Annotated in this window: 91 protein-coding genes and 4 pseudogenes (2 of these 95 running past the window's edge); 48 read left to right on the forward strand and 47 right to left on the reverse strand. The window is 69.3% G+C overall.

The features are described 5' to 3' along the window. Positions 1-373, reverse strand: partial view of an ABC transporter substrate-binding protein gene (locus ACSHXN_RS03885; protein ID WP_438302647.1) — the 5' end (the start) only. The gene continues 968 nt to the left of window position 1, outside the view; the window shows 373 of its 1,341 coding nt (coding positions 1-373); its start codon is at positions 371-373; its stop codon lies off the left edge, out of view. A 668-nt stretch (positions 374-1,041) separates the two neighbouring features. Here ACSHXN_RS03885 and ACSHXN_RS03890 point away from each other — a divergent pair. Beyond that, a complete protein-coding gene (locus ACSHXN_RS03890) occupies positions 1,042-1,809 on the forward strand; it encodes an alpha/beta fold hydrolase (protein ID WP_438302648.1) in 768 nt (255 codons plus the stop codon). A 153-nt stretch (positions 1,810-1,962) separates the two neighbouring features. On the opposite strand, the pseudogene ACSHXN_RS03895 reads toward ACSHXN_RS03890, so the two are convergent. Together ACSHXN_RS03895 and ACSHXN_RS03900 are read right to left on the reverse strand one after the other, a co-directional pair. Beyond that, positions 1,963-2,150, reverse strand: a pseudogene (locus ACSHXN_RS03895) (IS5/IS1182 family transposase); the annotation flags it as partial. Between the two features lie 301 nt (positions 2,151-2,451). After that, entirely contained in the window at positions 2,452-3,312 is an 861-nt protein-coding gene (locus tag ACSHXN_RS03900; protein ID WP_355136222.1) for an enoyl-CoA hydratase/isomerase family protein, read from the reverse strand. 154 nt (positions 3,313-3,466) lie between these two features. On the opposite strand from ACSHXN_RS03900, the gene ACSHXN_RS03905 reads away from it, so the two are divergent. After that, positions 3,467-4,087 (forward strand): TetR/AcrR family transcriptional regulator, encoded by a 621-nt coding sequence (locus ACSHXN_RS03905; RefSeq protein ID WP_355136220.1) that lies wholly within the window; start codon positions 3,467-3,469, stop codon positions 4,085-4,087. Between the two features lie 237 nt (positions 4,088-4,324). Here ACSHXN_RS03905 and ACSHXN_RS03910 read toward each other — a convergent pair. Next, positions 4,325-5,523 (reverse strand): annotated as a pseudogene (locus ACSHXN_RS03910) (RNA-guided endonuclease InsQ/TnpB family protein). Between ACSHXN_RS03910 and tnpA the strand changes: the two are divergent. Beyond that, the gene (gene tnpA / locus ACSHXN_RS03915) at positions 5,479-5,943 is read left to right on the forward strand and encodes an IS200/IS605 family transposase (RefSeq protein ID WP_438306422.1); all 465 of its coding nucleotides are present in this window, start codon (positions 5,479-5,481) and stop codon (positions 5,941-5,943) included. The pseudogene ACSHXN_RS03910 and the gene tnpA sit on opposite strands and share 45 nt — an antisense overlap. 198 nt (positions 5,944-6,141) lie before the next feature. Here the strand turns inward: tnpA and ACSHXN_RS03920 are convergent, their stop codons facing one another. From ACSHXN_RS03920 to ACSHXN_RS03935, 4 genes are all read right to left on the reverse strand, one after another. Further along, positions 6,142-6,969 (reverse strand): hypothetical protein, encoded by an 828-nt coding sequence (locus ACSHXN_RS03920; RefSeq protein ID WP_438302649.1) that lies wholly within the window; start codon positions 6,967-6,969, stop codon positions 6,142-6,144. A 301-nt stretch (positions 6,970-7,270) separates the two neighbouring features. Continuing rightward, entirely contained in the window at positions 7,271-7,663 is a 393-nt protein-coding gene (locus ACSHXN_RS03925; RefSeq protein ID WP_356293608.1) for a hypothetical protein, read from the reverse strand. A 175-nt stretch (positions 7,664-7,838) separates the two neighbouring features. Further along, positions 7,839-8,690 carry a putative RNA methyltransferase gene (locus ACSHXN_RS03930; protein WP_438302650.1) on the reverse strand — a complete coding sequence of 284 codons (852 nt, stop codon included), beginning with the start codon at positions 8,688-8,690 and terminating at the stop codon, positions 7,839-7,841. An 844-nt stretch (positions 8,691-9,534) separates the two neighbouring features. Beyond that, positions 9,535-10,497, reverse strand: a complete 963-nt coding sequence (locus ACSHXN_RS03935) for an SDR family NAD(P)-dependent oxidoreductase (RefSeq protein WP_438302651.1) — start codon at positions 10,495-10,497, stop codon at positions 9,535-9,537. Positions 10,498-11,099: 602 nt separating this feature from the next. On the opposite strand from ACSHXN_RS03935, the gene ACSHXN_RS03940 reads away from it, so the two are divergent. Continuing rightward, positions 11,100-13,349, forward strand: coding sequence for a SpoIIE family protein phosphatase (locus ACSHXN_RS03940; protein WP_438302652.1), 2,250 nt, complete (start codon positions 11,100-11,102; stop codon positions 13,347-13,349). A 153-nt stretch (positions 13,350-13,502) separates the two neighbouring features. On the opposite strand, the gene ACSHXN_RS03945 is transcribed toward ACSHXN_RS03940, so the two are convergent. From ACSHXN_RS03945 to ACSHXN_RS03965, 5 genes are all read right to left on the reverse strand, one after another. After that, positions 13,503-14,354 (reverse strand): alpha/beta fold hydrolase, encoded by an 852-nt coding sequence (locus tag ACSHXN_RS03945; RefSeq protein WP_356114488.1) that lies wholly within the window; start codon positions 14,352-14,354, stop codon positions 13,503-13,505. Positions 14,355-14,508: 154 nt separating this feature from the next. Further along, entirely contained in the window at positions 14,509-15,285 is a 777-nt protein-coding gene (locus ACSHXN_RS03950; RefSeq protein ID WP_356114487.1) for a hypothetical protein, read from the reverse strand. 455 nt (positions 15,286-15,740) lie between these two features. Continuing rightward, positions 15,741-16,037 carry a hypothetical protein gene (locus ACSHXN_RS03955; RefSeq protein WP_355134862.1) on the reverse strand — a complete coding sequence of 99 codons (297 nt, stop codon included), beginning with the start codon at positions 16,035-16,037 and terminating at the stop codon, positions 15,741-15,743. A gap of 396 nt (positions 16,038-16,433) precedes the next feature. Next, the gene (locus ACSHXN_RS03960) at positions 16,434-16,958 is read right to left on the reverse strand and encodes a hypothetical protein (protein ID WP_355134860.1); all 525 of its coding nucleotides are present in this window, start codon (positions 16,956-16,958) and stop codon (positions 16,434-16,436) included. A gap of 53 nt (positions 16,959-17,011) precedes the next feature. Continuing rightward, complete coding sequence (locus ACSHXN_RS03965) at positions 17,012-19,132, reverse strand: SpoIIE family protein phosphatase (protein WP_383358843.1); 2,121 nt, start codon at positions 19,130-19,132, stop codon at positions 17,012-17,014. A 338-nt stretch (positions 19,133-19,470) separates the two neighbouring features. Between ACSHXN_RS03965 and ACSHXN_RS03970 the strand changes: the two are divergent. Both ACSHXN_RS03970 and ACSHXN_RS03975 read left to right on the forward strand, forming a co-directional pair. Then, positions 19,471-19,587 (forward strand): annotated as a pseudogene (locus ACSHXN_RS03970) (SDR family NAD(P)-dependent oxidoreductase); the annotation flags it as partial. A gap of 183 nt (positions 19,588-19,770) precedes the next feature. Further along, a complete protein-coding gene (locus tag ACSHXN_RS03975) occupies positions 19,771-20,121 on the forward strand; it encodes a hypothetical protein (protein WP_355134896.1) in 351 nt (116 codons plus the stop codon). A 106-nt stretch (positions 20,122-20,227) separates the two neighbouring features. Here ACSHXN_RS03975 and ACSHXN_RS03980 read toward each other — a convergent pair whose 3' ends face one another. Continuing rightward, positions 20,228-20,731 carry a hypothetical protein gene (locus tag ACSHXN_RS03980; protein WP_438302653.1) on the reverse strand — a complete coding sequence of 168 codons (504 nt, stop codon included), beginning with the start codon at positions 20,729-20,731 and terminating at the stop codon, positions 20,228-20,230. Positions 20,732-21,188: 457 nt separating this feature from the next. Continuing rightward, the gene (locus ACSHXN_RS03985) at positions 21,189-21,638 is read right to left on the reverse strand and encodes a hypothetical protein (protein WP_356293599.1); all 450 of its coding nucleotides are present in this window, start codon (positions 21,636-21,638) and stop codon (positions 21,189-21,191) included. A gap of 59 nt (positions 21,639-21,697) precedes the next feature. Here ACSHXN_RS03985 and ACSHXN_RS03990 point away from each other — a divergent pair, with 59 nt between their 5' ends. Beyond that, entirely contained in the window at positions 21,698-21,907 is a 210-nt protein-coding gene (locus ACSHXN_RS03990; RefSeq protein WP_356293597.1) for a transposase, read from the forward strand. A gap of 147 nt (positions 21,908-22,054) precedes the next feature. Here the strand turns inward: ACSHXN_RS03990 and ACSHXN_RS03995 are convergent, their stop codons facing one another. After that, the gene (locus ACSHXN_RS03995; RefSeq protein ID WP_356293595.1) at positions 22,055-22,585 is read right to left on the reverse strand and encodes a COG4315 family predicted lipoprotein; all 531 of its coding nucleotides are present in this window, start codon (positions 22,583-22,585) and stop codon (positions 22,055-22,057) included. Between the two features lie 138 nt (positions 22,586-22,723). Here ACSHXN_RS03995 and ACSHXN_RS04000 point away from each other — a divergent pair, with 138 nt between their 5' ends. The 4 genes from ACSHXN_RS04000 (at position 22,724) to ACSHXN_RS04015 (ending at position 27,426) form a co-directional block, all read left to right on the forward strand. Then, complete coding sequence (locus ACSHXN_RS04000; protein WP_355134850.1) at positions 22,724-23,335, forward strand: RNA polymerase sigma factor; 612 nt, start codon at positions 22,724-22,726, stop codon at positions 23,333-23,335. Further along, positions 23,313-24,086 (forward strand): hypothetical protein, encoded by a 774-nt coding sequence (locus ACSHXN_RS04005; RefSeq protein ID WP_438302654.1) that lies wholly within the window; start codon positions 23,313-23,315, stop codon positions 24,084-24,086. Before ACSHXN_RS04000 ends, ACSHXN_RS04005 begins: the two co-directional genes overlap by 23 nt. Before the next feature lie 466 nt (positions 24,087-24,552). Beyond that, complete coding sequence (locus tag ACSHXN_RS04010; protein ID WP_356114482.1) at positions 24,553-26,493, forward strand: peptidoglycan recognition family protein; 1,941 nt, start codon at positions 24,553-24,555, stop codon at positions 26,491-26,493. Between the two features lie 306 nt (positions 26,494-26,799). Beyond that, on the forward strand, positions 26,800-27,426 hold the full coding sequence (locus ACSHXN_RS04015) for a nucleotidyltransferase family protein (protein ID WP_438302655.1): 627 nt from the start codon (positions 26,800-26,802) through the stop codon (positions 27,424-27,426). A gap of 50 nt (positions 27,427-27,476) precedes the next feature. Here the strand turns inward: ACSHXN_RS04015 and ACSHXN_RS04020 are convergent, their stop codons facing one another. Then, the gene (locus ACSHXN_RS04020; protein WP_438302656.1) at positions 27,477-28,394 is read right to left on the reverse strand and encodes a TIGR03619 family F420-dependent LLM class oxidoreductase; all 918 of its coding nucleotides are present in this window, start codon (positions 28,392-28,394) and stop codon (positions 27,477-27,479) included. 431 nt (positions 28,395-28,825) lie between these two features. On the opposite strand from ACSHXN_RS04020, the gene ACSHXN_RS04025 reads away from it, so the two are divergent. Next, positions 28,826-29,800 carry a zinc-binding alcohol dehydrogenase family protein gene (locus ACSHXN_RS04025; protein WP_355134840.1) on the forward strand — a complete coding sequence of 325 codons (975 nt, stop codon included), beginning with the start codon at positions 28,826-28,828 and terminating at the stop codon, positions 29,798-29,800. Positions 29,801-30,103: 303 nt separating this feature from the next. On the opposite strand, the gene ACSHXN_RS04030 is transcribed toward ACSHXN_RS04025, so the two are convergent. Beyond that, a complete protein-coding gene (locus ACSHXN_RS04030) occupies positions 30,104-31,744 on the reverse strand; it encodes a CehA/McbA family metallohydrolase (protein ID WP_438302657.1) in 1,641 nt (546 codons plus the stop codon). Between the two features lie 1,121 nt (positions 31,745-32,865). On the opposite strand from ACSHXN_RS04030, the gene ACSHXN_RS04035 reads away from it, so the two are divergent. After that, positions 32,866-34,773, forward strand: a complete 1,908-nt coding sequence (locus tag ACSHXN_RS04035) for an FHA domain-containing protein (RefSeq protein WP_355134838.1) — start codon at positions 32,866-32,868, stop codon at positions 34,771-34,773. A gap of 147 nt (positions 34,774-34,920) precedes the next feature. Here the strand turns inward: ACSHXN_RS04035 and ACSHXN_RS04040 are convergent, their stop codons facing one another. After that, entirely contained in the window at positions 34,921-35,655 is a 735-nt protein-coding gene (locus ACSHXN_RS04040) for an alpha/beta fold hydrolase (RefSeq protein ID WP_355134836.1), read from the reverse strand. A gap of 287 nt (positions 35,656-35,942) precedes the next feature. On the opposite strand from ACSHXN_RS04040, the gene ACSHXN_RS04045 reads away from it, so the two are divergent. The 5 genes from ACSHXN_RS04045 (at position 35,943) to ACSHXN_RS04065 (ending at position 40,017) form a co-directional block, all read left to right on the forward strand. Continuing rightward, on the forward strand, positions 35,943-36,767 hold the full coding sequence (locus ACSHXN_RS04045) for a helix-turn-helix transcriptional regulator (RefSeq protein WP_355134834.1): 825 nt from the start codon (positions 35,943-35,945) through the stop codon (positions 36,765-36,767). Positions 36,768-36,953: 186 nt separating this feature from the next. Then, positions 36,954-37,427, forward strand: a complete 474-nt coding sequence (locus ACSHXN_RS04050; protein ID WP_355134832.1) for a carboxymuconolactone decarboxylase family protein — start codon at positions 36,954-36,956, stop codon at positions 37,425-37,427. 210 nt (positions 37,428-37,637) lie between these two features. Then, a complete protein-coding gene (locus ACSHXN_RS04055) occupies positions 37,638-38,402 on the forward strand; it encodes an SDR family NAD(P)-dependent oxidoreductase (protein WP_383358832.1) in 765 nt (254 codons plus the stop codon). A gap of 423 nt (positions 38,403-38,825) precedes the next feature. Continuing rightward, positions 38,826-39,572, forward strand: coding sequence for an SDR family oxidoreductase (locus tag ACSHXN_RS04060; protein WP_438302658.1), 747 nt, complete (start codon positions 38,826-38,828; stop codon positions 39,570-39,572). Between the two features lie 238 nt (positions 39,573-39,810). Next, on the forward strand, positions 39,811-40,017 hold the full coding sequence (locus tag ACSHXN_RS04065) for a hypothetical protein (RefSeq protein WP_355134826.1): 207 nt from the start codon (positions 39,811-39,813) through the stop codon (positions 40,015-40,017). Positions 40,018-40,093: 76 nt separating this feature from the next. Here the strand turns inward: ACSHXN_RS04065 and ACSHXN_RS04070 are convergent, their stop codons facing one another. Next, positions 40,094-40,594 carry a hypothetical protein gene (locus ACSHXN_RS04070; RefSeq protein WP_355134892.1) on the reverse strand — a complete coding sequence of 167 codons (501 nt, stop codon included), beginning with the start codon at positions 40,592-40,594 and terminating at the stop codon, positions 40,094-40,096. 329 nt (positions 40,595-40,923) lie between these two features. Between ACSHXN_RS04070 and ACSHXN_RS04075 the strand changes: the two genes are divergently transcribed. The 3 genes from ACSHXN_RS04075 (at position 40,924) to ACSHXN_RS04085 (ending at position 43,694) form a co-directional block, all read left to right on the forward strand. Continuing rightward, positions 40,924-42,366, forward strand: a complete 1,443-nt coding sequence (locus tag ACSHXN_RS04075) for a sensor histidine kinase (protein ID WP_383358830.1) — start codon at positions 40,924-40,926, stop codon at positions 42,364-42,366. A 228-nt stretch (positions 42,367-42,594) separates the two neighbouring features. After that, positions 42,595-43,155, forward strand: a complete 561-nt coding sequence (locus ACSHXN_RS04080) for a thioredoxin family protein (RefSeq protein ID WP_356114473.1) — start codon at positions 42,595-42,597, stop codon at positions 43,153-43,155. Beyond that, a complete protein-coding gene (locus ACSHXN_RS04085; protein WP_355800037.1) occupies positions 43,146-43,694 on the forward strand; it encodes a hypothetical protein in 549 nt (182 codons plus the stop codon). The genes ACSHXN_RS04080 and ACSHXN_RS04085 overlap by 10 nt, the downstream gene beginning before the upstream one ends. 436 nt (positions 43,695-44,130) lie before the next feature. On the opposite strand, the gene ACSHXN_RS04090 is transcribed toward ACSHXN_RS04085, so the two are convergent. Both ACSHXN_RS04090 and ACSHXN_RS04095 read right to left on the reverse strand, forming a co-directional pair. Further along, positions 44,131-44,907 (reverse strand): SAM-dependent methyltransferase, encoded by a 777-nt coding sequence (locus ACSHXN_RS04090; protein WP_438302659.1) that lies wholly within the window; start codon positions 44,905-44,907, stop codon positions 44,131-44,133. Further along, complete coding sequence (locus ACSHXN_RS04095; protein ID WP_383358827.1) at positions 44,877-45,680, reverse strand: glycosyltransferase; 804 nt, start codon at positions 45,678-45,680, stop codon at positions 44,877-44,879. The genes ACSHXN_RS04090 and ACSHXN_RS04095 overlap by 31 nt, the downstream gene beginning before the upstream one ends. Positions 45,681-45,924: 244 nt before the next feature. Between ACSHXN_RS04095 and ACSHXN_RS04100 the strand changes: the two are divergent. Further along, a pseudogene (locus ACSHXN_RS04100) lies at positions 45,925-46,230 on the forward strand (ABC transporter ATP-binding protein); the annotation flags it as partial. A gap of 172 nt (positions 46,231-46,402) precedes the next feature. Here the strand turns inward: ACSHXN_RS04100 and ACSHXN_RS04105 are convergent. From ACSHXN_RS04105 to ACSHXN_RS04120, 4 genes are all read right to left on the reverse strand, one after another. Next, the gene (locus ACSHXN_RS04105; RefSeq protein ID WP_438302660.1) at positions 46,403-49,873 is read right to left on the reverse strand and encodes a phosphodiester glycosidase family protein; all 3,471 of its coding nucleotides are present in this window, start codon (positions 49,871-49,873) and stop codon (positions 46,403-46,405) included. A 117-nt stretch (positions 49,874-49,990) separates the two neighbouring features. Next, positions 49,991-50,710, reverse strand: a complete 720-nt coding sequence (locus ACSHXN_RS04110; protein WP_438302661.1) for a DUF6461 domain-containing protein — start codon at positions 50,708-50,710, stop codon at positions 49,991-49,993. Between the two features lie 69 nt (positions 50,711-50,779). Beyond that, positions 50,780-52,558 carry a SpoIIE family protein phosphatase gene (locus tag ACSHXN_RS04115; protein WP_438302662.1) on the reverse strand — a complete coding sequence of 593 codons (1,779 nt, stop codon included), beginning with the start codon at positions 52,556-52,558 and terminating at the stop codon, positions 50,780-50,782. A 178-nt stretch (positions 52,559-52,736) separates the two neighbouring features. Beyond that, positions 52,737-54,269 (reverse strand): GMC family oxidoreductase, encoded by a 1,533-nt coding sequence (locus ACSHXN_RS04120; RefSeq protein WP_438306423.1) that lies wholly within the window; start codon positions 54,267-54,269, stop codon positions 52,737-52,739. 120 nt (positions 54,270-54,389) lie between these two features. Between ACSHXN_RS04120 and ACSHXN_RS04125 the strand changes: the two genes are divergently transcribed. Next, positions 54,390-55,142: a TetR/AcrR family transcriptional regulator gene (locus ACSHXN_RS04125; protein WP_356293571.1), complete on the forward strand. Its 753-nt coding sequence runs from the start codon at positions 54,390-54,392 to the stop codon at positions 55,140-55,142. Positions 55,143-55,257: 115 nt separating this feature from the next. On the opposite strand, the gene ACSHXN_RS04130 is transcribed toward ACSHXN_RS04125, so the two are convergent. After that, complete coding sequence (locus tag ACSHXN_RS04130) at positions 55,258-56,109, reverse strand: formate/nitrite transporter family protein (protein ID WP_355134806.1); 852 nt, start codon at positions 56,107-56,109, stop codon at positions 55,258-55,260. A gap of 342 nt (positions 56,110-56,451) precedes the next feature. On the opposite strand from ACSHXN_RS04130, the gene ACSHXN_RS04135 reads away from it, so the two are divergent. From ACSHXN_RS04135 to ACSHXN_RS04160, 6 genes are all read left to right on the forward strand, one after another. Then, on the forward strand, positions 56,452-57,465 hold the full coding sequence (locus ACSHXN_RS04135) for a LacI family DNA-binding transcriptional regulator (RefSeq protein ID WP_355134804.1): 1,014 nt from the start codon (positions 56,452-56,454) through the stop codon (positions 57,463-57,465). Between the two features lie 267 nt (positions 57,466-57,732). Beyond that, complete coding sequence (locus tag ACSHXN_RS04140; RefSeq protein ID WP_355134802.1) at positions 57,733-59,067, forward strand: ABC transporter substrate-binding protein; 1,335 nt, start codon at positions 57,733-57,735, stop codon at positions 59,065-59,067. Between the two features lie 7 nt (positions 59,068-59,074). Next, positions 59,075-60,025, forward strand: a complete 951-nt coding sequence (locus tag ACSHXN_RS04145) for a carbohydrate ABC transporter permease (protein WP_355134800.1) — start codon at positions 59,075-59,077, stop codon at positions 60,023-60,025. A 47-nt stretch (positions 60,026-60,072) separates the two neighbouring features. Then, on the forward strand, positions 60,073-60,879 hold the full coding sequence (locus tag ACSHXN_RS04150) for a carbohydrate ABC transporter permease (RefSeq protein WP_383358849.1): 807 nt from the start codon (positions 60,073-60,075) through the stop codon (positions 60,877-60,879). Positions 60,880-60,935: 56 nt separating this feature from the next. Further along, positions 60,936-63,665: a glycosyl hydrolase-related protein gene (locus ACSHXN_RS04155; protein WP_438302663.1), complete on the forward strand. Its 2,730-nt coding sequence runs from the start codon at positions 60,936-60,938 to the stop codon at positions 63,663-63,665. Between the two features lie 216 nt (positions 63,666-63,881). Then, positions 63,882-66,857: a glycoside hydrolase family 2 TIM barrel-domain containing protein gene (locus ACSHXN_RS04160; protein WP_438302664.1), complete on the forward strand. Its 2,976-nt coding sequence runs from the start codon at positions 63,882-63,884 to the stop codon at positions 66,855-66,857. Positions 66,858-67,092: 235 nt separating this feature from the next. Here the strand turns inward: ACSHXN_RS04160 and ACSHXN_RS04165 are convergent, their stop codons facing one another. Then, complete coding sequence (locus ACSHXN_RS04165) at positions 67,093-71,178, reverse strand: discoidin domain-containing protein (protein ID WP_438302665.1); 4,086 nt, start codon at positions 71,176-71,178, stop codon at positions 67,093-67,095. 799 nt (positions 71,179-71,977) lie between these two features. On the opposite strand from ACSHXN_RS04165, the gene ACSHXN_RS04170 reads away from it, so the two are divergent. The 4 genes from ACSHXN_RS04170 to ACSHXN_RS04185 all read left to right on the forward strand — a co-directional run bounded on the left by ACSHXN_RS04170 (position 71,978) and on the right by ACSHXN_RS04185 (position 80,393). Continuing rightward, entirely contained in the window at positions 71,978-74,230 is a 2,253-nt protein-coding gene (locus ACSHXN_RS04170) for a carbohydrate-binding protein (RefSeq protein WP_438302666.1), read from the forward strand. 960 nt (positions 74,231-75,190) lie between these two features. After that, positions 75,191-77,488, forward strand: a complete 2,298-nt coding sequence (locus tag ACSHXN_RS04175; protein ID WP_438302667.1) for a SpoIIE family protein phosphatase — start codon at positions 75,191-75,193, stop codon at positions 77,486-77,488. A gap of 207 nt (positions 77,489-77,695) precedes the next feature. Beyond that, positions 77,696-79,051 carry a mycothione reductase gene (locus ACSHXN_RS04180; RefSeq protein ID WP_356114285.1) on the forward strand — a complete coding sequence of 452 codons (1,356 nt, stop codon included), beginning with the start codon at positions 77,696-77,698 and terminating at the stop codon, positions 79,049-79,051. 352 nt (positions 79,052-79,403) lie between these two features. After that, positions 79,404-80,393: a quinone oxidoreductase family protein gene (locus ACSHXN_RS04185; protein WP_438302668.1), complete on the forward strand. Its 990-nt coding sequence runs from the start codon at positions 79,404-79,406 to the stop codon at positions 80,391-80,393. A 57-nt stretch (positions 80,394-80,450) separates the two neighbouring features. Here the strand turns inward: ACSHXN_RS04185 and ACSHXN_RS04190 are convergent, their stop codons facing one another. After that, positions 80,451-80,879: a hypothetical protein gene (locus tag ACSHXN_RS04190; RefSeq protein WP_355134782.1), complete on the reverse strand. Its 429-nt coding sequence runs from the start codon at positions 80,877-80,879 to the stop codon at positions 80,451-80,453. Between the two features lie 354 nt (positions 80,880-81,233). Between ACSHXN_RS04190 and ACSHXN_RS04195 the strand changes: the two genes are divergently transcribed. Beyond that, on the forward strand, positions 81,234-82,460 hold the full coding sequence (locus tag ACSHXN_RS04195; RefSeq protein WP_355134780.1) for a cytochrome P450: 1,227 nt from the start codon (positions 81,234-81,236) through the stop codon (positions 82,458-82,460). A gap of 67 nt (positions 82,461-82,527) precedes the next feature. Here the strand turns inward: ACSHXN_RS04195 and ACSHXN_RS04200 are convergent, their stop codons facing one another. The 5 genes from ACSHXN_RS04200 to ACSHXN_RS04220 all read right to left on the reverse strand — a co-directional run bounded on the left by ACSHXN_RS04200 (position 82,528) and on the right by ACSHXN_RS04220 (position 86,998). Beyond that, positions 82,528-83,793, reverse strand: a complete 1,266-nt coding sequence (locus ACSHXN_RS04200; protein ID WP_438302669.1) for a cytochrome P450 — start codon at positions 83,791-83,793, stop codon at positions 82,528-82,530. After that, positions 83,790-84,407: a GTP-binding protein gene (locus tag ACSHXN_RS04205; RefSeq protein ID WP_355134776.1), complete on the reverse strand. Its 618-nt coding sequence runs from the start codon at positions 84,405-84,407 to the stop codon at positions 83,790-83,792. The genes ACSHXN_RS04200 and ACSHXN_RS04205 overlap by 4 nt, the downstream gene beginning before the upstream one ends. Continuing rightward, on the reverse strand, positions 84,388-84,744 hold the full coding sequence (locus ACSHXN_RS04210; RefSeq protein ID WP_355134774.1) for a DUF742 domain-containing protein: 357 nt from the start codon (positions 84,742-84,744) through the stop codon (positions 84,388-84,390). The genes ACSHXN_RS04205 and ACSHXN_RS04210 overlap by 20 nt, the downstream gene beginning before the upstream one ends. A gap of 1 nt (position 84,745) precedes the next feature. Then, entirely contained in the window at positions 84,746-85,159 is a 414-nt protein-coding gene (locus tag ACSHXN_RS04215) for a roadblock/LC7 domain-containing protein (protein WP_355134888.1), read from the reverse strand. 123 nt (positions 85,160-85,282) lie between these two features. Further along, entirely contained in the window at positions 85,283-86,998 is a 1,716-nt protein-coding gene (locus ACSHXN_RS04220; protein WP_355134772.1) for an ATP-binding protein, read from the reverse strand. An 806-nt stretch (positions 86,999-87,804) separates the two neighbouring features. Between ACSHXN_RS04220 and ACSHXN_RS04225 the strand changes: the two genes are divergently transcribed. Further along, a complete protein-coding gene (locus ACSHXN_RS04225; RefSeq protein WP_355134770.1) occupies positions 87,805-88,062 on the forward strand; it encodes a hypothetical protein in 258 nt (85 codons plus the stop codon). A gap of 133 nt (positions 88,063-88,195) precedes the next feature. Here ACSHXN_RS04225 and ACSHXN_RS04230 read toward each other — a convergent pair whose 3' ends face one another. Beyond that, complete coding sequence (locus ACSHXN_RS04230) at positions 88,196-89,383, reverse strand: flotillin family protein (RefSeq protein WP_355134768.1); 1,188 nt, start codon at positions 89,381-89,383, stop codon at positions 88,196-88,198. A 10-nt stretch (positions 89,384-89,393) separates the two neighbouring features. Beyond that, positions 89,394-89,645 (reverse strand): hypothetical protein, encoded by a 252-nt coding sequence (locus ACSHXN_RS04235; RefSeq protein ID WP_331263474.1) that lies wholly within the window; start codon positions 89,643-89,645, stop codon positions 89,394-89,396. A 574-nt stretch (positions 89,646-90,219) separates the two neighbouring features. Between ACSHXN_RS04235 and ACSHXN_RS04240 the strand changes: the two genes are divergently transcribed. From ACSHXN_RS04240 to ACSHXN_RS04250, 3 genes are all read left to right on the forward strand, one after another. Then, the gene (locus ACSHXN_RS04240) at positions 90,220-91,188 is read left to right on the forward strand and encodes an RNA polymerase sigma factor (protein WP_356114288.1); all 969 of its coding nucleotides are present in this window, start codon (positions 90,220-90,222) and stop codon (positions 91,186-91,188) included. Between the two features lie 85 nt (positions 91,189-91,273). Beyond that, positions 91,274-92,179: an alpha/beta fold hydrolase gene (locus tag ACSHXN_RS04245; RefSeq protein WP_356114289.1), complete on the forward strand. Its 906-nt coding sequence runs from the start codon at positions 91,274-91,276 to the stop codon at positions 92,177-92,179. A 327-nt stretch (positions 92,180-92,506) separates the two neighbouring features. Beyond that, positions 92,507-93,610, forward strand: coding sequence for a Gfo/Idh/MocA family protein (locus ACSHXN_RS04250; protein ID WP_438302670.1), 1,104 nt, complete (start codon positions 92,507-92,509; stop codon positions 93,608-93,610). Positions 93,611-93,707: 97 nt separating this feature from the next. On the opposite strand, the gene ACSHXN_RS04255 is transcribed toward ACSHXN_RS04250, so the two are convergent. Beyond that, positions 93,708-94,565: an NAD-dependent epimerase/dehydratase family protein gene (locus ACSHXN_RS04255; RefSeq protein ID WP_355803118.1), complete on the reverse strand. Its 858-nt coding sequence runs from the start codon at positions 94,563-94,565 to the stop codon at positions 93,708-93,710. Positions 94,566-94,736: 171 nt separating this feature from the next. On the opposite strand from ACSHXN_RS04255, the gene ACSHXN_RS04260 reads away from it, so the two are divergent. Next, entirely contained in the window at positions 94,737-95,204 is a 468-nt protein-coding gene (locus ACSHXN_RS04260; RefSeq protein WP_355134755.1) for a MarR family winged helix-turn-helix transcriptional regulator, read from the forward strand. After that, a complete protein-coding gene (locus ACSHXN_RS04265) occupies positions 95,201-97,042 on the forward strand; it encodes an MFS transporter (RefSeq protein ID WP_438302671.1) in 1,842 nt (613 codons plus the stop codon). The genes ACSHXN_RS04260 and ACSHXN_RS04265 overlap by 4 nt, the downstream gene beginning before the upstream one ends. A 69-nt stretch (positions 97,043-97,111) precedes the next feature. Here ACSHXN_RS04265 and ACSHXN_RS04270 read toward each other — a convergent pair whose 3' ends face one another. After that, positions 97,112-97,528 carry a VOC family protein gene (locus ACSHXN_RS04270; protein WP_355134753.1) on the reverse strand — a complete coding sequence of 139 codons (417 nt, stop codon included), beginning with the start codon at positions 97,526-97,528 and terminating at the stop codon, positions 97,112-97,114. 5 nt (positions 97,529-97,533) lie between these two features. Beyond that, complete coding sequence (locus tag ACSHXN_RS04275) at positions 97,534-97,926, reverse strand: helix-turn-helix transcriptional regulator (protein ID WP_355134884.1); 393 nt, start codon at positions 97,924-97,926, stop codon at positions 97,534-97,536. A gap of 279 nt (positions 97,927-98,205) precedes the next feature. Here ACSHXN_RS04275 and ACSHXN_RS04280 point away from each other — a divergent pair, with 279 nt between their 5' ends. From ACSHXN_RS04280 to ACSHXN_RS04290, 3 genes are all read left to right on the forward strand, one after another. Then, positions 98,206-98,616: a VOC family protein gene (locus ACSHXN_RS04280; RefSeq protein ID WP_383355647.1), complete on the forward strand. Its 411-nt coding sequence runs from the start codon at positions 98,206-98,208 to the stop codon at positions 98,614-98,616. Between the two features lie 184 nt (positions 98,617-98,800). Continuing rightward, the gene (locus ACSHXN_RS04285) at positions 98,801-101,188 is read left to right on the forward strand and encodes an excinuclease ABC subunit UvrA (protein ID WP_355134749.1); all 2,388 of its coding nucleotides are present in this window, start codon (positions 98,801-98,803) and stop codon (positions 101,186-101,188) included. A gap of 556 nt (positions 101,189-101,744) precedes the next feature. Next, positions 101,745-102,197: an SRPBCC family protein gene (locus ACSHXN_RS04290; RefSeq protein ID WP_355134747.1), complete on the forward strand. Its 453-nt coding sequence runs from the start codon at positions 101,745-101,747 to the stop codon at positions 102,195-102,197. A gap of 259 nt (positions 102,198-102,456) precedes the next feature. On the opposite strand, the gene ACSHXN_RS04295 is transcribed toward ACSHXN_RS04290, so the two are convergent. Further along, entirely contained in the window at positions 102,457-103,542 is a 1,086-nt protein-coding gene (locus ACSHXN_RS04295; RefSeq protein ID WP_356114293.1) for a sulfite oxidase, read from the reverse strand. Positions 103,543-103,824: 282 nt separating this feature from the next. On the opposite strand from ACSHXN_RS04295, the gene ACSHXN_RS04300 reads away from it, so the two are divergent. Continuing rightward, complete coding sequence (locus ACSHXN_RS04300) at positions 103,825-104,025, forward strand: hypothetical protein (protein WP_355134743.1); 201 nt, start codon at positions 103,825-103,827, stop codon at positions 104,023-104,025. 346 nt (positions 104,026-104,371) lie between these two features. Here the strand turns inward: ACSHXN_RS04300 and ACSHXN_RS04305 are convergent, their stop codons facing one another. The 3 genes from ACSHXN_RS04305 to ACSHXN_RS04315 all read right to left on the reverse strand — a co-directional run bounded on the left by ACSHXN_RS04305 (position 104,372) and on the right by ACSHXN_RS04315 (position 107,691). Continuing rightward, positions 104,372-104,863 (reverse strand): GNAT family N-acetyltransferase, encoded by a 492-nt coding sequence (locus tag ACSHXN_RS04305; RefSeq protein ID WP_355134741.1) that lies wholly within the window; start codon positions 104,861-104,863, stop codon positions 104,372-104,374. A gap of 84 nt (positions 104,864-104,947) precedes the next feature. Further along, positions 104,948-106,708, reverse strand: coding sequence for an MOSC domain-containing protein (locus ACSHXN_RS04310; protein WP_438302672.1), 1,761 nt, complete (start codon positions 106,706-106,708; stop codon positions 104,948-104,950). Positions 106,709-107,178: 470 nt separating this feature from the next. Continuing rightward, positions 107,179-107,691: a CGNR zinc finger domain-containing protein gene (locus tag ACSHXN_RS04315; protein ID WP_438306424.1), complete on the reverse strand. Its 513-nt coding sequence runs from the start codon at positions 107,689-107,691 to the stop codon at positions 107,179-107,181. 460 nt (positions 107,692-108,151) lie between these two features. Here ACSHXN_RS04315 and ACSHXN_RS04320 point away from each other — a divergent pair, with 460 nt between their 5' ends. Together ACSHXN_RS04320 and ACSHXN_RS04325 are read left to right on the forward strand one after the other, a co-directional pair. After that, complete coding sequence (locus tag ACSHXN_RS04320; RefSeq protein WP_356114297.1) at positions 108,152-109,012, forward strand: DUF427 domain-containing protein; 861 nt, start codon at positions 108,152-108,154, stop codon at positions 109,010-109,012. A 185-nt stretch (positions 109,013-109,197) separates the two neighbouring features. Then, complete coding sequence (locus ACSHXN_RS04325; RefSeq protein WP_438302673.1) at positions 109,198-109,914, forward strand: SDR family oxidoreductase; 717 nt, start codon at positions 109,198-109,200, stop codon at positions 109,912-109,914. Between the two features lie 376 nt (positions 109,915-110,290). Here the strand turns inward: ACSHXN_RS04325 and ACSHXN_RS04330 are convergent, their stop codons facing one another. Further along, entirely contained in the window at positions 110,291-111,079 is a 789-nt protein-coding gene (locus tag ACSHXN_RS04330; RefSeq protein ID WP_355134731.1) for an SAM-dependent methyltransferase, read from the reverse strand. A gap of 348 nt (positions 111,080-111,427) precedes the next feature. Between ACSHXN_RS04330 and ACSHXN_RS04335 the strand changes: the two genes are divergently transcribed. Together ACSHXN_RS04335 and ACSHXN_RS04340 are read left to right on the forward strand one after the other, a co-directional pair. Next, positions 111,428-112,372, forward strand: a complete 945-nt coding sequence (locus tag ACSHXN_RS04335) for an AraC family transcriptional regulator (RefSeq protein ID WP_355134729.1) — start codon at positions 111,428-111,430, stop codon at positions 112,370-112,372. Positions 112,373-112,590: 218 nt separating this feature from the next. Continuing rightward, complete coding sequence (locus ACSHXN_RS04340) at positions 112,591-114,183, forward strand: GMC family oxidoreductase (RefSeq protein ID WP_438302674.1); 1,593 nt, start codon at positions 112,591-112,593, stop codon at positions 114,181-114,183. 30 nt (positions 114,184-114,213) lie between these two features. Here the strand turns inward: ACSHXN_RS04340 and ACSHXN_RS04345 are convergent, their stop codons facing one another. The 3 genes from ACSHXN_RS04345 to ACSHXN_RS04355 all read right to left on the reverse strand — a co-directional run. Further along, the gene (locus ACSHXN_RS04345; protein WP_355134725.1) at positions 114,214-114,438 is read right to left on the reverse strand and encodes a hypothetical protein; all 225 of its coding nucleotides are present in this window, start codon (positions 114,436-114,438) and stop codon (positions 114,214-114,216) included. Continuing rightward, the gene (locus ACSHXN_RS04350; RefSeq protein ID WP_331263494.1) at positions 114,435-115,070 is read right to left on the reverse strand and encodes a ParA family protein; all 636 of its coding nucleotides are present in this window, start codon (positions 115,068-115,070) and stop codon (positions 114,435-114,437) included. Before ACSHXN_RS04350 ends, ACSHXN_RS04345 begins: the two co-directional genes overlap by 4 nt. A 184-nt stretch (positions 115,071-115,254) precedes the next feature. Continuing rightward, a protein-coding gene (locus ACSHXN_RS04355; RefSeq protein WP_355134723.1) for an EamA family transporter crosses the window boundary here: on the reverse strand, positions 115,255-115,343 show its end. The gene runs 844 nt beyond the window's last position; only the last 89 of its 933 coding nucleotides appear in the window; its start codon lies off the right edge, out of view; the stop codon is at positions 115,255-115,257.

Below are 115,343 nucleotides of genomic sequence, written 5' to 3' on the forward strand. Positions count from 1 at the left end.
GGGCCAGGTCCTGGAGACGGTAGCCGGACCAGTACTTGAGCATGTCGGGCGTCTTGTCGGTGCGCAGCGAGGACTTGACGACCTGCTCGAACGACTCGAGTGACGGGATGACTTCGGGCACGATCTCGATGCCGTCGACCGAGTGCATCGCCTTGCCCGCGGCCTTCAGGGGTTCGGCCCAAGCCGGATTGTCCCCGTGCACGGCGACCTTGCCGGCGGCTTCCGCGGCCGCGCTTCCGCATGCGGTGGCCAGAGTGCCGGTGGCACTGGCGAAAGCTCCGGCCGCGACCGTTCGCAGGACGGTGCGTCGGGTGGGACCGGTGGCGCTCGGAGCGAAGTGGTGTGTGTTCATGGGCGGGTGACGGCCTGGCATGGGGCGGCTCCCTCAGGCATGTTCCGTAGCGGTGTTATCGTTAACATGCGTTGCGGGGAGCTTGGACGCCAGGGGCGGTGGATGTCAATGGCCTCGACAGCCGGAGTTTCGGAACCGCGTCACGAACCGGCGGTGCGGCACGAGTTCGGCCTGGCATCGGCCTGCGGCCGACCGGCACTTTCGTCAGCGACCCGGCTCGCGGATCCCGGGGTGTTCCGCTCCCCGACGGCCGAGTTGAGACATCCGGCATCTCGATCGGCCACCCGGGAACCAACCCCCGTCGGCACGCCCGCGGGCATCGGTCACCCGAGTCGTCCCGGTCACAGCGAGGGCGAGACATCTCGGCCCGCGCCCGGGTCCGGGCTCAGCGTGAAGATCTCGTCATGGGGCTCCCACCGCGGCACACAGGGGGAGGAACTTCGGTGTCGATCGCAACATCGGGATAGAGCAAGCCCATCGTCGTCGTTGACACCATGACACACAGGGCAGAAGCGAATCGTTCTGCATACTCAGCACATTCCGTTGCGCACAGTCCCACGAGCGGAGCAATGATGTCCGACACCATCCGATCTCGCGAGGAATGGATCGCCGGCGGCAGCCGCCGGAGCCTGCCGGGGACTCCTCACACGGTGTTTGTGAGGCACGACGGGCCGTCGACCGGCGTCCCCGTGACGCTGCTTCACGGATTCCCCACCTCCTCGCTCGACTGGGCGGCTGTCGTCCCACAGCTCGTGGGCGCGGGTTTTCACGTGACAACAGCGGACTTCGTCGGATTCGGCGAAAGCGACAAGCCCTACCCTCACACCTATTCGATTCTGGAGCAGGCGGACCTCGTCGAGGCGGTCTGGGCCGTCGACGGACACGACACCACCGCAGTGGTGGCCCACGACTACGGAGTCTCCGTCGCTCAGGAACTTCTGGCCCGCAACCCGGACAGGGTGACCTGCATGACCTGGCTCAACGGAGGCATCTGGCCGGACCTGCATCACCCGATCCCCGAGCAGAAACTCCTGGCCGGTCCGGCCGGAGCGGAAGTGGCACGGCAGATGGACGAGGACAAGTTCACCATCACCATCAATCGTCTCATCGGTGAGCGGCCTCTGCCGGGTGAGGTGCTGCACGACATGTGCCTGGGCGCACGGGCACGGGACGGATCCAGGGTTCTCCCCTCGCTGCTCCACTACATGGAGGAACGCAGGCGGAACGCCGCTCGCTGGACGGGCGCAGTACGTGACTACGAGGGCCCTCAGCAGTTCATTTGGGGACCCGAGGATCCCGTCAGCGGCGCCCATGTGATTCCACGGATCCGCGAGGCCGTCCCGCAGGCCAGGCTTGCCGTCCTGGACCGGGAACCGGTCGTCGGGCACTTTCCCCAGGTCGAATCCCCCGAACGCGTCGGCCCTCTGCTCACCGGGTGGATCAGGGAGAATTCCTGAACCGTACGAGCCGGGTCGCCGACAGGGCCGAAGACCGCCTTCGATCTCACCGCGACCCTTCCTTACCCCGGGCCCAGCCTCACCGAATGCCAAAGCAACGGCTTAGAGGTGGCGCGGAAAGGGGTGCGGTCATGGTCGGCGGTTCGGGCGTTCGTTGGCGATCGCCTCGTAGGAACAGCCGAAGCGCAGCAGTGCGGCATCTTGTCGAAGATGATCCGGTCGCTGATGCGTCGGCGGTGGCAGCCGAGTGGATGGTCCGGGTGGTATTCCGGCCGCTCTGGTAGCAGGACCACGAATTGGTCCCAGAGCGGCTCGGCCAGCCATGATGGAAGCGCAGGCACAGGTCTCCTCGTTGATCACAGAGCGTCAGCAACTCCATGATCAACGGAACCTGTGCCCGCTCGGCTACCTACCTTCCCAACCGCGCGTATTCGCACGGCCGAACAGCGTTGTCAAACTTATGGCTGCTTGCGCCATCCACTCCCCTGTCCGCCGTTTCCGGCGCTTCGGCCGGTCGTGTTCCCGACAGGCCCGGCGAACCAGGGTGGTCGACCTGACCACTCGACAACGCGCGTGCCGGCAATTGCTGAGGGGGTCTCTTCCCGCGGAGCCTCTGCGCACGGATGGCGAGAGCTTGGGCACTCAGATGCTGTTGGCGATGCGCTCGTGGTCCCGTTCGCCCTCGCGGGTCTGGATACCAGCCGCGAGCAGCTTGTGGGCGAGCTCGGTGACCTCGTCGCCGAACGCCGCGAACAGACCCTCGTTCTCAACGGCGTATGCCGCACGCGGAATCGGCTGCGCGACCGCGTCGACCGCAGCCTTCGTGATGGAGATCACCTCCGGCCGGAGGCCGGCGATCCGTCGGGCGAGGGTGTCCACGAAGGGATCGAGTTCTGCGGCGGGCAGGGCACGGTTGATCAGGCCGTAGCGTTCCGCGAGCTCCGCGCCCACGAGTTCGGCGCCGAGGATGAGCTCCAGCGCGCGGGCCCTTCCTGCCAGGCGCGTCATGTTCACCGTGCCGCCGCCTCCGGGGAGGATCCCCATCAAGGACTCCGGCTGCCCCTGCCCCGACTTGCCGATCGCCGCGAATCGCATGTCCAGGTACATGAAGAACTCGTTGCCCGCGCCGCGCGCGAAGCCCGCGAGCTTGCCGATGGTGACCTGCGGCAGCGAGCGGACCTCCTCGCTCATCGCCTGGAGGATGTTCAGGCCTTCCGGGACGGTCGAGCCCGGCGCGGCCGCGATCGCAGCGCGAGTGGCTGCAGGCAGCGCCTCAGGGTCGGTGAGGTAGGCCATGTCACCGTGCGCAACGAAGAACTCCGGGTCAGCGCTCTCGAAGACGATGACGCGGACGTCGGCGTCGTCCCGCACACGCGCGACGAATGCCCGGAGTGACGGCAGGAGGACCGCGTCCATCAGATTGAGCGGCGGGTGATCGATTGTCACCGTCGCGACCCCGTCCGAGACGTCGATGGTCAGGGCGGGAAGGTCTTCGTAGCTCATGAGGTGGCTCCATATCGCGGTAAAGGACGGCCTGTGACCGGGCCGCCGGCTGGGTACAACGTCGCGAACCTCAGTATCGCGACTGACACTGAGTATCAGGTTAGAAACCTGTATCCGAAGAAGCAAACGAGTGTGTCGGAGTACACTCGTCCCCATGAGCGCAACGCCAGTCGGAACCCGTGAGATCAGCCGCCACGCGGTGCGAGCAGAGCTGGCCCGCGTCGCGTTCAACCGGTTCTGCCTCACCGGCTTCAGCCAGGTCACCTTCGCCGACCTCTCCGAAGCCGCCGGAGTGTCGCGGAGCACCTTCCTGCGCTACTTCGGCACCAAGGAAGACGTGGTCCTGTTCGTCTTCGACCCTGTCGGCGACGTCATCACTGACGCACTCGATGCCGAGGGGGCCGACCAGGACGACTGGAGCAGGCTGCGCAATGCCCTCGAGTCAGCCGTGGGGTTCCTCGTGCGCGACGTCCCGGAACTCGTGACGATCCTCGGCCTCATCGAGCAGACCCCGGCCCTGTGCGCACGCCTCCGCGAGAAGCAGGCTGAATGGCGACCGGAGATCGTCGCCCGACTGCAGAAGACAACCTCCTCGACCGACGGGTCATCGGTCATCGCCAACGTACGCGTAGCGGCGGCGCTCGAAATCTTGTGGATCGTCCTCGGGCAATGGAGTGCGAGCGACGGCCAAGAGAACCTCGGCAAACTGCTGGACGCTGCGTTCGCCGCCCTCTCGTCGACCCCGGCACGCCAGCAGACGGACGCTCCGTTGTAAAGGGCCGAGGCGGCGGCTTCCTCGGCGGTGCCGAAGCGGCCCAAAGGAGTGATCAACCCGGCGGCGGTGATCGCGTCGTCGGAGTCCAGCCCCGGCCGCGAGTGCAGGAGTGGGGTGTCGATCCGGCCGAAGCGGACAGTGTCCACGCCCAGCCGTGCGGGGCCGCCGAGGCCCCCACAACGCCTATCTGCGCGACCTCTTGTGACTCCTCCTCCTCATGGATGAGGGGGCTTCTCGCTATGCCGGGTTGGCGTTGCGACGGACCAGCCCGGACCGTAGAACGTTGATCGCGCCCACTGTGTCCGCGTGCGCTGAGTGGCCGCACGAGAGGCAGTGGAACTTTTCCTGGGTGGGCCGGTTCTCCTTGGCGGTGTGCCCGCATTCGGGGCACTGCCGTGAGGTGTTACGGGGGTCCACCGCCATCACTTGCCGTCCGGCTCCTTCCGCCTTGGCGGCCAGGATCGCGAGGAACACCCCCATCCGGCATCAGCGATCGAGCGGTTGAGTCCGGCCTTCGCGGCGGCCCCGTTGGGCACAAACACGCCCGGCTGTTCGGGGTCCGGCTTCGGTGCGGGGGCCTTGCTCATGTTGCGGATCTTGAGGTCTTCGTGCGCGATGAAGTCGTGTTCCCGCACGAGGTCGAGAGCGGCCTTGTGTGCGTGGTCCAGGCGCTGACGGCGGACCTTGCGGTGCAGGGTCGCGACGCGTTCGACCGCCTTGCGGCGGCGCTTGGACCCTCGCTCGCACCGGGCGAGGACCTGTTGTGCGGCTTCGAGCTGGGCGGCGGCCTTGGCGCCGTGGCGGGGGTTGGGCACGAACCCGCCGCCTGAGTCGGCAAGGAAGTTGGCTATGCCCATGTCGACGCCGACCACGCTGCCGGTCGCGGGAAGCGGCTTGGGCGCGCTTTGCTCGGCGGTCAGGATGACGTACCAGCGGCGCCCTTCCCGCTTCACACTGATCGTCTTGACCTTGCCGATCACCGCACGGTGCTGGTGGACCTTGACGTGCCCGACGCCTTGGAGGCGCACGCGGGTGATCGGATCGTGCGGGGTTGAATCCCAGCGGCAGCCGTCGCCGTCCTTGGGGAAGTCCACGGTGTCAAACCGCCTGCCCGACCGCAAACGCGGATATCCCGGCTTGTCACCGGCCTTCACGCGCCGGAAGAACGCAGCGAACGCCTTGTCCAGCCGGCGCAAGGTGGCCTGCTGACTTGACAACGACCAACGCCCCTGACGCTCGGGATCGAAGGAACGGATGTCTTTGAGCTGAGCGGACTGCTGCCCGTAGCGGACCGTGGTCTTCGAGGTGTGCCGGTAGGCGCCGCGGCGTTCCTGCAAAGCCCCGTTGTAGAGAGAGCAATGCTCACGCAGCATCTCGGCAAGCGCGCCCGCCTGGCCCACGGTGGGCCGCATGAGGAATGTGTACGCACGGATCATCCCGCCCACCCCCTCCCTGGTCAGCTTCGAAGATCACACTACCCTTGGCGTCTGCACGCTCACTTGGTGTTCGTCACCAAGTACCGCAAGGACGTCTTCGATGACGCCATGCTCAAGCGGTGCGAGGAGATCATGCGGCAGGTATGCGGCAGCTTCGAGACAGAGCTGAAGGAGTTCAACGGCGAACGCGATCACGTACACCTGCTCGTGCACTACCCGCCGAAGATCGCCCTGTCCAAGCTGATCAACAGCCTCAAGGGCGTCACCTCCCGGTACCTGCGCGCCGAGTACACCGCCCGCATCAACCGCATCGGACTGGGCTCCGTGTTCTGGTCCCGCTCATACTTCGCCGGCTCGTGCGGCGGCGCACCGCTCAACATCGTCCGTCAGTACATCGAAGGCCAGAAGCAGCCCACCTGACCGTCACCGAAGACACACAGCGAACTCCGGCGCTACACGCCTCCGGCCCGAGGATGCATGTCCCTCCCCGACTGAAGCCGGGGATACCCACGCAAGATCAGGGATGGATCTGCGAGCCCTCAGAGGGTTCGTGACGCAGGCGACCTTCGACTGCGGTCGACGTGTGCCCTCGGCACCCGAGGGAACCACATGGCCGGCTCATATGCCGGTCACGAACCACTGCTTGGCCGACCCTCGCAGGTACAGATGTCGCCCCCGTCCAATGGGGCGCGCGTACTGCTTGAGCAGTGCACCGTCGGGGTGGGTGAGCTGAACTTCTTCGATGGGTATGACGTTGTGCTCATCCATGCGGCAGCGATGGAGCCGGTCGTTCTGCCGGTTCCCGCCGAGCATCACGATCTCCTCTCCGTGCACGGCCATTCCCCGGGGAGCGACCACAGGCGACGCGCGGACGCAGGGCTTCCCGTTCGTACGGACCTCCAGCAGGGGAAAGGTCGGGTAATAGCTGGCCCAGGCCACACCGTCGTCGACGTTCAGGGCATAGACCGTGTCGATGTATTCGATGCCCTCGGGAGCCGAGTACCGCCATTCCTGACGGCCCCCGCTGTCCCAACGCACCAGTCCGGCGGCGCTGATGGGGTCGGCGTAAACGCCTTCGTCGAAGTAGGCGCTCCAAACATGATGCCGCCGGTCGGCCATCGCGAATTCGACGGCATCCCCCATCCGGAAGGAGTGCCGGCTTCGCCCCTCTCTGCCGTAAATCCGGGCGTTGCGCTCACCTCGCATCGCACGTCCCTCCACCAGAATGAACCGTCCGTTGGGCAGCGAGTCCACCGCACTGACCCACATGCTGACGTCGTGCAGGGTCCGTTCGTGGATGGTGCCGCGGTCGTCGATGACGAGAAGCGCGTCATACGGGTCGGTGCGGGGTCTGGGATACGGGCTTCCGTACGGTCGCGGCTCGAGCTCCGCATCGGGGCAGATCAGCCAGAGGGCCCTGCCCCAGGCATCCACCGTGGTCGCCACGACCCTCCGGTGGTCGTACTGCCGAGGCAACAGTGCGTGGCGACGCAGTGCCACCCTTCTCAAAGGATCACCTCACGGGCGAACGAACATGGCGGCACCCATGTTCACCTGGATCCACCACATGTCGCCACTGGTTTCTGCGGCCCCGCAGGAGGTCCCAACGCCGGCTGATTCGAGGACCGTCGGAGCAGCTACGTGGCGCCCTCCCACCGTCTCGGCGCCGACGGCAATGTCTTCCGTATCGGGCAGGGTCAGGCGGGTCGATGGCTGAGCCGAGCGCGGCCAGGCGGACGATCTTCAACTACGAGCTCCGTGGGTGTTCAAGAACGCTTTCCCTGTTCGATGGCACCGGGGGGCCGAAGACGCGAGTCACCCAGGTGTCGAGCAAGCCTCCGAACGCCTGGGCAGAACGTATCGCCGGAGCAGGGATCGCGCCTGCGTCATCGATGCTTGCGATGTAGTCGACATCGGCCCATCCGCCGCGGTACAGGACAACTTGCAGTTCGGCCTGCTGCGAACTGCGCACATGGACGCCGATCGAGTCGGGATCACTCACCTCGCGCCTCTCCGCTTCGAGCCGCTGCGGCCAAGGCGCCGCTCCATCGCGCCACGTGACAGGCCCCACGGCCAGTCCTGCTGCCTGCCAGACGGATCGGCGCGAGACGACCACGGCACCAGCTTCGTCGAGGTCCATGACTCGCTCCATGTGACGATGATCGCCTATCGCGGCGGATATCCGTGGTCCCGTCGGCGAGGGGGCGGTCGTCGGCGAACGGGCACCGCGCCCTGTCTTCCCGGTGACCCGAGGAATCCAGGGCGCCACCTGTGTCAACGGCTCGTCGGTCAGCAGACGCAGGCACCCCTCGTGGTCACCGGGGTTTGTAGGCGGTGGCCAGCACGGAGACGGTGACCCGGTCGGGCAGGAGGTCGCCGTCGTCCGGATCCATACGGCTCACGTGATGTGCACTCGGTGTCATCCCCACCAAGTTCATGGCCTCCGGCCCGACCAAGGTGGTGGAGTACTCCACCCGTTCGGTGACGACGACCTCGAAGTAGGGGTCCAGGGCCCGATGCAGGCGCTGTTCCTTGGCTGGGTCGACGGTGACCATTGCAGGTACCCGACCGTGCAGTTCGGTCAGGTGACGCCCCGTGGGACGGGCCACGATCAGTCGGCCGGACGGGCGGAGCACTCGGTGGAACTCGGCAGGATTCCGCGGTGCGAACACGTCCAGCACCACGTCCGCCACCCCGTCGGCCAGCGGGAAGGGACGGAAGGCATCCCAGGCGGCCGCAGCGGCACGTTCATGGGCTCGGGCCGCCGAGCGCAGTGCTCGCACCGATGTGTCCAGGCCCAGCCCTCGGGCGCCGGGCAGCTGATCGAGAACCCCGGCCAGGTAGTAGCCCGTACCGCAACCGACGTCCACGACCGCGCCCCGCGCAGGAGCTGAGTCGGCCGCCAGCCGGGCCACCGCCTGGCGGATGAACGCGTACCGGCCGGTGGCCAGGAAGCGGTTCCGAGCCTCGACCATGGCCGCGTTGTCGCCGCTGGTGCCGCGGGTGCCCGTCAGGAGGCCGGCGTAGCCGTGGCGGGCGATGTCGAAGGTATGGCCCGCCGCACAGCGCAATACGCCGTGATCGGCATGGAGACGGCGCGTGCGGCACGTAGGGCAGCGCAGCAGATCGAGGAACCGTTCGAGGGCAGGGGAAGGCGATGCGGGCACGAGGCACTCCTGGCGAGGCTGAAGGGAAGGGACCGTGCCTGCGCGCACCGAAGATGACTGCCTCAGGAAGGAACGGGCAGTGTCAGGAAGGTGGTTCGCACGGCAGGCACGCCAAAGAGAGCGACGTCGTCCGACATCGCCCTCAAGGCCTTCCGATTACAGGAAGCAGTAGTGCGGGGTGCTCGTGAATGCCACCCCATGAGTGTACGAGCCTCGCCAAGGACCCTCATGCCGCCGAAGCTGAGAGACACGGCTTGGCACGCTGATCGTGGCCCACCGGATCATGGTTTCGACGTGGGTCGCGGCCAGGCGGCCACGGGAGGCGAACGCCTGTCGTCCCGACGTGCCGGCCGCCCCACGGTGTCGGACTCGCCTTCGGCTGTCTCGTCGATCTCGGTGAGGACCTCGACCTGCCGCTCGCCTTCCGGCAGCAGCTCGGGAGACGTGGCTCTACGGTGACGCGCCGCAGAGACCCCACCTCACAGGCGCCGGCCTCTGCCGCCGCCACCTGGCAGCCGCTTCGGAAATGCAATGACCGGCCGACCCGGCGAACCATCCCGGCCAGGTCGACACGCCCTCTCAGGACCGTCGAACGTCGGGCCACGGCACGGACATCGCCGCCCGCGCATCCGGCCAACGGACCCGTGCGGACGGCCTCCGGCAGGGTGAGGGTGTGCCGCACCGGACCCGCCGGTGAGGTGCCACGCGGTCCGACCGGTGGCCGTTCAGTGCAGGCCCTGCAGGGTGGACAGCCGGTTGGTGCCGGCCGGTGCAACCGACGAGCAACGGCAATGGCTCGGTGATCGGCGTGCCGGCGCGAACCGTGTGCCTGGTGGCCAGGGCGTCAGGCGGCCGGGGCGGCGGCCTCGACCATGTCGAGGGAGATCTGCCACAGGCGAGCCGCACTCTGGGGGTCAACGGCGTGGGCGGCCACTCCCCGGCGCACACCCGGCCGGTGCGGACCGGCCTCGTTGCAGTCCTCGAAGTACCGGCCGGTGACACCTTCGACCAGCGGCGAAGCGGCGAGCAGCACCGATGTCGCAGCGCCCTGCTCGATGTTCTTCCAGGACACATCGGTGCTGGTGGGGTCGAAGGAGGACGGGCTGTTGCCGATGTCCCCGATGTGGCGGCCGAGCCGGGTGGTGGTGATGCGGCCGGGGTTGAGGGCGTTCACGCTGATCAGGTCCGGGGCCCAGAGGCGGCCGGCCTCGACGGCGAACAGGACATTGGCGGTCTTGGACTGGCTGTACGCGGCCCAGGGGTCGTAGGGGTGCTCCTCGAAGTTGATGTCGTCGAAGAGCACATCGCCGTTGACATGGCCGACCGAGCTGACGACGACCACGCGCGCACCGCGGGCCTGCGCCAGGGCGCCGTGCAGGCCGGTCGCAAGGGCGAAGTGGCCCAGGTGGTTCGTGGCGAACTGCACCTCCCAGCCCTCCTTGGTCCGCTCCAGCGGGCACGCCATCACGCCCGCGTTGAGGACCAGGATGTCCAGTGGCCCTTGCCATGCCGCAACGAAGGCGCGCACCGACGCCTGGTCGGCGAGGTCGAGCATGGTGGCGCGCACTGTGCCCGGACCGCTCGCCGGGGCGATCTCCTCGGCCACCTGCGCACCCGCGGCCAGGTCGCGGACGCCGACGATCACCTCGGCGCCGGCAGCGGCCAGCACCCGGGCGGTCTCACGCCCGATGCCGGAGGCCGCCCCGGTGACGAGGGCACGGCGACCTCTGAGGTCGATTCCGGCCAGCACCTCCTCGGCGGTCGTCTGCGCGCCGAACGGAGTGGTGACAAGGCTGTCGTCGGTCATGTGGCTCTCCAGAACGAGGGAAGAGGGCGAAGGGGAAGGGCGATGACGAGCTGCACGGCCGGTGTCTCCGGGGCAGAGGGCGTCGTACGCTCATATCCGGAACCGGTTCCGGTTCACCTTCGACACTAAGCGGAACCGGTTCCGGTTGCAAGTGACGGCAGGAAGAAACCAATAGTGACCACGCGGTCACACTGCGCGGTACTGCGGACCTGAGGCGTCGCCGACGGGCACGACGCCGAGAGCAGCGGCCGCCACCCTCGCCCGCGCAGGAGCAGCCTTCCGGTCAAGGACATGCCCTGGACGGCAGCCTCGGTGCCCCTCCCTCGCCCGCTCGGAACACCGTCGTCGGCACGCCGGACGATTGCCCCCACCGGGCCCTCGGCCCGCGGCCCGAGCGCCGGCACGCCCCACGTCGGTGCCGGCATCTGCTGGTGTCACGCGGGGTACAACCACGGTCACGACACTGCGCAGGGCGGCCTCCGACTCGGGACCGCACGGAGTTCGCGCGGGACCGCACGAACGCCGAATAATTGCTTATCACTCGAATTCGGCAGATCTTCTCTCGCGCTAACCGGCTCTTCGCGCTGGAGGGAGTCGTCATCGTGGCGAGCAGCAGCCCAGGAAAAGATCAGCATCTCGGCGGCGAACCCATGGACATCCACGGCGCGGACCTCGCAGAGGTCCTGCACCGTGCCGTCCGTGAGGCCAAGAAGCGGTTGTCCGCCGTGGCGGCAGCGGTCTACCTGCTGGATGAGGGCCGGGGCGAACTCCGACTCGCACTCGCCGCCGGAAGCCAGCTGTCGCTCTACACGATGCCGGGACGGATGGGACTTGACGGGTACGGAGCATCAGCCCGGGCCCTGCGGTCGGGGAAGGCGGCCGTGCTGGTCGATCCGGATCCTGCCGACCCGGACCAGCAACATGTACTGCCCTATCCGTACGTTGCCCTCTCCGCACCCGTCATTGCCGGCGACCAGCGCTTCGGTGCACTCACCGTGCTGTGCCTGGCGGACCATGGCCCCTGCCGGCCCGCCGACGGCCTGGCGCTCGGAGAGATCGGCGACAGGCTGGCCAAGGCTCTCACCATGCTCGTCAAGGACGGCGTCACCGTAGCGGCCGATCCGATGCCGATGCTGATCCCACCGGAGTCCGCCACGGACGTGTGCGGGTGCGCGGCGGGCTGGGGAGTGCAGGGCGTTCCCGGGTCCGCAGGCACAAGCATGATGTACCCGCTGCGGCGGCTTTCCGTGCTGCTCAATCGGGCCACGACCATGGACGAGGTCGTCGGAGCCGCCCGGTACTGCATGATGGACCCGTTGCGGGCCGAGTCCCTGGTCCTGGCCACGGCCAGCGAGGGACGCCTCTGGGTGCTGGGTCACAGCGGTGCCTCCTCCGGCATGGTCCGCAGCCTGCACGGTGTCCGGGTCGAAGACCGGATACCGGCAGCAGAGGCTTTTCGCGGGCGCCCCTTGTACATGTCCGCAGACTCCTCGTCGAGCACCGATCCCCTGTCGGCCGGCGAGCCTCGAACCGAGGTGTATCTCCCTCTCATCGGCAACGGACAACTCCTCGATCTGCCTGTCGTCCAGAGCGGCCGGGTGGTCGGCGTCTGCTGCCTGACGTTCCCCGGGCCATACAGTTGTCCGCCCGAGGAAAGGGCCCTCCTCGGCATGATGGCGGGCATGCTCGGAGCGGCGGTCGAACGGGTCGAACTCAACGCACAACAGCATGCGGTCGCCGAATGCCTGCAAAGGTTCCTGCTGCCGTCCCGGTTGTCGCATCTGCCGCAGCTGGCCACGACGGCGCGCTACCGCCCCGCCACCGTCACCTCAAAGGTGGGCGGCGACTGGTACGACGTGATCAAACTGGCGGACGACCGTGCGGTCCTGGTCGCGGGCGATGTCGAGGGACACGCCATGGAGAGCTCCGCGGTCATGGGGCAGGTACGCACCGCGGTCGCCTCCTATGCCACCGAAGGGCACCGTCCCGCCGCGGTGATAGACCGGACGGGCCGCCTCCTCGTAGGGCTGGACACCGGTCTGACCGTGACCTGTTGCGTCGTCGCGGTGGATACGTCCGACCACACCGTCGAGGTCGCCCTGGCCGGCCACCCGGCCCCTCTGATACGGAGGCCCGACGGAAGCGTCGACAGCTTGGACGCCCCGGCCAACGTGCCCCTGGGGGTCTGCGCGCCCGGCCCCTACCAAGGATGCGAGCACACCCTCGAGCCCGGTTCGGTTCTGATGCTCTACACCGATGGTCTCGTCGGATGGGACGCAGCCGATCCCGAGGCACGTGCGCAGGCGCTGCTCGGCTCCGAGGGCCCCGGATCCACACCCGACCTCGAGCAGCTTGCCGACAAGGTGATCGTGGAGGTCTCCGCGCCGCAGCAGCGCCGGGACGACGCGGTTCTGCTGCTGGCACTCTTCGAAGGAACGCAGGGCGCGGACGAGCCCCATGTGGGAAGCCTGCACATTCAACGCCGCGATCTGCGGGGGGTCAGGACGGCACGCACCTTCGTGCACGACCGGCTGGACTCCTGGGGGCTGGACGACTTGTCCGAAGCCCTTGAGCTGGCCGCATCGGAAATGGTGACCAACGCACTCATCCACGCCGGCAGTGACGTGGACGTCCGTCTGCGGGCCTTCCCCGATCACGTCCGGCTGGAGGTGCGGGACTCCGACAGCAACCCGCCCGTCCCCTCGCCGCCGTCCCTCAGCGAGGAGGACAACGCGGAAGCGGAGCACGGTCGCGGCATGATGATCGTGGAAGCGTTGGCCGAGATGTGGAACAGCTCCCCCAACGGTCAGGGCAAGACGGTCTCATTGAACCTGCCCATCTCCCCGCACTGATCACACGATCAGCGACCTACCGAGCGTCCACCTCGTGGCCGGCGGTCACGACACCCCGCCGTTCCGGCCACAACACCCTCGGTCAGGCCCCGCCCCCGGGTGTGCGCCGCGCCCCACCGACTGCCCTCCATCGCCCGGCCGTTGATGCTGAGTTCAGCCCTCGGCGAGACCCGACCAGAATCCGGTCAACGCCCTCGCCGTCTCCGCAGGACGCTCGAGGTTCGGCGAATGTCCGACTCCCTCGAGGACCGTCCGGTGCGCGTTCAGCCGGGTGGCCATGTCCGCCAGCTCCACCGTCGTCCAGGTGTCGTCCTGATCGCCGTACAGGACATGCTTCGGCAGTGACGAGAGGGCAGCGAGTTCCGGCGTCCGGTCCGGTTCGGACAGGAGCTGCCGTCCCACCACGCGCAGGTGCGACGGGTGTGTGCTCAGCCATCTCGTGCGAAGCCGCTCGGCGTCAGCGACGGACGCGGCGGCGGGCCGGGACTTCTGCATCGCCTCCCACACTTGTGACATCGTCATCGTCTCGAGCGCACCCAGGAGGAGCTTCAGCTGCAACTGTCGTTCCTCACCCACCTGGGCAGGCCCCGACGACAGCAGCGTGAGGGACAGAAAGGGCCGCGGGTCCGTGAGCACCGCCGCCCTGGCCACCTGCCCGCCCATCGAGTGGCCCAGCAGATGCACCGGTCCCCCGAGGGCTTCCACCTGTGCCAGCACGTCAAGGGCCAGCGCGTCCTGCCGATACGCTTCCTCGTCGTCCGGACCCGCGGTCTCGTACTGTCCACGGGCGTCGATCGCGACCGCCCGGTAGCCGGCGTCGACCATGTCCGGGAGGAGCGGGACGAACTCCTCCTTGCTGCCCGTGTAACCGGGAAGCAGCAGAACGGTACCGCGATGCGCCCCGCCGGTCGGCGTGGACTGCAGCGCGGCGAACTCACCACGCCGGGTCTTCAGCGGCAGAGAACGCACATGGTGCGGCAGGGTGGAAGAAAAGTCCTCGGACATGGTCGGATCATAATCTTTGCTCGTCGCCTGACCGGACAGCAGGTCGCGCATACGCACCGGACACACGCCTCGGCCCGCCCACCCGAGGTCGAACTCCCCCGGTCCGGGCCGAGACGCCGGGCGGGCCTTCACTCACACATCGTGTGGGCGAGGGTCACAGGTTCTGCCCGGCCATCGCCAAGGACGCCGGAGCCACGATCTGTCCGGCTGTCGAAGCCACGGTCTGTCCAGCCGTCGGAGAGGCGGACGGCGGGGCGTAACTCGGGTGCAGCGAGGCGGGCAGCGGGGCCAGCGACACGCACAGCGAGGTCGGGAAGGCGGGCTCCTTGCGCTGCACGTCCCGGCAGCCTCCGGCCGAGGTCCGCAGCATCGGCGCCCAGCCCGACTTCTTCGCCCGGAAGAACCAGCGGTCGCCCAGCCGGGACGAACAGGCTGGGCCGTTGGAGTCGCCGCAGGCCGGCCCCGTACGCCAGGAGAAGTCCAGCACCAGCCATTTCCCGTCGCACTTCTCCGAGTCCCGGTACGTGTGGTCGGGGGCTCCGACCGCCATCAACGCCTGCTCATAGGAGGCGGCGGTGCATCCGGTGGTCGGCGGTGTGCAGCCGAGCTCCCCGCACAACCGCAGCGCGGGCGGTTCGGCACCGTGGGCGGTGAAGACCGTGTAGTAGTCGACGACGACCTCCCGGTCGCCCAGCGGTTCGGGCAGCCTGACCTTCGCCGTGGCCCGGCTCTCCTTGGTGCATCCGGAAGCCCTGTCCGCGGACGGCGAGGTGAAGGTGACCTGCACCCGCACGAGGTCCGTCATCCGCTCGGTGAGCACTGCCTTGAGTTCGCGGACACACGCGTGGGCGCCACTGGGCACCTGCGTATCGAGGAACAGCGTGCGGCGGTCGTCGCTGAGATGGGCTCCGGTGACCGCGGAAGGCGCCATCGTCGTCCACGGGATCGGCTCGGTCGCCGTCGACGAGGGTGTTCTCCCGTCCCCCCGACCGGCCACCTGTGTTCCGCACGCGCCGAGGAGCAGCAGGGCAACGGCACTGAGCAAGGCGGCCACAGCCGCTCGACGCGTTCCACCCGATCGCAAGAGCCCTCAATCCCCCTGGCACGCACTGACGTTTCCCCCGGCAGATATTAGGTCGATGGCCGCGCCACGTGTTCGGTGGGTCGGCTGCCGCGCCGACACCGCGGTGGCAGGCCCGCCGGCACCGTCGGAACAGCGCCGTCGCCCATCACCACGGCGACCGGGACCTGCCCGGAAATCCATGGAGGGCGATCGACCGACTCCCGCGGTGCCCCTGGAACGCCGACTCGGCCGGGATGTACGCAGGGAGTCCCGGGAGCACCTCGCGGTACGACGCTGAACCATGGAGCGTATGGACTGCGCCTCTACAGCCGGGTCACGAAGCAGCCCGTCGCGTCGCCGATCGTCACGGTGATCCGCAACTTCGCGACAGCCGAGGACGGCACGAAGATCGTGCCGTTGTAGATGCGCGCCGGACCGGCCGTCGACGACGGGACCACCGTCTTGATGTCCTTCGCCGCCCGCACATACAGTGCCGGATCAGATGGGTGCTCAGCGTCGAGGACCTCCACGCGGATGACGGCGTCATCGGTTCGGCTCGGTCGATTCGAGGCCGCCACCCAGAACTTGGCGAGTCCGGATTCGTGGCCGGCTGCCCGCATACTCGCGAAGGGACCCGCGATGACTCCGCCGGATGCTGCGGACTCGTCCTCATCCCCCACCGTCGTACATCGCGTTGCGGTGCCCGGAGTGGTCGGGGCCCCTACCGGACGGGCCTGGTCCTGCACGGACGGCCGGCCATCGCCGGTGGCCGACCCGTCGTCATCGCAGGCTGCTGCAGCTCCCATGGTCCCGAGCAGCAGCAAGGTCGCCGCCACACGCATTCGGGTCATCCGCATCAGCAACCACCGACCCTCTCAACTGCGTGACCCTACTTGTGGCATTCGTCCAAGGGAAGGACCTGACCCCCCGAGGGCCCGTGCCGGCGGCAGCAGCCCGGCCACTGCCGGGGGACCCGGAGGCGGTGTCCGGGCGGCAGGACCATCGTCACGACGCCCTCAGTGCTCGAAGAGGGGATCGTAGGGCTCGTTTTCCGGCGTGAAGACGAGGACGAAGTCCTTCCCCTTCTCGAACACCACCTCCCGCAGGCGGAGCAGAGCGTCCTCCTCGTCGGGAAGCGTAAGACCGAGGACCGCAGCAGCACGCTCCTGTCGGACCGCGAGGTCCGGGGTGTCCTCCACGTAGTCGGCCGCGAGCCGGCGACTCTCTTCCACGGTGAACGTGCGGCAGTCGCGCCACCAAGGCGCAACCAGCAACAGCCGTAGGAGTTCGGGCAGGCCGATCGCTATCAGTGCCGCACCTCCTTCGGAATCCGCGTACAGGACAGGACGTTCCTCGCCGCCCTCACCGCAGAAGAAGAAGGTGCCCCCGGCGCCGTCGCCCGCGAAGCCCTCCAGCACCGCCCCCGAGGCCAGGTGCACTTCCTCGACATGGTCGCGTCGGTCGAGATCGAAGTCCCCCGGCCAGGCGAGAAAGCGGGCGGCTTCGTCCTGCTCGCGGACGGCGGTGATCAAGGATTCCATGCGCGGAACACTACGCCCGCCTGCCGGCCAACATGACGGGGAACAGGTCCCGTTCAGGTGCCGTGGGGGTGGGCGTCCTGTTCAGCCCAGATGGTCTTGCCGCAGTCGTGGTAGCGGGTACCCCAGTGCTGGGAGCACTGGGCGACGAGGAAGAGTCCGCGTCCGCCCTCGTCCATGGTGGCCGCCCGCCGGATATGGGGCGAGGTGCTGCTGGCATCGCTGACCTCGCAGATCAGCATCCTGTCGTGGATGAGCCGGAGCCGGATCGGCGGGACGCCGTACCGGATGGCGTTGGTGACCAGTTCGCTGACGATGAGCTCAGTGGTGAACGCCAGGTCCTCCAGCCCCCACCGCTCCAACTGGTGCAGGGCGAGCGAGCGGGTGTCCGCGACGGCACCGGGTTCGGCGGGCACGTCCCAGGTGGCGACCTGAGCGGCCGGAAGACGACGGGTACGGGCGAGGAGCAGGGCCAGGTCCTCCTGCGGGGCGATGCGGGAGCACACGACGTCGGCAAGAGCCTGGCAGATGTCCTGCGGCGGCAGGCCGTCCTGGGCGATGATCGCGCAGAGTTGCTCGTCCAGAGCCCGCCCGGCGTCACGGCAGTCCGCCGCGCTTCGGGTGTGGAACAGGAGGGCGCTGCCCGCGGGCAGTTCGACCTCCAGGGGCTCGAAGACCGGATCGCCCAGACCGAGGGGCTCGTTGGGCGGCAACTCGAGGAAACGTACCTGCCGGGCCGGTTCGGCGACGGCAGGCGGCGCATGGCCCGCGCTGGCCATGACACTGCGGCACGAAACCGGGTCGTAGATCGCGTAGAGGCAGGTCGCTCCGACGAGCCCGTCCATGATCGGGGCGGATCCCGAGGTACGGGCGCGTTCGACCAGGCGCGGCACCATGTTGTCAAGTCGGGCGAGGACCTCTTCGGGGGCAAGATCCAGTTGCGCGAGGGTGCGGACGGCGGAACAGATCTGCCCGGTGCAGGCAGCGGCCTCGATGCCCGTCCCGGGTATGTCGCCGATGGCGAGGGCGACGCGAGCGCCGGACAGCGGAATCACATCGAACCAGCAGCCGCCCACCCCTGTGTGCGTGCGGGCGGGCCGGTAGCAGTAAGCAAGGTGGACTGCGCTCTGCTCGGGCACATTGCGCGGGAGCAAGCTCCGCTGAAGGGTGACGGCGGCGACACGCTCGCCCGTGTAGCGTCGGGCGTTGTCCACGCAGACAGCGGCCCGGGCCACCAGATCCTGTGCCAGCACCAGGTCGTCAGGCTCGAAGGCGTCCTGGCCGGCCTCTGTGCGGTACAGATGTGCCATACCCAGAACGGTGTCCCTGGCCCGCAGGGGTACCACCATGAGCGAGTGCGTCCCTCGCTTCACGAGCGCTTGCGCTCTGGGATCGAGGGAGCCGCCGACCCAGCCGAAGTCCGGGTCGATCACCGGCACCAGTACGGGTTGTCCGCTGACGAGGCTGCGGGCGTGCGGGGTGTCTGCGGCGAACTCCTGAATGTCACCCATCTCTCGCAGTCCCTCGAGGATGGACGGGCGAGCGGCCTTGCGCGCGGTCAGACGCAGCTCGACCCCGTCCGTGCCGGGGGCGAGAGGTTCCTCGCCCGCCTCCACGCCGTCCAAGAGATCGATCGTGGCCAGGTCGGCCAGGGCGGGGACCAGGACATCGGCCAGCTCAGCGGCAGTGTGTGCGACGTCGAGCGTCGTGCCGATACGGGCCGCGGCGTGGTCGAGCAGGGCCAGGCGTTTCCGGATACGGTGACGTTCGGTGATATCCATCACCATATCGGTGACGCCCAGTGTTCGTCCGTCCCGCCCGGTCAGCGCGAACGACGACGCCACCCATACGCGATCCCTGTCGGGGTCGGCGGGGGTGCGCCCGTACACCTCGGTGCCGGCGACAGGCCGGCCTGTCTCCAGGACCTGGGCGAGTCGGCTCTCGATGGCGGCGGTGTCGAGATCGGGCAGGACCTCGCCGAGCCGGTGACCGAGCAACCGCGCATTGGGAACCCCGTGGATGCGTTCCAGCGCGGAATTGGCCCGTACGACACGCAGTGCGGTGTCGTAGACGGCCACCCCCATCGGTGACTGGTTGAACAGCGCGTCGAGGATCGCGAGGTCTTCCTCGCGCGGAGACAGGCGATGCTCCCCGTGTCGGGCGTCGTCCTCGGGCACGCCTTCAGCGTAAGCATCCCCGACCGGCTTTCGCGCGGTGGCCACCGGCGGTGCTCACGTTCCTCAGATCTCCTGCCTCTGCCCCCGACTCACCGCGCCTCACGGCGCGGGCGGTGATCGCCGCCCCGCACGAATCACCGGCAAGTACGAGATCCCCGCGATCGTGGCCAGTGGCGGCGGCTCCATCGTCAACAACGCCTCCGTCGTCGGCGTGGTGGGCGATCCGTCCGCTGCGGCCTACTCGGCTGCCAAACACGGTGTGGTGGGCCTCACCCGTTCGACGGCCCCTCGACGCGGCCGGAGAGGGAGTGCGGGTCAATGCCCTCGTGACAGGCCTGGTGGACACGCCGCTGTGGCGCGGCGTCGTGGAGAGCAGCCCGGAAGCCGCCGGCCTCATCCTCGACAAGCAGCCGACCGGTCGAGCCGCCGACGAGGCGGAGATCGCGGCATTCGCCGCCTTCCTGCTCAGCGACGAAAGCCCGTTCATCAACGGCGCGGCTCTCGCCATCGACGGCGCGCTGACCGCCGGCTACTCGTCCGGGGCCCGAAACCTCGTGGCCACCGTGCCGGGCCCGTCGCTACCCTCAGGGCTTCCCGTCGGCCGCAACCACGGTTGCCGCGCACCGAGAGCGATTCCCATGACCAGCCAGCAAACGACGACCCTGTGGCGTCCTACCGGCCCCAAGGAACTGCAGCTCGTGCGGGAGTCGGATTGGTGTGCGTGGCCGCCCCGGCTTCCCGAGCAGCCGATCTTCTACCCGGTGCTCAACGAGGACTACGCCGTCAGGATCGCGCGGGACTGGAACGTCAAGCACGACGGTGCCGGCTTTGTCACCCGGTTCGAGGTCGAGTCGGAATTCCTGCGCAGATACCCGGTCCAGCAGGTCGGCGGACCAACCATCCTCGAACTGTGGGTACCGGCTGAGGAGCTCGAAGAGTTCAACGCCCACATCGTCGGCAGAATCCAGGTGGTTCACGAGTTCCGCTGAGTCGAGGAGGCCGGCGCGGTGCGGCGATCCCGCCCATCCGGCGCACGGCCGCCGTCAAGGTGGGCCCCGCACCGGCGAACGCCCGGTGCCGGACCCACCGGACGGCTCACCCCTTGGCGCACCCGGCTTGGAAAACAGCCTCGCTGCTGCGATGCATCACGAACTCGGGCGGGTCCGGCCGCTGTTGATCCGAATGCCATGCGCCGTCGCCGTCGATGATCGCCGTTCTCGCCCGCATTCGAAGCTCGTCGTCTTTCCAAGTGCCGTCGAGATGCTCGATGTTCACGTCGCCCTTGCTGCGGGGGAGGTGGGGACTCACTGAGAAACGGGTGCCTCGCCAGTTGCGCACGTCCCCCGATACGTCGCCGCTCGCGTCCTTCCCTGCTCCGCAGACCTTCATCCCACCTGTCATACCGCAGGCGGAGTCGCAGTTCTCGTTGTAGTTCAGCCGCAGGAGGACCTGTCTCGTGTCGGTCTTCGAATACGAGATCTCACCCTGCCAGTAGCCGGTCAGCTTCGGCTGCCCGGGCAGCGGAAAGGCCCAGGGCGCAAACACCGTCCGCAGAGAAATCACCACGCCGAACAGAGCCACCAAGAGGGCCAGGCCCAAGGTGCCTCTGTGCCATGGGCGGGCCGTTCTCCACCACAGTCGTGCACTGTCGGTCGCCATCGTTTCCCCCAATGACCATGGTGAGCCCGGCAACGCAGACGCAGGACAAAGCGCTACCGTTCCGGCCCCCCGGAATGCGCTCCCGTGCGCCAGCACGCCACCCGGGCCCGGCCGCAAGCCCGGCGGCTCGGGCCGACTCCCGTGGCACGTCCCCACGTCACAGGTGAGATCGTTCCCGCGCACTGCATCGTCCTGGCACACTGCATCCGAACAGAAGGCGACGGGCGCCATGCCGTCGGACTGCGGACCCGACCTCCTCGCCCACTCCCGAGGCCACCGTCTCATCCGCGGTCAGTTCCAGCGCGGCACGTCCGCCGGCAGCCCGGAGACAACAGCCGTACCCGGCTTCGGGGTTCAACCCGGACGAGGCGGCGCGTGAGGATGCCCAACGGCCACCTCACCGGCTGGGACGCCATCGGAACCAGTAGCCCGTCCCTTCGACCCGGTGGCCGGCGCCGGTATACCGAAGCTCACCCACAATCCGACGCGCGTCGTCCGGCGCCCGACGGTACTGCGCCAGCAGTGCGTCCAGTTCGTCGTAGCGGGCGTCGATCCCGCCCCGGCCCGAACGGCTGTCCGGCGGGACCGTCCCAGCCCCATGAGGCTCGTTCCGGCTGACGTAGATCGCCCACTGCTCCCGCTCCCACTCCACCGCGGCCACGCTCGCGGGCCACACTCGGTACTCGTCGGGCTTGTCGCCAAAGTATTGGCCATAGCCGTCGAAGTAGTGGGGCTTCCCGTCGATGTCAGTGAGCCCGACGCGCGGTCCGTCGTACCACTCCAGCTCGACGATCACACGCTCGAAGCCGTCTGCGATCAACTGCGCTTCGTCCCACGTCCCAGCCACACGCCCAGGCTACAGACGAGCGACCGCATCCATGACCACGATCTACGGCTGGAGCACTGATGCACAACCCGCTCAAGGTCGCCCTGTCCCGGCTGGTCGGCCCCCTGGAGGGGTGTCCGCCGCAGACTCCGCTTGGCGTTCCCTCCCACTTCCGCGAGTACCTGTGGGGTGGGCACTTCTGGTCCCCGGCCCACTTCGCCGCCTCCTGCGACGGCGCGCCCCTCGCCATCGTCAAGGAGTACATCGGGAACCAGAAACGCCCCTGCTGACGCCAACCATGCAGCCCCACCGCGGCGACGAGTACACAGCGGGGTGACCCAACAGCGCAGGAGATTCGGCGCCGTCGTCGGGTCGAGGCCCGTGGCACAGCGGCTGGTCGATCGCCCGCGCACTGCCGCTCAACACGTCCGCCAAGCTCAGTAGCCGAAGCCGCCGTTGCCGCCGTCCTGGGTGGCGGAGGCGGCCGGGGCGGTCTTCTTGATCGCGGCGCCCTTCGCGTCCACCGCGAACCAGACTCCGTCGATGCCCTGGCCCTTGACGTCGCCTGTCGCCCGGTCGGCTGCGTAGTAGTACAGGGGGTGCCCTGCGTACGTCACCTGCGCCCGGACCGCACCGTCCGTCGTGCCGATCAGGCCCGCGTCGACACCGTCACCGGCCTTCGGCTTGCCCTCCATGGGCGGCCACAGCTTGAGGCATGCCGCGTCGCAGTCCATGGAGTTCGTGTTCTTCCCGTCCGCGGTGAACAGGTACAGGGTCCGGCCACCGCCGTCCACGAGGACGGTACCCAAGGGCGAGTCGCTCGTCCTGACAGCGGCGGGGTTCATGGCCAGTGCCGGTGCCTGGCTGTGCGCCCCGCCTTCATCGCCGGTACTGCCTCCGCCGCAGCCCGCCAGCCCGAGGGCGGCCACGAGAGCCAGCCCGGACACGGTGATCCTTCCACGGTGCATGGTGCCTCCGTTCCTTCCGCACGGCCGAACGACCGAGTCGCATGAGTTGTACGAGCGAGCCCGGCCACGGGATTGCGCCACGTTCTCGAAAGAACTCCGGCCGCTTGGCCAATCCCTTCGCCGGGTTCGTACGTACAGATGGACGTGGTGCTGTTCTCGCGTGCGAACCAGGTCGACGACGTCACGCTCGTCGCGGCCTTCGCGCTGGGGGACGAGCAGGCGTCCGTCGCCTTCGTCAGACGTTTCCAGGACTCCGTGTACGGCCTGGCGCTGTCGGTGACCCGGGAGCCGGCCCTCGCCGAGGATGTGAGCCAGGAGGTGTTCGTGCGCGCCTGGCGCGCGGCAGGCAGCTACGACCCCCGGCGCGCCTCCGTCCGCACCTGGTTGCTGACGATCACACGCAACGCGGCCATCGATGCCGTGCGCGCCCGCCGGGCCACGCCCGCCACGGACGCCACCCTGGAACGCCTCATCGACATGGCGCTGCGCAGCGACGCCGGGCCCGACGATCCCGAACAACGGGCCCTGACCACACTGGAGAGCGAACGCGCCCTGCGCCGGTTGCGCGCCCTCCCGCCGGAACAGGCCCGCGCCGTGGCCCTCGCCGTCTTCGGCGGTTGTACCGCCGCCGAGATCGGCCGGCAGGAGAACATTCCCCTCGGCACTGCCAAGACCCGCATCCGCAGCGGTCTGCGCAGGCTGCGCGACTCGCTGAAGGAGGAACGCCGTGATGGATCGCCACCCCGATGAGGACGAGTTGGCCGCGCTGGCGCTCGATGCCCTCCCCAGCCCGCAGGACGAACTGCTCCGCCACCTCACGGACTGCTCCGCCTGCCGCTCGGCCTACGACGATGTCGCCACCGGCATCGATGCGGTGCTGCCTGCCTCGCCGTCCGTCGCTGCTCCTCCCGGATTCGAGACACAGGTCCTCGACCGCCTGAGACTCGCGCCCGCCGGCCCCGACCGACCCAGGTACCGGATCCTCGTCCGCCGAGGCTCCGCCGTCCTTCGCTCGCGTTCGGCCTCGGACTACGGGCACCTCTCCCCCGGCCCGGACCCGGCGTCGCCGGGCCACATCCGCGAGCAGCGCCGCCCCCGCCGGACGCTGCTGCTGCTCGCCGCGGCCGCGACCGCCGGAATCTGCCTGGGGAGTGCCGGAGTGACCGTGCTCCACCACGACGGCACCCCGGTGCACGTGGCCCCCGACGACCGCGGAGCACCCCTGGTCACCGCGTCGGGAACCACGGTCGGAACGGTCGAACCGAGCCGGGCCGGCAAGGACCGCGTCGTGGTCATGCAGATCACCACGGGCACCCCCGGCGCGCACTACACCTGCCGGCTCCTGCTCGATGACGGCTCCAGCCGCGACGCAGGCTCCTGGTGGATGCCGGTCTCCGGGCAGGCGACCTGGATCGCCTACGCGACCGCCGCCACCGTCGAGCGCGTCGAACTGACAACGGACGACGGCCGCATCTGGTCATCAGCCGTTCTCCAGCACTGACCCGGCGCTCCAGAGCCGAGCACGGCTCCGTGTCGGAGCCGACGCACCTGCCGAACCGCAACGCCTCATTCCCGGCTCACTCATCGCACCGCACCCCACAACTGCCTCGCCCGCAACGGAGGACGCCGTTCCGTCCGCTGCCGCACGGCTCCGCTCGCCGAGCGCCCCCTGGAACGGGCAGGCGGGAAAGACGCTGCACCGCCCACACCCCATAGGCAATTCACAACGTCCACACACAATGGTGGTTGCTCGTCATACGTTCAACGAATGACAATCGCACGCGAAAGGATCTACCCGGCGAGTCGATGACGCCTCCCACGTGCGGTCATCCCATGGGCCCCGGCATGGATCCGACCACGTCTCAAGTGAGGGTGACAACGTTGTCGGAGCGTGTCTCGACGCGGCTTTCGCCCTTCACGCGCCCACTGCGCCGTTCGTACTCGGCCAGAGAGTTCAGGAACACTTCATGACAAGATCCACAGAGTCCCGCAGGCGCAAGTCACGACACCGTGTGCCTTTGTTGGCCGCGGCCGGCGTGGTCGCCCTCGCGGGCGCCGCGGTCCTGCCGCTGACCGCTATGGCCAGCGGTGACGCCACGCCGTCGAAGACCGCACGGCAGGAGGACTTCGCCGCGGCTTCGAAGGAGTTCCACGTCCCGCTGGAGGTGCTGCTCGGCGTCGCGTACCAGGAGTCGGCGTGGGAGGACCACGCAGGCCGGTACAGCGCCGACGGCGGATACGGTCCGATGCACTTGACGGACGTCACACCCGAGATGCTGGCCGGTGGCGACGCCGGAGCCGTCGGCCGCGCCGATCTGAAGACGCTCGCCGCCGACCCCGCCCTGCACACCGTCGAGGCAGCGGCGCGACTGACCGGCCTGTCCTCCGAGGAACTGCGCAAGGACCCCGCGGCCAACATCCGCGGCGGTGCCGCCCTGCTCGCGTCCTACCAGAAGGCGGCAGTCGGCGCTGAGGCGTCGGACCCGGGCAAGTGGTATGCGGCGGTGGCCCGTTACAGCGGTTCCACGCATCAGCAGGGTGCCGCCGCGTTCGCCGACCGGGTGTTCTCCACCGTCAAGCACGGCGCCCGGCGCACCACACAGGACGGGCAGCGCGTGAACATGACCGCCGCCCCGGACGTCTCCCCGGCCACCGGGCAGTTGGGCGCCCTGCACCTCAAGGCGGCGGCCACCGCGGAGACCGAGTGCCCGTCGACGGTGGAGTGCACCTTCGTCCCGGCCGCCCCGTCGAACGGCCAGGTCTCCAACCGTCCCGCCAACGGAATCCGGATCGACTCCATCGTCATCCACGACACCGAGTCGTCCTACGAGTCCGCCATCGCGACCTTCCAGAATCCTGGCGGCAGCGCGGCACACTATGTGATGCGGTCGTCGGACGGCGCGGTGACGCAGATGGTGCCCACCAAGGACCTGGGCTTCCACGCCGGCAACTACTCGACCAACATGCACTCCATCGGCATCGAGCACGAGGGCTACGCGGCGCACGGCGGCAGCTGGTACACGGAGGCCCAGTACGAGGCCACGGCGGATCTGGTGAAGTACCTCGCCGACCGCTTCGACATACCGCTGGACCGGCAGCACATCCTCGGGCACGACAATGTCGCCGGGCCGTCGTCGGCCCTGGTCTCCGGCATGCACTGGGACCCGGGCACGTCCTGGGACTGGGAGCACTTCATGAAGCTCCTGGGCGCGCCGGTCAAGGGCGCCCACGGCGTGGGCCGCGTCGGCTCGGTGGTGACCATCGCCCCCGGCTTCTCCTCCAACCTGCAGACCGTGCAGATCTGCCCGGCGGACGACCCGACCGGTGCCACCACCGCCTGCACCGACAAGCAGCAGCCGTCGAACTTCGTCTTCCTGCGCACCGCCCCCAGCCAGACCGCACCCCTCTTCGGAGACCAGGCGGTCCACCCGGGTGGCGCCGGCACCGACCGGATCAACGACTGGGGCAGCACGGCTCAGGCAGGCCAGCAGTTCGTGGTGGCCGATCGCGCCGGTGCCTGGACGGCGATCTGGTACAGCGGCGCCAAGGTGTGGTTCTACAACCCGCTGGGCCGCAACACCGTACCGGCCCATGGGGTGAAGGTGATCAAGCCCGCCGGTGCCGATCCTGTCAAGATCTACGGCTCCAGCTACCCGGACGCCGCGGAGTACCCCGCCGGGCTGTCGCCGTCGACGCAGGCCCCGCTGAGCTCCTACTCCGTCCCTGCCGGCCAGGCCTACGTCGCCACTCAGCCGCCGGCCGCCACGGACGACTTCTTCCCCTCGAGCGGGGCGGTGGTCACCGGCGGCAAGAAGATGTACACGATCCAGTACAACCACCGGGTCGGGCTGGTGTACGAGTCGGACGTGACCGCAACCGACCTTCCGGCTCTCGGCCACCACAGCTGACGCACTGATCGGGGGGTGTCCGGTATCCGCAGGACGGGCCGGGCATCCCCCGACACGCTGTACGGGCGATGGTCGCACCCGCCCCGAGGAACAGGCTGAAGCCGCGCCTACGACGCCGGCATCGCAGAAATGAGCGCTGCTCGGGCGATCCGAACTCCCGCGAGTGCTCGGGGGCACACCCCTTCGCGCCACACCGCTGCCCGCCTCCCACCCCGCAGGCAGCACCCGGTACTTGGGGTCGGCTGTTCGGCGGGCGGCTCGTAACGCCCCCGCCCAGGCCGACGTGTTGCGTGGTAGTCATGAGCCGTGATCGGTCGCCTTCCGCTGGATGAACAGCTCGCCACCCTCAAGTCGCTCCTCTCCCGCAACGAGATACTGCTCGAGGTGCTGGAACGGTCCGCGTCACTGGCCCTGCCCGGCTGGTACGTGACGGCGGGCTGCCTCTTCCAGACGGTGTGGAACGTGGTCACGGACAGGCCACCCACGAGCGGGATCAAGGACTACGACGTCTTCTACTTCGACAGCAGCGACCTGTCGTGGGAGGCGGAGGATGCGGTGATCACGGCGGGCGCCGAGGCCTTTGCCGGACTGCCGGCCGAGGTCGAGATCCGCAACGAGGCCCGGGTCCACCTGTGGTACGAGCAGAAGTTCGGCGTCGCGTGTGCTCCCTATCCGTCCACGGAGGCGGCCATCGACTGCTTCGCGGCCACCACCTGCTGTCTGGGGGTGCGGCTGGAGCCCGGCGGCCGGTGGCGCGTCTACGCGCCGCACGGCCTCTCCGATGTGTTCAACCTCGTCGTCCGGCCCAATCCGGTGCTCGCTCCGCAGGAGGTCTACGAGAGCAAGTCGGCCCGCTGGCGGCGGCACTGGCCCGAGCTGACGGTGCTGGACTGGCCGGCCGAGCCCGCGGCACGAGGTGGCTCCTCGTCCTGAACCGCACGGAAGGCGCAGGCAGGACGGGAGCCGGGCGAGATGTCGTCACATCAACCCGCTCGTACGCCCTCGATGAATCGCCCGGCCAGGTCGACCCGTTCGTCGAGTGTGGCCGACATCTGGCCGAAGTCCACGAACAGTTCGTGCACCCCGGCCTCCTCGGCGCCCTTGGAATAGTCGATGTACTGGTCCAGCGTGCCCGCTCGGGGGAACCGCTCCGGGCCGGTCGGTGCGGCGGTCAGCAGGGGATTCACCCGCAGGGCCATACGGAGTGCGGACGGATCGCGATCCGCCTGCTCGGCCTCTTTGACGATGGTCGCCCACATTCCCAGCAGGGCGGCGATGGGCATGGCGCCGGGCAGCCAGCCGTCGAGGCGTCGGCCGATGCGGCGAAATCCCCTGGGGGTGAAGGCCGCCAGCAGGAGCGGCGGACGCGGACGCTGGTGAGGCTTGAGCCCGACCACCTCGTCCGGAATGGTGAACAGGGGGCCGTCGTGGGCAAGGGTGTCCTCGGCCCAATACCTCTCCAGGACGTCGAGCGTCTCGTCGAGTCGCGCGCCTCTGCCGTCCCAGGGGACGTCGACGGCTGTGTACTCCTCGGGCATCCAGCCGAAACCGAGTCCGACGTCAAGACGGCCGTGGCTCACGAGGTCGAGGGTCGTCAGCGCTCGTGCCAGCATCAACGGCGGCTGCCACAGGGCGTTCAGGGTGCTGGTGCCCAAGCGGACCCGGCTCGTGTGAGCGGCGGCGAAGGTCAGGCCGAGCAGCGGGTCCAAGTGGTTCTCGTAGACGCACGGCATCACGCCGTCGGCTCCCGGGTACGGGACGCTCGGTTCGACCGGTGTCAGAAGACGGTCGCCCGTCCACAGGGAGTCGTACCCCGTCTCCTCGGCCGCACGGCTGATTCTGATGATGCCTTCCGGCCGTGCGTCCGGACCGAAGGTCGGAAGGGCCAGACCAAGTCGCATGTCAATTCCCTGGTGGCGTGAGGAGTGTGAGTCGGCTCGGCGGGGCGGATCGAAGGTCGCCTCCGGTCGTTCCGGCGCCGCGGAGGCGAGGACGGCGGACGGATCCGCGGGCGGATCGATCGTCGGGCCGCTCACGGTCGGTCCCGCCTTCGGCCGGTGGGCCTCCGTCCGTCCCTCGGTGCTTCGCGCCCAGTCTCCCGTATTCCGCGGGGGCGTAGGGCTTGATGGTGGGAGTTCCCCCGCAGCGTGGTCCGGTGCGTCGACTGCGTCGCGACTCCTGCGGACGGGATCGGCACCTGGGCAGCGCACGCTGTCGGCCTAATGCCGCAGGGCACGAACCGGGCGCGAGTGAGTCGGGACCGGCCCGATCGCGAGCGGTGCCCGCCTGGGTTAGGGTGAAAAGCGGGGTTCGTTACCACCGGAGCCATATCGTGCGTGCCATCGTCATCGAGAAGTTCGGTGGTCCGGACAGTCTTGTCTACACGGAACTCCCGGACCCCGAACCCCGAACAGGTGATGTAGTCATCAACATCAAGGCGTTCGGGCTCAACCACGCCGAGATGCATATGCGCAGGGGCGAATGGGCCGAGGCCGCCGACGTCATCGGCATCGAATGCGTCGGTCTGGTCACCTCCTGCCCCGGCGGTGAGTTCCCCGTGGGGGCGAAGGTCGCGGCGCTCATGGGCGGCCTCGGGCGCACGATCAACGGCAGCTACGCCGAATACACCCGGGCGCCGGTATCGAACGTCGCGTCCATCGAGTCGGACCTGCCCTGGGCCGAGCTGGCCGTCGTCCCCGAAACGTACGCAACGGCATGGACCTGCCTGTTCCGCAATCTGGAGATCGCCCCGGGTCAGACCCTGGTGGTCCGAGGAGCGACCTCCGCCTTCGGCCAGGCCGCGGTCAACCTCGCCGTGAACGCCGGTGTGCGGGTCATCGGCACGTCCCGCGATCGTCGGCGATTCGCGCTGCTGGAGGAACTCGGCGCGGACCGGGCCGAGTTGGAGGGCCCGGATCTCTCCGAGAGGATCGCCGAGGCCAAGCAACTCGACGCGGTGCTCGATCTGGTGGGCAACAGCACCATCCTCGACTCCCTCGCCATGCTGCGCCGGGGTGGACGTGCCTGCTTGGCGGGCTGGCTCGGCGGGCTCGATCCGATCAGCGACTTCAACCCACTGCTGCAGATGGCAAGCGGCGTCTATCTGACCTTCTTCGGCAGCTTTGTGTTCGGAAAGCCGGGATTCCCGCTCTCGGATGTACCGCTCCAGGAAATCGCGGAGCAGGTGGCGGCGGGGCGCCTCAAGGCGAAGCCCTCCCGCGTGTTCCGTTTCGAGGACGTACGTGAAGCCCATCGTGTCATGGAAGCGGGCGAAGCCAAGGGGAAGATGGTCGTCGTCCTCGATTGACCGCCCACCCGATTCCGGCAACGCCGCACCAACGGGGTTCGACGGCCGGTCAGTCGTTCTCGCTCCGCCTCGGCGCTGCTCCGGCGCGTGCAGCTCCGATTCCCGCGGTCCGCGCTCCCGCACCGGCCCCGGTGGTGAACCGGTGCATGTGCCGTAGCCGCCGCCCCGTCACCGGCGGCGGCTACGGCACCCACGCCCCGTCGCGTGGCAGGTTGACGTGTCGCCCGTGCTCGGCGCACCCGCGCAGCCCGGCGGGACCTGTGGAGTGCGCAGGTCCCGCCGGGCGCAGGAGGCGGGCGGCCGTCAGCTTCGCGGCGTCGACGTCGCTTCCAGGAAGACCGGGTTGGTCAGAGCGGCCATGGGGCCGAACAGCAGCGCATCCCCCATGGTGTTGCCCTGCCCCGGGGAACCGTCGGCCATCGGGTGGCGCACCTCGGCACGCACGTACGCCGCGAGGGAGGCCGTCGTCCGCCACACCACCGTGCCGGAGCCGGAGGCGTCCAGCGACTCCTGGTGCATCTGGCCCTCGTCGGTGATGAATCGCACCGTGCCGTGCGGCACACCCGCGACGTCGAGGCGGACGTCGACGGGCGCCTCCGCGGGCACCCTCAGCTTCTCGCCGATGCCCGCGTGCTTGCCGTTCCCGGTCGCGGAGAACGTCAGCTCGACGGCGGACGACTCGGCGATCCAGCTACGTCCGGCACGGATGCCGTCCATGATCGAGTCGGTGGCGAGGTCGTCCGCGTGGACGACGTTGTGCGGCAGGCCGATCACCTGGGGGTCGCTGTGCGCGTCGCTGTTGCCCATCGCGGGCAGCCAGCGCTTGCCGGTGCGGACCGCCTCACCGAGCTTCTGGTCCCAGGTGCTGACCGCGTGCTCGTCGTCGTACGTCCACGGGCCGGTCCACACCTCCGTGGCGTCGGCGTCCTCGAAGCCGAACTTCCACTGGCAGGCCACGTACGCGCAGTACATGTGCGCGGGGACCACGAGACCCCCGCTGCGGCGCACCTGACGCGAGAAGCGGGCGAACGCGTCGTCCCGTGAACGGTAGCGCCAGTCGATCCACTCACCGGCCGGAAGACCGAGGGCGAGCCAGTGCCCGTTGCGGGTGGTGACCTCCTCACCCGTCATGATCAGCAGATCCTGCCCGGCGTACTCGCCCCACACCGCGTGCGACGCCGAGGTGTTGTGGTCGGTGGAGACCATGAAGTCCAGGCCCGCGGCACGTGCCCCGGCCGCCACCTCCGCCGGCAGGCGCTTGCCGTCGGAGTAGACGGTGTGCAGGTGGCAGTCACCGCGGTACCAGTCGCGGCCGCGGCCCCTGGCCCGCTGCGGCGGGTACTTCTTCACGAAGGCGGGCCCGGGCTCACCGTAGGTGAGCGTGATCTGGACCTGGTAGTGCATGCCCTGCGGAGCCACCTGGTAGGGGCCGAGGACGATGTTCCAGGTCCCGGCATTGACCGGGCCGGGCAGATAGCCCGGGGTGGCCTCGCTGTTGCTGATCTCGAACGAGGTGCGGAAGCCACCGGACCAGCCACGGAAGCCGCGACCGCCGAGAGCGATGCCCCGCTCGTCGAACACACCGACGTCGCAGGAGTTGCCCGGGGTGCCCGAGGGGACGGCCGGCTTGTCGTACGAGTACGACACGGCGATCTTCTGGACCCCGTGCGGGATCTGCACCGGAAGGTAGACGAAGTCCGCCACGCCGGTCTCCAGGAACCCGCTGATGACACGGGTCTCGTCGCTGCCCGCCGGCGGCTTGCCACCGGTCGAACCGTCGGCAGCTTGCGCGAAGGAGACCGGGGACAGGGTCAGGGCTGCCGCGCCGGCCACGCCCACCGTCATGAATCGCCGACGTCCCAGCCCGCTGCTCGCCTCGTCGACGGTCAGCGCCTCGGGGTCGAGGACATCCACATCGTGTTCGCAGTGTCCGTCAAGGCACATGTTCGTCCTTACCAATGTCGGTGATATGTGCACGCTGAATGCACCTGAAGCCTTCAGACCCTGATCCTGCTCTGTGGACGGCGGATGAGCTCAACGTGAAGGCGCTGCGGCAGACGGGCAACGACCTCCCTCGGTGCCGCGACGTGTACCGGCCTGTATCCCCGGGGCAACGCCGCCGGGGATACCACCGCGGCGGGTGCAGGTGCGGCCTCGGGACTGCTCGGTCCGACCGGGGCCGCAGCCCTTCGACGAATGGAACCAGCCAGGCAATTGGGGCGGGGCACGTCCCGAAAAGGTGGCGCCGCTGCGGGATGGGCGCTCGCGGACGCGTTTGCTGCTAGCTTGCTCAGTGTCTGCAGGGGGGCTCCCCCGTACCCCCTGCAGACGCATGAAGGCCGTACCGGCCCCTGTGAGCGCCGCGTACGGCGTGCGGACCGGAGCGCAGACGGCGGGGGGACCCTCATCCGATTCAAGGCTCGCGGGCTGCTGGATCAAGGCTCCGCGACTCCCGAGGCGGTGGCCCCAACCGCCCTCTCGTACCTGCCGGTGGGACGAACTGCGCCAGACCGTGCCCCATCCCCTCCGGTCCTCCCCCGTTCAACAGGTCGTCCGTTGGGCGTGATTGCGACAAATTCCAGACCTCAGGGCCGCCGATGCGCGCACCGACGCGAACGAACGAGGCGGCCTCGCGATCGTGGAACTCCCATCCGCCGCAACAGGCCGGGATGCGACGGCCGTCCGACACCGACACGACGCGGCGCGGCTCGGGGTCACCGGAAGCGGGTCGCGCCCCTGCCTCCTCCACCCGAGCCCGCGCTCGCCTCAGCGGTGCCCTGCTCGCCGTCGGCCAACGGCCCGAAGACCCGGAAGAGTTCAAGAGGGTCATGGCAGACAGCGAGGTCCGCGGAGGTGGCAGACCGGGATCGCAGGCGTGTTCCCGAGGACCGCACACCCGTTCCAAGCGGGATATGCTGAACATGCCGCCGATCCATTTACGGTTCAACAACATGTCGGACGCATCGCTGCTTCCGTCTGGTCACCGCCGTCCGGCACGGACACGCGTCGATGAGTCCGGTGGCCCGCAGTGATATCGATGTCATCATCTTCCGGAAGGAACTGCCGTGGCTCCGGTGCTCGTCGGACACCAAGGTCTGTTGGCGGGAGAGCGCATCCCGATCCTGGACACCCGCGTCACCTTCGGTCGCAACTCCGACAACACCGTCGTCATCTCGAGTCTGAGCGTCTCCCGATTTCACGCGGAGATCGTCTTCGACGAGAACGAGGGGTACGTGCTGCACGATTGCGGCAGCAGCAACGGCACGCAGGTCAACGGCGAGGACGTGGACTCCCGGCTCCTCCAGCCCGGCGACGACATCACCATGGGTGACCAGGAGTTCCGCTTCGAGGTCGCGGACGCCATGGAGACGCTCATGGCGCTCTCCCTGCCCCGCTCCGTGACCCACGGTGCCGAGGAGAGCGAAAGCGGGCCGGTTCTGCGCGTCACCGTCGCCGGAGGCGGTCCCGTCGGTCTCTCCTTCGCCCTGCTGCTGGAGCACTTCCTCGGCCCCCAGGCGCAGATCACCGTCTACGACGGCCGGTGGCGCAAGCAGGGCCGCACCATCGTCTGGAAGGGTCAGGACGAAGGCAACGTACGGCGCCAGCAGGTGGTCACCGTGCAGAGCCGCCAGTACCTGGCCTGGCCGGAGGAGGTACGGGCACGCCTCTTCGAACCGGAGCACTACAGCGAGATGTGGCCCTCCGGCCCGGACTCGATCGGCGACCACCACCCGCGCAACATGCGGATCGCGTACATCGAGGACCGACTGCTGGAGCTGGCGAACGAGAAGCGGGAGCGGATCCGCCTCATACCCACCCGGTTCGACCCGGCTGAGCAGCAGGACGCCCTTGCCACGCAGCACGTTCTCGCCATCTGCGACGGCGGGCGATCGCACACCCGGGAACACTTCGCCGCCAGGTTCGGCAAGGCCGACGAGTCCATCTACTCCCTGGACGGCCGCCACCTCCAGGACGTCGTTCTCGGCCTGCGCGTGAAGTCGACCCTGTCCGACCCCATGGCGGTCCTGCTGACCGTCGCCCAGAACCGCTTCCTGCTGAACTCGCTGCGCGGCGAGGGCTTCCTCAACATGCGCCTGACCGACGCCGAGCTGTCGGAGGTCATCGGCATCGACCCGGTACGCCGCGTCTTCGAGGAGTGCATCGCGTCCCGGCCGTGCCTGATGGACCGCGACGAACACGGCGACTTCCAGTGCTCCACCCACGGCACGCTGTTCCTGCCCGCCCTGATCAAGGGTTCGTCCCTGTGGAAGCGTGTGCATGAGGGACTGCGACTCTTCGGCGTCGAGTCCGAGGATCTGACCGCGGTCACGAGTTTCCGCCTGGACATGGTCCAGCGCCCGCGCTTCTCGGCCGAGTTGCTGCCCGCCACCGCCAGCTCTCCCGGCACCTACGGGTTCCTTCTGGGAGACGCCGCCAACGCCATTCACTTCTGGCCCGGTCGCGGACTCAACAGCGGTCTCGCCTCGGCCATTTCCCTGGCCCGCTCCCTCAACGGAGCCTGGAGCGGAAAGGCTTTCCGCGACGCGGACTTCCTGCGGCACGAGGCCGCGATGTCGATGCTCCAGTACCGGCACAAGAGCCGCGCATGGAAGGCGATGGTCACCAGCGACGACCAGGGCGCCACGTGGGCCATCAAGGACATCATCGCCCACGGCATCGACGCGGCCACCGACGACCTGGACCGCGACGCGGACGCCAAGGCCCTTCTGGAACGCATGCGCACCCTCCGCGAAAGGCTGGCGCCCCGACTGCCCGGAATGCCCGACGACGAGGCGATCCTGGAGCGCCTGCAGACGCTGGAGCCCGCCACACTGCGCATGCTCGTCCTCAGCGGCGCCTGGGACACGCTCACCATGGGCGGCGAAGAGGTCGACATCGACATCTTCTACGGCCAGGACTCCTCCGCTGCGGCCGCCGCGGTGGAAGCTCTGGAGCCCGCCGTCCAGTCGTGACCCCTACGTGCAGTTGATCGGCGCGGAGAAGACCGCCTTCTCCGCGCTGATCCAGCAGTACGCCACGCACCCCCGCTGCTCGGGCTCGGCGCCCGGCGGGGCCTGTCGACGACGCAGGCGCCCGCCGACGGGCCACTCGGCGGCGCGTCAGACCGCCGCGTGGGCGCTCCAGTGCGCCTCGAGGGCCGCAGCGACCTCGGCCGGCCTCTCGAGCACCGTCCAGTGGTTGCAGTCGAGCTCCAGGACCCGGGACGCCCGCAGCGCCGCGCCGAGTTCCCTGCCGAACCGCACCGGGCAGGCCGGGTCGAGCGCCCCCCAGAAGACCAGGCACGGCGCTGACACGTTCGCCAGTGCCGGTTCCCACTCGGCACCCATGGTCAGAGCGGAACGGTAGAGCCTGAGGATGCTGTCCTTCATCGCCCCGTCGACGTGGCGGACCATCTCCTCGGCCGGCTCGGCGGGGACGTCGAAGCCCGCCACCAGATCCTTGGCGAAGGACGTCGCCTCCAGCTCGTTCATGAACCGGTCGCCCTCGTCCCGGTCCTGCCAGACCTTGGCCAGCGGGTGCCAGACGTAGCCCGCGCTGATCGGGCCGTTGCCGCCGGCCCATGTACGGACCAGGTCGGGCCGCAGGGACGCGACGCGCGCCGTGATGATGCACCCCCAGTCGTGGCCCACCAGGTCCACCGGCTCACCGACTCGCTCCAGGCGATCGATGAGCCGATCGACGTACTCCTCTTTGGTGGAGGCGAAGCCCTGCGGCCGCGGGGCGCCGAAGCCGGGCAGGTCCCAAGCCTCCACGTCGGTCCGGGTCAGGTGGCGGCGTACGCCGTCCCATACGCGGTGGGTGTCGGGGACTCCGTGGATCAAGACTGCGGGCATGGTCGAGGTCCTTGTCCGAGCGATGCTGGTGGGGCGGGCGGCACGGTCACCGTGGATCGAGGCGCGCACAGCGATCGTGTCCCCGGGAATACACATTGTGTCACACGGTGTTGAGTGAAGGCACCCAGAACGGATCACACTGTCTGCCTCGGGGATCGCGCATAGTATTCACCAGGCCTTGATCCATGGCTGAGGACGGACACAAGCCCCGAACGGCAACGGGCGGGGCGCCCGAGGCAGCCTGTGCTCTCAGGACGCACGGTCGTGAACGAACAGGACGGGAAGCAGTGGACAGAGCCGGACTCGCGGCCTTCCTCAGAGCGCGACGCGAAGCCCTCCAGCCAGAGGACGTGGGGCTGCCGCGCGGACGACGGCGGCGTACAGGAGGGCTGCGCCGAGAGGAAGTGGCCGCGCTGTGCGACATGTCGGTCGACTACTACACCCGGCTCGAGCAACCTCGGGGCCCGAACCCCTCGGAACAGATGCTGGCCGCGATCGCACGCGGTCTGCATCTCTCGCTCGAGGAGCGCGACCACCTGTTCCGACTCGCCGGTCACGCTGCCCCGCGAAGGGTGCGGCGTGGCGACCACATCAACCCGGGCATGATGCGCATCCTCGACCGCCTCGAGGACACTCCCGCGCAGGTGGTCAATCACCTCGGTGAGACGTTGAAGCAGACCCGGCCCGCGATCGCGCTGCTGGGTGACGAGACGGCTTTCAAGGGACCGGCGCGCAGTCTGCACTATCGGTGGTTCACCGATCCCACCTCACGACTGATCCATCCGATCAGCGACCACCCGGTGCACAGCCGACTCCTGGTTGCGGATCTCCATGCCGCCCATGCGCGGGACGGCCGTGACTCGCGAACCGCCGAACTCGTCGACGCACTCCGGGCGGCCAGCCCCGAGTTCGCCGCACTCTGGCGCGAACATCCGGTACTCGGGTCCTACTGCGCAGCCAAGCGCTTTCAGCACCCGCAGTTGGGGACCCTGGAGCTCCACTGCCAGACGCTCGTCGACCCCGACCAGTCGCAGCGCCTGCTGGTCTTCACCGCCGTACCGGGCACGGAGAGCCACGCCGGCCTCCAACTTCTCTCCGCGGTCGGGAGCTAGAGCCCGAACGACTGCATCGCGCGGACGCCGGCACAGACATGGACCCCGTCCCGCAGCCCCGCAGGACCGTCCCCGGCAGGCACCGACGACACATGTCGAGAGACTCACGTCACATTTCACGTCGTCACACTTCTCCAGGGTGTCCGGTCACTAGGGATGTATCCGCAACACGGCGAGAGGATCACCATGGAACCGCGTCTCAACTACTTCGGAAACTCCCTCGCAGGCAAGGTCCTGAAGCACATCAACTCCGCCAGCAAGGTACTGTCCGACTCGACGCTCCCGCACGCGACCCAGGAGCTGGTGAAGATCCGCGCGAGCCAGATCAACGGCTGCGGCTTCTGCACCGACATGCACACCAAGGACGCCGCTGCCGCCGGTGAGACCGATCAGCGCCTCCACATGGTCGCGGCCTGGCGAGAGGCCACTGTCTTCACCGACGCCGAGCGTGCCGCACTCGAACTGGCCGAGCAGGGCACCCGCATCGCCGACGCTGCCGGTGGTGTCACGGACGAGGCCTGGGCGAACGCTGCCAAGCACTACGACGAGGACCAGCTCGTCGCCCTGATGTCGCTGATCGCGGTCATCAACGCCTACAACCGCGTCAACGTGATCAACCAGCAGCCCGCCGGTGACTACAAGCCCGGCATGTTCGGCTGACAGGCACTGCTGTCCGGTGAAACACACCGTCCGTCTCCGCACCCCCCGACCTCGAGGTGCGGAGACGGACCGCCGGCGCCCACAGGTCGCACTCGATGCGCGGACCGTCCTTTCCGCGGCCTGACAGATCCTCGGGGTATTCCGCCCCGCGTCCGCCACCACAGCGAAACCCGCTCGACGAGAAAGACGCACTTCGAACAGAGGCAAGTCATGTCCAATTCCACAGCCCGGAACTTCGTGGACCGCGTGGTGATCGTCACCGGAGCCGGATCCGGTATCGGCCGCGCCACGGCGGTCGCCTTCGCAGAGTCGGGGGCACACGTCCTCGGCGTGGGACGCCGAAAGGATGCGCTGGAGGAGACGGCTCGTGCACACTCCGACATCGCCGTCCTGCCGCTCGACATCCGCGAGGAGGGGGCGGCGGACAGGGCCGTGGCCACGGCGGTGGAGAGGTGGGGGCGGCTCGACGTACTCGTCAACAACGCCGGTGCGGCCGCCATGATGCCGCTGTCGGAGACCGACCGGTCGGTCATCACCAACCTGTTCGATCTCAATGTGACGGCCCCCAGCATGCTCGCCCACGCGGCCCTGCCCCACCTGCGCGACTGTGCGGGCTCCATCGTCAATGTCTCGAGCACTTACGGCCACCGCCCCCTGCCCGGTGGAGCCCACTACGCCGCCACCAAGAGCGCTCTGGAGCAACTGACGCGGAGCTGGGCTCTCGAACTCGCGTCGGCGGGGGTACGCGTGAACGCGATCGCCCCCGGCCCCACCGAGACAGACGTTCTGGTCGCGGCCGGGCTCCCCCAGGACACCATCGACGAGATACGCAGCGCGGAGCGTGAACGCATCCCGGTGGGCCGTCTCGGTGACCCGACCGACGTCGCGAACTGGATCCTGCGCCTGGCCGACCCCCGGGACACACACGTCACCGGCCAGATCCTCACGATCGACGGCGGACTCGAACTCCTCTGACCCGGGGAAGGCGCCGCAGTGCGCGAGACCGTCGCTCCGATGCGACGGGCGCACCGGACCGGTCCCTCGATGCGGAGAATCTCCGGGCGAGGCCGAGTGACCCGCCGCCGCTGCCCCTCAGGGACCGATGAGTTTCGGTCCACGGCGATATCAGGCGCCCGACGAAACAAGGGCTCGCCGACAAGAGAGCGGTTTTCCACCGCCGAGCGTCCGGCAGCCCATATTCATATGAGCGGGCGATGACGGCACGCGTCAGCCCCTGGCTTCGGCGGCCCCCAAGAAAAATTCTTCACGTCGCCGCGGGCACGTTGTCACAAATGAAGTCGTCGCCCTGTCTTTCATGGTGAGGACAGCATTGACCGGCATCGGTGAGCGGCTCATGAAGGGGTGCACATCTCCCGTGGGCGCCGAAAGGATTGCATTATGAAGGTCGTAGTGATCGGCGGAACCGGGCTCATCGGTTCGAAGCTGATCGGCAAGCTCAACGAGCACGGACACGAGGCGGTCGTGGCCGCGCCCAGCACCGGCGTGAACACCCTCACGGGCGAAGGTCTGACCGAGGTCATGAAAGATGCGTCGGTCGTGGTCGACGTGTCCAACTCTCCCTCGTTCGAGGACGAGGCGGTCATGACCTTCTTCCGCACCTCCACCACCAACGTTCTGAACGCGGAGGCCGCGGCCGGTGTGCGGCACCACGTGGCGCTGTCCGTCGTGGGCACCGAACAGCTCCAGGAGAGCGGGTACTTCCGTGCCAAGCAGGCTCAGGAAGAGCTGATCAAGGCCTCGGGGATCGCGTACTCCATCGTTCACGCCACGCAGTTCTTCGAGTTCATGAAGGGGATCGCGGACTCGGCGACCGAGGGCGACACCGTGCACCTCGCCCCCGTGAAGATCCAGCCGATCTGCTCCGACGACGTGGCCACGGCGGTCGGCCGCACCGCGGTCGGCACCCCCGTCAACGGCGTGGTGGAGGTCGCGGGTCCCGACGCGTTCCAGCTCGACGAACTCGTCCGCGACGTACTCGCCGCCAACGGCGATCCCCGCACCGTCGTCGCGGACCCGCACGCCCGGTACTTCGGAGCGGAACTGAAGGAGACCACCCTTCTCCCGGGCCCTGACGCCCACTTGGCCGAGACCCGGTTCGCCGACTGGGCCGCGCAGCAGAAGTAGACGGGTGGGTGACCCCGGCGTACGGGCGGGGCCACCCTCCCCCTCGGCAACCACTCATCTCGTCGCACTGCCGGTGCTGCACTCCGCCGCCGTGGTCACCCGCGTCGCGGGGACAAGTCGACGCCCACGCCCCCGCCGCCTGTTCCCCCGCCCGGAGTGGCCCGTGTCCCGGGACGGATCGGCCCTGGCGTCGAGTAGCGCCCGGAGTCTGCCAGCATTCGCCGAAGGAGGGCTCACGATGACCCGAGCGACAGAGGACCGCGTCGCCTTCATGGCAGCCATCGAGTCATTGGCCGCGAAGGCGACCGAACTGGAAACCCGCGCCGACGACCTTCGCCAGGAGCTCGCCGCCCTCGATCAGCGAATGACAGCCATCTCCGACGCACTGCACGCGGCTCCCCGTTCGGCGGATCTCCCCGACGAACCCGTCAGCGGCGAAGCCTGATCCGGTACCACAAGGCCCGCTGCCCAGGCGCAACCGGAGTTCGAGTTCGAGTACCGTTCTGACGCCGGTAACCAGGTCAGGTGACGACCGGTGAGGTGCGGATCCGGCTGACGACACGCAGGATCTCGTCTCGGTTCCTCGCTCGCTTGATCCATGCCGGAAGGCGGGCCACCAACGTCATCTTCTGTCCGGTGTCGTACCAGGGCGCTCGTTCCCGCAGCGATGCTTGGACGAAACGACGGATCAGATCCAGGTGTTCGAGGTTGTACGCCCACAACCACCCGTGCCGGGTCTCGTGCTGGAGCCACAGCGGCAATCCGAAGTAGGGATCTGTCGCTGGTTGAGCCGTGCCGGAAGAAGGCGTGACAACACAGCCGTTCCACACCCGTGACAGTCCGCAGCCACGACAGACCAGTCGTCGCGGCCCGAACAGAGTCCGGCCTCCGGGGTCGGAGTCTTCAGGTGCTGGAACGACACGGGCGGCCTTCTCGCAACCGGGGCACCGCACGATGATCAAGCTGATGAAGTCGTACTCGGTGCTGCGCGGATCCCGGAACCGAGCAGAGAACAGGGTCATGCGGTGAGTATGCGACCGTCCTGCGGAACAGCGCATCCCGATTCGACCGCTCACGCCCGGGACCGCCGGCCATCCTGCCGGGGCCGGACGGACTCAGGCGAACTGCGGGCCTCCACCGCGTCGGCCGGACGGACGGCGCAATCGTTCAGCGGGCTCTCATCTTCCCGTCGCACACTTTTGCCGTATGCACGAGTGAGTCGCATGGCGCTCCGCTTCCCGCGGGCCTCCCGGAGTCTCGGCAGCCAGCCGGCTGGTGTGCTGCGATGATGCACCGTGCCTGCCGGGGAGAGGCGGGTGCCACGAAGTGAGTACTCGGGGGATCGACCGACATGAAGAGCCCGTTCCGGCGTCTGACCCTGCGGCTGCGGCTGGGACTGTCAGCCGCCGTAGCCGTGGCACTCGCCGTCAGTGCCGTCGCGACGGCGTCATGGCTCGTCACCCGCCAGCAGTTGACCGCCCAACTGGACTCGAACCTGCAGAGCGTGCAGGCGCCGCCCGGCTATGTCCAGGATCTGCTGAGTCTGTGCGGTATGCAGCTACCGGACGTCTCCCAGCGCAACCAAACGCCCACGCCCTACGTGGTGCAGGTCATCACCGCCGACGGAACCGTATGTGTCGCCCCGGGCAACAAGAAGCTCGCCGTCGACGAGACCGACCTCGCTGTCGCACGTGGTGTCCTCGGGTCGGCACTGCACAACGCCACGTCCGAGGACGGAAGAAGGATGCGCGTCTCGACGACACGTCCCGACGTGCCCCCGCGGCTTTCCGGGGAGTTCGCCGTGTCCATCGCGCAACCACTCACTGCCGTGGACAAGCCGCTGAACAGCCTCGCTCTCTTCCTGCTCGGCTTTGCAGGCGTGGGCGTCGTCGGCGCGGCCACGGCAGGGATCGGAATCAGCCGCGCCGGCCTGCGACCGGTGGAACATCTCACGGACGCCGCCGAGCACATCGCCCACACCCAGGACCTCACGGTTCGGATACCGGCCGACGGCGATGACGAGATCGCCCGACTGTCCAAGAGCTTCAACGACATGACCGAGGCTCTCGCGACCTCACGGGAGCGGCAACAGCAACTCATCGCCGACGCCGGCCACGAGTTGCGCACCCCGCTGACATCGCTCCGCACGAACATCCAGCTGTTGATCAGGAGCCACACGTCAGGTCGAAGACTCCCCGAGAAGTCGATGGACGACCTGCTTCACTCCGTGGAGTCTCAAGTGGGAGAACTCGCCTCGCTCATAGCCGACTTGCAGGAGCTGTCCCGGCCGGACACCAAGCCGGACGAGACGTCCCTTCACGTAGTCGCGTTGCACGAGGTCGCCGCACGGGCGATGGAACGGGTGAGGCTCCGTGGCAGTGACCTCGAGTTCACCAGCGACCTGGACGAGTGGTACGTACTGTCCGAACCCGCCGCTCTCGAACGAGCGGTGGTGAACCTGCTGGACAATGCCGTCAAGTTCTCTCCTTCCGGCGGCACTGTCAGCCTGCGGCTCGGCGACGGCCGGCTGGTGGTGCGCGACCAGGGGCCGGGTATTCCAGCGGACGAGTTGCCGCATGTGTTCGACCGCTTCTGGCGCTCGCCCACGGCCCGCAGCCTGCCGGGCAGCGGCCTCGGCCTCGCCATCGTGGCAAAGACCGTTCAGCAGGCCGGTGGCACGGTGACGCTGCGGCCCGCCGCAGCCCGGGGGACCGAGGCGGTCCTACGCATTCCCGGTACCCGCAACCCTCCGCCGGCGGTGGAGCCCCGGGACACGTCCGAGGCCACTGCGTAGACGGCAGTCGGTCCCGGACAGCAACAACACCAAGGGCCGGTCGGTGCGGGCGGTCCCCAGGCGTGAAGACCATGACCGGCGGCAACGGAGCCCGCGGTGTGCGAAACTGCGGGGCACCACCGTCCGTCACCCGGCTGTCACCAACGGCCGCGCGACCGCTTGCGGATCCCGAAACGGCCTGCTGGCAGCCCCGAGCCGTTTCACACGAAAACGACGACGAGGAGTCACGTGAGGCGTCCCCTGTTCCCCGCCGCAGTAGGCCTGGCCGGCATCGCCCTGTTGGCGCTGACCGGCTGTGAGGGTACGCCCGCCACCTCCCGTTCGGCCCCTGCCTCCGCCGCTCCCGCCGCCGAGTCGGCAGCGCCCGCCGCATCCCCGGCATCCTCCGCGTCCGAGAAACCCGCGCACGGCTACGACCCGGACGCGAACGCCACGGCGGACATCGCGGCGGCGCTCAAGGCCGCGAAGAAGGACGGCCGCCCCGTGCTCATGGACTTCGGCGCCGACTGGTGCCCGGACTGCCGTGTCCTCGACGCGCGGTTCGAGGAGCCCGGGCCTGCCACGATGCTGGCGAAATACCACGTGGTGACCGTCGATGTCGGCGAGTTCGACCGTAATCTGGACGTCGCCGAGCGCTATGTGAACCTGCAGAGCAGCGGAATACCCGCACTGGTCGTCCTGGACCCTGCGTCCGGCCGGATCAAGGTTGCTACGAACCGGGGCGAGTTCGCTCATGCGCGCACCATGTCGCCCGGCCAGGTCGAGGAGTTCCTGAAGCGATGGGCATAGCCGCCCGGCTCCCCGTCATCGGAGCGAACCCGTGCGTGGCGCTCACCCTCGCGATCTCCGCCCTCCTGCTCACCGGCTGCGCACATGAGCAGAACGGGGGTCCCGCAGCCGTGGGTGCACCGTTCTCGGACGGCGGCGTGGCCGTCTCGGTCAGGGTGGAGTCCCACGACGGGGGCTTGTGGGTACGCGCAGACCTGCGACCCGAGCGCGACGGCTTTCACGTGTACAGCCTCACCCTTCCCGACGGTGGCGTCGACGGGATCGGCATTCCGACCCGCATCCGCACCGAGGGCGCCCTGCGCCCCGCGGGCCCTGCGACCACCGACGCCCGGGAGCGCGTGGTGCGCCCCGAGGGCCTCGACGTCCGACTGCCGGTCTACGAGGACGGCCGGGTCACACTCGAACTCCCTGTGCGTCGGGTCGGCGGCACCGACCGGGCCGAAGTGCTACTCAGTTACGGCGCTTGCAGTGAGCGGGACGGGTGTCTGGCGCCGGTGCGCGACCGTGCCGTGGCCCTGACCCTCCGGCCGACGGACTGAGTGCGGTCCGTCGCTCTCAGCGGGCAGGCCGACGGCCTCGTCGGACACCGAGCCCCACGTTGACAACAGGGATGACGGTCCGACGCAGGACAGCCGTTCCCGAGCCTCGGCCACGGGCCTGCGTCCCGCACCTGCCTCAAGAGGTGTGTGGGGTCCCGGTCCCTTCCGCCGGCGCCGGAAGCAGCCTTCCGGCGCACCGGGTCGCAGGGCGGCGCGGAAGGAGCGGGCGGGGTGAGGGGCCTTGCCGCACTCGACCTGTTGCAACGAGAGGTCTCCGTGCGGCCTCGGGCAGCGCTGCACCACCGATAACGCCCGTCCAGGCGGCCGAGCCCCCGCTGCGCCTGAACATCCCGGGCCGCTCGACGGCTGCCCGCCCGGCTCAGGACCGATCACGGATGACCGGTCACCGCGCCGCAAAACCATCTTGGAAGGCTTTTCAGGCCACGGGAACGAGGGTCAAGTAGGCCAGCCCCAGGACATCTCGATATCCGCGGAGCCATGTACCACGATGGCGGTCCACCCGGTCACGGGTCTCCTTCGCCAGGGGGTGGTCGGGGCAGGCGGCGAGCCACTCCTCGACATCGGCCTGGTAAGCGGACTCGAAGTGCTCCCACTCGTCGTGGTTCGCGGTCTCGATCCAGGCGGGGCGGAAGCCCGCGGCGATGGCGAGGTCGACGAGGCCGGCGACGTCGTGGAACTCGGAGGCCGATGCGTCCGGCCACATGGCCGACAACTCGTGCAAAGTAGGCGGCCGTTGCCAGAATCCCTCACCCAGAAGGACACAGCCCCCCGGTTTCACCAGACGGCGAAGGGCGTGCAGAGCGGTGACGGTGTGCTCCGGTGGCTGATCATCGCTGAGAGCGTGGCCGGCGCCGAGACACAGAACGATGTCGGCCGGATCTCTGGTGGTGTCGACGGCGGACTCCCGGACGAATCGGACGCGCCCGGCCAGCCCGCGGATCTCGGCGTCGGCGCGGCCGCGGGCCAGGTCCTCCTCATTGAGGTCGATACCGACGCCGGTGGCGCCGGGCGCCGCTTCCAGAAGGCGAAGCATGAACTCCCCCCATCCGCAACCGATGTCGAGCACGGTGATCGGGGCGGTCCGCCCGACCCGGTCGGTCAGCCGGCGGATCATCCCGGCGGCCCGGTCGTCGGAGAGCGGGCCGTGGAAGGTGAGCCGGGTCAGTCGCGGCGGGGCAGTGATGTCATCCATGAGCCGGAACAGTAAGGACGGCTCGCCCCTCTGCGACACCGGTTTTTCCGTGGTGTCCCTGAGTGCAGGAACGCCGTCGGGTCGGCCGGAAGCGGGCGGGCGTCGGGCAGGATCCAGGCACCGGTCTGGACGACGTCGAGGCCCGGTGTGCCGTGCCACGGGTCAAGGACACGGTCCGTCGCCAGCCATGGACGGTCGCCGACGACGTAGTCGCGCACGTCGTCCACCGGGGGCAGGCCGATCGACGCCCGGTTCGTGTTGAGTGCCGCGCCGAACAGCGCGTTGATGCTCTGGGCGTCCAGATCCCACAGCACGTTGTTGTCGGTCACCTCCGGCGGGAACGGGCGACCGGGGTACGCCGGCGGGGAGTGGTACGGCGACGGCAGGGTGAGCTGCTGGAAGGTCACGGACCCGGACGCGATACCGAGTTTCTCGGCCACGGACAACGCGCCCGCGGCAGCCGGCATCGCCCCCGTCGTCACCACCACGTCGCATCCCTCGACCGCCGGAACGACAGCATCGAGCTGGCCCGCGATCAACTCGGCCGCGCGCCGGGGAAGGGACGACGGCGGTGGCGCCCCGGTCGTGAGGGCGCGTGCCGATACGCCGACCGGCACGAGGGAGACGCCCACTCCCGCCAACCGCCGCGCGAACTCCTGGTCCGGCGGCGCACACACCCGCACCTCGGCAGCCATCTCCCGCAAGCGCACCGCGAGGGCGACGAGCGGTTCGACGTCCCCGCGCGACCCGTAGGTCGACAACAACACCCGCATTTCGCTACTCCGATTTCCGGTGGATTCCAGCCCGGCGATTTTGCGGCGCGATACGGGCCTTGCCGCAAGCCCCCCGGTCCGCTATACGTTGAGAGCGGAAAGGCGCGGGTATTCCCCTTTCCCTTCGTCGTCCGTTGTGAGCGGATATCCTTGAGCAAAGCGCGCCGGCCCACGGCGGACCTGGGGCTTTTCCTCCTCGCCTGCGCTCCTGATTTCCGACACGCACGATGAAGCCTGCTCGCCCCGTTTCCTCTTCCGGGGTTCCCGGGCCCATCTCCCCGCCGGAGTCCTGTCCGGCGGGGAGCGGTTGCGTGCCGTCCTGGCGTGCGTGCTGTGTGCCGAGCCCGCTCCACAGCTACTGCTCCTGGACGAGCCGACGAACAACCTGGACCTGGTCAGCGCGGGCCAGTTGGAGAGCGCCCTCGGCTCCTACCGGGGGGCCTTCGTCGTGGTCAGCCATGACGAGCCGTTCCTCGCCCGGATCGGCGTCGGCCGATGGCTCCGGCCGGCCGACGGCGAGCTCAAGGAGATCGGGGCGCCTCAGGAGTGAGGGAGGGGCAGCCGTCGTCGCGGTCGGGCCGGAACGGCCCCCGCCGGGGCCGCCGACCGGTCTTGGTGACCGGTCGGCGGCGACCACCCCGGGGACCGGAACCGTCCCTGAGTTCCGCGCCGGTGCCTGCTCTCTCCCGCGTCGCGGACCTGCTCGGCGGACGAGCGCCGGGTCAGACGAGTGCCACCGTGGCGGAGGCGGTCCGGTCGCCCGAGGACACCGTGAGGGTGACCGTGCCGGAACGCACCGCGGTGAGAGTGCCGGACGCGAGGTCGAACACCGCCAGCGTCTTCGGGTTCCGCCTGGCCGACTTCGCCTCGGACTCCGTCCGCACCACCACGAGCCCGGGACCGCCGCTCCAGCTGACGGTCGCGGGATAGCGCAGGGGGAACCTGAGGCCGAATTCGCTGGTGACACCCGTCGCGGAGACGGCCTCCGAGCGACCGGTCGTGATCTTCTCCGGTGCCGACAGTTCGATCGCGTCGATCAGGGGACGGCACTCGGCCTGCAGCCAGTCACGGGTTTCCGGACTCGGCTGACCCGCCCTGATCCGGGCGGGGCGCCGGTCGACACCGACATGCATCCACCCGAAGAAGCCGCCCTGGTCGGGCGAGCTGTAGGGGGTCTTGCCCACGGCCGGGGTGGTGACCTCGAGCACGCCGTCGGCACGGCCGACCGACGCGGTGTGCGCATGACCGGTGAACAGCGCCACGGGCTTGCCGGAGTTCTCCCGGAAGTCCGCCAACCAGCGCTTGAGGAGGTCGGCCTCGAGCTGGTCGGACAGCTGCGAGGCGGCCGCGCCGGACGGATCGTGCAGGGGGTGGTGGAAGGAGACCACGACGCCGGTGACCGAGGGGTCCTTCGCGGCCTTCGCCAACTCCGACTGCAGCAGCGGAACCTGGTCCCAGTCCGACGTACGCATGTCGCCCGTGTGGGAGTCCAGCAGGATGAAGCGGGTGCCGTTGTGGTCGAAGACCACCTTGTTGGGGCGGCCGGTCGCGGCGAGGAAGGCCTCCAGCCCGCCGGTCGAGGACAGCCCGGCCTCGTGGTTGCCCGGCGTCCAGTACACCGGCAGGTCGCTCGGTACGTGATCGCGCAGCAGGCCGTTGGCGAGTTCGAAGTCCGCGGGGTTGTTGTTGTCCACGAAGTCGCCGTTGATGAGGATGAAATCGGGCTCGGCCGCGACCGTCTGGTCCAGGGCGATCGCCGCCTGCCGCCCGGAGAAGGAGTTCAGGCCTGCGGCCGCGCTGATGTGCAGATCGGACAGGACGGCGAACGTCCACCGGTCGTGCGGAACCCCGCCCTGCTCGACCACATAGGGGTCGGGCCGCGGCGGCTCGCTGGTGTCGGGCTGCTGCCCGACCTGTGCGACGAGTGCGTCGAACTCCAGTCGGCCGGCGTTCTTGTTGGCCTGCGAGGTCTCCGCGATGTAGACGCGCTGCAACGTGACGGGGTCGGAGAAGCCCGCGGGTATGTCGCCCACGACCCGGCGCCAGCCCGTCCAGTCGACGGTCAGCGCGAAGGTGAACGGCACGTTGGTGGTGCCCTGCGACGACATCATGGCGCGCAGCCAGTGCTTCTGACCGTCGCCGTTGACCCACAGTGCGAGCTTCTTCGCGCCGGCCGGCAGGGTGATCGGGCCGGAGCCGGCCACCGCGTACGCCGCCGAGGTGCTGGACTGCCCGGTGAAGTCGTACGTCAGCCGCAGAGCGTGGTTGTCCGCGGAGGCGCCCGGGCGGTCCGGAGCCGGGACGAGGGCGACCGTCGCGGTGCCTCGGGCGGCCGCCGCCGTCCAGGTCTCGGCGGGCTCGAACTCGGCCAGCGGGACGTCGATCAGTCCCACCGTCACCGGAAGCCTCACCGTGACGCCCTGCACGCTCGCCGTGAGGGTGGCGGCCTTGCCACCGGCGTCCGCGCCGCCGGTGACGCTGAGGCTGCCGTCGGTCTCGGCCTTCACCGTGATCACGGTCTTGTCGTAGTCGAGTGTCACGTCGCGCGGTGCGACCGGTGCGTCGAACCCGTCGGCGTCGTAGCCGGTGAGCCGGACACGCGCCGAGGTGCCGGGGTCGATCGTGATGGCGCGCTGGGTGAAGGCCAGCCGGTGCAGGTCCCCGAGGACCCGCAGCTCGTGGCGGCCGTCCGCGGAGCCCGAACGGGCGCGCAGTGTCCCGGACCCCGGCCGCTTGGCGTGGAAGACGCCGTCCTGCGCCCTGCCCAGCGAGCTGGGCCTGGCGGTCCATTTGACCGGCTTTCTGTCGGCGTCCACCGGTGCCCACGTCTCGTCGTAGCCGGCGGCCGCGACATCCATGGTGAGCCCGGGGACCACCCGGGCGGCCTGGAGACGCACATCGAGTCCCCGCAAGGTGCCCGATCCCCGCGGGGAGAACAGTCCGACACCGTTGGGCACGGGCCGTTCGTTCCCGTCCGAGGGCGTGTTGACGACGTCCACCTGGGCGTCGCCGGGCCGTCGTGCGACCAGTTCGGTGGAGCCGCCGCCGTCGAGCATGAACGCCTCGGTGGCGCCGAGCTGCACCATGAGCTTCGCCATGTCGTCGAAGCTGAGGCCCACCGAGAAGTTGGCCGACCCGTCGACCGCGACCAGCAGCAGCCTGTGCCCGCCGTCGAGCCAGCCGATCGCCGTGCGGGGCTTGGGGACGTCGTTGCCCGTGCTGGGCGGGAAGTCGATCGGGGCGCCGTTTCGGACCAGCACCGACCCGCTGCCCAGCGCCATGCGCAGTTCGGAGTTCGCGTCGCTCCGGGGCTTGAACGCCACGCTCACGAGGTCGCCCGGCTCGGCGGTGGCCAGTTGACCGGCGGCGGCGCCGCGGCCCAGGACGATCAGTCCGTCGTCCGGTACGGCCGTGTCGGTCAGCTTGCTGTCGACGGAGACGACCTTGCCGTTCACGACGACGAGTTCGGTGTAGGGGCCGCCGTCGTGGATGAGTGTGCGGTCGCCCGGACCCCACAACGGGGTGAACACCGCGATGGAGTCGGCAGGCACGGTGGCGGAGTTGAGCGCGGCGAGGGGACGCTGAGTGTCCGCCACGGTGACGGTACCCGTGATCATGAGATCGGCGAGCCGGGCGATGCGGTCGGCACCGATCGCCGCGACGGTGGACGGCCGGCCGGTCCCCTTGCGCAGCGTGCCGTTCTGGATCTCGGGACCCTCGGCCGCGTTGGTCTCGGTGATGTTGAAGTAGTCACCGTTGACGGCGGCGACCGCGTGCTGGGAATCGGACAGTCGGGTCAGCGCCCGGGCGTCACTCACCTTGCCTGCGACCAGGTCCACGCCGACCGACTGCCCGCCCAGGTCGGCGTTCAGTACATGGACCCGCAGCCAGCCGGTACGGCCGAAGGTGTCGAAGGAGGTGAGGACGATCCCGGGGGCGACGGGACGGTCGACGCGGGCGGCCTCGACGGACTCTCCGGGGACGGTGGTCCGGTACGTCGGGATCGTGTAGCCGAGGGGGTCCTTCGATGCACCGACGGGGGAGGCCGAGGGTCCCCCGACCGGTCCGGATCCGTTCTCCTGGCGGGGACTGGCGGTGGCGACGCCGCCGGTCGCGGCGAGCCCGGCGGCGACGGCGCCGACGATGAGCCCGCGTCGTGTGACGCCCGTGGCGCTGGTGTGATGGTCGTTCATGAACGCGGAAGGTATTGGCCCCGACGGACGGCGAGATGAACGAAGAACTGAGGGTGGACGTCGGATTGGCGTTGGGGCGTGGGTGCCCGGCCCGAACGCGCGCCCCGCCGCCGTGAGTCAGAGTTGATCCCGCCGAAGCTGCATCAAGGTGCGCTCGCCGTGCGCATCCGTGATGTCGACGGTGACGCTCTCCCATGAACCGGCGGGCTCCGCGAGCACGTGGCCCGTCAGGAACTCCGCCTCCGCCAGCACTTCGTCGGTCACCCGCACGCCCGTGAGGCGTTCGGTCAGTGCGAACACCGCCGCCTTGCGATCGACACCGGGCGCCTCGCCGTCCGTGGGGTCGAGACCGACCTCACGCATCACGGCGTTCAGTTCGTCGGGAGTGCTGCCGCTTCTGACCTGGGGCCACTCGAACATGGTTCGCAGCTCCCCGTTCTCGTACCATTGGAAGAAGTGCAGGGGCTTTCCCCCATTGCTCGAATGGGAGACGGCCCGGGTCCCGGTGGAGAGGGCATCCATGAGGAGAGGCGACCCCGGATCGCCGCCGAGCACAAGGGCGAGAGTCCAGTCCCCTCCTTCGCCCCGAACGGTGCACGCGCCTGCGAGAATCACCTCTTCCCCGTACTCGGCCTCGAGGAGACGCTCCTCGTGCTGCTCGATCAGTTCACCGAGCCCCGCGGACACACCCCGCTGCTCGGCGCCCGCCGTCCCGAGCACTGCGTCGGGCCGGACTCCGCGCACCAGCGCCAGGGTGTATCCGAGGTCCAACGCGTATCCGAACCCTGAGGACGAGGAACGTGTCCAGCCGTAGTCGGCTGCGGTCGCGGAAGCCATGCGCGGCATCCTGCCAGTGCCCACCGACGTCGGTCCCCCGCCGCCGGTGCGCGGTGCCGAACCGGAGGGTCACCGCTGCGCGGGTCGCCCGGTTCCTGCCGCACCGCCGGGCTCCGGGCCCGAGGTGCGGGCGAGGAGCAAGGTGACGTCGTCGGACGGTGCCGGGCCCGCCAGGGTGTCCAGGACCTCGGAGCACAGCACGTCGAGAGCGCGGCCGGGATGGTCGAGAGCGGCTCGCAGCCGCTCGATGCCGGTGTCGATGTCGTGCTGGCGGTCCTCGATGAGGCCGTCGGTGTAGAGCGCGATGGTGCTGCCTTCGGCCAGTTCCACCTCGGCGGACCGGTACGGCAGCACACCCAGGCCGAGTGGTGTGCCGTTGGGCAGCCCGGGGAAGGTGACGCCACCGCCCGGACGGAGGATCGCGGGCGGCGGATGCCCGGCCCGTGCGACCGTGCAGCGGCGGGTGGCGGGGTCGTACACGGCGTAGAGGCAGGTGGCGCCCGCGGACGGGCCCGGAGTGCCGATCTCCTCCTCGGCGAGGCGGATGACCGCCTGGTCGAGATGGGCCATGAGCCGGTGCGGCGGCAGGTCGAGGTCGGCGAGCGTGCGCACGGCGGTACGCAGTCGGCCCATGGTGGCCGCTGCGTTGATGCCGTGCCCGGTCACGTCACCGACCACCAGCGCCACCCGGCCGCCGTTCAGGGGGATCACGTCGTACCAGTCCCCTCCCACGCCGTCCTCGAGGTCCGCCGGCCGTGAACGGGAGACCACCTCCAGGTCGGGGCCCCCGCTGACGGCACGCGGAAGCAGCCCGCGTTGGAGGGCCAAGGCCGTGGCGCGCTCATGGGTGTAGCGGCGTGCGTTGTCCAGGCTGAGCGCGGCCCTGGCCACGAGCTCCTCGGCCAGGAGCAGGTCCTGCGGGTCGAACGGGGCCCGGTTGTCCGTCCGTACGAAGACCGTGACGCCGAGGATGACTCCGCGGGCGCGGATCGGTACGACCATCAGGCTGTGGATTCCGCGCTCCCGAATCGTCCTGGCCCGTGCCGGGTCTTTGGTCAGCCAGGTGGAGCATCTGTCCAGGACGGGCTCGAGGTAGGAACGCTCGGTCGAGAGGACCTGGGTCAGAGGGGAGAACGGCGGCACGTACACCACGTCACCGACGCCGAAGAGCGACTCCGGCGCGCCCGGGTGGATCGATGCGAGACCCGCCCTCCGGAACACCGGCACGTACTCGCCGTCCGCACCGAGCCGTGCCAGCGGTTCCTCGCCCAGTCGCACGGTGTCGGCGAGGTCGACGGTCACGAAGTCGGCGAGCAACGGCACGGTGAACGCGGCCAGTTCCCCCGCAGTGCGTGTCACGTCGAGTGTGGTGCCGATCCGGGCACCGGCCTCGCTGAGCAGGCTCAGGCGGTCCGCGGCAGGTTGCCCGCCGGTGACCTCCACGACCATCAGGGCCACGCCCGACGTGCGGCCGTCCGCATCATCCAGGCGCAGGCAGCTGAGCGACAGCGTGCGGTGGTGTTCCCCGCCGTCGTCGGCCGGGACGCGGTACTGGCGGCCGATGACGGGGGTGCCGGTGGCCAGCACCTGGCGCATCACCGCCGCGTACGAGGCGACGCCGCCGGACAGTGCCGTCTCCGGCCGCCGTCCGAGCCGCTTGTTCCGCGGGATGGCGTCGTACTGCTCCAGGGCGTCGTTGGCCCAGGTGCAGTGGAGTGCGGCGTCGAAGAGGGCGAGGCCCATGGACGAGTGGGTCAGAAGGGCCGCCGGCGCCGGTTCGCTGCCGCCGGCCATGCTCTGCAGGACGTCTTCCGGATCCTTCGGTGTGGCGGTCGAGGGTGTTTCCATGGGTGGGGTGGTTCTCCGGCTCTGCTCGGGGAGCTGGTGTCGATCGATGGCTGGGACGGCACCGGGCACGGTCAGTGGCCCGGCCCGCACGGGTGGCGGAACGCGGCGTTTCCGGACCGGTCCGTTGTGCGGATCCGCACGAGCGGGCGCGCGGGGGAACGGGCAGCACGGCATCGTGTCAACAGCTCCGGCCGCACAGCATGTCCGCCGCGCGTTCGGCGATCGCACAAACGGTGGCGTTGGTGTTGGCGGAGGGGATGGGCGGCATGACGGAGCCGTCGGCGACCCGTAGGCCGCTGATCCCGTGAACTCGCAGCTGGCGGTCCACGACTGCAAGGGCGTCCTCACCGATCCGGCAGGTGCCGACGGGGTGGAAGTACGAGGCGAGGCTGCTGCGCACATACGCCTGCAGAGCGGCGTCGTCGTCCGTCCGGACACCCGGCTTCGTCTCGTGCGCGCGCCAGTCGTCGAGAGCCCGTGCCTGTCCGATCTCCCGGGCCAGACGGAGCCCTTGGACCATCGTGGCCAGGTCGCGCTCGTCGCCGAGGTAGTTCGGGTCGAGCCGGGGCAGAGCACCCGGCCGCGTGCTCGACAGACGGACGGTGCCGCGGCTGTAGGGGCGCATCACGGCGACTCCGATGGTGTAGCCCTCCCCCGGTTCGGGGGCGGCGATCCCGGGGATGTGGCCGCGGGAGTCCACGAAGACCATCTGGAGGTCGGGCCCGTCCAGACCGGGTTGGCTGCGGACCAGACCGGCGGCCTCACCATGGTTGTTGGACCCCGCCGGGACCGGGCGTGCCGCGCTGTAGACGACATTGCATATGGGGTGGTCCTGGAGGTTCGCCCCGACTCCCGGGAGGTCCGCCGCCACCGCGATGCCCATCTCACGCAGGTGCCCCGGCGGTCCGATACCGGAGAGCATCAGCAACTGCGCCGAACCGATGGTGCCCGCGGTGAGCACCACTTCGCCGCAGCAGCCGGCGCGGGCGGTACCGCCCGGGGTGCTGTACTCCACGCCCGTGCAACGGCCGTCGCGGACGTCCAGGCGGTGCACGAGTGCCTCGGTCAGCACCGTCAGATTGGCGCGGTGGCGTGACGGGACGAGGTAGGCGTCGGCGGCACTCTGGCGCCTGCCGTCGACGATGTTCAGGTCGGTGCAGCCGAACCCTTCCTCCGCCCCGCTGCTGATGTCGCTCGCACGGCGGTAACCGGTCTGCGTCGACGCGTCGAGCAGGGCCGCGATGACCGGGTGGGGCGGCTGGGCGGGTGCGACGGTCAGTGGGCCGTCCGCCCCGCGCAGCCCGGGATCGCGCCCCACCGTGGTCTCACTGCGCTTGAAGTACGGAAGCAGGTCGCCGAACCCCCAGCCCTGCGCCCCGTCGGCCTCCCACGCGTCGTAGCAGGAGCGATGACCGCGAAGAAAGGACATGGCGTTGATGGCGGATCCGCCGCCGAGTACGCGGGCACGTGCCAGGACAGCGGTGGTGCCCGTGGCCTCCTGCCGGACGGTGCTGTCGCCCCAGGTCACCTCGGTGTGCACCAGGGTCGGCCAGGCCGGAGGCAGGGCGGCACCCGGCGGCGACCGGTCGACCCCGGCCTCCAGGAGCAGCACCCGGGCGGTACCGCCCTCGGACAGGCGCGCGGCGATCACACTGCCTGCGGTGCCACCTCCGACGACGACGTAGTCGTAGCTGTCCGACGGCGCTTGCATCACGAGTGTCACCTCTTCGGTGCGTCCGCTGTTTCCGTTGCTAACGGGATCTCGTTACCGACGACCACGGTAGTACAAGTGAGCTAATAGCGGTAGCTCTTTCTTGTTATCGTTGAAACTGTGGAGAAACCGACAAAAAGGTCTTCCGCTGCGGACACCCGGGAACGCCTGCTGGACGCCGCGGCATCGCTCCTGAGCCACGGCGGCAGAGAGGCGGTGTCCACGCGCGCGGTGAGCGCGGGGGCCGGGGTGCAGGCACCGACGATCTACCGGCTGTTCGGCGACATGAACGGACTGCTCGACGCCGTCGCGACCCACGGTTTCCGCACCTATCTCGCCGACAAGCACTCCCTCGGCGACACCGACGACCCGGTGGACGACCTGCGCCGCGGCTGGGATCTGCACATCGAGTTCGGCCTGTCGATGCCGGCCTTCTACGCCCTGATGTACGGCGAGGGACGCGAGCGGGCATCGCCGGCGGGTCGGGAGGCCTACCGGATGCTCCGTCGGCAGATCGGGCGGGTGGGCGCCGCCGGAGGTCTGCGCATGAGCGTGGACCGGGCCACCCTGATCATGCACGCCAGCGGTGTGGGTGTGGTTCTGTCACTGCTCGCCACTCCCCCGGCCGACCGGGACGTCGAGATCTCGCCCATCGTCCGCGAGCAGGTACTGCGCACGATCACGACCGGACACGAGGACGAGACCGCCACCGCGACCGACGTGCCCAGCCGGTCCGTCGCACTGCACGAGGCGCTCCGGAGCAGCGGTACCGCTGCGCTCACACCCGCCGAGCAGGCAGTACTGACCGAATGGCTCGATCGCATGGCCGACGCGGACCGCGTCGGCCGCCCTCGGGCGGGAGGGCGATCGTGAGGGCGTCCACCGTCCGGTCCGAGTGCGCACTGCGCCATGGTGTGCGAGCACATGGGCGAGGAGGAATCCCGCAGGGCTCGGGGCTCTCGCCGATCATCCGCCGGAATTCCGCCGGTCAGGAGGAGACGGCCGACTGCTCCGGGAGTACGACGGATTCGGGGGCGGGCCCCTTCGGCGTGCGCCGGCCCAGGAATCCGTAGACCGCGCCGACGAGCAGACATCCGCCGACGAGATTCCCCAGTCCGACCAGAGCGAGATTGTGGGCGAAAGCGCCTGCGGTCGCACCTGGCACGTGCTCGAACATACCGAGCGCGAAGTAGGTCATGTTGGCCACCACGTGCTCGAAGCCGGACGCCACGAAAGCCAGAATGCCCCAGAAGATCAGCATGATCTTGGCCCCGTCGGACGTGGTCCGTGCCGCCATCCACACGGCCAGGCAGACCAGGAAGTTGCAGAGCACCGCCCGGAAGAAGAGGGCCGCTCCGGACGCCGCCGTCTTCGCCTTGATCACGCTGGTCAGCAGGACAAGTGCCGGCGCGGCATGCCCCGGGGTGGCACCGGAGGTGATGACACCGCTGCCGTGCACCAGCCAGGCGAACAGGACCGACCCGACGAGGTTGCCCACGAACGAACCCACGATCACCGCCAGGGCGTTACCGACCGTGCAACGCCGGGCGATCGCCCCCTGGACCATGGTCATCATGTTGCTGGTGGTCAGTTCGGCACCCGCGAAGACCACCAAGGTCAGTGCAACGGCGAACACCAGCCCTTCGACGAGCTTGGTGAACGGTGACGACGCGGCCAGCAGAGGTCCGCCGACGCTCAGCAGCAGCACCACCCCCACCCCGATAAAGGCGCCACCCAGTGACGAACTGACCAGGTAGCGACCCGGCTTGCGGAGGCTGTCGGCCTTGTCGGCGGCCACCTGCCCCTGTTCGACAAGGGCCTCGGATATGGCGATGGGCATGCTTTCACTTCCCGTGCGGCGTTGTGGTCCCCCTGAGGGATCTACGGCGAAGCGCCGGGCCTGCATGGTCGGCGATACAGGCTTTTCGATCCTGATCCGACTCATGACCCAATTGCTTCAATGGAATACAAAGCTCTGACAAAATGGTGGATGTCCGATTCCGACGGTACAAGATCGAACTCGTCCGTGGCTGTGGGCATCGTCACTCCGGGACCCGAGCCGAGATCTTCTGCCCCGGTGCGTGACCCACCGGGGGACCTGACCTCGCGCGGCCGCGCCCGGCACAGGCATACTCGGGGCCCTGCGGGCGCGTCCGCGTTCGCGAGCAGCAGGAGGTGGGCGATGGTCTCGTCGTCGTCGGTGCCGGGGACTGAGCCCCGGAAGGTCACGATCCATGACGTCGCCCGGTCCGCCGGCGTGTCCCGGCAGACCGTGTCGCGGGCGTTGAACGACAAGGACGAGATCGACGGCACCACCAAGCAGCGCGTCCTCGATGCCGCCCGGGCGCTCGGCTACCGGCCCAGCCGGTTCGCCCGGGGTCTGGTCCGACAGGACACCACCACCATCGGACTGGTCATCCCCGACCTGCTCAACCCGTTCTTCACCGAGGTCGCCGCGGCCGCCCTGGAGGCGGCGCGGTCCCGGGGCTGGCACGTGGTCGTGTACGACACGGCGGACACGGCCGAGGAGGAACGCGGCACACTCCAGGTCATCAGCTCGCAAGTGGACGCGGTCGTCGGCTACTTCAGCTGCCCGGAGGACGAGGTGGAACTGTTCACCCGCGGCATGCCGGTGGTGCTCATCGGCCGCGAGCACCGCACGGCGCGGTTCAGCTCCATCCGGATCGACGGTGAGGACGGTGTCCACGCCGCTGTCGCGCACCTGGTCGCCCGGGGCCACTCGCGGATCGGCATGCTCGACCACGACGGCCGCGCCGAGCCCAGCATCCGGCGCGAGTGGTTCACCACCGCCGCGACGTCCCATGGGCTCGACGCGGACATGGTGGTCGGGGCGGACCAGTCGGCCGACGGCGGCGGCGCCGCCCTCAGGACGCTGCTCACCGCGCATCCGGATGTCACCGCGGTCCTGACCTTCAACGACATCATCGCGATCGGCGCCCTGCGCGAGGCGCGCCGGATCGGCCGGAACGTCCCCGAGGAACTGGCCGTGATCGGCTTCGACGGTCTGCAACTGGGCGCGGTCGTCGAGCCGCCGCTCACCAGCGTCGCCCTCGACACACGCAAGCTCGGCGCACTCGCCATCGAGCAGGTCGCGCGGCTGCTGACCGGGGCGAACCCGCTCGCGGCCGACGACCTCGTCGTCCGGGCCGAGCTCCGGCTGGCGGGTTCCGCTTAACCGGCCGGACTCGTGCGCGACCCGAAGTCTTGACACTCGACCGGACCGGAGCGCACACTTCCGAACACTTCACAACGTTCCCCGTGAGCGCTCACGTGAACGTTCACGTGAGCGCTCACGGGGAGAGCACACATGGTTGCCAAGTCCCGCCTCGGCGTTCGGCGTCCAACCGACACCGCGGCGTCCTGTCCCCAGAAGGCATACCGCCTCAGGTGTCAACGTCGACCCGTCTAGCGCCGCCGCTAGGCGTTCTCTGGAACGGAAAAAATGAGCAACACAGTCACGCGCATCCGCTTCGCCGTCGTCGCCGCGGCCGCCAGTACCGTCGTACTCGCCGGGTGCTCGTCGCCCGCTCCGTCGGACAAGGCCTCCGCGGCGTCCTGCGAGCCCTCCAAGGGCAAGGTCACTCTTCAGTACTGGAATACCGTTCCGGGCATGGACCAGGTCGTCGCCCTGTGGAACAAGAAGAACCCGGACATCCAGGTCCAGATGAAGAACATCTCCAACGACCAGTACGGCACCATCGGCAACGCCCTCAAGGCGGGCAAGGCCCCGGAGCTCGCTCAGGTCGGCTATGACGAGCTTCCCAGCCTGCGCACCCAGGACGCCTTCGTGGACGCCTCGGCCTGCTCGGACGCCACGGCTGCCAAGTCGAAGTTCGTCCCGTGGACCTGGTCGCAGACCAGCTTCGGCGGCACCGGGGTGTTCGCCATGCCGCAGGACACCGGTCCGATGGCCCTCTACGTCCGCAGCGACATATTCAAGAAGAACGGACTCGCCATCCCGAAGACCTGGGACGAGTACGCGACGGACGCGCAGAAGCTGCACAAGGCGGACCCCAACCTCAGCATCACGTTCTTCGACCCGAACAACGCCGAGTGGTTCAACGGGCTCCTCTGGCAGAACAACGCCGAGATGTACAACTACTCCGGCGACAAGTGGCACGTGAACGTCGAGTCGGAGCAGAGCAAGCAGGTCGCCGACTACTGGCAGAAGATGATCGACGACAAGCTCGTCCGCACCGACCTCGCCCACGGTTCGACCCAGATGTACGCGGCCTACCAGAAGGACCAGATCGCCACCTACGTCGGCGCCGCCTGGGGCTACAGCATGTTCCGCGACAACCTGCCCAAGCAGGCCGGCAAGTGGACCATCGTCCCGATGCCGACGTGGGGCGCGAACGGTGCGTCCGGCGACTGGGGCGGATCGACCGTCGCGTTCATGAAGGGCAACAAGCACCTGTACGAGTCGGTCAAGTTCAACACCTGGCTGAACAGCGACCCCGAGGCCCTCGCGCTGGAGAACAAGCTCGGCGGCCTCTACCCGGCGGCCAACGCCGGTCTGAAGCTCCCCGCCCTGTCCGAGGGCGTGCCGTACTACAACAACGAGAAGATCTTCGACGTCTTCGCGGACTCGTCCACGAAGATCGACACCAAGTTCGCCTGGGGCCCCACGCAGAAGACCGTGAACCTGGCCCTGCAGGACGCGATGGCCAAGGCCGCAGGCGGCAAGGGCAAGATCACCGACGCGCTGTCCGCCGCCCAGGCGGCCGCACTGAAGTCGATGAAGGACCAGGCGATCCCGGCCACGGCAGGCAAGTGACCTCAGCATGACCGACATCGCAACCCGCGCAACCCGCGTGGTGGCACAGACCGGGGGCCGCCGCCGTCGTCTCAACGGCGGCGGCCCCCGGGCCGGTGTCATCGTCGCGTTCCTGACTCCGTTCTTCCTTCCGTTCGTGCTGTTCTACCTGGTGCCGGTCGGCTACGCGCTCTGGCAGAGCTTCCTGGTCGTGCGCAGGACCGGCGGCCAGTACGGCACCTCGTACACGACCTTCGGCGGCTTCGAACAGTATGTGCAGGTGTTCCAGAACCATGAGTTCTGGGCCAGCATCGGACGCATCGGACTGTTCGGCATCGTCCAGGTGCCGATCATGCTGTTCGTGGCGCTGATCATGGCGCTGCTGCTCGACACCCCCCTGCTCAAGGCCAAGTCGTTCTTCCGCATCTCGGCGTTCATGCCGTACGCCGTGCCGGGCGTGATCGCCGCGATCATGTGGTCATATCTGTACTCGCCGCAGCTCAGCCCCGTGGTCGACCTGCTCAAGGGGATAGGCCTCCAGCCGGACTTCCTCGGCCCGGACGCCGTGCTGTGGTCGGCGGCGAACGTCTCCACCTGGCTGTGGACCGGCTACAACATGCTGATCATGTTCTCGGCACTGCAGTCGATCCCGCAGGAGCTCTACGAGGCCGCAAAGATCGACGGCGCGAGCAACTGGGCGATCGCGTGGCAGATCAAGGTCCCGATCATCGCTCCGTCGATCATCCTGACCACGGTGTTCTCGATCATCGGCACGTTGCAGCTCTACGCGGAGCCGGCCGTGCTGCGGCAGATCTCCTCGAACATCTCGAGCACGTTCACACCGAACATGCTCGCCTACGCGGTGGCGTCCGGAAACAACTACCAGCAAGCGGCGGCGATCTCCGTGGTCATCGCCGTCATCACCTTCGTCTTGAGCTTCGGGTTCATGCGACTGACGTCGAAGAGGGCCGGACTGTGAGCAACCAGCCCCTGATCCGTGAGAGCCGCGTCAGCCGCACGGCCGTGATGGCTCTGATGTTCCTGCTGGCGATCTACTTCCTGCTGCCGATCTACTTCCTCATCGTCGCGGCGACGAAGCCCCAGGGCGACCTCGCCGCCACCAACGGGCTGGCGTTCTCTCACTTCAACCTGTTCGACAACCTGAGCACCCTGTTCAGCCGAAGCGACGGGATCTTCGGCCGGTGGGCGCTGAACAGCGTGATCTACGCGGTGCTCGGCGCGGCCGTCGGAACCCTGATCTCCGCGCTGTGCGGGTACGCGCTCGCCAAGTTCACCTTCCGGGGCCGGGAGTTCCTGTTCTCCGTCATCCTCGGCGGCGTCCTCGTGCCCACCACCGCGCTCGCGCTCCCGCTGTTCCTCCTGTTCTCGGCGACCGGGATCGTCAACACCTACCTGGCGGTGTTCCTGCCGAGCATCGTCAGTCCCTTCGGTGTCTACCTCGCCCGCATCTTCGCCTCCGCCGCGGTCCCCCAGGAGCTGCTGGAGTCGGCGCGCCTGGACGGGGCCGGCGAGTTCCGCACGTTCTTCTCGGTGGCTATGCGGCTGATGTCGCCCTCACTGGTGACCATCTTCCTGTTCCAGTTCGTCGCCATCTGGAACAACTTCTTCCTGCCGATGGTGATGCTGCAGAAGGAGTCGCTCTTCCCGATCACGCTCGGACTCTTCGAGTGGAACGGCCAGACCGCCCGTGCCCCGCTCCTGCAGGAATCCGTTATCACAGGGTCGCTGGTCTCGATCGTGCCCGTGATCATCCTGTTCATCCTGCTGCAGCGGTTCTGGCGCACCGGGCTCGCAGCCGGCTCCCTCAAGTGACCCCGCACGCTCCCCACACGCACGTCGCTCCACCCACACAGAAGGTCCCTGCCCTCATGCAGAAATCAGCCGTCTTCGTGCCTCATTTCCATTGGGACCGGGAATGGTATGAGCCTTTCCAGGTGTTCCGGCACCGGCTTGTCGCCGCCCTCGACACCGTGCTGGAGACGGCCGAGGCCAATCCGGACTTCCGGTTCACCGTCGACGGGCAGATGGCCGCCGTCGAGGACTACCTGGAGATGCGACCGGAGAACCGCGATCGGGTCGTGGCCCTGGTCGCCGACGGCCGGCTCGCCATCGGGCCGTGGCTGATCCTGCTCGACGAGTTCCTCTGCTCCGGCGAAACCATCGTGCGCAACCTGCAGATGGGCTGGGCGGCCGCGGCGGACCTCGGCGGCTCCATGCCCATCGGCTACCTGCCGGACATGTTCGGCCACGTCGCGCAGATGCCGCAGATCCTGGCACGCGGCGGAATCGAGCACGCCGCTCTGTGGCGAGGTGTTCCGGGCTCGGTCGACGGTCACGCCTTCCGCTGGCGTGCTCCCGACGGCTCCGAAGTGCGCACCGAGTTCCTCTTCGACGGCTACGACAACGGACTCGACGTCCTGCTGGTACCCGACCAGATCGGGCGTGCGCTCGGCGAGTACGCGGACATGACGGCCGAGCGCTGGGGCGGTGACCCGGTGCTGGCGATGGCCGGCACGGACCACAACGCCCCCGACCCGAACCTCGCCGCCTGGCTGCGGCGCGCGTCGGGCGACGAGCGCGCCATCACCATCGCGACCCTCGCCGAGTACATCCGTGACCACGTGCGTGACGAGGTCTCCGCCGTCGTCACCGGTGAGCTGCGCAGCCATGTCCGCGGGAACATCCTCCCGGGCGTGCTCTCCGTGCGGCGCCGGCTGAAGCAGCGGATGGCCGACGCCGAGCGGACCGTCGACCACGCCGAGCGGTTCAACGCGCTGTGGTCCCGGCGCGACGACTCGGCCTTCCTCTCGCTCGCATGGCACAAGATCATCGAGTCGAGCGCCCATGACTCGGTCGTCGGCTCCGGCACCGACGAGACCGCCGACCAGGTCGAAGCGCGTCTCGCCGAGGCCACACACGCGGCGCGCGCGGTTCGGGACGCGGCGCTGGCCGAGCCCGCGGCCCAGGTGCCGAGCGACGGCTATCTGGTCGCCAACCCGCTGCCGTTCGCCCGCACGGCACTGGTCGAGGTGGATGTCGTGGCGCCGCCCGAGGGCGCCGTTCTGGTGTCTTCCGACGCCGACGGCTCGGCGCATCCCGTGCAGCTGATCTCCAAGTCCCCGACCGTGCTGAGCGATGAGCGCATGGACGCCTCGCAGCTCGAACGGGTGCTGCGCCGCATCCACCGCCGTGAGCTCTTCGGCCGGCTCATCGACCGCTACGAACTCACCGCGGGCACCCTCGTCTTCCACCTGGCCGAGGTACCGACCAGCGGGCCGTTCGATCTGCTGATCCTGCGCCGGGAGGTCGCCGACGCGGCCGCCGCGCATCCGGGCGAGTGGCGGGTGCTGACACTGGAGGAGGCACGCGCGACCGCCCTGGTGCCCGTGACCGTCCCCGCCTCCGGACTCGCGAGTTTCCGGGTCGAACCGAGCGACAGCGGTGCCGAGCAGTCCACGACGGGCGCCCCCGCGACGGCGACGGCCCGCGCGCTGGCGAACGGACTGGTCGAGGTGGAGGTGGCCGCGGACGGCACTCTGGAGGTGACCGGGGCCGACGGGACCGTGCTGCGCGGGGTCGGCCGGCTGGTCGACGGCGGTGACCGCGGCGACAGCTACAACTACGGTCCCCCGGCACGCGATGTGCTCGTGTCGGAGCCGACGAAGGTCGCCGTGGATGTCCTCGAGAACGGCCCACTGCGTTCCAGGTTGCGCGTCACCCGCGTCTACGAGTGGCCCGCCGCGCTCACCTCCGACCGCGACGTCCGCAGCGAAGACACCGTCTCCACGCCGGTGGAGACACTTGTGGAAGTGCGTGCGGGTGAGCCGTTCGTGCGCGTCTCCACGTCGTTCCTGAACCAGTCCGCCGACCACCGGCTGCGCTTCCATGTGCCGCTGCCCGAGCCGGTGACGGGGTCCGCGTCCGCAGGACAGTTCTCCGTGACCGAACGCGGGCTCACCGCCGAGGGCGGCTGGGGCGAGTACCCGATCCCGACGTTCCCCGCGAGTGCGTTCGTGTCGGCCGGCGCGACCAACGTACTGCTCGACCACGCCACCGAGTACGAACTCGTCGGCGAGGGTTCCGAACTCGCCATCACCCTGCTCCGCGCGATCGGCTCGATCAGCGTGAACATCCACCCACTGCGCGACGAGCCCGCGGCGAGCGAGATCCCGGCCCCCGGCGCTCAGGACCTCGGCATGCGCATCGAGAACCGGTTCGCCGTCGTGCCCTCGGCAGCCGGATGGCAGGCGGCGAACGCGGTCGCTCTCGCCGAGGGCTTCCACAACGATGTACGGGTGGCTCGCGGGACCGCACCCGCCGGGGGCCGACTGCCTGCCGATACGACCGGTGTGCAGGTCGAGGGTGCGAACGTCCTCGTTTCGAGCATCCGCCGCGTCAGCGACGACGAGAGCGGTGCCGGCACCGAGGTCCGGCTCACCGCGATGAGCGACACGGGGTCGACCGTCCGTGTCAGCGGCGCGTTCAAGGAAGCCACCACGGTCGACCTGCTCGGCCGGCCCCTCTCCACGACGCCGGCCGCGGACGGGCTCGAACTCGAACTCGGCCCGTGGGAGATCCGAACGGTCGTGGTCCGGTAGACAACCGCACCCCCATCCAAGGGACGGCCCCCCATGGTGATCGGCGGACGCACGATCCACGGCACAGGCGAACGGCCCTGACCACACCCCCCTTCTGGAGCCGGTCCTCTCTGCACGACGCCGGTGATCGAGGCCCACGACCAGGCCTCGATCACCGCGTCGCGAGTGCAGTCGGCGTTCGGATCCGCATCGATATCAAGAAAGAGTTGTGACCTCGTGCCTTCCGAACCTTCCTCATATGTTTCGGACCCCACACCAGGGCGTGGCGCGCTACGCCCCGCGCGCTCGTGGCTCCACTCCGACGCCCCCTCGCTCTCGCTGAACGGGCCCTGGCGTTTCCGTCTGGCCCCGACGGCGTCCGCATCGGAGGACTTCGCCGCCGACGGATTCGACGACGACGGCTGGAACAGCATTCCGGTGCCCTCGCACTGGGTGCTCCAGGGTGACGGGGACTACGGACGGCCGATCTACACGAACGTGCAGTTCCCGTTCCCGATCGACCCACCGCACGTCCCGGACGAGAATCCGACAGGTGACTACCGCCGCCACTTCGACCTGCCCGCCGACTGGTCGGCGGCCGAACGCGTCGTGCTGCGGTTCGAGGGCGTCGAGTCGCTGTTCAAGCTGTGGGTGAACGGCGACGAGATCGGCAGCGCCGCCGGCAGCCGGCTCGCCCACGAATTCGACGTGACGTCGTCCGTGCGGCCGGGCGACAACGTCGTCGCCGTGCGCGTGCACCAATGGTCGGCGGCCAGTTACCTCGAGGACCAGGACCAGTGGTGGCTCCCCGGCATCTTCCGCGATGTCACCCTGATCGCACGCCCGGCCGGGGGCATCGAGGACCTCTGGGTGCGTGCCGGGTTCGACGACGGGCGCGGACACGTCGAGGTGGAGGTCACCGCCGATGCGGCGGCGTTCCCGGTCACCCTCCGGCTGCCCGAACTCGGCGTCGAGCGGGTCTGGTCGACGGCCGCCGACGTGGCCGCGTTCGACATCGACGGCGTGGAGCCCTGGTCGGCCGAGCAGCCGCGCCTCTACGACGCCACGGTGTCGTCGGCCGCGGAGACCGTCTCCCTGCGGGTGGGTTTCCGCACGGTCGAGATCCGCGGCGATCGGTTCCTGGTCAACGGACGCCGCGTCGTGTTCCACGGGATGAATCGACACGAGGCGCACCCCGAGCGCGGCCGCGTCTTCGACGAGGAGCACGCCCGTGCGGACCTGGCCCGGATGAAGCGGTTCAACGTGAACGCGATCCGCACCAGCCACTATCCGCCGCATCCACGACTGCTCGACCTGGCCGACGAGCTCGGCTTCTGGGTCGTCCTCGAATGCGACCTCGAGACGCACGGCTTCGACAAGCTCGACTGGGTCGGCAACCCGAGCGACGACCCGGTATGGCGCGAGGCGTATCTCGACCGTGTCCGGCGCACCGTCGAACGGGACAAGAACCACCCCAGTGTCGTGATCTGGTCGCTCGGCAACGAGGCGGGAACCGGCAGCAATCTGGCCGCCATGTCGGCGTGGGTCCACGCCCGGGACGCCGAACGGCCCGTGCACTACGAGGGTGACCACGCCGGCGAATACACCGACGTCTACTCCCGCATGTACGCGTCGGTGCTCGAGACCGAGCAGATCGGAACCGACGGATCACGCGCGCCGCTGATGAACTGCACTCCCGCGCAGGGCGCTCGGCAGCGGACCAAGCCGTTCCTGCTGTGCGAGTACGCCCACGCGATGGGCAACGGCCCCGGAGCGCTCGACCGCTACGAGGAGCTGGTCCACCGGTATCCCCGGCTGCACGGCGGCTTCGTCTGGGAGTGGCGCGATCACGGCATCCTGACGACGGCACCGGACGGTACGCCCTACTACGCGTACGGCGGCGACTTCGGCGAGGTCGTGCACGACGGCAACTTCGTGATGGACGGCCTGCTGTTGAGCAACGACGTCCCCACCCCCGGCCTGCACGAGTACAAGGCAGTCGTGCAGCCGCTCCGCTTCGCCTTCGACGGTGACGACGTCGTCGTCACCAACCTCCGGCACTCCGCGGACACGTCCGACCTGCGCTTCCGCTGGCGTGTCGAGCACGACGGGACGCTTGTGGATTCCGGGGACATGAAGGTCTCCGTCGTCGCGGCGGGCGACTGTGAGCGCGTGCCCCTTCCGTCGGTGCCGGTGGCCCCCGACGCGGAGACGTGGCTCACGATCGACGCGGTTCTGGCCAAGGACACCGCTTGGGCGGGCGAAGGACATGTGGTCGCCACGGCCCAGCTGGACCGCTCGGCGCCCCGTGCCGTGCCGATCGCCCGTCCTCGCACCGAATGGACGCCGAGCGAGGGAACGCTGACGCTGGGCGTCGCCGAGTTCGTCGACGGTTCCCTCGTACGCCTTGCCGGCCGTGCCGTGGCGGGTCCTCGGCTGGAACTGTTCCGTGCACCGACCGACAACGACGAGGGCACGTCGGGCGAGGTCGAGGACAGCGACGCCAGCATCGACGGCGTGTCCCACGCCGAGTTGTGGCGCCGTGACGGTCTCGACCGGCTGACCACGCGGCGGCTGTCCGTGGCGCGCGCGCCCGACGCCCTGCGAACGATCTCCAAGGTCTCCGCGGCGCACTCCGCCCTGTCGGTGACGGTGGAGACCCTCTGGTCGCTCCAGGACGGCGAGCTGGAGCTGCGTGTGGAGATCCAGCCCTCGGCCGGCTGGCGGACCGTGTGGCCCCGGATCGGGATTCGTTTCGATCTGCCCGACGGCGCGGCTCCCGTCGACGGAGCCGAATGGTTCGGCCTCGGCCCGCACGAGTCGTACCCCGACAGCCTCCGCGCGGCACGCACGGGCCGCTTCTCGTCGACCGTCCGCGATCTGTCCGTCGAGTACGCGCGACCCCAGGAGACCGGTCACCGCTCCCAGGTGCGGGAACTGGCCCTGACCAGCGACGGTTCCAAGGTGCTGCGCATCGTGACGCTGCCCGACACACGTGGACGGCGCCCGGGCTTCACCCTCGGCCGCCACACCCCGCAGGAGATCGCACAGGCCCGGCACCCGTTCGAGCTGCCCGAGTCGACGACCAGCCACCTGATCGTCGATGCGGCCCAGCACGGACTCGGCTCCCGGGCCTGCGGGCCCGATGTGTGGCCCGAGTTCGCCCTGCGCCCTGAATCCCGCACGATCAGGCTGCGCATCGCAGCGGGCTGAACCGCCGGCGTCGCACCACGGCCCGCGCGGCACACCGAGTCTTCGGTGTGCCGCGCGGGCCGTAGCTGTTCCGGGGGCAGGGCTCGAGCGGTGGCCGTCGAGCCTGAGGCACGGAGACCGGCGCGCGGCCCCGCACGCCCGTACGCCGCCCCGCGCTCACCGGGTCATACGGTCCCGGTGAGCGCGGGGCGGCTGTGTGGCTGTGCGGGTCCCGGCCGGGCCGGTGGCGCTCCGCCTAGGAACGGGCCCTCGTGGGGCTGCTGTTGTAGGCCTCCACCTCGAGCGTGGGACGGCCCGAACGCAGGGCCCCGGCGGGCCAGGACAGGGTGACGGTCCGGGACTCACCGGGCAGCAACCACACATAGTTGTGGCTGTACAGCGTGGGCAGCACACGGCTGCCGTCCTCGCCGTCGAGCAGCGAGAGCCGGACCATCGCGGCCACGGCCGTTCCGCGGTTGCGGACGGTGGCGGTCAACTCGTGCCGGCTGCCGGAGCGGGAGACCTTCTCGATCGACGCCGACAGCTTGACCTGCTTGGCCGTGTTGAGCGACTTCATGGCGGCCGGCGTGCGATGGCGCCAGTAGGTGTTGCTCGACAGCTCGTGGCCCGCGCCGTCCTCGAGGGTGAGCCGCAGGACGTGGAGGTCGGGCAGATCGTCCGTCCAGTCGGTCGTGAAGGCCGACGCGGTGGCGGACGAGGCGATGTCGACCTTGGCGCGCTTCGTGCTCCCCAGTTGGCGGCCGGAGAGGTCGTACACCCGCGCAGTCACGGTGGCTCCCTTGACCGCCCTGGCGGTGTGGTTCACCGCGAGGACCTCCCACTTCAGGGGGTCGGCCTGGACGTGCAGGGGCTCACAGGCGGTGCGAGCACCGTAGTAGGTCCCGTTGACGTCGAAGTCGTAGTCGTAGGTCTGCCAGACGGTGCTGTGCCAAGCCGGGTGGGACATCCAGAGCATGAGGCCGCTGGCGTTGTCCCACAGGTTGGCGTTCCACGCCTCGAACATGGCGCGCATGTTCTCGTAGTTGACGAACTGTGCCTTGCGGGCGAAGTCGTCCAGGTCCGTGGCCGTGCCGAGCCGGTCCTCGATGGCGGCCTTGTAGTTCTGCGGCGCCTGATTGCCGCGCTCGCTCCAGTCGTGGTAGTACCACGCGCCCTGTATCGGCCACTCGGGCTCGTCGCCCGTCATGTTCCGCATGCTGGCCGCGGTCGACACCACGGGCATGCCAATCTCGGTGTGGAAGCCGAAGTCCCTGCTGCCGTACGTGGAGGGGTCGAAGTACTTCTCGGGCTCGACCCAGCCGTAGGGGCCGCCTCCGGTGATGATCCCGCCGGCCGAGTTGTTCTGGTAGAGGATCCCGGGCGCCTGCTGCTCGACCGCGTCCCGCATGCCCTTGTCGATGGCGGCGGGGGGGTTGCCCTCGTTGGCACCGCACCATACGACCACGCTGGGGTGGATGCGGTAGCGCAGTACGGTGTCGGCGGCGAGCGTGTTGAAGGCGTCGTGGTCCGGCGGGTCCATGCCCCAGGCGTTGGGGAAGTCGTTCCACACCAGAATGCCGTGCTCGTCACAACTGGCGTAGAACTCCTCGCGGTTGCTGCTGCCGACCCAGTTGCGGATCATCGTGAAGTTCATGTCGCGGTGCATCCGGACGGCGGCGTCCATCCGCTCGGCGGGCATGCGGCGCAGCAACTCGTCCCAGCCCCAGTTGCCTCCGCGGGCCAGGACCCGTACCCCGTTCACGCTGATCTTCAGCGGGTCGGGGTTGTTGGACACGGACTTCACGTCGGTCCAGGTATCGCCGTCACCGGACACCTGGATCACATAGGTCTTGGGGTAGGCCTGCTCCCACACGACGGCCAGCCGGTCGAAACGCCGGGCGGATCCGAGGTCGACCTGGATCCATTGGTGGTCCTCGTACTGCGAGGACCAGCGCGTACCCGAGTTGCCGTCGGTCGCATGGGCGGCCGGGTGGTCGGGGTCCTCGGTCGAGGCGGTGGCCTTCTGGTGCAGTGCGAGGTCGGTGCCCGGCTCGGCGCTGTCGATGACGGACAGGGACCACAGCGAGTTGCCCCAGCTGGTGTTGCGCAGGCCGCAGTTGAGGCGGACGTAGCGCGCGGTCTGCGCGCTGAAGTCCTCGATCTGCAGGCTGGCGTCACCGTTGTTGAACGGCAGCGGCACGGCGGTGTTGTCGACCGACTTCGCGTCCGTCCAGGTGTCGTCGTCGGAGGACACCTGGACCACGTAGCTCGCGGCGTAGGCCTGTTCCCAGACCAGGTCGACACGGTCGAACGACTGCTGGGAGCCCAGGTCGACGCGGATCCACTGGTCGTCCTCGTACGAGGAGGACCAGCGGGTGCCGGGGTCGCCGTCGGTCGCGTTGGCCGGGCCGTGGTCGTCCCCGTCGACGCTGGAGGATGTGACCGGAGCGTGCAGAGCGAGGTCGGTGCCGGGCCGGTCGCTGTCGAACACGGACAGGGTCCACAGTGAACTGCCCCAGCCGGTGGCCCGGGTCAGGCACCTGATCCGCACGTAGCGGGCCTGCCGGCTGCCGAGGTCGACCGACTGCGTATAGGCGTCGCCGGTGGCGACGAAGGGCAGCGGCACCTTGTACTCGTAGCCGAACTGGCGGATGCCGAAGCGGCTGACGCGCCGGTCGCTCTCCGCACCGTCCACCGACGCGACGAGGGTGAGGTCGTGCAGGTCGGGGCTGCCGAGGCCGTTGGGCCACCACAGCTTCGGGTTGCGCAGCCGCAGCCGTGTGAAGGCGTCGGGGGCGAAGGTGACGTCGAGGCTCTTGCCGGCCGGGACGGTGACGACCTTGGACACCTGCACGTCGCCGAACGAGGCGGAGACGGTCGCCTTGTGGTCGGCGGAGTCGGCGTTGCGCACCGGGACCACGATGGTGAGTTCCGCGACGGAGGTGTCGGGCAGCTGCGGCAGCACGCTGTCGACGCGCGGGTCGCCGATGACGACATGCCCGGTGGATCGCAGCCGCACATGGTTCCAGATGCCCGCCACGCGGTCGCGCACCGCCGGCATCCAGTCCCATCCCGAGGAAGCGAGATAGGTCGGCGAGTTCAGGTTCATCTGCTGGGCGCCCGCATCGACCCAGGACTCGCCGGCCGGACCCTTGTCGCCCGGGCTGCCGGGAACGGGCATCGGCGTGATCTTCACCGCCAGGGCGTTCTCGCCCTTGGCTGCGAGGAGCGCCGTGATGTCGTGCGACGAGCGGGCGAAGGGATAGGTCACCCCGCCGACCTGCTGCCCGTTCAGCCAGATGTCCGCCCGGTGGTTGATGCCGTCGAACTCGAGCCAGACATGACGCCCGGCACCGGTCCGCATGCCGCGCGGCAGATCGAAGTCGCGCTTGTACCACCAGGAGTGGCGCGACAGCGCCTCGGGGATGTGCAGGTTGTTCAGGCCGATCACGGGGTCGGGCAGCTTGCCCTGGTCGACGAGCGAGGCCAGCACCGTGCCGGGAACCGTGGCGGGCAGCCAGCCGCTCGTGTCCACCGTCGTCCTGGACAGCTGAGCGCCCTCGCCGCCCGCCCAGTCGTCCATGGTGAGGGTCCAGCCGGACTCCAGCGGCACCGTGCCGTCGTCGGCGACCACGAGTTGCGGCGCCGTGCCGTGGTGGGTGTCCCAGTCCGTCCAGCCGGTGGCCGACGGACGGTGGCCCTTGGCGGTGCCGTAGACCTCGAAACCGTTCAGGCCCAGCGGGTTGGGGTTGGACCGCTTGCGGGCGGTCATCCGCACCCAGCGGGCCGTCGCCGGCTTCGGCAGCTGGATCTCCACGACCCCGCCGGTGCCTGCGGTGGTGCGATACACGCTGGTCCAGGACTTGTGGTCGCGTGAGGTCTCGACGACGAAGTCCACCGCGTAGCTCGACAGGATCTCCTTGCCGGTGGTGCCGTCGGCCCAGTTGCCGCTCGCAGGAGGCGTGAACACCGGGTCGCTCGCGTCGGCTTCGAACGTGAGGCGGATCCAGGTGACCTGGCAGTCCGCCTGAAGGTCGACCGATATCCACTGCGGGTCGCCGGCCGCGGCGCGCCAGCCGGTGCCCCGGACGCCCTGCGCGGTGATCCGGTCCACGACGAACTCGCCCGGGGTGGGCGCATAGTCCGTCGAGGAGACCGAGACGGGACGGTACGCGGCGAGTTCGCCCGGGGCCGTGGCTCCGGTGGGCGCCGCAGCGGGCTCAGCGGCGGAACTCGTCCCCGGGAACACGGTGCCGAGACCGAACCCTGCCAAAAGGGTGGAGCCGGTTGCGACGACGGAGCGCCGGGAGGGGTGACGCGACGGATGCGCCTGATGTGCCATGGGTGGGAAGTCCAATCACAAGAAGACGCCGGCAGGACGGACGGCTCGGCCAGCACGAGCTTCGGCGGGATGACAACGTTGCCTGACAACGTTGCCAAAGGCTGTTCCGCGAAGCGGCTTCTGTCAAGACTCCTGGCAGGGATCGAGACCTGCCCGAAAGGAGCGGGACGCACCGGGAATTGCGGCCGCAACGACTGACAAGCGGGCGTGTGGCGCAGGACGACGGCGTGAACACAGGCCGGACAGGCCGTTTCCTCAAAAGGAACGCCGGACCGGTTCTCGGCTGCCAACCCCTTTACGGAGATTTTTTGTTGCGCTCCCGAGCGTCCCGATTCGGGAGCGGCGACCGCCCCGCCCCTGCACCGCGAAGGCGATCGCGTCACGCACCCGGGAAGGCTCCTCCGCGCGGCAGACCCCCGCGAGTCCTGCCGCGCGGACACCCCTTCCGCTCCCCACGCCGGATCCACCGGAAACCACTTTCTTCACACCTTGACTTAACACCAGTGAAATTGCTTGGATCCAACCCGTCGGTGAGGCGGGAGGGGGCGGTTGGGATGACTGACGCCATGTCGGGGTGTGCGCCCGCCGACCCCTTTCCGGGCGTCCGTACCGCGGCAACGGGCCGGCCTGTTCCCTTTCCGGGACGAGGCCGGCCGGCGTCGCCGAGGAAGGTCGACACCGCGACGGCAGGCCCAGACGAGCCACCTGGCCACGCCTGCCGTTGCCGGTGCGACGGGCTCCGTGCCACCGACCCGGCACAGCACCAATCCCCGGTATCCCCCAGACTCCAGGAGAAGCTGTGAGACGTTCCCTCAGCGCGATCGCCGCCGTGGCGGTCACGGCGCTGACCGCATTGGTCGGCACGGGCCCCACCGCACATGCGGACCGTTCCGGGCATGAACCGGCCGGGCGCGGCCCGGTCGTGACCGGCACCTACTCCACCGGCGCCGCCGAGGCATGGCGTCCGCTGCCGAGCGTCCGCGTGGGCGAGGACAAGGGCGCCCCCGCCGATGCCACCGTGGTCGTCGATCCGAGCACCACCCGGCAGCAGTACACGGGCGTCGGCTTCTCCCTCGACGAGACAAGCGTCTCCAACCTGTGGAAGCTCACCCCCGCGAAGCGCGCAGAGGCCATCAAGCTCCTGGTCGACCCGAAGCACGGTGCGGGCCTCGACCGGTTCCGGCTGACGATCGGCAGTCCGGACCTCATCGAGCATCTGCCGTTCTGGTCGGAGGACGACCTCCCAGCCGGTGTCTCGGAGGACTTCGGCCTCAAGCACTTCTCCATCCAGCGGGACATCGACCTCCACATCGTCGACACGATCAAGCTCATCCAGCGCTACAACCCGAAGGCCACCTTCTTCGCCTCCGCGTGGAGCGCACCGGCGTGGATGAAGACGAACAACCGGTTCACCGGAGAAGTCGCGCTCAAGCCCGGGAGCAGCACGGACTACTACCAGGTCGGAAAGCTGCGCGACGACTGCATCGACGTGTTCGCGCGCTACTACGTCAAGTTCGTCCAGGCCTACGCCCGGCACGGCGTGCGCGTCGACGCCCTGACCATGCTCAACGAGCCGGGCATGGACGTGGTCTACCCGGCCATGGACATCAGCGTCGCCCAGCAGCAGAAGCTGGCTCTGGCGATCAAGCGTGCGTTCCGGGCCGCCCGCCTCGGCACCCAGCTCTATGTGCACGACTTCAACTTCTGGGACTGGCGGGACCCCGACAGCACGGCCACCAAGAACTACCACCGCATCTTCGACGACGCCCCCGACGGTTCGGTGACCGGCAGGCAGGTCCTGAACGCGGCGGACGCCATCGCCTTCCACCCCTACTGGGGGGACCCGCGTGTGATGCGCGACGCGTACGAGGAGACCGGCAAGCCCGTGCACCTCACGGAGACGAGCGACCTGTCGTCCTCGACGCTGCTGAACGACTTCCGTCTCGACGCGGGCTCCTACATCCTGTGGGCCCAGACGACGGACCAGGACGGCGGGACCCTGCACTGGACGCCCGCGCGGGACAACAACGTCGACTGGGACCAGGTCGCCGCCACCACCAAGTGGCCGGACCGGCTGGTCACGGTGGACACCACGGCCAAGGACTTCACCGTCCGCGACGAGCTCTACGGCCTGGGGCAGTTCGCCAAGTATCTCTCCCCCGGTGACGTGCGCCTGGAGTCCAGCGCGACAGAGCACGGCATCAGCAACGTCGTCTTCAGGTCCGGCGCCGACGGGTTCGTCGCCGTACTCGGCAACACCAACAACACCGACACCAAGGTCAGGGTCGTCGCCGCGGGCCGTTCGTTCGTGGTGACCGTCCCTGCGGGCTCGTTCGCCACCTACCGCTGGCAGGACCACGCTCCCTCGGGCCACCGCAACCACGCTCCCGTCCTCAGCGGGAGCACCGAGGTGGTCGCCGACCAGTACAGCACCGTGCGGCTGCAGTTGCATGCCACCGACCGGGACGGGGACCGGCCGGCCTACTACGCGGAGGAACTGCCGGACGGGGTCGGCGTCGACCCGGCGACCGGCCTGGTGACGATCCACCCGACCGCCGCAGGCGAGCAGGACATGACCTTCTACGCCACCGACGGCAGGGCCCGGGACCAGCTGAGCGTCCACCTGACCGTGCGGCCGCACGCCGTCCCGGTCGGAGAGAGGATCGAGGCGGAGAACTACACCGACCAGCACGGCTGGCCCGCGGACGGCAGCAACTTCGTCGAGAGCAACGCCGCGGCGAGCGGGGGCAGGAACGTGGGCTGGACGGCCGCGGGCAACTGGCTCCGGTACGACGTGGACGTGACTCACGCCGGCACCTACGACGTCGAGTTGCGCGTCGCCAACGGCACCGGAAGCGCCGCACCCGACGCCTTGTCCCTGCGCGACCGGAGCGGAGCGACACTGGCCACGGTGTCGGTCCCCGCGACCGGCGCCTGGGGCGACTACCGGTCCGTGCACACGACCGTCACGCTCGCAGCCGGGGTACAGCCGCTCACCGTCCACTGCGAGACCGGCGGCTTCAACCTCGACTTCCTGCGCCTCACCGAGTAGTCACCGGTGCTCCGGCAGCCCGGGTGCCTCCGCGCCGAGCGGGGGCACCCGGTGCTGCGAGAACACCTCGGCGCCCGACAGAGCCCCGCCGGCGGCCCGGACTCGCCCACTGCGAAGGGGCGTTGACGGCGTTCTCCGACACTTCGTCGAGTGACGTCGGGAATGTGCGATCGTCCATCCCTCACGCTCCGCGAGGGCGACATTGACCGAGCTCCAACAAGACAGGGTTTGGGAAAACATCTGCGGCCGGGACGATCCGCTCCTGCGGCCGCCCTGCCTGATTCACCCCATCGACGCAGCGGCGTCCGAGAGTCCGGTCATCCGATCAGGCGCTGGAAGGAGCCGTCATGGCCTCAGCAATGGATGCGGCGGAGAACAAGGTGCGGGCTCACCCGCCGCCACGCGATGGATCTTCCCGGGACTCCTCGGCGCGACGCCGGAAGCCGCCGCGGCGCGCTCCGACGGCCACCGTCACTGATCCTCGGCGCGGACGACCGTCACGATCCTCGCGAGGCCGTCCGCGCCGTGCTCGCCCTCCGTCCGACGGCCCCGGCGTGTGCCGGGGCTCGTCCCGGACTCCCGCACACGCGGTGGCCGGCTTTCGGCCTTCCCGGGAACCCCTTCCGCCGCTCGCGACCGGCGACCGCTTTCCCCGTCGGTGTACCGTCCCGCGTCGCCCCCTGACGCCGTGCCACCAGGGTCCGGCTGCTCCCGTACGTCCATGTGGCCCCGCGACGGCGCGGACACGGCACCTGCCCGTCCGGCGGCGTGCGCCGGATCCGGCACCCGAGGTGCGGGTCCATCACCCGGCTGGAGCAGAGCGCGGGTGGCAGCGACCGCGCCCGCGGCGGCAGTGGCGCCCCCGGAGAGACGTGGGCTGAGCCGATCGGTGTAGCTGACGTGTGCGGGGGCCTGCCGTCGCCGTGGGACGGGCACAGATGGATCCGGAGGTGCTTGCGCATGCCCAGCGGTGACGTGCTCATCCTCATCGATGAGGCGGGCAGGGTGGTGGAGTGGGGGCGTGCGGCCGAGGAGCTGTTCGGGTGGTCGGCCGAGGAGGCCGTCGGCCGGCTCGTGTCGACACTCGTCCGCGAGGACGCCGACGACGCTCGACGGCGGAAAGGGATCCCCGATGCGACCGCGGTCCTGGTCAGGCCCGTACTGCGCGACACACGGGTGATGTGGGAGGTACGGACGTCGTCCGAGCCCACACCGGAGCAGGACGCGGCGATCCTCAAGACGTTGTTCACCCACTCCCCGGCGGAACTGCATGTCCTCGACGACCGGCTTCGTGTCATCCGCACGAGCACCCCCGGACTCTGCGACACGTCCACCGGACGCCTGCTCGGCACACATTTCACCCGGGTGTACGACCTCGAGGACCCCGAGCAGGAGACGGCCGTGGCGCAAGGCGTCCTCGACAGCGGAGCGGCCGTCGTCAACCGGCTGGTGCGAAGCGCAAGGACCCCGGGTGGGACCAAGCGCCGGGTCCACTCCGTCTCCTACGTCCGTCTGGAGGACTCCCGGGGCGAGGTGCTCGGGCTGGTGGCCTCCACTGTCGACGTCACCGACCGGGAGAACGCACGGGACCGGCTGGACCTCCTGAACTCCGTCCGCGCGCGGGTACGGCACGGCCCGAACGTGGGGGCCGTGTGCCAGGAGCTCGTCGACGCGGTCGTTCCCGCCTTCGCGGGCATCGCCGTGGTCGAGGTCATCGACGACGTCGTCCGCGGCGAGGAGCCTCCGCTGATCCCGGTCCGCGAGGACGTCCTGCTGCGTCGAGCGGCCTTCCAGGGCATCAACCCGGCCCACCCGATGGCTGATGTACGCCCTCCGCCGGCCGGCACGCCGTTCATGAACGTGCTGTCCGATCTCCGGCCCCGCCTCGTCCCGATCGGGGAGGACAACCCCTGGCCCGCCGCGGATCCGGCCCGGGCCGAGGCCATCAGGAGATCCGGCGCCCACTCGCTCATCGTGGCGCCTCTCGCGCTGCGCGACCGGGCGCTGGGCATGGTCGCCTTCTATCGCGTCCACGAGCAGGACCCCTTCGAGGAGGATGACCTCAAGGTGGCCTCCTCCGTGTGCGCGCATGCCGCCCTCTGTATCGAGGACGCCCGTCGCTACATGCGTGAGTGGATCACCGCGGCCACCCTCCAGCGCAGGCTCCTGCCGCAACAGCCCGCCGCACAGAGCACCGTTGAGACCTGCCATCTGTACATCGCCGACCCGGAGGGCGGCGGCGCGTTCTGCGACACGATCGCGCTGCCCGGCGCACGGACCGCGCTGATCGTCGGCGACGTCGCCTGGCACGGCATCGCCGCGGCCCTCACGATGGGCTTCCTCCGCACCGCCCTGCACACCCTGGTCGCGCAGGACCTGCACCCCGACGAACTGCTCGCACGCTTGAACGACACCGCGGACCGCATCGCCGCGGCATGCGCCGGGCTGCCCTCCGACGATCCGCTGCACACCGAACAGCTCACTGCGGGCTGCATCGTCGCCGTCTACGACCCGGTCGACCTCAGCTGTACGATCGCCCGGGCCGGCCTCCCCGAGCCGGTCGCCGTGTTCCCCGACGGCTCCACCCTCGTCCTGCCCGTGCCTCCCGGTCCCCCACTCGCCGGAAAGGGCAACGCCCCCTTCCCCGCCGCCACCGTCGGCCTCCCCGAAGGAAGCACACTGGCCCTGGGGACGACCGGGCTCGCCCCGCATGTCCTGATGCGGTCCGCGTCGCCGCGCACCTTCACGGACGACGTGGGCGCCAGGCCTCTGTCCGATCTCCGCGACTCCGTCGCCCATGCGCTCACGGGCTCGCCCCGCACCGGCGACCAGCTGATGCTGTTCGCCCGGACAACGGCGCTGCCCGTCGATCGGGTACTCACCCGCGCACTGCCCGCGCATCCCGAAGCCGCATCCATCGCCCGCAAGGCGACCCGCGACCGGCTTCAGGCCTGGGACATGGACGAGGAGACCATCTTCACCGCCGAACTCATCGTCAGCGAACTCGTCAGCAACGCCATCCGCTACGGCGCCCCGCCCTTGCAACTGCGCCTCATTCGCGACCGCATGCTGACCTGCGAAGTCACCGACTCCGCCAGCAGCGCCCCTCATGTCAAACATGCGCGAACCGTCGACGAAGGCGGCCGGGGCCTGTTCATCGTCTCCCACCTCACCGACCAGTGGGGCACGCGGTATCACGACCGGGGAAAGACCATCTGGGCCGAGCAGCCGACCCGGCACCGGACACCCTCGTCATGATCCCGGTGCCCTGCATCCACCGCGCGCCCGGCCCGGATGCCGCAGCGGCGTCACCCGTCGGCATCGCGTTCTGCGTGATAGACACCTAGAAGGCACCCGCGGGAAGCGGACCGTGCGGTCGATCTCCACAGAACCACGAGCCTGTGGCCTCATCTGAAGGCCACGCGCCGCAAGGCCACACATCTCGTCGGCGGAAGGTGGACGGGCGTGCAGCACTACGATCTGGTGATCCTGGGGGCGGGCAGCGGCAACATGCTGCTCTCCGACGAACTCGCCCATCTGCGCACCGCCGTCGTGGAGCCGAACCGCTTCGGCGGCACATGCCTGAACCGAGGGTGCATTCCCAGCAAGATGTACGTCCTCGTCGCCGACGCCGTCGAAGACGCCCGGACCGCGGCCCGGCTCGGCGTCCACGCCACGGTCGAACGCGTCGACTGGAGGGCCGTGCGCGACCGGATCTTCCGCCGCATCGATCCGCTGCACGACGGCGCGCTGGACTACCGCAGGAAGAACGGCGTCGACGTGTACACCACGGAGGCACGATTCGTCGGGCCGAAGGTGCTTCAGGTGGGAAACGAGCGCATCACGGCCGACACGTTCGTCATCGCCGTCGGATCACGGCCCGTGGTGCCGGACATCCCGGGACTGGACTCCGTTCCCTTCCACACCTCGGACACCATCATGCGGATCGACGAGGTGCCCGCCTCCATGGCCGTCATCGGCGGCGGTTTCATCGCGGCCGAGTTCGGCCATGTATTCGACGCGTTCGGTACGGACATCACCGTCGTGACGCGAGGGCCGCGCCTGCTGACCGGAGAGGACGAACAGATCTCGGCCCGGTTCACCGAACTCGCCTCGCGCCGGCATCGTGTGCTGCTCGATGCCGGCATCACCTCCGTCGAGCCGCGTTCCGGAGGCGTCGCGCTCACTGTGACCTGCCCGGACGGGGAGCAGACGGTCGAGGCCGAGATGCTCCTGGTGGCGGCCGGCCGCCGGCCCAACACGGATCGGCTGGACGCGGTCGCCGGCGGACTGGAACTCGACGAACACGGCCACATCGTGACCGACTCGGCCTACCGCACGTCGGTACCGGGCATCTGGGCCCTGGGGGACGTGGCCAACCACTTTCAGCTCAAGCACATGGCGAACGCCGAATCGCGGATCGTACGCCACAACATGCTGCATCCCGAGGACCTGCGCACGCTGCCCAACGCCCTGGCGCCGCACGCGGTCTTCACCAGCCCGCAGATCGCCGGTGTCGGACTGACCGAGCAGGAGGCGCGCGCCCGCAAGCTCGACTGTCTGGCGAGTGTCCGCGACTACGCCGACACCGCATACGGATGGGCGCTCGAGGACACCACCAGTTTCGTGAAGGTCCTGGCGAGTCCTCACGACCGCAGGCTCCTCGGGGCACACATCATCGGGCCGCAGGCGGCGACGCTCATCCAGCCGTTGCTCCAGGCCATGACGCTGGGACTCACGGTGGACCAGATCGGCCGGGACGTCCTGTACATCCATCCCGCACTCACCGAAGTCGTGGAACAGGCCCTTCTGGCCGTGTAGTTGCGACGAGAGGGCCCCGCGGTTCGGGCGACGCGGGGGTGGCCTGGCCCGACGCGGGCTGCATGCCCCTGCGGCCCCCGAGGCCGCCTTGGTGACCGGTGCTCTCGGGCCGGTCCGTTCGCGCGCCGGGCTCCGGCTCGATCCACCGCGGCTTCGACACCGTGTGCACACCCTCACAAGTACAGCATTCACTTTACTTCGACGCGACGCTGGACTACGGTCCGGAGAAAGCGATCGCTTTACTTGAGCGGGGCCGCTCTCCGGGTGCGTGGTGAGACCACCGACCGAGCCGACATCCACTCGCCGACGCGCATCGCACGAATCATGATCAGACAGCGCGGAAGGCCCGACGATGCGAGCGATCCAGTACGACCGGTTCGGTGACTACGATGTGCTGCGCCCGGTGGACATCCCCAAGCCCGTTCCCCGGAACGGGCAGGCTCTGGTGCGGCTGACGACGGCCGGTACCCACCCGCTGGACAACACCGTGCGCCTGGGGATGCTGCCCGCCGGCGCGGTCAAGCCCTTTCCGGTCACACCGGGCGGTATCGGCGTGGGGACGGTCGAGGAACCCGGAGCCTCCGGACCGCCGGAGGGCAGCCGAGTGCTGATCAGCGGCGGCCGCTACGGCATCGACGCCGACGGCACCTGGGCCGAGTACATCGTGACCGACCCGTCCCATCTGCTGATCCTTCCGGACGGGATCGACGACACCACCGCGGCGGCGCTCACCGCGGGCGCCGGCTACCTCACCGCGCGTCTCGCCCTCACGGAGCTGGTCGGCTTCCAGCCGGGCGGGACCGTACTCGCCCCGGGAAGCGGTGGCGCTGTGGGCCAGGGCGGTGTGGAGATCGCCAGGCATCTCGGTGCGTCCCTGGCCATCACCACCGCCACCACCTCGGCCAAGGCGGAGCGGGGCCGGGCCGCGGGATACGAGGTCATCGACCTCACCAGCGAATCGCTCCGCGACGGTGTGGCACGGCTCACCGACGGCAGGGGCGTCGACGTGGTCCTGGACGGCGTGGCCGGGCCGATCACAGGTCAGGCGCTCGGGGCCCTTGCCCGGGGCGGGACGCTGGTCAGCATCGGCTACTCGGCCGGAACACTGGCCGACATCAACGTCACCGACCTCATCTGGAAGGCAGCCCGGATACACGGCTTCCAGTTCGCGCTGTTCACCCAGGAGCAGATCAACAGCACCAACGCCGAACTGCTCGACCTGGTGGCCCGCAAGGCGATCAATCCCCTTGTCGACCGTGTCTTCCCCCTCGAACAGGCCGCCGACGCCCAGCGCCACCTCATCGAAGGCGGACCCTTCGGGCGCGTGCTGCTCAGCGTGTGACGAAGGTGAGCGCGGCCATCGGTACGCAACGCTGCTGGGCGTGGTCCGGCGACGACATCACGTGCCGGGTCGTGCGGCGATCAGGTGCGCGCAGATGGTGCGGTGCTCCGGGTACCGGTCGGCGATCTCGGTGAGCACGGCCTTCATCTCCACGGCCGTCGGCAGAGGAAACACACCCTGGTGGAGGGCCAGATGGAGGCGGACGGTGTCCTGCGCCCGCCGCAACCAGTCGTCGAGAGTGTGCTGCATCGACGCCCCGTTGTCCGTGTCGGACCACTGGGCGACGTTCAGGAACATGGTCGCCTGCCTCACCGTGGCACGCCCCGCGTCCACGGCCTGGGCGACGATCTCGGCTATGTCGTCCGCGCCGTAGGCGACGATCAGGTCCTCCACGGCGTCGAAGAGTTCGTCCGGCAGTTCGGCGGATGCGTCCTCCGGAAGCCGGACGGCACACAACCTGTCCAGCGCCGCCTCCCATGTCCGCACGGTCAACACCCCCTGTTGTCACTCCTGGAGAGAGACCGTAGGAGATCCGTGCCGCCCTTCACATCTGCCTTCTCCGCCGGGAAGACCATCCGGTCCCCTGCACCCCGCGCCGCCCGGCGCGGCCGAGTCGGGATCTCGGTTGCGGACGGCGGTGGTGCCCCCCGCTCGGGGCGCGGGACGACGAACGGCTCCGCGAACCTCCCACTCAGGTGTCGGGACGATGCGGGTCATGGTGGCGTGGGGGTGTCGGCAGCAGACGATACGGCGCTCAACTTTCGCCAGTACTCACCTGTTTGACGAGTCAAAAGATCAATAACCTGGCATGTGACGGCAGGCATCTACCTGAGGAGTTCCGTGTCCGCTGCGCAGCAGCTTCCCGACATCCTTTCGCCCGAGTTCGCCGCGGATCCCTACCCCGCCTATGCGGTGATGCGGGAGGAAAAGCCCCTGATCTGGCACGACGCCACCAAGAGCTACATAATCTCCCGTTACGAAGACGTGGAGCGTGTCTTCAAGGACAAACAGACCCAGTTCACCACGGACAACTACGACTGGCAGCTCGAACCGGTACACGGCAAGACGATCCTGCAGCTCAGCGGCCGTGAACACGCGGTGCGCCGGGCCCTGGTCGCCCCCGCGTTCCGGGGCAGCGACCTGCAGGAGAAGTTCCTGCCGGTCATCGAGCGCAACTCGCGCGAACTCATCGACGCCTTCCGGCACTCCGGGTCCGCCGACATCGTCGGCGACTACGCAACCCGTTTCCCGGTCAACGTCATCGCGGACATGCTGGGCCTGGACAAGGCCGACCACGCCCGGTTCCACGGCTGGTACACGGCTGTCATCGCCTTCCTCGGCAATCTCTCCGGCGATCCCGAGGTGACCGCCGCCGGGGAACGCACCCGGGTGGAATTCGCCGAGTACATGATTCCGATCATCCGCGAGCGACGCGACAACCTGGGTGACGACCTGCTGTCCACGCTGTGTGCAGCCGAGGTCGACGGCGTCCGCATGAGCGACGAGGACATCAAGGCCTTCTGCAGCCTGCTGCTGGCCGCCGGCGGGGAGACCACCGACAAGGCGATCGCCAGCATCCTGGCGAACCTGCTCGTCAACCCCGACCAGTTGGCTGCCGTCCGCGCGGACCGCAGCCTGATCCCCGCCGCCTTCGCGGAGACCCTCCGCTACACCCCGCCGGTCCACATGATCATGCGGCAGTCGGCGACCGAGGTCGAGCTCACCGGTGGCACCGTCCCTGCCGGCGCCACCGTCACCTGCCTCATCGGCGCCGCCAACCGGGACGAGCAGCGCTACCGTGAACCTGACCGGTTCGACATCTTCCGCGACGACCTCACCACGACCTCGGCGTTCTCCGCCGCCGCCGACCACCTCGCCTTTGCGCTCGGCCGGCACTTCTGCGTGGGCGCGCTGCTGGCCAAGGCCGAGGTCGAGGTCGGTGTGAACCAACTGCTGGACGCCATGCCCGACCTCCGTCTCGCCGACGGATTCGACCCGGTCGAGCAGGGCGTCTTCACCCGCGGCCCGAAGGCCCTGCCGGTGAACTTCACACCGCCCTCCGCGTGATGCCGCTGTACCGCTGAATCGCCTCCTCCGCGCGCCGGGGATCCCGCCCGGCACGCGGAGGGCATGGCTAGCGCACCTGCGGGGTGAACTGCACCGGAAGCGACGTCAGACCCCGCATCCAGATGGACGGGCGCCACGTCAGCTCCTCGGGCTCCACGGCCAGTACGAGATCGGGAAGGTGTTCCAGGAGGGTCTCCACCGCCGTCCGTGCCATCACGTCCGCCAGGAGCGGTGCCGGATACGGGCAGCGGTGCTCGCCGTTGCTGAAGGACAGATGAGCGGAGTTCTCGGCGCCGACGTGGGATTCCGGCCAGATGTGCGGGTCCGTGTTGGCGGCCGCGAGACCGAGGACGAGGCAGTCGCCCTCGCGGATGAGACGTCCGCCGAGCTGTGTGTCACGTACGGCCCAGCGGCCGATGAAGTTCTGCGTCGGTGTGTCCAGCCACAGCACTTCGTTGAGGGCGTCGCCGACACTGACACGGCCGCCCGATACGTTGACCGCGAAGCGTTCGTCGGTCAGCAGCAGACGCAGGGTGTTGCAGATCCAGTTGGCGGTCGGCTGCTGGGCCGCGGCGATGACGGAGATCAGGTCCTGCACGATCTCCTCGTCGCTGAGCCCGGCGGGATCCAGCAGCATGCGCGATGTGACGTCGGGACCGGGCCGCTCCCGCTTCTCCTTCACCAGTTGCATGATGCGCTCACCGACGCGCATGTACGCCGCCACCGGGTCGTCTCCCTCGCCGGCGTCGAGGGAGATCCGCAGATCCTCGACGAGACGCTCGGTGTCCGCGCTGCCCTGCGGCATGCCGCACATCCACAGCACGCCACGGGCGGGCAGGGCGTGCGCGTACGTGCTCATCAGCTCCGCCTGGCCGCTGCCGGAGAACGAGGAGATCAGCTGATCGGCGATCAACTGGCACTCGCGGGCCAACTCGAACTGGTCCACGCCCTCCAGCGCCTGGGTGATCACACCGGCCCTGCGCTGATGCTCCGCCCCCTCGGTGAACAGCACGGACGGCTGGTAGCCGACATACGGCAGGAGGGGCCAGTCATCCGGGATGTGGGGCCACTGGTTCCACCGCCGGGAGTCCCGTGCGAACAACTCGTCGTGCACGGTCACATAGCAGACCTCGGGGTAACCGAGCACCAGCCAGGCGGGGATGTCGCCGTCGAGCAGCACCGGCGCCACCGCCCCGTGCTTCTGACGCATGGTGCGGTAGAGCTGCGCCGGCGTCTGCTGGTACTCCAGTCCGGCCAGTTGTACGGCGGACGAGTGCGCGGGGCACCCCGGAGGAGGATTGTTCGTGGACGGGGAGTCGGCGGTGTCGCTCACGGTGTCCTCTCCTGGGCCAGCGCCAATGTGTACAGGTGGTCCACGAGGGCGATGAGGACCTCCTTGACCGACGCCCTGACCCGCGCATCGCAGTCGATCATGGGCACGTGCTCCCCCAGGGCAAGTGCCTGACGGATCTCGTCGAGCGTGAAGCGGCTCTCGTCGCCGTCGAAGCGGTTGACCGCCACCACGAAGGGTGTCTTGTGGTGTTCGAGCCGGTCGATCGCGTACCAGGAGTCCGCCATGCGGCGGGTGTCCACGAGGACGACCGCGCCGAGCGTGCCGGAGAACAGACGGTCCCACAGGAACCAGAAGCGCTCCTGACCGGGTGCGCCGAACAGGTAGAGCACCATCTGCTCGTTCAGGCTGATGCGCCCGAAGTCGAAGGCGACGGTCGTGGTGGTCTTGCGTTCCACACCGGCCGTCTCGTCGATGCCTTCACCCGCCTGCGTCATCACCTCTTCGGTGTTCAGCGGCCGGATCTCGCTGACCGAGCGGACCAAGGTGGTCTTGCCGACGCCGAAGCCGCCCACGACGATGATCTTCAGACCGGTCTCGGCGGCATCGGCCAGCGGCGTGCGCTGCAAGGGCAGCTCAGAGGTGGCGGAGTCCATCAAGCACTTCCTGGAGCAGGGTTGTTTCGGGGAGGCCCGCGACGGACTCGGCGGCGCGGGGGTGCCGGGCGCTGACCTTGCCCATGTCGTGCAGGTCGCCCAGCAGGATGCGTACCACGGTGATGGGGAGCTTCAACTCGGCCGCGATCTCGACCAGTGCCGTCGGGTGCCGGCACAGTTCGAGGATCCGAACGTGCTCCGACTGCATCCCTGTGGCAGGTTCGCACTCACTGACGATCAGCGTGACCAGGTCGAAGGTGTCGTCGGCCTCGCTGCGGCCGTCCGTGACCATGTACAGCCGGTCCGGATCGCCGACGTCCACGGGTTTGCGGATCACGTTAGGCGCCCCGACCGACGGAAGCGCGCGGCTCGGCCCTCAGATAGTCCCCGATCTGGTCCACCAGCTCCGTCATATGGTGACCCACCACGCCGGGGTCGGCGCTCTCCTGCGCGACGACCGCGAGGTGCGCGCCCTCGCCCGCCTCCACGATGCACAGCAGGCCGCCGTGGAACTCGGTCATGGAGTGCCGGACACCGCCGGATCCGTCACCGAACTCGGCGGAGGCACCCTGGGAGAGGGCCTGGATACCGGAGCAGATGGCCGCCAACTGGTCGGCCTGGTCTTCGGTCAAGTGCTCCGTCCAGCACAGCTTCAGACCGTCCCGCGACAGGACGAGAGCGTGGCGCGTGCCCGGCGTACGCTCCAGCAGGTTTCCCAGAAGCCAGGTGAGGCTGTTGTCAGTGGTCTCCATCGTGGGCGGGGCGGGTTCTGACCGGTCGAAGGTCACCCGACCCGTTCCTCCAATCCAACGTGGTGCGGCGAATCGATGCGGGGGGTGGGCTGCGGCGCCCTGGCTGTGCGGAGGGTCTGGCCCTCAGTCGTCGGTGGAGGCGTGGCCCGTGTCCTCACCGCCCTGGGAGCCGCCGGCGCTCCGCCGGCCGCGGTGGAAGGCCCCGAAGCGGCTGCCGGCGTCACGTGCGGGGCCGGGTTCACCCCGCTCGGCGGGCGTCTGTGGGGCCTGCTTCTGCCGCTCCCGCTCCGCCTCCGCCATGGTCCGACCCGGGGTTCGCACGGGCAGACCGCCGGTTGCGGCCCCGGCAGGCCTGCTGGGGATGTCCGCGCGGGGCGCGGGCCCCCCTTCGGCCACGACCGACTGCGGGCGTACCACTGGGGGCTCCGCTGCGGGAGCGGGCACGCTCGGCGCGGAGGTGCCACGCCGGGGAGGCTCGGCGGCGATCGGCTCGCGCTGCTGGGCGACCATCTGAGGCGGCAGAAGTACGACCACGCCGGTGCCGCCGCGCGAGGACGGGCGGTAGTTGACGCTGATGCCGTACTTGACCGCGAGCCGTCCCACCACGCCGAGTCCGAGCCGGGTTCCCTGCAGTGAGGCGAGGTCGGTGACCTTGCCCGACACGGACTCCTCCGCCCGGCGCATGGCGGCGTCGGACATCTTCAGACCGCTGTCCTCGATGGTGACGACGATGCCGGCGCTGCGCTCCTCCACGTAGACGTGGACCTCGTCGATGGGCGGAGAGAAGTTGGCGGCGTTGTCCATGAGTTCAGCCAGCAGATGCATCACGCCCTCGGCCGCGAACCCATTGATCGAGGCCTTGCTGGAGGAGTGCAGGCGCACCCGCCGGTAGGCGGCGATACGGCCGACGGCGCCACGCAGGATGCTCTCCACGACGATCGGCTTGTTCCATACGCGGCTGGAGCGGCCACCCATCAGCAGGGCCAACCGGTCCGTCATGAGGCCCAGCTGCGAGGTGCTGTGGTCCAGACGCAGCAGGTCGCCGAAGACCTCCTCACCGTGGCGATCCTGCATCTCGCGCAGATCGGCGAGCATGCTGACGGTCTTGGCCTGAACCCGGCTGAGAGCCTTGGCCGAAGCGGCCTGCGCGGCGGCGGAACGCCGTTCGCTGTAGGCGAGTTCACGCACGACCCACTCGGCCAGTTCCCGCAGCCGGGTGCTCTGCGGCCAGTCGACCTTGGCGAGCGCGGTGTCGGCGGAGCTTCCTTCCCGCAGCAGCTCCACCGCGGCGGGCAGCGTCTCCTCGGCCAGGCGCTTGAGCTCGGCCTTGCCACGGTCCAGTTCGGCGCGCAGCTGCTGCCGGTCGGACTCCGACGCGGCGGCACGCCGCACCGATTCGGCGAGCACGGTGGCGAAGACCTGGGACAGCTGCCGCAGATGCGGATCCGAAGGCACGGGGAACCGCGACAGGGCCTCTTCCGCCTCAGCGCCGTTCTTCACCTGCTCGGCGACCCCCGGCATGGTCGTGTTGACCAGGTGCGACCTCTCGGAGACCTGCTGCCGCCAGGCGGTCTCGCTCATCTCGAGCTCGCTGCCCTGCGCCGCGGTCCGCCGATGGGCGCGGCGCACCAGGTACGAGGCGGTGCCGACGACAACGGCGACGCAGCACCAGGCGACAACCGCCGTACCCAGGACCCATGCGCGGGAGTCGTCGGGGGCGAAGACCGTCGCGGCTGCGGCGCCCACGGCGGTGACGAGCAGGATCACCGGAAACACGACCGGGGACGATCGCCCTCCTTCGGCGCTTCGGCGCTGGCGGGGGCGAGTTGGCACTGACATTCCGCGGTCCCTCGGTCCGTGAGAGCAGGGGTGGGTGGACGGCTGAGCAACGCCGAAGGCCCGGAAGGCGGCCGACCGAGGACGGTGCTATTCCGGATCAGGGTTTTGCCGCACATGCTAGTCAACGGGCCGAGAACACCGGTACCGGAGGACGAGTTCGGCCTCCGTACGAATTCACTTCGACGGGAAATGAGCACCGCGAGGCTGGTGCGTGGTACCGGATCAGTCGTCGATCATGACCGATCTTGCGCCTGCCGATAGCGGCGTTCCGGGTGCTATGTCTGCCCATCGCCGCATTCACCGGGCCGAACTCCCGCTGGGTGATGTGGGTTTTCGGCCAACTATTGAGAATGGGGCGGGATGCAGGCCGACGGCAGCTCACCCCAGGCCCGACGCGGCGACCGTCGCGGCCCTCGGCACCGCGGGGCCGAATCCAAGTGGAGCAGGACAAAGGGGCGTTGTGCATTTCGCCGGTCCGTGTCCGAGTTGTTGAACCGTCAGGCGATATGGCCGCGTTGGGCTCCGCCTGCTCCGGATAGTGACATACTTCTGGAAATCCACGCTCCTTTCGGACAATAGAGGAGCGTAGATCATTCAAGTTCCAAGGTGTCCTCTACCGCGATACACGCGGTGTCACACATCGATCGGTGACGCGGGATCGAGGAGGCCTCCGGCCCGAAGTCCTCCGGTGCGAGACGGCCGTTGCCGCGTTCGGCATTCCCCTGTCGGTCGTTCCGCCCCGGGATCCGGCGGGTCGGCGGTACGCTGACCGTCCCTGTCGGAGCCTTTACGACCCGGAGGTCTGCATGGCGGAAGAGCCCCTCAAGGCCCACTTCGTCGCAGAACCCGTCCTGCTTCCCGACGGACGGAAGGTCCGTGTGAGCGCCTACCCCGACGGCAGCATCCGGTTCCGGGTGGACGGGCTGCCGTACGTCCTGACCGAGGCGTACCTCAGCGGGAACCCCGACAAGGACGAGGCGATCGTGAAGCTCTCGCCCGGCAGACAGGGCAGCAACGCGGCGCACAACTACACGGAACTGCTGGAGAAGAAGAACCGCAGCTAGACGTCCGCCGGCAGGGGGCCGCGCCTCCCGTACGGCGCACGCCCCGCCGAGGGCCGCCCGCGCACGGGAGGTACGCGGGCGGCCGGGTACCGTGCCGGGCCTCACGGGCCCGGGGTGAGCACGGCGAAACGCGTCAGTTCTCCTCGCCCGTGCCCTGCTCCCGCGAACGCGGACCCTGCAGTTCGAACCGCCCGTTGCCCTGCTCGGGCCGGCCGCCGGAATTCGGGGAGTTCTGGCCGCTCTGACCGTTCAGGTTCTGCCGGACCGAGTCCAGGATCGTCAGACCCTGGGCGACCAGGCCGGCCGCGATCTCGCCGAGTCCGTCCGCACCGTTCAGGACGTTGACGTTGGCACCGGAGAGGCCACCGGCGGCCTCCTTCACGATCTGCGGAAGCTGGTCGATCAGCATCCGGTCGAGGGCGACACGGTCGTGCGAGGCCGCGGCCTCGGCCTGGATCTTCATGCGCTCCGCCTCCGCGGCCGCGAGGATCCTGACCCGCTCCGCCTCGGCCTCGGCGGGCTTCACGACCTCGCCCACCAGCTGCTGCTGCCGCAGCTTGGCCTGGCGCAGGGCCAGCTCGGTCTGGGCGGCCAGCACCTCCTGCTGGGCGTGCGCCTGCGCCAGCGGTCCGGCCTGGGCGGCATGCGCCTGGGCACGGTCCACCTCGGCCGAGTACTCGGCCTTCACCACCGCCGTCTGCCGGGCGTACTCGGCCTGCTTACGGGCCGCGTCCTGCTCCGCCTCGGCCGCGGTCTGGTTGGCCTGGGCCTGGGCGATCTGGGCCTGCCGCTGGATGGCCGCCTTGTGCGGCGCGGACATCGCGTCGATGTAGCCGGTGTCGCCGTCGTCGATCGACTGGATCTGCAGCGAGTCCACGATCAGGCCGATCTTCGCCATCTCCGTCTTGGAGGTGTCCAGCACCTCGGCCGCGAGCTTCTGCCGCTCGGTGACGATCTCCTCGACCGTCATCGAGCCGATGATGGCCCGCAGATGACCGGCGAAGATCCGTCCGGTCAGGACCGACATCTGGTCCTGGTCGGAGAGGAACCGCTGGCCGGCATTGATGATGCTCTCCGTGTCGTTGCCGACCTTGAAAGCGATCACGGCACGCACGTTCAGCGCGATGCCCTGCCTGGTCACACATGTCTCGGTGACCTCGGCCTCGCACATCGACAAGGTGAGGAAACGGACCTTGCGCAAGACCGGCAGCACGAACTTCCCGTGCCCCGTCACCACCCGGAACGGCGCGCCCCCCAGTCCCCGCCGTCCTCCCGAGATCAGCATCGCCTCGTCGGGGGCGGGAACGCGGTAACCGAACATCCTCTTCTCCTTAGCCGGCGTCGGCGGCGTCGCCGCACAACGCATCCAACGGATCGACCCACTCGATGACGTCCACCTCGCGGCGTCCGCGGGAGTCGATCACGAGCACGGTGGCCCCTGTCGGCAGGGGCTCCTGCGACCAGGCGAGGAATGTCTCGGAACCGCCTCTGACCCGCACCAGGATCTCGCCGGGACCGGCGGATCCGCGAGTGCCGATGAGCAGTTCCCCCGTGCAGCCGATCACGGCCTCGTCCTGCGCCATTGCCGACTGCCTCCCATCGTTCTGGTCCCGTGTTTCCGACCTTAGACCCAGCCGTGGCGGCCCTCTACAGTGCGGTGCCGCCCTTCCCGGCCCACCGCCGACCCGCCCCGAGCCCGACCCCTCCGACCTGCGCGAACGCCAGGACGACCGGCGCGGCCTTCGACGATTTCATGTGCGTTGACACGGCGGCCGACCGTGCCGGACTCGCGCTGCCAAGGCCACGCGGATCCATGAGGCCCGACCGGCCGGCACGGCGGGTGACAGGTGGACCGCCTTCCCGTCGCGTGGGCCCGTCCCCCGGGCCGGACAGGGCGTATGCGGACTCGGGAGCGCCGCGGCTGCCGACGACGGCCACTGCCGTGATCTCGACCTGCACGTCGTGGAGTTGACGGCGGATCAGCACGTGATCGGGGCCGGGCGGCACACGGGCAGCGTCCCTCAGAGGCCGAAGACCCGAGCCCGGCCGGCCTCGGCGGCGCCCGGACGGTCGCGGAGGCGACCCGCTCCCGCCAGGAAGTCCGGCCGCTGGACGCGGCACACTACGCGGTGGGGGAAGAAAGCCGAAAGGGACCGCATGATCCGGGACGAGGACGAAGCCACGCGCCTCGAGGACGCGCAGCTCACCCGCGCCGCCCAGGCGGGTGAGGTCACGGCCCTGGGCCTGTTGCTCGAGCGGCACCGGGCGGGTATGCGGGCGGTGGCTCTGAGCATTCTGGGGCCGGGTCCCGATGTCGACGACGTGCTCCAGGACGCGGCGGTACGCGCGCTCCAGAACGTCCGCGACGTCCGTGACCCGGCGGCCGTGGGCGCATGGCTGCGGATGATCGTGCGCAACGCCTGCCGTTCCCTGCTGCGGGACGCCCAGAGGTCCCAACCCGTCGAGGATCTGCACATGCCCTCCACGGACAGCGGTCCGGACCGGTGGCTGGAGCAGAACACGCTGCGGGACTGGATCTGGGAGGCCGTGGAGGAGTTGTCCCCGGCACTGCGCATGCCCCTGGTTCTGCGCCATTTCAGCACCGGCGTCACCTCCTACGAGCAGATAGCCCGTGCGTGCGGTGTCCCGGTCGGGACCGTCCGCAGTCGTCTCAACCTGGGCCGGGCCAAGCTGGCCGCGGCTCTCGCCGCCACGGCCGATGCCCCGCACTCCGACGCCGCGGGGCGCGCCCGGGCCAGTCGTATCGAGGCCCACGAGACGCTGGCCGCGGCCGAGCAAGGGCACTTCGCCGCGTTGCTCGCGGAGCGATGGTCGCCCGAGGTGGCGCTGCTCAGCGGGGACACCCAGGTCGGCGACGGGGACCTGCTGGTGCGCGGCATGAACCACGACCTCGAGGCGGGTGTGCGGCAGCGGCTGGTCCACGCCGTCGCCGGGCGGTCCCTCGCCGTGTGGGAGATGGACCTCCTCAATTCCCCCGAGAACCCGGAGCACTGCCCGCCCGCCGTGGCCTGGCTCATGACCCTGGACGACGCCGGCCGGGTGCACCGGCTGCGGCTCTTCCATCCGAGGCAGACGCCGGCCACCGACCCGGCCTCCCATGTGTGACGACCGTCACACCATCGCGATCGAACTTACCTGACTCTCCTGCGTCTGGCCGGTGTCGTCGACACCGACTGGACAGGAGACACCTGTGAACAACTCCCCGGCCGATCCTCTGGCCCCCGGCACCCACACCTTCGAAGCCGACGGGCTCGTGCAGCGCTACCACGTCCATGGCGCAGGACCGGTGTGTGTGGCGCATTCCGGCGGTCCCGGCATCCACTGGGAGTACCTGCGCATGCCCGCGGTGGAGCAGCATCTCACCGTGGTCTACCCGGAGCCGGTCGGCACCGGCGGTTCCGGCCGCCTGCCCTCCCACCCCCACGGCTACACCCGGCGCCGCTACAGCCGCTTCCTCGGCGCTCTGCTCGCTCACCTGCGCGTCCCGGAGGTGCACCTGCTCGGTCATTCGCACGGCGGCTTCGTCGTGCAGTACCACGCTCTGCACCAGCCCGAAGGCATCGCCGGGGTGATCCTCTACGACAGCGCACCGCTCACCGGTCCCGAGCACGGCGCCGAGGCCATGCGTCTGGTCCAGGAGTTCGCCGCACGCAACGCCGGCCACCCCGAACTCCCCGGGGTCCTGGCGGCCTTCCAAGCGATTCCCACCATCTCCGACGACTCACGGATGACGTCCGTCGCCAAGGGGCTGCTGCCGTCGTACTTCGCCGACTACTGGGCACGGGAGGAGGAGTTCGCACCCTTGCGCGCCGCACTGAGCGCCACCCACGTCTCGGGGCTGGACGAGAACCTCGTCCCGGACATCATCGACGACCGCGAGGATCTCGGCGCCCTCTCGGTGCCCGCCCTGGTGGTCGTCGGCCGCCGTGACGTCATCTGCGGGGTGCGCTGGGCGGAGGAACTGCACAAGTTGATCCCCCGGTCGGAACTGCTGATCCTCGAGAACAGCGGGCACTTCGGCCATATCGAGGAACCCGCGGACTTCGCGCAGGCGGTGGCGGGTTTTGTGACCGCGACGGCGCACGGCACACCGTGACGATCCGGTAGCGCACGGCTGTTCTTCCCACTCCTCGCGTCCGGCAGGCCGTGTTCCGTCACCCGGACGCGAGGAGCCCCCACCGACTCCGCCGAAGTCCTCACCGACCTCACGCCCCCGGTCAAGGGCGTGCCACGGGCGCGTGGCGATAATGGGGCGCCACCCGGTGCGGTCCGGGGCACCGACGGCGAGTGTGCTCCGGGCGGGTGGTTGCGACCGGCCGGACCCTGCGTCCCGAAACCGCTCGGGTCCGGGCCGGTGGTCCACTGCGGACGGCACCGGACCGCCCGCAGTGCAGGACTGAATGGCCCAGTGAGGAGCGGACACGTGAGCCAGACACCCATACGGTTCGGCATGGTCGGCAGTGGCTGGCGGTCCGAGTTCTTCGCCCGGTTGGCCAGGGCGCTGCCCGGGCGGCTGGAGGTGTCCGGCGTGGTGACCCGCTCGGCCGCACGCGCCGCCCAGGTGGAGGCGGAATGGAGGGTGCCCGCCTTCCGGGCCATAGGCGAACTGCGCGGCACCCGGCCGGAGTTCGTCATCGCGTCGGTGCCGTGGCAGATCACGCCCGAGGTCGTTCGGGATCTGGTCGAGCAACGCGTGCCGGTTCTCGCGGAGACCCCGCCCGCACCCGATGCGGACGGACTGCGCGCATTGTGGGCCGCCGTGGGAGGCGTGATGCGGGCGGGCGGCGGAGGGCTCGTCCAGGTCGCGGAGCAGTACACGCTGATGCCCGGTCACGCCGCCCGCATCGCGCTCGTGCGAGAGGGGGTCATCGGCAGGCCCACCTCGGTCCAGGTGTCGTCGACGCACATGTACCACGCCATGTCACTGATCCGGCACACGCTGGGAGTGGGATTCGAGCCCACATCCGTGACGGCACAGGCCTTCACCGCCCCGCTCGCCGACCCGCTTTCCCCCCGCGGCTGGTCGGACGACCTCACACCCGAGGACGCCACCACCACGCTCGCCTTCCTGGACTTCGGCGAAGCCCGCACGGGCCTGTACGACTTCACCGACAACCAGTGGTGGAATCCCCTGCGCGCCCGCCGGATCGTGGTGCGCGGCTCGCTCGGTGAGATCGTCGACGACACCGTGGTGCGGATGGCCGACCCGCGCACGCCCGTCGAGTCCCCGCTGATGCGCCGCCGCACCGGCACGGACCTCAACCTCGAGGGAGCGGAGGTGCACCACATCTCCTTCGACGGACGGGTGCTGTGGCGCAACGACCATCTCGGGGCCAGTCTCTCCGAGGACGACCTCGCCGTGGTGGACCTGCTGTGCCGTACCGGGGCATGGGTACGGGACGCGGGTCCGGAACCGTATCCCCTCGCCGACGGATGCCAGGACCATCTCCTCGCCCTGGCCATCGAGGAGTCGGCACGCACCCGTGCGCCGGTGACGACCGCCGTCGAGGCGTGGGCGACCCGCTGACCCCGCCCCCCGGCACGCACCGGGGCCGGCCACCGACCGGTCCTTGTGCCCGTCGCCCGTCGATCCCCTGCCCGCCGGGGACACGACCCGGGCCGCCTCAGTGGTCCAGCACGTCCCGCCACGAGTGCCGCGGCTCGTACCCCAGCACCTCACGGGCCCGCCGCACGCTGAGCAGCGTCTCGTGGGTGCCGATCTCCCGCGTCAGCCTCACCTCGGGAAAGACCTCGGCGAGGAGTTCCGCGGAAGGCCGGTCCATGATCGTGTCGGCCGCGGCGATGACGTAGCTGGAGGCGCCCGAAACGGCGGCGGTCAGCGCGAGCCGGCACGCCTGCGCCACGTCCCGCGCATCCACGTATCCCCACAGGTTCCACTTGCGGGCGTGCGGGTCGGACCAGTAGCCAGGCACCTGCGCGTAGTCCTCCACCAGGTGGACGTTGGACAGGCGCAGGGCCACGAAGGGAATGCCCGACCAACCGGAGATGTGCTCGGCCGCGGTCTCGCCCAGGACCTTGGACAGGGCATAGGTCGAGGTGGGGTGGGGATAGTGGTCCTCGTCCACCGGGGCGTAGCGGGGCGGGACGTCGAAGGGCAGGCCGAGGGTGGTCTCACTGGAGGCCCACACCACGCGGTCCAGCCTGTTGTGCGCGGCAGCGAGGAAGACGTTGTCGTTCATCGCCGTGTTGGTGGTGAGGGTGTGGGCGGCGGGCCGGAGGCCGGGGGCCGGGATGTTGGCCAGGTGGACGACGCTTCCGGCTCCGCTCAGGGCATCCACTGCCTGACCGTAGTCGGTGAGGTCCGCGCGCAGCAGTTGCAGGCCGAGGCCGTCCGCCCACGCACGCTCGGCGGGGCCCACCGCCACGTCCACGGCCAGTACCTCGTACCCCTGCTCGAGCAGATCCGCGACCACGACTCGACCGGTCTTCCCGGTGGCACCCGTGACGGCAACTGTGCTCATGTGTGCTGATCTCCCCACTCGAACCTGGCCCGGCTTGTGCCGTCATCCTCGCGCCCCCACCCGGGCCGTGTCAGTACCGTCCGGCGATCGGCCGACGGGCGGCGCCGCCCTTCCGATCATTACTAACCCTTGATTGAACAGTCCAGACTGATAAACCTAGTATGAGTATCTGTGGACATTGATGCACAGACAGGACACGAGCGTGCGCGCGGCTCGAGTGACACCGCGGAGCTCGCGTCCCGGCTCCGGCTGGCCGTGGGCCGCATGACCCGGCGACTGCGCCAGGCCCACGCCGTGGGAGACGTGTCGCTCTCCGGCGTGTCGGTACTCGCGCGACTGGCCGCCGACGGCCCCGACTCGCCCGGATCCCTGGCCGAACTGGAACGCGTACGACCGCAGGCCATGGCGAGCACACTCGCCGTGCTCGAACAGCGTCGGCTCGTCGGCCGTACCCCTGACGCGACCGACGGACGTCGCGCCATCGTCGCGATCACCGAGGAGGGACGGGCGATGCTCGCGGAGCGGCGCTCCGAATCCGTCCACCGGCTCTCCACCGCCCTCGAGGAGTTCACGGCGCAGGAACGCGAGACCCTCGCCGCTGCCCTGCCCCTCCTCGACCGGCTGGCGGAGCGGCTGTGACGGCGCACACCCCCGGTTCCGGCGACCGGCACACCGACCGCCCGCGCGGCAGGACCGCCTCCGCGCTGCGCACCCTGCAGTCGGCGCGCAGGAAGGACACACCCGCTGGCCCGGGCTACAAGTGGGTCGCCCTGTCCAACACCACGCTGGGCGTGCTGATCGCGACGATGGACGCCTCCATCGTGATCATCTCCCTGCCCGCGATCTTCCGGGGTATCGGGCTCGATCCCCTGGCGCCCGGCAACATCGGCTATCTGCTCTGGATGATCCTGGGGTATCTGCTGGTGTCGGCCGTGCTCGTGGTCGTCCTCGGCCGGCTCGGCGACATGTACGGCCGGGTCAAGATCTACAACCTCGGCTTCCTGATCTTCGCCTGCGCGTCCGTCGCACTCTCCCTCGACCCGTTCCGGGCCGGCGCGGGAGCACTGTGGCTGATCCTGTGGCGCATCGTGCAGGCGTTCGGCGGCTCCATGCTCACGGCCAACTCGGCCGCCATCCTGACCGACGCCTTCCCGGCGCGGCAGCGCGGCATGGCCCTCGGCATCAACCAGATCACCGCGCTCGCGGGACAGTTCCTCGGTCTTCTCGCGGGCGGACTGCTGGCCGCCGTCGACTGGCGTGCCGTGTTCTGGGTGAGCGTGCCGGTCAGCATCACCGGCACGATCTGGTCGTATCTGAGCCTGCGCGAGACGTCGGCGGGCCGCCGCGGCCGCATCGACTGGGTGGGCAACACCACGTTCGCGGCGGGCGCCGGAATCCTGTTGGCCGGCATCACCTACGGCATCCAGCCCTATGGATCCCACCCCACCGGCTGGACGAACCCGTGGGTGCTCGCGGGCCTGATCGGCGGCGTCGCACTGCTGCTCGTCTTCTGCGTCGTCGAGACGCGCATCGCGGAGCCCATGTTCAATCTGGCCCTGTTCAAGATCAGGGCGTTCGCCGCGGGGAATCTGGCCGCGCTGCTGACCGCGATCGCGCGCGGCGGACTGCAGTTCATGCTCATCATCTGGCTGCAGGGCATCTGGCTGCCCCTGCACGGCTACGCCTTCGAGGACACCCCGCTGTGGGCCGGCATCTTCATGCTGCCGCTGACGGTGGGCTTCCTGATCGCCGGCCCCGTCTCCGGCTATCTGTCGGACAGGTTCGGCGCGCGCATGTTCTCGACGGCCGGTCTGGTCGTCGTCGCGGCGTCCTTCTTCGGGCTGCTGGCGCTCCCGGTCGACTTCGACTACGGGGTCTTCGCCGCGTTGCTGCTGCTCAACGGGCTGGGACAGGGCATGTTCTCCTCGCCGAACACCTCCTCGATCATGGGCAGCGTGCCGGCCGAGTACCGAGGAGTCGCCTCGGGCATGCGCTCGACCTTCCAGAACTCGGGCACCGCACTGTCCATCGGCGTCTTCTTCTCGCTGATGGTCTCCGGCCTGGCCTCATCGCTGCCCGCCGCGCTCCGCGGTGGCCTCGAGGCGCACGGGGTCCCGTCCGGCGCGGCCGAGCATGCCGCATCGCTGCCACCCGTGAGCACGCTGTTCGCCACGTTCCTCGGGAACAACCCGGTCGAGCACCTGCTCTCGTCCGAAGGGACGCTCGACCGTCTCTCGCCGTCCCAGCACGCCGCCCTGACCGGTCACAGCTTCTTCCCGCAACTGGTCTCGGGACCGTTCCACCACGGGTTGGCGATCGTCTTCAGCGTCGCCGCCGGAATGGCTCTGGTCTCCGCCGTCGCCTCGGCCCTGCGGGGTGGCCATCGCCCGGCGGAGGACACACCCGAGGTCGGTCGGCCGATCACCGCCGCCGAACCGCGCCCGGCGGCAGAGCAGCGGCACAACGCGCCTTCCTGACCACCGAACGGCTTCGTGCGCGCCCGGCCGTCCTCGAGACGGGTGGCCGGGTGCGTCCGCGTTCCCGGCTCACTTCCGAAGGGGCTGGGTGAAGCGCAACAGATTGCCCGCCGGGTCGCGGAACGCACAGTCGCGGACTCCGTAGGGCTGGTCCATCGGCTCCTGCAGCACCTCACCGCCCGCGCCGCTGATGCGCTCGAAGGTGGCGTCGCAGTCGTCCGTCGCGAAGATGACGCCGTGCAGCAGGCCCTTGGCCATCAGCTCCGCCATCGCCTGCCTGTCGCCCGCCGACGCGTTCGGGTGGGCGATGGGCGGTTCGAGGACGATGTTCACGTCCGGCTGCGAGGGTGCCCCGACCGTCACCCAGCGCATCCCCTCGAATCCGACGTCGTTGCGTACCTCGAGACCGAGTACGTCCCGGTAGAAGGCGATCGCCTTGTCGTGGTCGTCGACGGCGATGAAGCACTGGGAAAGCGTGATGTCCATGCCGCTCACGCTACGGCCGAGCCGCGGGACCCGCTTCTCCGTTCCTGATCGGTGTTCCTGACCGGCCGCGTATGGATCTTGACCATGCATGCCGGGATGGCGGCGCCATGATCATGGCTCCTGGCCCGGTAAGCACTCGGACTCTCCCCGACCAACTGCGTGAACCGTGAGCTGAACGACCCCAGCGAGGTACAGCCGACCGCGAAGCAGACCTCGGTCACCGTGAGGTCGCCGCGGCGCAGCAGCGCCTTGGCCCGCTCGATACGGCGGGTCATCAGATAGCTGTAGGGCGTCTCGCCGAAGGCGGCGCGGAAACTGCGGGAGAAATGGCCCGGCGACATCAGGGCGTCGCGCGCCAGGGCGGGAACGTCGAGTGGCTCGGCGTAGTCGCGGTCCATCCGGTCGCGGGCCCGCCGCAGCCGGACGAGGTCGTCGAGGTCCTGCCGTCTCACCTGCTCAGTTTCCCACAGCAAACACGTGCCGAAGCCGAGGAGCGAGGGGGCGCGGCGGTCAGGGGCCGCTCGGACCGTGTGCCGGTCCGCCGGCGAGCCCGAGGACGCCGCGAGAAGGCACGTGTCCTCGGCCGGCCAGAACCGTCGCGCGTGGCGACACCGGTGTCCGGACCCGGTCAGGAATGGAGAAGCGCGGCTCGCGGACCAGCGGCTAGCGTGTCGGCCATGGACCTCAGCATCCACGCGAGCTTCCTCCCGCACCACGACCCGGAAGCCTCCCTCGCCTTCTACCGTGACACCCTCGGCTTCGAGGTCCGCAACGACGTCGGGTACGGCGGAATGCGGTGGATCACGGTCGGCCCCGCCGACCGGCCCGGCACGTCCCTCGTCCTCGAGCCGCCCGCCGCCGATCCCGGAGTCACCGAGGACGAGCGCCGCACCATCGTCGAGATGATGGCCAAGGGCACCTACGCCCGCGTCCTCCTTGCCACCCCCGACCTCGACGGCACCTTCGCGCGGCTGCGGACCGCCGGCGTCGAGATCGTCCAGGAGCCCACCGAGCACCCGTACGGGGTTCGCGACTTCGCCGTCCGGGATCCCGCGGGCAATCTGATCCGCATCAACGAGCAGCGTTGAGCCCTCCGGCGACCGTGACCATGGACCCCTCCCACCCGGGGCCGGTGACCCGGCGGTCACGGCCGACCTGAAACCCGGGCCCCGGGCCCGGACGAAGCACGTACCCTCGAAGCTCGTCAGATCGAGCCAGGCGACGCCGACCGGACGACCGCGAAGGCCGACCCGCCTCACACATGGAGACCCGATGAGCAAGGTCACGAAGGTGGATGCGCAATCGCCCGCGCTGCACGCCGCCGACAGCCACGATCTGATCCGCGTGCACGGCGCGCGTGTGAACAACCTCAAGGACGTCAGCGTCGAGATCCCCAAGCGCCGGCTCACGGTGTTCACCGGAGTCTCCGGCTCGGGCAAGAGCTCATTGGTGTTCGGCACGGTCGCGGCGGAGTCGCAGCGACTGATCAACGAGACCTACAGCGCCTTCGTGCAGGGCTTCATGCCCACGCTGACGCGTCCCGAGGTCGACGTGCTCGACGGGCTGACAACCGCGATCATCGTCGACCAGCAGCGGATGGGCGCGGACCCCCGCTCCACGGTCGGCACCGCCACCGATGCCAACGCCATGCTGCGCATCCTCTTCAGCCGGCTCGGCACGCCCCACATCGGTCCGCCCAGCGCGTACGCCTTCAACGTGCCCTCGGTCCGGGCGAGCGGCGCGATCACCGTCGAGCGCGGTGCCCGCAAGACCGAGAAGGCGACCTTCACCCGCACCGGCGGCATGTGCCCGCGCTGCGAGGGCCGCGGCACCGTCTCCGACATCGACCTGGGCCAGCTCTTCGACGACTCCCTGTCGCTGAACGAGGGTGCGATCACCGTCCCCGGCTACAAGGGGGGCGGCTGGAACTCCCGTCTCTACATCGAGTCGGGCTTCTTCGACCCGGACAAGCCGATCAGCAAGTTCACCAAGAAGGAACTGCACGACTTCCTCCACCGCGAGCCGACCCGGATGAAGATCGCGGGCATCAACATGACCTACGAAGGGCTGATCCCGCGGGTCCAGAAGTCGATGCTCTCCAAGGACACGGAGGCGCTGCAGCCGCACATCCGGGAGTTCGTGGAGCGGGCGGTCACCTTCACCACCTGCCCCGAGTGCGACGGCACACGGCTGAGCGAAGGAGCCCGGTCCTCGAAGATCGAGGGCATCAGCATCGCCGACGCCTGCGCGATGCAGATCAGCGATCTGGCGCAATGGGTCCGCGACCTCGACGAGCCGTCCGTGGCGCCGCTGCTCACCAAGCTCCGGCACACTCTCGACTCGTTCGGGGAGATCGGACTCGGCTACCTCGCGCTCGACCGGCCGGCGGGCACCCTGTCGGGCGGCGAGGCCCAGCGCGTCAAGATGATCCGCCACCTCGGCTCCTCGCTCACCGACGTCACCTATGTCTTCGACGAGCCGACCGTCGGCCTGCACCCCCATGACATCCAGCGGATGAACGACCTGCTGCTGCGGCTGCGGGACAAGGGCAACACCGTGCTCGTCGTGGAGCACAAGCCGGAAGTCATCGCGATCGCCGACCACATCGTCGACCTCGGCCCCGGCGCCGGCACGGGAGGCGGCACGGTCTGCTTCGAGGGGACCGTCGAGGGACTGCGCGCGGGGGGCACCATCACCGGCCGCCATTTCGACGACCGGGCCGCCCTCAAGGAGTCGGTGCGCAAGTCCGACGGCGCGCTGGAGATCCGCGGCGCGTCCGCGAACAACCTGCATGACGTCGATGTCGACGTCCCGCTGGGGGTGCTGACCGTCATCACCGGTGTCGCGGGCTCCGGCAAGAGTTCACTCGTGCACGGGTCGATCCCGGCCGCCGCTGGTGTGGTGTCGGTCGACCAGAGCCCGATCCGCGGCTCACGCCGGAGCAACCCGGCGACGTACACCGGACTGCTCGAGCCGATCCGCAAGGCGTTCGCCAAGGCCAACGGCGTGAAGCCGGCGCTGTTCAGTGCCAATTCCGAGGGCGCCTGCCCCACCTGCAACGGCGCCGGAGTCGTCTACACCGACCTCGCGATGATGGCCGGTGTCGCCTCGACGTGCGAGGAGTGCGAGGGGAAGCGGTTCGAGGCGTCCGTACTGGACTACCGCTTCGGCGGCCGCGACATCAGCGAGGTGCTCGCGCTGTCGGTGACCGAGGCCGAGGAGTTCTTCGGCGCCGGTGAGGCGCACACGCCGGCCGCGCACCGCATCCTCGAGCGCCTGGCCGACGTCGGGCTCGGCTACCTCACCATCGGCCAGCCGCTGACCACGCTGTCCGGTGGTGAGCGGCAACGCCTCAAACTGGCCACCCACATGGCCGACAAGGGCGGCGTCTACGTCCTCGACGAGCCGACCACGGGCCTTCACCTCGCCGACGTCGAGCAGTTGCTCGGGCTGCTGGACCGGCTGGTCGACTCCGGCAAGTCGGTCATCGTCATCGAGCACCATCAAGCCGTCATGGCCCACGCCGACTGGATCATCGATCTCGGCCCCGGTGCCGGCCACGACGGCGGCCGGATCGTCTTCGAGGGCACACCCGCCGACCTGGTCGCCGCCCGCTCCACGCTCACCGGGGAGCACCTCGCGGCCTACGTCGGCAGCTGACCGCCGCTTCGGACCGTCGTCGCCTCCGCGGGGCCCGACGGCGGTCTACCGGGGCGGCGGCACCCCCGGCCTGTATCGCGTGGGTGGCGGCACCCAGAGCCACTTCCCGTACCGGTGGCCACCGTGGAACAACGGCCGGGATACGACCGGATCGTGGCGACCTGACCCGGCCGGAAGGTGTCGTACACGGTCACGTCGAACGCGCACGCCATCACATCAGCGGGTGACCGTGCGGCGTCCTTGGTCCTGCGCATCGACAGTCCGTACCGGCTGCCGGTGATCGCGGTCTCGCCGCACGTCGTCGAACCACACGGTTCCCAGCACCGTCCGCTCGACGACACAGCGCCCCCGAGCAGATCGTGTGCTGCTCGGGGGCGCGCTCGTAGCTCCGCGCGGAGGCGGGCGCGCCGACCGTCCCGAAGTGCACGGCGCGAGGGATGCCGGGGGCCAGGCACACGCATCACCCGGCCACCGAAGAAGCTCCCGGCCGAGCGATGAGTTTTCGCGTACCCGGGCGTCTACAGATCCGACAGGCCCGACAACGAGGAGACGAGACATGAGCACCGAGCAGACCACCACGGCCGACGGCCACTCCTACACGCTCACCCGAACGCTTGATGCCCCGGCCGCGGCGGTCTGGCGGGCGTGGACCACGCCCGATCAGTACGCCCAGTGGGCGTATGCCGCCGCGGGCTCCGTCGAGATGGACGTACGGCCGGGCGGGACCTGGAAGGCCACTGTGGTCACACCCGACGGCGGAGAGTACCCGCTGACCGGCTCGTATCTCGAAGTCGCCGAGAACCGCCTGCTGGTGATCGGCATGGACGTACCCGGCAAGCCCGCACCCCAGACCATGACCATGGAACTGGACGAGCAGGACGACCGTCACACACAGATCGTGCTCCGCCAGACCTGCGACACCGCCGAGGAACGAGACATGGCCGAGCAGGGCAGCACCATGCTCCTCGACGGCCTGAGCGGCTTCCTGACCGGAGAGTCCAGCGACTGAACCGCCTCGAACCGGCCTGCGGCACCGGGCGGGGACAGGTCCGCTCCCGTCCGACCGGCTCCGCAGTCGGATCCGAGCCGCTCACCGATCGTCCGTCGCCCCGGTGCGTGGGTCACGAACACGGCCTGCTCTGCAAGAAGTTCGTGTTCCGGGTGCTCCTCGGAGCGCCCGGAACAAAGAGCTGACCCGCAACAGCAGCACAGCAGTGCGCACCGAAATGCCGTCCGTCGAACCGGGTCACCCGCTGCGCAGCGGGCGGTCAGGAACGGCAGGTGACATGCAGCCGGGCCGCGGCGTTGTTGGCGTAGCCTCGCGGATTCCACACCGTTGCCGGGGATTCGGGCTGCACGGCCGCGGTGGAGTCCCAGGCACGGGCGATGAGTTCGGTCTCCCCCGACGGCAGATCCAGGGTCGTGTGCCAGTGCTGCCACGTCCAGGGGCTCTCCGGGAGTTCCACCTGCGCATGGGTCCAGGTGTCGCCGCCGTCGGCGGAGACGTCCACGCGTTCCACGGTCCGGTCGTCCCCGGCGTAGGCGAAGCCGGCGACCTCGGTCGGCCCGGCGGGCAGCCGGGCGTCCTTGCCCGGTCGCAGGATGGCGCAATGGATGGCCACCGGTCCCAGCGTGATGCCTTCGCCGCGTTCCGCCGTGTGCGGGTCGGCCTCGGGCGGCAGGATGCTGTACTCGGTCTGGAAGTAGTTGTCGGACGGTTCGGTCCGCACGCTGATGCGCAGCAGCCACTTGACGCTGCGGGCGCCGATCCAGCCCGGGACGACGACCCGCAGCGGTGCGCCGTGTGCCGCCGGGAGCGTTTGCCCGTTCATGGACCACGCCAGCAGCACCTCGTGCGACGTCGCCTTCGCCATCGGTATCGAACCGCCGAAGCACTGCGGCGGATCGGCCTGGTCCGACACATCGGCGCCGGTGAAGGAGATGTGCGCGGCATCCGGCCGCACTCCTGCCTCGGCCAGCACGTCCGCCAGGCAGACCCCGCTCCAGCGCGCGGTGGAGATAGCCCCGGGTCCCCACGGAACCTGACCGGGTATGTCGCAGACCTCCATCAGATCGGCGCGCCGGTTGCCCGCGCACTGCAGGGTCGCCACCACACTCCGCTCGGGGAAGCGGTCCCGCAGCCGGTCCATCGACATCTCGAGCGGGCGGCCGACCAGTCCGTCGACCCGCAGCCGCCAGTTCTCGGCGTCGAGCTGCGGGATCGGTGCATGGTTGCGGCCGTAGAACGTGTCCACGGGAGTGATCCGGCCGGCCAGGGCCTCCGGGGGCGATTCGGCGTTGTACGGCTCGACCTCATGCACCACCATGTCGTCCCGTTTGTTCCATATGCCCATCCCTCCACTGTTCCCCATGTCCGGTGAAGGTGCCAGGTCAGCCGGACGCCCCCTCGGACGTCCCGAGCCTCGCGAGCGCCGCCGACACCAGCGCGGCGGTCCCCGTCACCGGCGTGAGACGGACAACCGACAGGAAGCGGGGTGAGCGTTCGGCCGCATGTGACGTGCGGTGCCTATATGTTCATCGGCCACTCACGCCGTTGGCCTGCGAATCGTCAGCGGCTACGCTTCCACCGGAGCGCACGTGTGCTCCCCCGGACCACCGCGCACAGGGGAGGATTCATGATGTGGTGGGCGCTGATCCCGGTCGTCTCGATGATCACCGGGCCCGCCGCTCTGTACCTCCTGACCAGGCGTAAACGTCAGGCGGGCGGCGACGGGGCACGCTACGACGAACTCTCCCGGAAGTACACGGCGTTGCTCGAGGAGACAACCTCCGGCGAACTGCCCAACGGCCGGGCGCGCTACCCCGATTCACACTGAGTTCGGGCAACTCGCCCGTCTCCACGCCGCGAGCCGCCGTGGAGCCGACTCGAAGCGGGCCTCTCAGTGGCACCGCCGCGCCGCGCACTTCGGTCGATCCGCCAACATGTCACACCGTCACAACGGCTCCGGCCTGCCGGCGGACAGTCTGCGGGCGGAGGCGATCCCTGCTGGTGCCGCGTCAGAGAGCCATCGCCCTCCGGTGACGTGCGCTCCATCATCCGGCGGAACAAGCACGCCGCCGACGAACGCCTACGGCAGCTCGTGAAGAGGGCGAACGTTGCCTCGCCGCCGCCCCCCCCTCTCCGTCGTCGTTGCCGGTTCCCCCCTCTCCGGCTTACCCGGATCAATCAGCCGGTGGGCCTTGCTCCTTGCTCAGCAAGATTCCGCGCGGTCCGAAGCCGGCAGACGAGTAGAAGCGGACGGCTCCCCGGTTGGGCGCGAAGATGCCGGCGTACAGGATCGAGACTCCGCGCTCTGCGGCGGCGCGCTCCGCCGCGATCACCAAGGCCGATCCGACCCCCTCACCGCGATGCCCGTCCAGCACCACGGTGTGGATCTCGGCCGCGCGACGGGCAGCGAGAATCTGGTGGGCCGGGGGATCTGCCAAGACGATCACCTCCGCCATGCCCACCACATCGCCCGATAGCTCGGCAACCATGATCAGTGCCTCGGAATCGGCCGCGAGTACTTCCTCGAAGTGTCGGTGCACGACCTCGGCGTCGGGAACCCGGTAGATGGTCGGATCGAGTTCGACATGCCTTTCGGCATTCGCGAGACGCAGACGGACAAGCGTCGGCACGTCCTCGCGCTCGGCGTCCCTCACCAAGATCGACATGAGCCCCGAGCCTTCCAGTCCGGCCAGCCGACCGCAAGGCACACGGACAACGCAAGACAAAGGCGAACGTTCCCCGATACGGCACTAGAGATCGAGGACGACTTCGGTCGTCGGCTTGCTGCAGCAGACGAGGACGGAGCCGGGCTCGGGCAGTTCCAGGGGCGGGGTGGTGTAGGCGACATCGCCTTCGACGAGATGGGTGACGCAGGTGTGGCAGACCCCCGTCCGGCAGGACCACCGGGTGGGGACGTCGCAGGCCTCGGCGAGGTCGAGCAGGGAGGCATGGTCCGCCGACCACGCGGTGGTGATACCGCTGCGGGCGAAGGTGACGAGCGGGCCCGTGCCCTCGGGACCGGGTGGCTGGTGCGGTCGGACCGCAGCCGAGGGTGTGACACCGGGGTTGATGGCGGGCAGGGCACTGAACTGCTCCACGTGGATCCGCTCGGAGCCCAGGCCGTGTTCGCGCAGGAAACCGCCGAAGTCGTCCATGAAGGCGGCCGGTCCGCAGAGGTAGGCCTCGGCGTCCGGGGGAATGCCCATGGCCGCCGGTGATGCTGCGGTCGGCCGGCCGTGGATGATGTGGGGCTCGTCGGCGTGCGGGCTTTCGTGGGTGTAGTGGATGAACTCATGGGCGCCCGGAAGGTGCGTCAGGAGTGCGTGGGCCTCGGCCGCGAAGGCGTGGTGGGCCCGGTCCCGAGCGACGTGGATCCACCACACCGGGCGCGGGTCCCCCGTGGCGGCCAGTCGGTGGAGCATGCCCAGCACAGGGGTGGCGCCGATGCCCGCGGAGACGAGTACAACCGGACGGGTGCCTGCTTCCAGTACGAAGGTCCCCCGGGGGCCGGCGATGTCGACGAGGTCACCGGGGTGCACTCTGGTGTGAAGATAACCGCTGACCAGACCGTGCGGCTCGTGCTTCACGCTGATCCGGTACGGGCCGGCGCCGGGTGCCGACGACAGGGAGTAACTGCGTACCGCGGGCGCGCGGTCACCGACCGGCAGGCGGATGGAGAGGTACTGGCCCGGGCGGGGCTCGGGCAGTTGCATGCCGTCGGTGGAGTCGAGGTAGATCGACGAGACGGCGGGAGTCTCGGGGACGATACGGCCGACCCGCATCGGCTTGAAGCCGGGCCACGCCGATTGGCCTCTGTGCTGCTGGGCGGTGGCGCGTTCGTCCGGCCATCCGGGTTCCTGAGCGGGTTGTTCGGCGGCGGCCAGTTCACGGAAGGAGCCCTGCCAACCGGGGCTGAGCGCGGGGATGTTCAGCGCCTTGCGCAGCTTCACGGGATCGCGGCCTGGGAGGTAGAGCAGTGCGTCGGTGTCGGCGACACTGAGCCTCTCGGGGCCCTTTCGGGTGCGGCTGATCTCGTCGCCGGCCTGTACATGGCCTTCGGTGATGACACGCATATAAAAGCCGGGGCGATGGTGGGCGACCAGGAGTGCGGCCATCGTGGGTTCGTCCAGGCGCATACCGACGCGATAGCAGGTGACGCGGGGCTGGGAGACCTCGAATTCGGCTTCGCCGATGCGGTATCGGTCGCCGATGCACACTTCGCCGTCGGGGAGGCCGTCGACGGTGAAGTTCTCTCCGAAGATCCCGAAGGTCAGGTCGTCACGGCCGAGTTGTTTCTGCCAGTACTGATAGGACTGCACCTGATAGACGAGGACGGCCCGCATCTCGCCGCCGTGTCCGGCCAGATCGCCTTGGCCGTCCCCGTCGACATTCAGTCGCCGTACCATCCGGGGCCCGTCCACGGGGGCCTTCCACGCCCCGGTGTGAACGGTCCTTCCCTGCCACGGGACGTCCTTGGGCATCCCTACGTTGACGGACAGCAGCGTCGCCATCGCGGACCTCCTGCGTGGGTGGCCGACCGGCCCAGCCCCTCATCACGCGGGTCTGTGCACTCGGGCCGATCGTAGTTCTTCACCCGGTGCCGCCGCGATTCCGAGTCCCCGAATCGACCGGCACAATCGCCGACATTTTCCGATGGGCGTACAAAAACGTGCCCATTCGTTTTTCCTCGCCAGGCGATTCATAATCCGCATGCTTTCACGGTGGCGAGGCCGTGTCCCACCGCGCGACACTGTTGCCCTCTTGCCGCCGAATTCCACGGCGGGCCTCATTCACACAGCCGAGCGCCGGGCGCTCGTCCCGGTTCGACGGTCCGGTTCGCCGTGGGCACCCTGCGCCCGCAGTCGACCACCGACCGTCACGCACGGTCACCCCTGGAGCGCCCGGAGGTACGGTGATCCCCGTCCGAGCACGGTTCGGCTGCCGGGTCGGCCGACAGGGCTCCGCCGTCGGTCCGCCGTCGTCACCCGGCCGCGCCGTCGCGGGTGCGCTGATAGTGACGCCTGGCCTTCATCCTGTTGCCGCAGACGGCCATGGAGCACCACCGGGCGTTGTTGGTCTTGCTGCGGTCGAGGAGGAACCGGCGGCACTCCGGGTTGTCACACGGCCGCAGCCTGCCGGGCATCGTCTCCTGCAACGCGCTCCAGGCCAGCACGGCCTCCACCGCCATCCGGTGCTCCTTGGGCGCGTCGAGCTCCCAGGAGACGCCCGTCGGGGAAAGACGCGGTCGGGAGACGACATCCTCGAGGAACGGCGCCAGCGACTCGGCCGGCCGACTGCCGCGCACCACACCCTGAAGAACGTCGCGCGCATCGAGAAGGCGCTGACGCTCCGACGCTCCCCCGCGGCCGCCGTGTGCCACCTGCCAGGACTTCGCCGCTTCCGGGTCGGCCAGCTGATCCTCGACCACCCCGTTGACCACCGGCGTGGTGTTGAGGAGCTCGAGCAGTGCGTCCTGCTGTTCCCGATCGACCACCACGACCCCCTCCTAACCAGAAAGATTGCTTTGACAGGTTACATGGACACGCCCACCCCGACCAAACAAGCAGCCCCTACGGACACACAGCGCCGAGCCATCCATAACCTTCACACCCAGCTTGACCGGTTAGGTGGAGTGTGGTCGACTGTCTCTGTAACCATCAAAGCGACTTAGGTGGGTTAGGATCATGAGCCACTTCCCCGGCCGCGCCCTCACCTGACACACCAAGGGTCACAACGGCCCGGCGCCCCAACCTCGCACCGCAGCCACATCGGGCAGGAGCTCTCCGACAGCCGGGGAAGCCACACCACGACCGCCGGCACCAAGGTCGTCCGAGCCTGCTTCCGGCAGCCCGAGAACGGCGGCTCCCACCGTCCTCGCACACCAGGCCCGTCAACCGCACCGACACATCGACCCCCGGAGCGCACGCCGCGCTCCCGCCCGAAGGGAACACATCATGGGACTGTCCTGGCAGCAGGGCCCCTTGTCCGCAGGAGCGATCGGACACTTCCTCACCCCCGACCCCCTGCCGGAGCGCCTGCTGTTCGCCGAGCGGCTGCGCCGCCGCATGCGGGTGAGGTTCAACGGCACCTGGATCGCCGACAGTGAGAACGTCGTCCTGCTGCACGAACCCGGTCGCTACCCGGTGGCCTACTTCCCGCGGGCAGACGTGGACGACAAGGCACTGGTCGCAACGGACAGGGTCACCCACCACCGGGACCTCGGTGACACCGCCTGGTTCGCGGTACGCGCCGGCGACCGCACCGCCGAACGCGCCGCCTGGGAGTTCACCGCACCGCCCGAGTACGCCGTCGAGTTCCAGGGCCGCGTCGCCTTCGCGTGGCGCGCGATGGACGCCTTCTACGAAGAGGACGAGCGCATTCTGGGCCACGCGGCGGACCCCTACCACCGCATCGACATCCGCAGCACCTCGCGCACTCTGGAGGTCCGCCTCGGGGACACCGTGGTGGCCCGCTCCGAACACCCCGTCGTCCTCTACGAGTCCGGATTCGCCCCGCGTTGGTACGTCCCGCGCGCCGACATCGACGAGAGCCTGCTGCGCCCCGCCGAAGGGCAGACCTTCTGCCCCTACAAGGGACTGTGCGACTACTACGACATCGGCGACGCGCGCCGTGCCGCCTGGTCGTACCCCGACGCCTACCGGCAGGTCGGCCGGATCGGCGACATGGTGTCGTTCGAGCCCGACCAGGTCGAGGTCCGGCTCGACGGCAAGCGCCTGGCACCCGAGCCCGGCCAGAAGGTCGTCCCGCACGGCATCGACCGCGGCCTCGACATCGACGAGGCGGGCTCCCGCTGAACCGCCGGGGTGCCGGCCACACCACGCACCACCGGCCGGACGGACCGCATGTCCACCCGCGCCCGGCGGCCTGCCGCTCTTCGCGAAACCGCGCCATGAGCACCGAAGTTCGCATATCACAACCGTTCGGCACGAGAGCTTGTTCGCCCTAGCCTCGGTGCTGATCGATCAAAAGGAGACCAGTGATGTCAGCATCCCTGCAGGGCCGGACAGTTCTCGTGGTGGGCCGCGGCAGCGGTATCGCCCGCGCGGTCGGCGAAGTGGCCCTTGAAGAGGGGGCCCGCGTCATCGCAGCAGGCCGCGACAAGGCCGCACTGCTGGAGAGTTACGGCGAGACCGCGGTGAGCGTCGCCACCGTGGACGTGACCGACGAGGCCTCGATCGCGGCGCTGGCCACGGAGGTCGGGCCCGTCGACCACGTGGTCACGGCCGCCTCCGCCCGGACCCGAGGCACCGTCGGCGAACTGACGCCCGAGGCGATCCTCCGGTCGTTCCACACCAAGGTCGTCGGACCGATCATGCTCACCAAGCACTTCGCGCCCACCATGCGGGCGGGCGGCTCCTTCGTCCTGCTCTCCGGCGTGGCGGCCCTGGAGCCGGACCCGGGATTCCTCGCGGTCGCGGCGACGAACGGCGCGGTCAACACCGTGGTGCGTTCCCTGGCGGTCGAGTTGGCCCCGCTCCGGGTCAACGCCGTGTCGCCCGGCACGATCGACACCGGAGCGTGGGACGCGCTCGGCGAACAGAAGAAGGCCGAGTTGTTCGCGCGTCTGTCCGCCGCCAACCCCGCGGGGCGGATCGGCACCCCGCAGGATGTGGCCCACGCCGTGCTCTTCGCGATGACGAACACCTTCATGACCGGCGTGTCCCTGTCCGTGGACGGTGGGCAGCCTCTCGTCTGATCCCACCGCAACCCCGCGCGAACGGGCCACCCGCCCCCGGCCGTCCGGTGATGCGCCGACAGTCCAGTGATGCGCCGCCCCGCAACACGGCACGCCAGGCGGTGAGTTCCTGCCCGACGGCCGGGACCGGACGCGATCCGCGTCCCCGCCCCGACGGCGCTCGATCCGCTGCTCTGCGCATCCGGAGGTCTGAGGCCGTGCCGACCGCCTGCTGACAGACGGTCGGCACGGACGATCCCTCTTCTGATGCCCGGTGCCCGGCGGACCGGATCGATCGACAACGCGTCGCCGGGCATCCGCCGGGCCGCCGTACGCAACCGGCCCGGCCCTCACGTGTCCCCGTGACCACCACGTGGTCACGGGGGCGAAGGCGGCGTCAGCGAAGGGCGGCGACCCCGGCGTAGATGCCGCTGCCCTCGGACGAGGGCGCCGGCGGCGTCTTGAACCACTCCGTGGCGGTCACCAGACCCGGGTCGACCAGGTCCAGCCCGTCGAAGAAGCGGGCCACTTCGGAGCGGGTGCGGAAGCCGAGGCGGATCCCACCCTTCGCGTACTCGGCGGTGACCTGCTCCGCCAACTCCGGGTAGAGGTCGGACGCGGCGTGCGACAGCACGAAGTAGCTGCCGGCCGGCAGAGCGGCGAGCAACTCGCCGACGATGCCGTGGGCGTCCTGCTCGTCGGGGATGAAGTGCATGAGGGCGATCAGGGACATCGCGATGGGACGATCGAAGTCGAGCACCCGCCGGGCGTGTTCGAGGATCTCCCCGGGGCGGCGGACATCGGCCTCGATGTAGTCCGTGAGCCCCTCAGGACGGCTGACCAGCAGTGCTTCCGCGTGCCGCAGCACGATCGGATCGTTGTCCGTGTAGACGATCTTCGCCGACGGCACGATCTCCTGCACGATCTGATGCAGGTTCGGCTCGGTGGGAATGCCCGTGCCGATGTCGAGGAACTGGTCGATGCCCTGTCCGGCCAGCCAGGCAGCCGCCCTGCGCATGAACTCGCGGTTCTGTCGAGCGGCGTCGTGCGCTTCGGCCGGCAGCATCTTGCCGACCGCCTCGTCGACGGGATAGTTGTCCTTACCGCCCAGCAGCCAGTCGTACACCCGCGCAGGATGCGCCACACTGGTGTCGATCTTCCGAGGGTTGGGGGTGCCCGTCGTCATGACATGCTCCGTCGCGCGAGTAGATCAGAAAGTATTTTCGATCAACTCAGTCTTGCACACCAAATCAGCGGCCTATGCACCCAGTTGGCACGGTGAGCATCCGTGGACCGGGCAGACCCCCGGCCGGCGTCTGTCACCTCGTCGCCCATGTCCACCCCCCTCGCCTCGGGCGACGCCGTCCCCGACGCCGGAACGGGCTCTGTTGACGTTCTTGTCAACAGTTACTGCGGGTCGGATGCAGGGACCGGGGCGCCGAGATCCCGGCCGGTCGCGAGGACCACCGGCACCGAATTCGTCGAACAAAAGTAAGCTGGCACCTGAGGAAGAGACACATGCCACGGAAAGCCAGTGACCGAAGTCGCATCCACGCCTGAGCGTGGTTCTCCTCCACGCAGGCGGCCAGTCACCCACCTACGACGCGTCGGTGGAACACTGCTCGACGCCGTCGTCGCGGACTCGGAACACGCGCGGGTCGAGGTCCTGCGGCGCGGCTCCTCCGGCCACATCACCTGGCAACTTCAGCAGCCGTCCTCCACGCTCTTCTGGTGCCCCTCCGGCGTTCACGAGGCGCTTCTCCAGGTCGACGGAATACGCCTCGGCGTCGTCCCCGGGGCGACGAACGAGCTCCGCTACTTTCCCGCGGGCGCACACATCGAGGGTGAGTTCTCCGTCGACCCGATCGTGACCTACATCCTCGCGTTCGTCGATCCGCACGTGGTCGCCGACTACGGAGTGCACATACCCGACCACCCGTTGACCGGGCCGGCCCTCGGCCCTCTTCGGCAGGGCCTGCACGACCTGGCCCATGACGCCCGGCAGCCCGATGCCGCGACCGCACTGCTCGTCGAGGGCTGGGCACTGCAGTCGATCGCCCACCTCGCAAGGATCGGCACGGCCGACGACGGTGCCCCGACACGAGCGGAGCCGGGGCTGCCCTTCGACGCACTCGCCCGGGTCGAGCAGTACGTGCATGACCATCTTTCGGAATCGATCACCGTGGACCAGCTCGCCCAGGCGGCCGGATTCAGCCGACGCCACTTCCTGCGCGCGTTCCAGCAGCGCACGGGCCGGACCCCCATGCGCCATGTGCTCTGTCTCCGGCTCGAGGAAGCGAAGCTTCGGCTCAGCGGGGGTGACGAGCAGGTGACCGCCATCGCCCTCGCATGCGGCTTCAGCCATGCCCAGCATCTGGCCACCGTCTTCCGCCGGGCCATGGGCGTGACCCCGTCCCAGTTCCGGGTCCGATCACAGACGTTTCCGGCCGTGACGACCGGCCCCCGGCGGTGCGATTAGGCCCGCTCATGCACCCCGCGGCACTCTGCTGGACGCCACCGGGCGCCTCGGCGCGCGATCGTACGAAGTGGCACTGAACTCATCCCTTACCGCAGGGGCGGTCGGCCCGGACGCGAGTCCGGACCCGAGGGGTTTCAGCTCTGCCATCCGTCCCGACCGGTCCACCGCCCCGACTCGCACCCCCGGCCCGCAGGCCGGGTGATCAGTCAGGAGCACCGATGAGCAGCACGGAAAGCTTCGACTACATCATCACCGGTGGCGGCAGCGCGGGATGCGTCCTGGCCGACCGTCTCAGCCGCGACGGCTCCGCCCGCGTACTTCTGCTCGAGGCGGGCGGCTCTGACAGCGACGAGGCCATACGCATACCCGCCGCCCTGGGAACGCTGTTCAAGTCGGAGGTGGACTGGAACTACCGCACGGTCACGCAGTCGGAGGCGGGCCGCACGTTCTACTGGCCGCGCGGGAAGACACTGGGTGGATCGTCCTCCACCAACGTCATGATCTACATTCGCGGCAACAGGTACGACTACGACGGCTGGCGCGACGACTTCAATGCGGTCGGCTGGGGGTACGACGACGTGCTCCCCTACTTCGTGAAATCCGAAGCGCATCGCCGGCTGGGCCCGCCCTACCACGGCAAGGACGGCCCTCTGCATGTCGAGGACCGCGCCTACACGCACGAGCTCTCCCATGCCTGGCTGGCCTCCGCCGAGGAGTGGGGGCTGGACTACAACGACGACTTCGCCGGGGAGTCACCCCTGGGCGCCGGCCCCTACCAGGTGACATGTCATGACGGACGCCGCTGGTCCGCAGCCGACGCATATCTGCGTCCCGCCCTGAGCCGGCCGAACCTCGCCACACGGACCCGTGCCTTCGTCACGCGGATCCTTCTGGCGGGTTCCAGAGCGACAGGGGTGTCCTACATCGTGGACGGCGAGGAGGTGACGGCGTACGCAGACGCCGAGGTCCTGCTCTGCGCGGGTGCCGTCAACTCCCCTCAACTCCTGCTTCTGTCGGGCATCGGTCCGCCCGGGCATCTGCGCGAGGTGGGCATCGAGCCGCGGGTGCCCCTGGCCGGAGTCGGACAGAACCTCCAGGATCAGCTCCTCGTACCGCTGGTGTGGGAGACCCGGGAAGCCGACGACGTCGTCCTGGACCTGCTCACCCCCGACCATCTGGCCCGGTGGCGGACCTCGGGCGACGGTCCCTTCGCCTCCAACTACGGCGAGGTCGGCGCCTTCCTGACCGTCGCGGGCAGCGGGCCCGGGCCCGACATCCAACTCACCGGCGGTCCAACGGCCCTCATCCTCAGCGGAGAAGAAGTACCTCAGCGGTCGGTGTTCACCATGAACGCCACCGTCCTGAATCCCTCCGCGCGCGGGGCGATCCGTCTGGCGTCGGCCGATCCCCGGGCACACCCCCTGATCGATCCCCGGTATTTCGACGATCCCGCCGATCTGCGGCTCATGGTGAAAGGCCTCCGGGCGGCCGTGGGCATCGCCCTGTGCCCGCCCTTCGCCGACCACCTCGCCAGGCCCTGTCTTCCGGACACAGCGGATCTGGACCACCTCGACGAGGCGGACTGGGAACACCACGTCCGCCGCTGGAGCGCCACCTGCTACCACCCCGTGGGAACCTGCCCTATGGGCGAGGGGGAGGAGTCCGTCGTGAACCCTGCGCTCCAGGTCCACGGCGTGGACGGCCTGCGGGTCGTGGACGCGTCGGTCATGCCGACGGTGACCAGCGGAAACACCAACGCTCCCACCATGATGATCGCGGAACGGGCCGCGGACCTCCTCCTCCGGAGGTAGGCACCTGCCTGTGCGCGCAGCGCCGATCCTCTACGGGGTGCTTCTCAACGGTTGCAGTACGGCGGCACCGGCTCGCATGATCACGGACACGGGTGACTCCACCCACCGCATCAGATCGCGCGGCAGGGAGGAGTCGAGTTCGATGGTCACCCGGACGTACCGGGTGTGCAGCTGAGCGACCTTGGCCGGACGGGGTGCGGTGGCCTCCGGTCCGCGTTGCAGTGCGGCTCGGTAGGTGTCCTTGCGCTGGTTCACGGCTTGTCCTGACGCTTGATGAGTTCGTCTGCGAGGTCCATGTACGCCGAGCCCTTGACCCGGACCGGGCTGCCGAACGACTGGGCGTAGAGGTCGAGCCGTGGGACGTGGGTCGACAGCACGTCGAATCCCCGCTCGGTGAGGGCTTCGCGGGCATCGGCATCGGGACCGGTGCGCGTGGCGTCGGCACGGTTGGTGCGGTTCAGCAGCACGGCGGCGCGCGCCGGACTGACCCGCAGGGACTGCACGTCGCCCATCTCACCGCCGATGGGCGCCATGCGGTCCAGTTCGATGGGGGCGGGGGTCACCGGTACGATCCACTCGCTCGCGTACCGCATGATGCTGCGGGTGATGTGCGCGTGGTCCTCCATCTGCGGAGCGTCGAAGACCACGGCCTGCCGATTGCCCAGGAAGTCGTTCACGCGCCGGTGCACATCGCCCACCGGAAGGGCGATCACGGGAAACGGGAAGCCACCTGCCAGTTCGCTCCAGCGCAGCGCGGAGGACGCGGGATCGCTGTCGACCAGAAGCGGCGACAGACCCGACTCGTGAAGTGCGTGAGCCAACCAGACCGCGCTGGTCGTCTTTCCCACTCCGGGTTTCAGGTTCACAAACGCATAGCTCAGCGACACGAGAGTCGACGCTAGCGGCCACGAGCCGCAGGTCATCGCGGCGCGGGGCACACGGGTCCGTGGTTCACCCGGCAGCGCGGGGGGATCATCCGGATGGGCCAGGGGTCGGGTTGCCGGGCTGCTCCTTTGGTCCGTGGACGCACAGGACCTCGCGCTCCTCGGCCGTGAGCAACGGCTCGGCGGATCACGAACTCGCGGGTTCCGACGATGGCCGGCCTTCGTCCGGGCGGGCGCCGCGGGTGGCGCCCGCCGATGCGGCCACCACGCACAGCA

Source organism: Streptomyces sp. HUAS TT11, assembly GCF_051553595.1.
Lineage (GTDB): Bacteria > Actinomycetota > Actinomycetes > Streptomycetales > Streptomycetaceae > Streptomyces.

Excerpts from the sequence above, each read along its gene's own strand:
- ACSHXN_RS03900 (WP_355136222.1), bottom strand. The coding sequence starts at position 3,312 with ATGAGCTACGAAGACCTTCCCGCCCTGACCATCGACGTCTCGGACGGG.
- ACSHXN_RS03905 (WP_355136220.1), top strand. The coding sequence starts at position 3,467 with ATGAGCGCAACGCCAGTCGGAACCCGTGAGATCAGCCGCCACGCGGTG.
- ACSHXN_RS03925 (WP_356293608.1), bottom strand. The coding sequence starts at position 7,663 with ATGGACCTCGACGAAGCTGGTGCCGTGGTCGTCTCGCGCCGATCCGTC.
- ACSHXN_RS03935 (WP_438302651.1), bottom strand. The coding sequence starts at position 10,497 with ATGACCGACGACAGCCTTGTCACCACTCCGTTCGGCGCGCAGACGACC.
- ACSHXN_RS03945 (WP_356114488.1), bottom strand. The coding sequence starts at position 14,354 with ATGTCCGAGGACTTTTCTTCCACCCTGCCGCACCATGTGCGTTCTCTG.
- ACSHXN_RS03950 (WP_356114487.1), bottom strand. The coding sequence starts at position 15,285 with ATGGCGCCTTCCGCGGTCACCGGAGCCCATCTCAGCGACGACCGCCGC.
- ACSHXN_RS03955 (WP_355134862.1), bottom strand. The coding sequence starts at position 16,037 with ATGCGGGCAGCCGGCCACGAATCCGGACTCGCCAAGTTCTGGGTGGCG.
- ACSHXN_RS03960 (WP_355134860.1), bottom strand. The coding sequence starts at position 16,958 with ATGGAATCCTTGATCACCGCCGTCCGCGAGCAGGACGAAGCCGCCCGC.
- ACSHXN_RS03975 (WP_355134896.1), top strand. The coding sequence starts at position 19,771 with ATGACCAGCCAGCAAACGACGACCCTGTGGCGTCCTACCGGCCCCAAG.
- ACSHXN_RS03990 (WP_356293597.1), top strand. The coding sequence starts at position 21,698 with ATGCACAACCCGCTCAAGGTCGCCCTGTCCCGGCTGGTCGGCCCCCTG.
- ACSHXN_RS03995 (WP_356293595.1), bottom strand. The coding sequence starts at position 22,585 with ATGCACCGTGGAAGGATCACCGTGTCCGGGCTGGCTCTCGTGGCCGCC.
- ACSHXN_RS04000 (WP_355134850.1), top strand. The coding sequence starts at position 22,724 with ATGGACGTGGTGCTGTTCTCGCGTGCGAACCAGGTCGACGACGTCACG.
- ACSHXN_RS04010 (WP_356114482.1), top strand. The coding sequence starts at position 24,553 with ATGACAAGATCCACAGAGTCCCGCAGGCGCAAGTCACGACACCGTGTG.
- ACSHXN_RS04020 (WP_438302656.1), bottom strand. The coding sequence starts at position 28,394 with ATGCGACTTGGTCTGGCCCTTCCGACCTTCGGTCCGGACGCACGGCCG.
- ACSHXN_RS04030 (WP_438302657.1), bottom strand. The coding sequence starts at position 31,744 with ATGTGCCTTGACGGACACTGCGAACACGATGTGGATGTCCTCGACCCC.
- ACSHXN_RS04040 (WP_355134836.1), bottom strand. The coding sequence starts at position 35,655 with ATGCCCGCAGTCTTGATCCACGGAGTCCCCGACACCCACCGCGTATGG.
- ACSHXN_RS04050 (WP_355134832.1), top strand. The coding sequence starts at position 36,954 with ATGGAACCGCGTCTCAACTACTTCGGAAACTCCCTCGCAGGCAAGGTC.
- ACSHXN_RS04055 (WP_383358832.1), top strand. The coding sequence starts at position 37,638 with ATGTCCAATTCCACAGCCCGGAACTTCGTGGACCGCGTGGTGATCGTC.
- ACSHXN_RS04060 (WP_438302658.1), top strand. The coding sequence starts at position 38,826 with ATGAAGGTCGTAGTGATCGGCGGAACCGGGCTCATCGGTTCGAAGCTG.
- ACSHXN_RS04065 (WP_355134826.1), top strand. The coding sequence starts at position 39,811 with ATGACCCGAGCGACAGAGGACCGCGTCGCCTTCATGGCAGCCATCGAG.
- ACSHXN_RS04070 (WP_355134892.1), bottom strand. The coding sequence starts at position 40,594 with ATGACCCTGTTCTCTGCTCGGTTCCGGGATCCGCGCAGCACCGAGTAC.
- ACSHXN_RS04075 (WP_383358830.1), top strand. The coding sequence starts at position 40,924 with ATGAAGAGCCCGTTCCGGCGTCTGACCCTGCGGCTGCGGCTGGGACTG.
- ACSHXN_RS04085 (WP_355800037.1), top strand. The coding sequence starts at position 43,146 with ATGGGCATAGCCGCCCGGCTCCCCGTCATCGGAGCGAACCCGTGCGTG.
- ACSHXN_RS04090 (WP_438302659.1), bottom strand. The coding sequence starts at position 44,907 with ATGGATGACATCACTGCCCCGCCGCGACTGACCCGGCTCACCTTCCAC.
- ACSHXN_RS04095 (WP_383358827.1), bottom strand. The coding sequence starts at position 45,680 with ATGCGGGTGTTGTTGTCGACCTACGGGTCGCGCGGGGACGTCGAACCG.
- ACSHXN_RS04105 (WP_438302660.1), bottom strand. The coding sequence starts at position 49,873 with ATGAACGACCATCACACCAGCGCCACGGGCGTCACACGACGCGGGCTC.
- ACSHXN_RS04110 (WP_438302661.1), bottom strand. The coding sequence starts at position 50,710 with ATGGCTTCCGCGACCGCAGCCGACTACGGCTGGACACGTTCCTCGTCC.
- ACSHXN_RS04115 (WP_438302662.1), bottom strand. The coding sequence starts at position 52,558 with ATGGAAACACCCTCGACCGCCACACCGAAGGATCCGGAAGACGTCCTG.
- ACSHXN_RS04120 (WP_438306423.1), bottom strand. The coding sequence starts at position 54,269 with ATGCAAGCGCCGTCGGACAGCTACGACTACGTCGTCGTCGGAGGTGGC.
- ACSHXN_RS04130 (WP_355134806.1), bottom strand. The coding sequence starts at position 56,109 with ATGCCCATCGCCATATCCGAGGCCCTTGTCGAACAGGGGCAGGTGGCC.
- ACSHXN_RS04135 (WP_355134804.1), top strand. The coding sequence starts at position 56,452 with ATGGTCTCGTCGTCGTCGGTGCCGGGGACTGAGCCCCGGAAGGTCACG.
- ACSHXN_RS04140 (WP_355134802.1), top strand. The coding sequence starts at position 57,733 with ATGAGCAACACAGTCACGCGCATCCGCTTCGCCGTCGTCGCCGCGGCC.
- ACSHXN_RS04145 (WP_355134800.1), top strand. The coding sequence starts at position 59,075 with ATGACCGACATCGCAACCCGCGCAACCCGCGTGGTGGCACAGACCGGG.
- ACSHXN_RS04150 (WP_383358849.1), top strand. The coding sequence starts at position 60,073 with ATGGCTCTGATGTTCCTGCTGGCGATCTACTTCCTGCTGCCGATCTAC.
- ACSHXN_RS04155 (WP_438302663.1), top strand. The coding sequence starts at position 60,936 with ATGCAGAAATCAGCCGTCTTCGTGCCTCATTTCCATTGGGACCGGGAA.
- ACSHXN_RS04165 (WP_438302665.1), bottom strand. The coding sequence starts at position 71,178 with ATGGCACATCAGGCGCATCCGTCGCGTCACCCCTCCCGGCGCTCCGTC.
- ACSHXN_RS04175 (WP_438302667.1), top strand. The coding sequence starts at position 75,191 with ATGCCCAGCGGTGACGTGCTCATCCTCATCGATGAGGCGGGCAGGGTG.
- ACSHXN_RS04185 (WP_438302668.1), top strand. The coding sequence starts at position 79,404 with ATGCGAGCGATCCAGTACGACCGGTTCGGTGACTACGATGTGCTGCGC.
- ACSHXN_RS04205 (WP_355134776.1), bottom strand. The coding sequence starts at position 84,407 with ATGGACTCCGCCACCTCTGAGCTGCCCTTGCAGCGCACGCCGCTGGCC.
- ACSHXN_RS04215 (WP_355134888.1), bottom strand. The coding sequence starts at position 85,159 with ATGGAGACCACTGACAACAGCCTCACCTGGCTTCTGGGAAACCTGCTG.
- ACSHXN_RS04220 (WP_355134772.1), bottom strand. The coding sequence starts at position 86,998 with ATGTCAGTGCCAACTCGCCCCCGCCAGCGCCGAAGCGCCGAAGGAGGG.
- ACSHXN_RS04225 (WP_355134770.1), top strand. The coding sequence starts at position 87,805 with ATGGCGGAAGAGCCCCTCAAGGCCCACTTCGTCGCAGAACCCGTCCTG.
- ACSHXN_RS04230 (WP_355134768.1), bottom strand. The coding sequence starts at position 89,383 with ATGTTCGGTTACCGCGTTCCCGCCCCCGACGAGGCGATGCTGATCTCG.
- ACSHXN_RS04235 (WP_331263474.1), bottom strand. The coding sequence starts at position 89,645 with ATGGCGCAGGACGAGGCCGTGATCGGCTGCACGGGGGAACTGCTCATC.
- ACSHXN_RS04240 (WP_356114288.1), top strand. The coding sequence starts at position 90,220 with ATGATCCGGGACGAGGACGAAGCCACGCGCCTCGAGGACGCGCAGCTC.
- ACSHXN_RS04255 (WP_355803118.1), bottom strand. The coding sequence starts at position 94,565 with ATGAGCACAGTTGCCGTCACGGGTGCCACCGGGAAGACCGGTCGAGTC.
- ACSHXN_RS04270 (WP_355134753.1), bottom strand. The coding sequence starts at position 97,528 with ATGGACATCACGCTTTCCCAGTGCTTCATCGCCGTCGACGACCACGAC.
- ACSHXN_RS04275 (WP_355134884.1), bottom strand. The coding sequence starts at position 97,926 with ATGGACCGCGACTACGCCGAGCCACTCGACGTTCCCGCCCTGGCGCGC.
- ACSHXN_RS04280 (WP_383355647.1), top strand. The coding sequence starts at position 98,206 with ATGGACCTCAGCATCCACGCGAGCTTCCTCCCGCACCACGACCCGGAA.
- ACSHXN_RS04285 (WP_355134749.1), top strand. The coding sequence starts at position 98,801 with ATGAGCAAGGTCACGAAGGTGGATGCGCAATCGCCCGCGCTGCACGCC.
- ACSHXN_RS04290 (WP_355134747.1), top strand. The coding sequence starts at position 101,745 with ATGAGCACCGAGCAGACCACCACGGCCGACGGCCACTCCTACACGCTC.
- ACSHXN_RS04295 (WP_356114293.1), bottom strand. The coding sequence starts at position 103,542 with ATGGGCATATGGAACAAACGGGACGACATGGTGGTGCATGAGGTCGAG.
- ACSHXN_RS04300 (WP_355134743.1), top strand. The coding sequence starts at position 103,825 with ATGATGTGGTGGGCGCTGATCCCGGTCGTCTCGATGATCACCGGGCCC.
- ACSHXN_RS04305 (WP_355134741.1), bottom strand. The coding sequence starts at position 104,863 with ATGTCGATCTTGGTGAGGGACGCCGAGCGCGAGGACGTGCCGACGCTT.
- ACSHXN_RS04310 (WP_438302672.1), bottom strand. The coding sequence starts at position 106,708 with ATGGCGACGCTGCTGTCCGTCAACGTAGGGATGCCCAAGGACGTCCCG.
- ACSHXN_RS04320 (WP_356114297.1), top strand. The coding sequence starts at position 108,152 with ATGGGACTGTCCTGGCAGCAGGGCCCCTTGTCCGCAGGAGCGATCGGA.
- ACSHXN_RS04325 (WP_438302673.1), top strand. The coding sequence starts at position 109,198 with ATGTCAGCATCCCTGCAGGGCCGGACAGTTCTCGTGGTGGGCCGCGGC.
- ACSHXN_RS04330 (WP_355134731.1), bottom strand. The coding sequence starts at position 111,079 with ATGACGACGGGCACCCCCAACCCTCGGAAGATCGACACCAGTGTGGCG.
- ACSHXN_RS04340 (WP_438302674.1), top strand. The coding sequence starts at position 112,591 with ATGAGCAGCACGGAAAGCTTCGACTACATCATCACCGGTGGCGGCAGC.